Source organism: Nitratireductor luteus (assembly GCF_026162365.1).
Classification (GTDB): Bacteria; Pseudomonadota; Alphaproteobacteria; order Rhizobiales; family Rhizobiaceae; genus Chelativorans; species Chelativorans luteus.
Window position 1 is genome coordinate 55,086 of the sequence record NZ_JAOANW010000014.1, and the last position, 106,339, is coordinate 161,424.

Genomic DNA, 106,339 nt, shown 5'->3' on the forward strand with positions numbered 1-106,339 from the left:
AAGAGCGCAACAGTCGGCGAATACCGTTTGAGTCAGCAGCTGAAGCATTCCGGTTTCGCGTGCGGCTGTCATGATTTCGGGTGGAGAGATGGCACCATGAATCGGATGGGACCACCTTAGCAAGGCTTCAAAACCGACCACGGCCTCGGTATCGAGTCTTACAATGGACTGGAACCATGGGCCCAAGCTTCCTGTCTCTATCGCCGAATGAAGGTCGCGTTCGATGGACTGGCGCCGTTGGAGTTCCCTGTCGAGTTCGGCATCGAACAGGCAAAATTCGTTCCTGCCACGACGCTTAGCCGTGTAAAGGGCGACATCCGCGCGCAGTAACATTTCCGTCAGCCCCGGCCTTTCAGCCAGGTATATTCCTATGGATGCACCGATCCGAACGGACGGGACCTTAGGATAAGGGCTGGCAACTTTGTCTATGATATTGGATGCGAGGTTGCTGGGAGAAAGCGGACCCCTCAGTGAGCGATAAAACAGCACGAACTCATCGCCACCGATGCGGGCGAGCGTCGAGCCTTCCGGCGCTTCCTCCTCTATCCGGCGGGCGATCATGGCGAGCAGTTCGTCACCGGTCCTGTGACCGTAGGTATCGTTGACAGATTTGAAGCCGTCTAGATCAATCAGCATTGCGACAAAGGGACCGTTTGTGTTCTCGAACTGATCGATTGCGTGTGCGAGGCCCCGTCTGTTGAGAAGGTCCGTCAGGGGATCCTCCCTGGAATTGCGCTCCATCTCCGCTGCAAGCCGCTCCGCCTCATGTCTCAGGCGGCTCGCTTCGCGGAAGCGCGCTTGTCCAATTGACGAGCTTCGAACCAAGCCGCCCATGAAGAGCAGAACGGCAAAAGCCAGAATATAATCTTCAAAGCTGCCTTTCGCCGACAAGCAACCCACCGTGATGAGGAGCGGCGGTGTGATGAAGTTGGTCGCTGCCGCGGCATATGAACTGCCGTATGTAACCGCACCAGCTGAAATACCCGCCAAAATAATCAGATGCAGCGGCGCTTGGGGTGTTGTGTAGCCAACAGTAAGGACGGCAAGAAAGGACCAGGCAAACCCTGCCAGAAGAGCAAGGATGCCAAACCAGCGAAGCCGCTGCGAAATCCCTGTTAAATCGTCCTGGCGCCCCGTCTCCTTTAGCTGATAACGGGCGAGTCCGAGGCGGGCGGCATTTATCGCATTGACAGCCAAGAACCAGATTGCGGCGGCAAAGCCGCCGCCAGAAAGGGCCTGCACCGTCAAAATTAGGCCTGATAGGATAGTGCTTATCGGCATCGACACGAAGAGGCCGGCCCTCAGGTCAGCAAGCTGATCCTGACGAATTCTGGCCTCCAGCGTGGCTTCTTTGTTAAGGACCATAGACCAGTCAGCTCGCTTGCCATGCCTCTTCGCAACGCAAGCCTATGCAAGGCCCCTGAAGGACGGGTTAACTGTTCAACGGGGTATGAGCCTACTGGGTCTCTGAGCCACATTGCCGAGGCCCTGGCGGCCAATCGCCAGGGGATGCCGAATTCGAGACCGGTAACTTCTCTGGGATCAGACGGCTCGCAGGAAGCGATCAATAAACTGACGTTCCACACTGCAAGCAACTTATGCATCTTTCGAAGCACAAAGCATGAACACGAGAATTGAAAAAGCTCTGACTTTCAGATCGCCAGCGGACACCAGATTGCCTGGACCCGCTCGGAAAAGGTGCCAAAGGCGGCTCGTTTCGGGGAGCGAAAAAAGGTGGGGGTCAAGCTGCTCCAGAGCGCCCCTGCAGCACATCCAGATAGACGCTGGTGCCCGGAAACAGCGGCCCACCTATTGCGGGTTCGTCAGCAGCCCATGGGAGATCTTCGTCGGCCCTGCACTCGAGAGTTCCGGAGTGTTCTTTCTGAGGCTTCAGTGACCGGTAGCGACCGGAGGGTTCCGGAGAGATCAAACCCCAAGATCAATATCCGCCGGGATGCTACCCTTGCGGCCGACCAGCCGGGCCCTAAAGTCATCTTCGAGAGCCAGTCGAGAAAGCGCCAATTCCAACAGCTCTGTGTCAGAGGCGACATGGGCACGCTTTTTGGCCGCCTCGATCAGTTCCGAGTGCACCCGCCCTGACAAGCGCGTATTTTTGGCCGTGCCAAGGAGACCAACGGCCTTCGCTTGCTCAAGCACGAGCTTGTTACGAGTCAACGCAACCTTTGCTTCAATTCCTGCAGCAGAATTGGGTTGGGGGCCCATGTCGACCTCCTATGTGTGTTAAACAGAATATAGATTGCGTTGGACGGCAAGGCACGTCCGGGAACAGCGGTAGATTGCCGTGAATGCGGTCCAGCCCGACGCTGAGCGCCCGTTGCATGGCTTTTTACGCCACGATGGTGGGCGTTGCCCTGGTCGCGCCAGCCATGATTTCCGCTGATTGGCAGGAGGCGACGGTCAGCCAGCAGCGGTGACGACGTGGTCGCCAAACCGGTCCTTGTTCATTATTATCCAACTTACCGCGCCCGGGCGTACATTCGGGTCAGCCGCGAACCTTTTGGATGAAAAGGGGGTCCCCCTTTCCACGATCATTGACAATGCAGGTCGCGCAGAGGGCGCACAGCGCAACGAGGGCGTAAAATTCTAACTTTCCCGTGCCTGAAGAACGCAAAAGTCAGAATCCTCTTGGCAAGCATCCTCCGAAATACTAACTTTCCCGTTCATCAGGCACGGGAAAGTTAGAAATGCCTCTCCATCTTGTCGGCGAAACGATCGATAAAACCCGCAGTCATTACCAGGCGGAAACGGGCAAGCTCGTGCAGCTGATGCGCGGCGTTTATTTCGATGCCGACGACGACATCGAGGCTGTCGTTCTCAGGCACGCCGTCCGCATCGCGCGCTATCTCTATCCCCGTGCCTATCTCTCAGCCGCCAGCGCTGTGCTGTTGGGGCCGACACGCGATGGCCGGCTGTTTCTCAGCGGGCGACGGAAGCAGCGCACGCGGCTACGATCTCTGGAGATCATCCAGAACGAAGCGCCCAACAGCCCTTCGATCGCCCAGGCGGTCATCGATGATGGCATGGGTGAGTTCCGCGTGGACGTTTCATCTATGCGCCAGCGCTTCCTTGAAGCCTTCAGACTGCGCAGCGAGCACGCGGCATCCATCGACGATTCTATGCGCGAGACGATCGCCCAAAGGCTCATGGAAGAGTACGGCGATGCCAAAGGCGCGGCGGACGCCGTGTGGGCGCTTGCGCGAGAGAACCAATGGTACCGCGAAGGCGAACTGGCCGAACGCTATTTCCTGCGCCGTCCTGCCGCCGCGCCGGCGCGCAACGAAGCGGCCATCGATCTCATTGTCGCATGGCATGGCCGGCCCATCGGCAGCCTCATACATGACGGCTTCGAATGGCGCTGGCGACCGACGGATGAGAATGGGCCGCCATTGATCCGGCAGACAACACCCGGAAAGCTGCCGCCCTTTATCCTTTCGCTGCTGCCTGAAGGGTGGTTGGAATCAGTCCTTCAGGAACGGGACGAACGGGCAGTGCTGCGTTCCGGCAAGCGCTACATGTCCAATATAACGATCGTCGAAAATCAAAGCGAACTGGCAATGCTGCCCGCCGACATTCTGCTGACGCCTCTTGCCGGCTTTTCCAAAGGTGGCGTGTTCACGGGCCGCTACGAGGGGCCAGGGCGGAGCGACATCGAGCAGAATTTCGAGCGCAATCTCGCTCAGATATATGCGCGCGCAGAGACGCCCCGGCTTTCCGGCGTGCAGATCAAGGCACCGATGTACCTGGCCGGCGACGGAACACTCACACCGAGCGTTACCAAGCCTTTCACCCATATCCTCAAACCGGCAGGGACAAGCGGCTTTGAGGCCTTGCCTGTTATCGAATGGCAGTCGCTAACGCTGGGCGCCGTCGCCGGGTTCGTAGCGCCTTCAATGGCGTTGGTTGCCATGCCGGACGGCATGCCGCCGGCTTTGCTTGTCGAGCGCTTTGACATTCGCACCAGCCAAGAAGATCGACGTCTCCTGGCGATGGAGGATTTCGCCTCGGTTTTGGGCGTGCCCACAGAAGCCAAGTATGACGGGACGATCGAGCGCGTGGCACGCGCACTGCGGCCCCTTTCTACAATGCCGGACGAGGATGTGCTGCTGGTGTTAAAACGGACCGTGTTCGCCTGGCTGATTGCCGACGGCGATATGCACCTCAAGAACTTGGCGCTTCTCAAGATCGCGGAACCCGGCAGCCGTCAATTCACCTCTGTACGTATGGCACCGCTTTACGATGCCGTGACAACACGGATATTTCCCGGTCTGGAAAGCGACCGTATGGCTCTCAAACTGAACGGCAAGGACGACCGGCTGCGACGGGCGGACTTTCGCGCTGTCGCCGCCACCACGGGTATCAAGGCCGCGGATGCCGACGCGGCGATCGATGATGTTGTCTCACGCCTGGACGCTGGGTTGGAGGCTTTGGCGCTTCCCGATATCGCACCGGCAGGATCGCCCATCGCTGAGTCAGCGGAACGGATGCGCAATCTGGTGAGAGAACGCCTCGACGCATTTTCCTGAAAACCCCGGAATGTCCGCAACACCTGCGGACCTGCGATCATGAATTATCAGTCAACAGTGAATAATCCGGGCCTCTTAAGCGGCGAACTGCTTCGGCCTGAACTGGAGCACCGCGATCAAGAGCGGCAAAAACACCTTCAGCCGTAAGCCGGCGTCACCGCTTTAGGGCCGGCACGCGCCGGTGGTGACCCACACGGGAAACCACCGGCTCGTTTCAGGCTCCTGAACCGATGCTCAGGCGACTCCCAGATGTCTTTCCGCATCGCGCGCAGCGATCTTGGCGAGCGGTGCAAATATCGAGCTTTCGCCCTTCAACGCAATGTCACCCAACGAGAGAATGCCGATCATCCGCTTCTGGCGGTTGAGCACCGGCAGGTGGTGGACCTGCCGCTCCTGCATCTGGTCGAGCGCTTCGCTCAGCGTCTGGTCGTCGAAGCAGAAGAAAATTCCCGACGACATCACGGAACGGCAGGTCAGCGTGTCAATGGGCTCGCCGGTCGCCACCGCGCGGCAGGTGATATCTCGATCCGTAATCATGCCCACAAGCCGATCGTTTTCGCCGATTGGCACGCAACCGATGCCCTCGTCGCGCATGATACGCGCCACCTCTTGAATGGGTGTGTCGGGGGAGTACCACCGCACATCTTCCGTCATCGCCTCGTTTACCAGCATGGTCGCCTCCATTCAGGCCAGGCCCCATCGGGATGGTGGACGGATGATGTAGCAAAGACGGGACCGGGCAGTTGTGCCGCTACCGTGGTACCGCCCACCATATCCCAATGTCATTATGCATCCATCTGAATACGGGAACCAGATGTTCTCCGGCCCTGGCTGCAAAAGTGATCGCGGAGTTAGGTCAACAGCATGAACAGGAGGCAGCGATCTGTGCAGTTCGTCGATCAGCAGCAAGCCCAGTCCGACCAGTCCGATCGCGAGTTCGGTCAGCCACTGCGTAACGTGCCATGCACTTACTCCTCATGGATGATCTTGCCACCGGGCCGAGATGGTGCTTCAATTCGGCATCGAAGCTTGGGGGAAGGGTCCAATGGAACTCTTTCAGTCCGCACAGAACGTTTGCACGGCCAGTGGCGGGATTTCCTTCACGACATTTGCAACGCTGTTCGTCATCTTCGGTGCCGCCGGTGCCGTCCAGTTCATGCGCATCCGCGCCAAAGGCTATTCTCTTTCCCAGCCGAGATCGGGGCCGCTTCCGGCCTGATCCGATCGGCGCGGGTCTTGATTGCCATCCGTTCGCTTTCAAGCCGGCCCGTAAGCGCGGATCGAACCTCTTCGATCTTCGACGGTCGCCAGTCTGGTTGGACTAGGCGCACCCACCCTCCAAAGCGGGTAGCCTTGAGAGTTCGCCACGTTAAGGCCGCAGCCATGCCGACCATCCCGTTACAGCTTCGTTCGTGAGGCCAAGGCGAATTGAATCCTTATCCCAAATTCGGATTTCGGTAGGCTCGCCAGGTAGGACTGTAACAACAACACGCCCGCTTGTTCGCAAGGCATACCAAGTTTTCTGACCCGGTCGTCGTCCGGCTTGGGGATTGCGATCCGCTTGACCGGCTGCGGCTGATAGGTTCCCTTGAGCAATTGAGACCGGATGCTTGATGCCCTGCCTTGCATTGCGACAGTGCAGCACCCCTTCGTGCAAGAAAGCGCGGCCTGGACTTCTTTAACGGAAGAGTCCCAGGCCGCCAGTCGCGCTCGGCGGCGGCGCTTGGATGCCAGTTATCGCAGCTCGCGCCCAGCGCCGCCTTTGGCGACGAAGCGAACCGCAGCACCGAGAGCCGCGGCCGCACGGGTGGAACTGCGCTCCTCTGCTGGTCTCTCAGCATAACTGGGCTGGTTCCGCTGGGGCGGCAGCTGGAATACAGGGCTGTGGAATTTGGCATCGAACGCTACGGCCAAGTCGAGGACAATAGCGGCGCCAGCAACACAGTCCGTGATGTCATCGTCCGACACGTGCAATCCGGGAAACTGCCTGCGCACTTCCTGGATCGCCTCAAAAGTCGAAACCGCTTGGGTTCCGGACTTTTTTTGCAAAAGGATCTTGATCGCCTCCAGCACTTCAGCTGGCAGGCGGCTGTGCACCGTGCCGTTCATGATGATGTCCTCCCAACAAAAATTATGCGCCGCGTGCGGTCGGCTGTCCAGACCATTTTAGACTTTGGTCGAACAATCAAGGGCAGGCCTCCGTGCGAGATCAGGCCTTTGCTTGGAAAGCCTGGAACTGGAAGGCCGCCGCCGCCAACTTTGAAGAAGCCGCCTGAGCCAAGCCTCAGCGGACGCCCGTCGGCGTCGCCACCGTCTCTGCATCACTTGTACGCGATGAAGTGCGCACGCGCCTGACCTCTGCTGCCGGCCGCGGGCATGGTCCCGCGGCCGGAACCCCGCCAAAGAAGTGCTGCAATGGCGACCGTAAATGAATTCTTCGATATGGGTGCCGCGCCGATGCGAATTGGCATAGCGTGATCTCGATGTGCTGGCATCCTTCTACAAGTCGGTCCTCGGCCTCACTCGGCTTGAGGCCACGAGTGGCCGCATTACGCTCGGTAAGACGCAGAATAGTGGCCCGCCTATCACCGCCATGAATCGCTAGCGCCCTACCGATTCATAGGAGTCGTTGGACACTGCTTCTGCGAGAAACGTCCCATGTCCAGTGAAGATATCCGCCCCGCCACCTTCCCGCATCGATCCCGTACACAACATGCGGCGGTTCTTCACCCTGACGATCCGGCCGACATTGTTCGGCGGCGCCTCGTTAATTCGCGGGGGACGCATCGCACCAATGGTCAGTCCCGCTCCTTACGGCCCTCGGTCTCGCCGCGCTGCTCTTCGCGTGCCCACAAATAGAGATAGCCAATGACGGCAGCGGTGCGGATCGAGTCATAATTCAAAGTCGGACGGTCTCATTTTCTCGTGCATAGGCCTCGACGGCATTCTCGAATCAGCCAGGCGCGGAACTCCGCCTCAGTAAGCGGTTTTGCAATAAAAAATCCCTGGCCAAAATCACATGAGAGATCGCGCAGCAAATCATAGACCGCCTTTGTCTCGATGCCCTCGGCGGTGACGCTGAACCCGAGCTTGTGACAGGCCTCGAGTGTCGTCTCGATGAGCAGGCGGCTACGCGGGTTCGCCATCGCATCATCGCGAAGGAACGTGCGATCGAGCTTCAGCGAATCTGCGGGTAAATCCCGCAGGTAGGCTATGGAACTCTGCCCCGTTCCGAAGTCATCGAGGGCGACCGAGATGCCGAGATCTTGCAGGAGGGCAAGATTGGTGGAGACTTCATCCAGCGATCTTATCAAACCACTTTCGGTGACTTCGACTTCGAGCCGTCGCGCCTCGACCCCGTGCCGCTCGAGAAGTTCAAGGATCATTGCCGGCAGGTTCGCTTCTTCAAGGTTCCGGATAGCCAGGTTCACGGAGAGCGAAAGCGGCAATCCTTGGGTGTGCCAATCGGCCATTTGCCTGATCGCCAGGCTCAGCACTCTTTCCGACAATGGTCTAATCAGCTCCGTCTGCTCGGCAATGGGTATGAAATCAGAGGGCGCGATCAGCCCAAATTCAGGGTGGTGCCAGCGCACCAACGCCTCGGCTCCAACACACACGCCTGTCTCCAGCGCCACTTTCGGCTGGTAGTGCAGCGTAATCTCTTCAGAATTGCGTAAGGCTCGCTGTAGGTCCGGCAGCAATCTCAGCCGCGCCCGGCGGGCGTCGTCCCTCCGGTGGTCAAACACCAGCACGGCCTGCTTCGCTGCCGTGGCATCCTGAAGCGCTGACAGCGATGCTCGAAGCAGAGCGAGCGAAGTGCTTGCGTGCTCGCCAAATTGCGCCAGCCCAACATGCGCCTCCGATCGAATCGGTATGCCATCGATGATGACCGGTTCGTTCAGCGCCTCGACCAGCGCCGATCCCACGGCTGCCGCCTCTTCCTGAGGAGCCGTCACGACCAGCGCAAACACGCCGCTGCTGATGTGGAACAGTTTGGCATCATCGGGCAGGACCCTTTTCAGCCGCTCTGCGACGGCCTTCTGCAGGGAGGCGCCCTGTTCATGGCCAAGACTCGATGAGATTGTTTCCAGTTGCCCAATCTGCAAGCTCAGGAGCAGAAGCGGCGAGTGCTGCGGGATGCCGGAACGGATCAATTGATCAAGACGCTCAAGGCATCGCGTCCGGTTCGCAAGACCCGTCAGCGGATTGTAGTAGCTCTGCCGTCGGATCATATGCAGTTGCCGGTCGCGGATAGAGAAAGCCAGGCCGGCGAGACCCCCGATGAGGACGAAAAATGCACCTCTGACCAGCCAGTTTGTCGTGGCCTGGGCGATGCCTGCAGCAACGTCCAGGGGCATGAGCGGACCCAGGAACAGGGAAGTCACAACGGCGGTCACCACGCCACCGGGCAGTCCAAATGCCGCAGCCCCCGCGATGATTGCGACATAGGCGACATGGCTATAGGCGAAACTGGTGCCACCTGTGACGTAAACAACGGCGGCTGCACCGATTGAGAGCACGCCTACCAGCGCCGCAGCGGCGATCCGCCACGTCCAGCTTGCCGCTTTCGGAATCCCCAAAATGGAGGCACCGAAGTGCGCGATCGTCTTCTTATGCTGTGTCGGCATGCGCAAGAGTGATCCTGGTGGCTGGCTGGCTCAACCAAATCATACTGTGCGTAATATAAGGTAAATCTGGGTGACAATGGCCCCGTGCCAGCCAATCATGCCTTGGTCTTGCTCGTGGTCGGCGAGGGCTTCAATCTAAACTCATTCTGCGCTAGGCGGCGCGTTGCAACGGCCGGATCGCCTCGCCCTTTCCGTCGAAGAAGTGCAAATTCTCCGGATCGATTGCCAGGCCAATGGCATCGTCGATCCTGGGCGTGTTCTGGCCGTTGTGGATTACCAGTACGGTCTCGCCGCTTTCGAGCTCGATATGGAGCAGGGTTGCCGCGCCCGTATATTCGCTGATCATCACCGTGCCGCGCAGAATTCCCGCGCCGGCATCGACGACAGAAAGATGTTCGGGCCGCATGCCGATCCCGTGTGCGGAGCCGATCTTCAGCCCGCGCGTTGCGAGTTGCCGTTCCACTGAAGCGGCGAGCAGGACGTTCATGCGCGGGCTGCCGATGAATTGGGCGACGAACAGATTGTCCGGGCGCTCGTAGAGCTCGCGCGGGGTGCCAACCTGCTCGATCACGCCGTCGCGCAAGACGACGATCTTGTCCGCCAGCGTCATCGCCTCTATCTGGTCGTGCGTGACGTAGACCATGGTGTTGCCGAGCTTCTTGTGGAGCGCGGCGATCTCGGCGCGCATATGCACGCGCAGCTCGGCATCCAGATTTGAAAGCGGCTCGTCGAAGAGGAAGACCTGCGGGTGGCCCACAATGGCGCGGCCGATCGCGACGCGCTGGCGCTGTCCGCCCGAAAGCTCCCTTGGATAGCGGTGGAGCAGCGCTTCCAGCTTGAGCGAAGCGGCGGCTTCCATCACCCGCCGTTCTGCCTCCTCAGCCGGCACTTTGCGCACCTTCAGTCCAAAACCCATGTTCTGCTTGACGGTCAGATGCGGGTAAAGCGCGTAGGACTGGAAGACCATGGCTACGCCCCGCTGGGCCGCCTGCACGTCGTTGATCAGCCGGTCCCCGATATAAAGCTCGCCCTCTGTGATGTCTTCCAGGCCTGAGATCATGCGAAGGAGGGTGGATTTGCCGCAGCCCGATGGGCCGACGAAGACGACGAATTCACCATCCTCGATTGCAAGGTCGACGCCTCGGATCACCTCCGTAGAGCCGAAGCGCTTTTTGAGATTCTGAAGTCGCAGACTGGTCATGAGTTGTGTCCTTAGCCGTCCCGGCTATCCCTTGACGCCCGAAAGGGCGAAGCTTTCGATGATCTGGCGCTGCGCGATCAGATAGACGATCAGAATCGGCACCACCGCGAGGCTGGTAGCCGCCAGTTGCAGGTGCCAGAGCGGCAGGCCGTAGGAATCGGTGAAGTTGCTGAGTGCGAGCGGGAGGGTGAAGCGTTCGAGCGAACTGATGAACACCAGCGGCTCGAGGAAGAGATTCCAGGAGAAGAGGAAGGTGATGATGGAGACGGCGGCGAGCGCCGGCCGCGACATGGGCAGCGCCACGCGCCACCAGATGCCGAAGCGCGAAAGCCCGTCCATCTTGCCCGCTTCCTCCAGTTCCTTCGGGATGGCGAGAAAATATTGCCGCATCAGGAAAGTGGCCATCACACCATGCGAGCCGAAGACCGGTAGGAGGATGAGCGGCGCGTGCGTGTCCATGAGCCCCATCCAGCGGATGAGGAAGAAATTCGGGATGATGGTCACCTCTTCCGGCACCATGAGCGCTGAGAGGAGGAACAGCATCAGTAGTCCCGCCCCGGCAAAGCGCATTCTGGCAAGCGCATAGCCGGCAAGCGACGAGATCACCAGGGTGAGCACGGTGACGGTGACCGCGATGTAGAGCGAATTGAAATATTGCCGCGCGAAGGGCTGGTACTCGAACACTTCGATGTAGTTCTGCCAGCGCCACACGCGCGGGATGAGGCTTGGCTGGCCAAAGATCTCGGTCGCGCTCTTGAAGCCGGACGAGACCATCCACAGGAAGGGAAAGACGAAAGGCACGGCGACCACGAGCAGTGCCAATGTCAGGCAGGTGCGCGAGATGAGACGTGTCTGGCGGGTGGTCAAGGTCACTGCATGTCCCTCCGCCGCAGGATCATCTGCACGACCGTGAGTGCCAAGACTATGACGAACATGATCATGGCGAGCGCCGAGGCATAACCGACATTGAAGAACTTGAAGCCCTGCTCGTAGATGTAGAAGGCAAGCACGAGGGTGCCGTTTTCCGGGCCGCCGCCGGTCATCAGGTAGATGTGGTCGAACACCTTGAAAGAGCCGATCATGGTGATGACGAATATGACGAGCGTGGTGGGCGCCAGGAGCGGCCAGATCACCATGCGGAAAATCTGCCAGTTGGAAGCGCCTTCAAGCCGCGCCGCCGCCTCGTAGTCGCGGGGGATTGCCTGGAGCGCTGCGATATAAAGGATCATGTTCAGCCCCACCATCTTGATGACGCGGGTGACTATGACGGCGACCATTGCCCAGTCGGGCTCGCGCAGCCAGTTGGGACCGTCTATGCCCACCACCGCCAGGAGTTGGTTTACCGCCCCTGCCTCGCCCTGCAGCAGGAACTTCCAAACGATGGCCCAGGCCACCGCGGAGGTCACCACAGGGGCGAAGAAGATGGTGCGGAAGAACACGACCCCACGGAACGGCCTTGACAGGGCAAGCGCCAGCATCAGGGCCAGCGACATGTTGAGCGGCACGAGCCCGAGGGCGAAGACAAACGAGTTGCGCAGCACATGCCAGAAATCGGGATTGCGCGAGAGCGCGTCGACATAGTTATCGATCCCGACGAAGGTGGATTGCTGGGTCAGGAGGTTCCATTCCGTCAGGCTGAAATAGACAACCGCGACCAGCGGGCCGAGGAAGAAGAGCAAGAAACCCACGACGGTGGGGCTGACGAACAGCCAAGCTTCGATGGCCTCGCGCTGCCGCAATGAAAATCTCGGCGCGCGCAGGCCGCGCGCCGAAACATGATTGGTGAGGGTGTCGGCCATCGGCTCGCCGCTAGAGGAGAGGCTCGACCGCCGCGCAAACGCCTTCCAGCGCCTGCTTCACGTCGGCATCGGCGCGCCATAGGGCGTCGACCTTCGGCGCCATGGCGGCGAGGATCTGCGGGCTGCGCTCATGGCTCGGCAGAACCTTGCCATTGGCGATGGCGTCGCTCACATGCGCCATCTGCTCGGCCGGAATGATCGAGTTGGCCTGTGTGAAGGCGTCGCTTTCGAGGACGGATTTGCGCGCGGGCGGGAAGAACTGCGCCATCTTGGCGACGTTCTCCTTGTTCGTCATATGGGCAACGAACTCGGCCGCAAGGTCTTTCTTGCCACCGCGCTCGAACACCACGATGGCGGCCTGGCCGATCACCGGCGCCTCGCCGGCGGGGCCGGAAGGCAGCGGCGCGATGCCCCAGTCGAAGCCCGCCTCCGACATTTTGGAGGCGCGCGAGATCTGGTTGATGGTCATGGCCGAGGAGCCGGAGAAATAATCGCCCTGCTCGCCCGGCGGCACAATGGACTTGTCCTCAAAGACCATTTCGTGGAGTTGCTCCACAGCCGCCACCGCCTCGGGATCATCGAAGCCGCATTCGCCGTTTGCCCAGGCATCGCCGCCATAGGCGCGAATGGGCGGCATCAACGCGTGCATGATGCGGGAATCATATCCCTGCCCGTCCTTGAACTCGAAGCCCCACTTGCCCGTCTTCTCCTTAACGGTGCCGGCCACCTCCTGGAACTTTTCCATGTTCCACTCGCCTTTTTGGGCAAGCTCCAGGGGCGTCTCGACTTCCGCCTCGTCGAACAGGGTCTTGTTGTAGAAGATCATGAAAGGCGAGGTGGAGAAGGGAACGCCGTGGACCGTCTCGCCGGACACCCAGAGGCCCATCGCGGCTTCGGAGTAATCGGCATAGTCGTAGCCTTCCGCCGCTTGCAGTGTCGGGCCGAGATCCATCAGCACGTTGGCCGCCGCGAAGGTGGGTGCCGCATCTTCCATCATCCAGCCGAGATCGGGCGGATTGCCGCCGGCAAGCTGGAAGGTGAGCTTCTGCGTGTAGTCGGCGGCGGGGATCGTCTCGAACTGCACATTCACGTCAGGATGCGACTGTTTGAAGCTCTCGGCGATCTCGTCCAGCATCTTCAGATGCGCCTCGCTGCCGGTCCACACGGTGAAGCGAAGATCTTCCGCTAGGACCGGTCCGCCGGCCATGAGACCGAACAGGACTGTCGAAGTGGCCAGTATTCCAAGTCGCGTTTTCATGGATTTCCTCCCAGTTTCAGGTTATGTGGATGTGCTTCGCCCAGGCGCCCTGGCGAGGGTCTGCGGCAACCCGCGCACGCCAGGATCCAACGCCAGCACGGCGCCCGCCAGCGGCTGCTGCGCAAGCTCCTTCTCGTCGAGGCCATTGCGCATGGTCGTGACATAGAGGGTGGCCAGATCCGGACCGCCGAATGCGGGTTTTGTCGGGCGGGTGACCGGAAGCGGGATGGACCTCATCAGAACGCCATCGGGATCGAGACGCACGATTTCGCCCGCGTCTATTGCTGCGAACCAGTAGCAGCCCTCACTGTCGATTGCCGCCCCGTCGGGCCGGCCGTGCTCGCACTGGTGGAAGATGCGCCGATTGGACAGCGCACCGCTTTCGACATCGAAATCGAAAGCCCAGATCACGCGCCGCGAGACATGGCTGTCCGCCAAGTAGAACGTGCCGCCGTCCGGAGATACCGCCATGCCGTTCTGGATGAGAAGGCCGTCCAGGATTTGGGTGGCGCGATCCCCGTCGAACACGAAGAGCTGGCCGCCTGCGCCGCTGCCCCTGGGTTCGTCGATGGAGCCCGTCCAGAACCGGCCGGCGGGATCGACGACACCGTCATTCATGCGCCAGCCGCCAGTGGTAACCGGCGCCTGCGCGATTGGCGATTGCACGCCCAACGCGGGATTGAGCTGTGACCAGCCAGTGCCCGCCGCGACAATCAGCGAGCCATCGTCACAAAGTGCGAGTGCGGCTGGCGGCTCGGCGGAATCGAAACTCGTAAAGGCACCGGTGGACGGCTGTAGCCTGCGGATAGCCCTTCCGAGAATATCCACCCACCAGAGGCAACCGCCCGTCGCGTCCCAAAGTGGGCCTTCGCCGACAAGGTCTTGGGCGTGGTAAAGCACGGCGATATTCTGACGCCTGCTCATGCCGTCAACGCCACATTGCCAGGAGCATCACCGATGGACCAGCCGCCATCGACGGGAATATTCGCGCCGGTGATGTAGGCGCCTGCATCGCTGCACAAAAGCAGCACCGGGCCGACGCAATCGTCCGGGCGACCCGCCCGGCCAAGTGGTATTTTTGCTTCCACGGCCTGCCTGAATGTGGGGTCGGCGTAGCGCTCACTGTTGCGCTCCGTCTCGATCGCTCCCGGGGAAACAACGTTCATGGTGACGCCCCTGGCGCCGACGTCGCGCGCCAGAGCGCGGATGGCGGTGAGCTGGGCAGATTTCAGCGATGCGTAGACCACCGTCTCGGCTCGGGGCCTTGCCGCGAGCACGCTGCCGATCGCCACGACTCGACCCCAGCCGCGCTCGATCATCGGCGGCAGCAGCGTGCGGGTAAGAAACAGGAGCGATGTGAAGTTCGCCGCGACATGCGCCTCGATGTCGGATTCGCTCAGCGCGTTCCATTGCGAGCGGCGCTCGATGGCGGCATTGGCGATAAGGATATCGATATTGCCATGCTTCTCCAGCACAGCACCGGCGAGCCGGGCGGCCGCGCCGCTCAGTGTGAAATCGGCCTCCACCGCCCGGGCTGAACGGCCGAACTCTTCGATCCGCCGACAGGTGTCCAATGCGCCCTCATCATCGCCAAGATGGTGCACCACCAGGTCGGCGCCGCTTTCGGCGAGACCCAGCGCGATTGCCCGCCCGATGCCGCTGTTTGCGCCGGTGACGAGCGCCCTGCGGCCGGCAAGGGAAAAACGCCCGCCGCCCGTCACTGCCCGCCCCTTTCCGCCGGCCCGCTGGCAACCTCAAGCGAGGCGATATCGGCCGCCTCGTAGTGCCTGGCGATCATGGCCTCCGCACGATCCTGGTCTCCGGCTTCGATGGCGGAATAGATGGCACGATGCCGCTCCACCGTCGCCGCCCAATCGGCGCTGGTGCGGTTGCTGCGGCTGGAAAAGAGCTCCGAAACCTCGCGCTGGACGGAGCGGAGACCCTCCATCTGCACACGGATCATCATGTTGCCGGTTGCCAGCGCCAGGCCATGGTGGAAGGCGATGTCTGCTGCCGTGAAGGCGTCCGGGTCGCCCAAGGAGCGCTGCATATCCGCCACCGCGTCATCCATCGCCTTCAGCCCTTCCGGGTGCTGACGCTGCGCCGCAAGCCGGGCTATGCCCGCTTCAACAACAAGGCGCATCTCGTTGGCCTCGCGCAGGCGGCGCAGGCTGGAGCGTACGGCAAACCCGTAGAATCTTTCCAACGGCTCGCCATTGAGCGCCTTCACGCGCGCCACCTTCCCCTGCTGGGTGTGAACGAGACCGGCGCCGGACAATTGACGCAGTGCCTCCCGCGCGATCGGTTTGCTGACGCCGAACTCGCGGGCAATCTCCCCTTCCGAGGGCAGTGGATCGCCCGGCACCAGCCGCCCGTCGAAGACCGCTGCGGCGATCGCCTCCGTCACGGCGTCGGCAAGCCGCGAAGGCACCGCGATGCGGGCGGAAAAGAAGGACATCTCGGACGGGTCTGCGCTCATGGCCACCTCATTTCCCGGGTCCTTTAGCATGACTGGACCAACCTAGCAACTAAGTTTGTTAGTTGCGAAGAAGCCATGTGTAGTCTATGAGAATGAGCGCCGGGAGACTACCCGGTATGGGGAACGTGCCGCGGGGCGGCTCAGCATTTGCGCAGGACGGAACGATGCACGATGTGAGTTCGAAGCAGGAAGAGACATATGCGGACGCCGACGGCATCCGCATTACCGACGTCATCGCTCATCCGCTGACGCAGACGCTGCCGAAGCCCACCGTCACCTCCTGGGGCAAGTACACCGAAGTGTCGATTGTCCTGGTCGAAGTGCGAACGGATGCCGGCATCACCGGGGTGGGCGAGGCGCTGGCGCGCTTTTCCCCAAAGGCCTATGCGGAACTGATCGAGACCTCGCTGAAGCCGCGCCTCATCGGCAAGGATCCGCGCGACATCGGCGCCCACTGGCAGACGATGCGTCGGGCGCTCTCCGGGCGAGCCGGGGGCATGCTGGTGGAGGCGATCGCTGGAGTGGACATCGCGCTGTGGGACATCCTCGGCAAGGCGGCGAACCTGCCCATATACCGCCTGCTGGGCGGCGTTGGCCGCACGGAGGTGGCGTGTTACGCCGCATCGGTGAACTGGGGCACGGACGAATTTATGGACGAGGAGCTCGACCGCTATCTGGAGAAGGGCTTTCCGCGCGTCAAGATCAAAATCGCCAAGCCCGTGAAGGATGCCTGCCGGCGTATCGAGAGGCTGCGCAAACGCGCAGGCAACGACATCGAACTGTGCGTCGACGCCAACTGGGCCTATACGCTGGAGGAGGCGGTGGAGGTGGGCCGGGCACTTACCGCCAACGGCTATTTCTGGTTCGAGGAGCCGCTGCGCCCCGAGGACGAGCAAGGTTACGAGGAGCTTCACCGGCGCTGCGCGACGCCGCTCGCCGCCGGGGAGAGCAACTACACGCTCGACCAGGCAATGCGGCTGGTCTCCAACCGCACGCTGTCCTTCCTGCAGCCCGACGTCGCGCGCTCGGGCGGCATCACGGAGACGCGTCGGATGGCGGAGTTCGCCGCCGCCCACGACGTGCTCTATGCGCCGCATATCGGCATGTCGGGCATCGTCTGCGAGATGGCAAGCGTGCATCTGGCCGCCGCCATGCCCAATCTGCGCGCCATGGAGTGCGAGACCGACACAAGCCCCTTCAAGACTGCGATCACCGGCGCCGCGCCGGGGGCCGACCGGCAGAAGAACGGGCTCCTGCCGGTGCCCACGGGCCCAGGCCTCGGCATCGAGGTGGACTGGGACGCGGTGGCGCGCCTGAGAAGCAAGTGATGGCGGAGAGACGGCATTGACCGAAAACACTTCAGGAAGCGAGCTGGCCGAGGCGCTGCGCACCGCCCTGCTGCGGGCGGACCCGAAGCTCAGCCGTTTCGAGCCGCTGCCGCGGATCATCAGCCTGGACGATTTCTCGCGCGGCCATTGTGGCTGGTCGCAGCTTGTCGGCAATTATGAAGAGTCGCTCGATACCATGCTGCCCGGCTATGCCCAGCATACAAGCGCCATGCTATCGACGCTCTCCCATTGGGACGCGGGTTCGCATGGCGGGATGGACAGTTCCTATGCCCTCAAGATCGCCACCCGGCCGCGCCCGGGCGCGCAGAACGTCGCAATCAAGCGGCTGACGTTCCGCCACCGCGGCCCTATCCGGTTCGAGACCTACTTCACCTTCAAGCCGGAGGCGACGGAGCTGCAACTGGGCGAGACCGACGTCCGCTCCATGGGTTTCCTTCTAGACCTCCAGGGTGGCGACAAGGATGCCGGCGCCGAGCGCGTGATGCCGCATATGCGATTCCTCAATGCCGAGGGCGGCAGGCATCTTCAAAAGTGGCAGTTCAAGACGGAGACCACTGCCTTCCGGCCGATCGGCGATGGCGAGAAGACGCTCAGCCACTACCACCTGGCGCCAGAAGGCTGGCAAGACCTGCCGGGCGGTGAGCAGAGGCTGTGCTATAATGAGATCGCCACCAAGGTGAACTGGAGCTATCTGCGCTTCGATTTCGACCTGGCGGAAATGCGCGCCCTCTCCTTCCAGTGCAACGACCGCGTGTTCGACATGTCGGGCTTCGATTCCATCCGCATGCCGGCCATGAAGAATTTGTGGTGCATGCTCAATTTCTGCCTTTTCGCCGAAACAGACGTGGCGAAGCGGGCGTTTCTCTATGTCGATTCCGTCTGCATTTCCGGTGACTTTTGATGCTGCCCGAAAACATAACCGCCATTGTCGCCCGCAACGAAACCTGGAGCGGCCAGGCCGCCACCGAGCCTTACGAGGTGGGCTGGGCACGCGAGGCGGTGATATTCGTGCGCGCGCTGAAGGAGCCCGTCGGCCCCGCTCCCGTAGCCCAGGTCGAAATCTCGCCGGACGGGATGCATTGGGTGCCGGAGGGCGCGCAGTTCAAGATGCCCTCGGCCAGCGGCGAGATCGCCGTGGCGCGCCTTACCAATTACGGCAACTGGCTGCGGATCGCCACCCGCTTCGAGGACGGCGCCTCCTGCTCAGTGCTGGTGACCCTTCACCTGAAGGCCTGAGACCGCGGCCGCGTGGTGCTGTCGACCGTGATATGGCATCGACGTTCCCGTCTCGCATCTGCGCGCAAACGCCCGTCACAGCCCCCACAACTCCGCCTTTGATCTCGCCAAACGCCGACTTCAATCCAGCAGGCTTGGCAGAGCGGTGGAAAGCTGCGGGATGAAGGTGACCAGGGCAAGCACGACGAGCGGCGGCACGAGCCAGGGTAGAATCGCCACAGCCAGCCGGTGATAGGGTATGTCGCCAACCTTCGCGACGACGAACAGCGCCACGCCCATGGGCGGGGTGAGCGTGCTTATCATCAGGTTGAAGACCACAATGATGCCGAAATGGATAGGGTCGATGCCGTAGCCTGTGGCGACCTGCACCAACATGGGCACGAGGATGAGCAAGATCGCTAGTGACTCTATGAAGGCACCGAGCACAAAGATCAGCAGATTGACGGTAAGAAGGAACGCGACCGGGCTTTCCACCAGATCGAGGAAGAGAGCGGCGACCTGTTGCGGCGCCTGCTCCCGCGCCAGGATGACGCCGATCATCGAGACGCCGGCGATGATGATGGCGATGCTGGCCGAGGTGGAAGCGGTCTCATAAAGCGAGTCCCAGAGCCTGCGCCATGTCAGCTGTCGGTAGAAGACCAGGTCGATGAGGATTGCGTAGGCTACGGTCATTGCCGCCGCTTCGGTCGGCGAAAACATGCCTGAAAAGATCCCGCCAATGATCACCACGGGTGTCAGCAGAGCTGGAAAGGACCGGACGAAGCCGCCGAACAGTTCCTTCAGTGTTGCCCTGGGCTCGACGGGATAGTTGCGCCGGCGGGCCAACACATAGACCATCACCATGAGAGTAGCAGCGCATAAAAATCCCGGGACGACACCACCCAGGAACAGCCTGCCTATGCTTGTGTTCGAAGCCACACCGTAAAGAACCATGGTGATGCTGGGCGGCACCAGCGGCCCGATCATGGACGAAGCAGCCGTCACCGAGCCGGAGAAATCGTCATCATAGCCCGCATCACGCATCGCCTTGATCTCCATCTTGCCGAGACCCGCCGCGTCGGCGATGGCAGAACCCGACATGCCGGAGAAGAAGAGGCTAGCAAGCACATTGACGTGGCCAAGGCCGCCGCGGAGGTGGCCGACGAGCGATCTTGCAAAGCCGAAGAGCTGGTTCGTCACGCCGCCGCTATTGAGGATGGCCGCAGCAAGGATGAAAAGCGGCACCGCCAGCAGGGGAAAGCTGTTGAGCCCGTCCACCATGCGCTGCACCGCAAAGGATAGACCGATGCCGGAATAGTAGAAATACCCCATCGAGACGAAGATCATCGCCACGCCAATGGGAACGCCAACGAAGACGAGCAGCAACCAGACGAGCGTGATTAGGGAAAGGATCATCAGCCCTGCCCTCGCGAGCGCCCGATCCGCCGGATTACCCTGTTGGCCACGCGATAGACGATGAAGATACCGGCGATGGGGAAGGACGCATAAAGCAGCGCATCGCTGACAGGGAGCGATACGGCCGCATTGTTCCAACTGCGCAGCACGCCGCGATAGCCTATCCAGATGAGGTGGCAGGTGATGCCCAGATAGAGGAGGTCGATGATGGTGAAGGTGGCAATCCGCGCTGTCCGCGCCATCATCTCGGGTATGATATCCATCCGCAAATGCGTGTCGGTGCGCTCGACTTCGGCGATGCCGATGAAGGCCATCCAGACCCAGAGCCAGCGCGAGAGTTCTTCCGTCCAGATCGGCGGGTTGAAATAGCCCGTCCGCCCGACGACCTGCAGCAGCATCACACCGAGGAGCACGATGAAGATGATAGCCGCTGCGCTCCCTTCGAAGGAGTAGCGGGTCTTGGCACTGTCGAACAAGAATAGGCCTCCCGCAGGTGCATAGCCGAGGCAGGCCCATACCTGCCCCGGCGCAGAAGCTTTACTGGTTCATGAGCTCGGTGATGGAGCCTTCGCCGAACTGTTCCTCCAGCTTGTCGTAGAACGGCTGCATCGCCTCCCGGAAGGGTGCCAGATCAGGCTTGGTCACCGTCAGCCCCTCCTCCTCGAAGAAGGTGACGAGATTGGCCTCGTCCTTCATCATGAGATCGTTGGTGACGGCGCGGCCAGCCTGTGCCGCTTCAATGACCCAGCCGCGCTGCTCCTCCGACAATTTCTCCCATGTCTTGTTGGAGACGATCACCGCCTTGGACGCGACGAAATGGCCGGTAAGGGCGATGCTCTCCTGCACTTCGTAGAACTTCATCGCCTTGATCGTCGGCAGCGGGTTCTCCTGGCCGTCGACCTGACTCGTCTGCAGCGCGAGGTAAACCTCGGCGAAGGCCACGGGCGCCGGCGTTGCGCCCACCGCTTGGGCGTAGTCCATCAGGAAAGGCACGTTGGGCGTACGCAGGCGCAGCCCCTTCATGTCCGCCATGGAGTCGATAACCTTATTGGCGGTGGTGTGCCGCGTACCGAAATACCACACGTCGAGCACCTGTACGCCCTGCTCGTTGAATTTCTCGTCCATTGCCTGCCCGTAGGGACCTTCGATCACGCGCAGCAGGTGGTCGTAGTCGGAGATGACATAGGGCTCGCCGATCAGGGACAGCTCCGGGATGATGTAGCTCATATCCGGATAGCCGTTGATGGTGAAGTCGAGCTCGCCTTCCTGCACCTGCGCGGTCATGGCCTTGAAATCGCCGAGCTGGGAGCCGGGAAACAGCTTCAGGCTCATCGTGCTGCCGGAAAGCTCCTGCAACTTCTCGTGCATCGCGACCACGCCCTTGTAGACGTTGTCGCCTTCCACATCCTGCATACCGAAAGTAAGCTCCTGCGCGCTGGCCGTCCCGCCCGTAAGCAGAGCCAGGGAAAGGGTGCCCGACAGGAGCAGGCTGTTCACAACCTTCATTGACGTTTCCTCCACTTTGGCCGACCGATCGCCGGCATTGGCAGCCCGTCATGCGAGGCGGACCATTTTCGTTGCTCAATCCGGCATCTGGCCGAGATCGAGTTTCTTCGGCTGCGGCACGCGCGCACGGTAGGAGCGGGCCAGATGCGCATCCATGATGGCGACCGCCTGTTCCGCGTCGCCATTGACGATCGCTTCGTAGATCTGGCGGTGCTCCTCATAGACCATCATGTCGTGCCGGCGCTGGTCCTCCATGGGGGCGCGCTGCTGCAGCATGGTGCGCACGAACATGTCGTGCAGCGTCAAGATGATGGGGTTTTCGACCACCGAGACGATTGAGCGGTGGAAGGCCTGGTCGGCCTCCTTGAAGCGTTCAAGTTCGCCGATGGCCTCGTAGCACGCATTAAGCGCGCCGTGGATTTGCGCAAGCTTGATGGCGGATGCCGATTGCGCCACCGATCGCACCGCACCCACCTCGATGAACTGCCGGATCTGCTCAAGATAGGCACCGCTTTCGGCGTCTCCCACGAGGTCGCGGATATGGCCGGCGGCATTGAGGAAAATCTTCTCGATCGAGGGTTTTTCGGCCCGCGGCCGCCGCGTCGTGCTTAGATTGGCATAACCGCGCTGCTGCATCAGCACGAGCGCTTCGCGCACCGTAGGGCGGGAGGAATCGAAGCGTTCGCAAAGATCACGTTCAGACGGCAACACCTCGCCCACAGCAATCCGGCCGGCCTTGATCTCGGATACGAGCGCATTGGCAACGGCGTGAGCGGCACGGCTTTTCCCCTGCACGTTCGCCGAGTTCAGGCTCCCAAATGTGGTCATGTCTTCAAGCATCCGCACTTTTCTCTATCGCGCCCAGCATCTGGTCCAACAAGCAAAGCATATGGTAATACCAAAAGCAAGAACTTTGCACCACCCAAGTGGAAAGCGTAGCCGAACAGGCGTCTTTGCCGATAGACAGTCGAAATTTGACAGCCCATTTAAGGAAGGCTATGGCCTGGATCAACCAAACCTGTAGTATGGCAATACAAAATAGGAAGAGTGTCGATGGCCAGTCTTGAAGGTGTGCATGTCGCGTTGCTGACCGGCTTTGCCGATGACGGCGCGTTCAGCGCCGAGCGCCAGGCCCGTATCGTCGATTACGCCGTGCGCCAGAAGGTCGACGGGCTCTATGTCGGCGGAAGCAGCGGTGAGGCCGCAATCATGCAGGCCGGCGAACTGTCCGAGCAGCAGGAGGTGGTAATGGAGCGCGCCCGCGGCAAGGTGAGGACATTGATTGCCCATGTGGGCCAACCGGCGCTCAAGGATTCGATACGACTGGCCGAGCGCGCAGCGGAACTGGGCTATGACGCGATCTCCGCACTGCCACCCCATGCCTTTGCCTATCGGCTGGAGGATGTGAAGAGCTACTACGCCGAGATCGCCAAAGCGTCGGGCTTGCCACTCATCATCTACGAGGTCCCGCACAGGACCGGGCGGGCGACACCGCTTGCTCACATGGACGAAGTTCTGCAGATCGAAGGCGTAGCAGGGCTCAAATATACGAGCCCCGACCTTTATCTCCTCTCCCGCCTGCAGAAGCGCTTCCCGCAGAAGCTCTTCTTCTTCGGCGTCGACGAGATGTTCGCCGCCGCCGCAGCGCTCGGCGTCAATGGCGGCATCGGCACCACCTACAACGTGGTCGGAAGCCTTTACACGGCAATCGCCGAGGCTGTTGTGCGCGGCGATCTGGAGCGCATGCGCACGCTGCAGCGCATCTCCCAGGACCTGGTGGAAAGAATAATCGCAGTTGGCGTCATCCCCGGCACCAAGCGGCTACTGCAACTGGCGGGAGTCGATTGCGGGCCGGCGCGCGCACCACTCAGCCTCGGACCGGCCGATCAGGTGGATGCGCTGGAAAGTTGGTTTGCAACCGAGGCGATCGATGAGTGGCTCGCCTGATCTTCCGCGGGGGATATGGGCGGCGGTCCTGCTGCCTGTCTCGGCACAAGGCGAGATAGACTGGGGCGCGCTCGCCGAGGAAATCTCCATCCTCTGTGAGGGCCCGGTTGACGGGCTCTACACCAACGGCACGGCAGGCGAGTTCCATAGTCAGACCGAGGCCGAATATGAGCGGCTGACGGCGCTGATGGCTGAGATCGCGGGAAAGGCCGGCAAACCCTTCCAGATCGGCGTCAACCACACCAATGCCCGGATCGCGCGCGCGCGCCTCTCGGGGCTCGGACCCTTGCGTCCCACCGGTGCCCAGATCATCCTGCCGGACTGGTGGCCGCCGGGTGACGCCGAGGTCGCCCGCTTCATCGATGGAATGCATGCGGCGGCCGGTGACGTGCCGCTCATCCTCTACAATCCTCCGCATGCCAAAAAGCGCCTGACACTGGCGCAGATCGCCGGACTGCGCGCGCTCGCGCCGGGCCTGATCGGCGCCAAGCTACCCGGCGGCGATGCCCAATGGCATGCCGAACGACGCCGCCTCCTGCCCGAGTTTTCGGTCTTCGTACCCGGCCATACGGTGGCAACCGCCCGGCCGCTGGGTGCGGACGGCTCCTATTCCAACATGGCGTGCCTTAGCCCCTTCGGCGCCGCCATGCACTGGCGCATGATCGAGAGCGACCCTGCCGCGGCCGGTGACCTGGAACGCCGCGCCAATCTTTTCCTGCGTGATCACGTGCTGCCCTTTCGGGCAAGCCACGGCCTCTCCGATGCAGCGCTCGACAAGCTCATGGCAGCCGCCGGCGGCTGGGGACCCGTTTCGAGCAGGCTTTTGTGGCCCTATACTTATGCCTCGCAGGAGGATGTACAGCGGCTCGCAACAGCATCGCGGAAACTGATGCCCGAATATTTCGGTATTGGCCGGTAAATCGTGCCTGTCGTTGTCGCTGAACTTGGACCATTGCGTGCGAAGCCAAAGCTTGCGGCCATCGCGGTATTCATCACGACCTAGTCATCGTTCGGGTGGCCGGTAAGCTGGTCGAGCAGGCCGTGGGCGACCTTCATGTCATGCGACCGGGTGTGGAAGTAGGTCAGCTTCCCCGCGCGACCCGCGCCTTTTTCACCGCTTCCTCGATACGGCCTGCATAGCGCACCAGCGACGACTTCACGAGTGATTTGCCATTCTCTGTCAAGCCGTCGCCACTTGAGATGTGGTCGGAACAAATACACAGCGGCAGAATTCAGATGTAAAGCGATTGAACTCGAAGATGATCGCGTCTTTCTATGGAGGACGGAATGCATCGCGCGGTTCTTGCAGTTGCCACCGTTGCTGCCTTCATCGCGGATCCAACGATCGCCCTGGCGCAGGCCCTGCTGTCAGACCAACGAGATGGCATCGCGCATATGGCCAATGCGGCCATTGCCGAAGAACAGTGCCAGATGCAGGTGAACCAGGAAGTTATGACTACTACGATGGGGCATGTGGGCTTGGAGCTGATGGATTTAGAGGATCATCCATACAGAGCCGCATTCGAGGAAGCAGTACGGGAAGCGCAGCTCAGCATCGAAGTATATGGCAGCCACGTCGTCTGTGACCGCCTTGAGGCCATGTATGGGCCAACTGGGCTGAGAATCCCTGGTCTTGTCGCGAGATAGCCAACCAGTTTCAGACTACGCCGCCTCCACGCGATGTTCTGCTCGAGACACCGGGCGGATTGACCCGGCTCCAGATCTCCCACCGTGGCGGGAAGCTGGCATCCGTTGCTTGTGATCCCCTCCCCGGTTTCGTCGCGATTGAGGAAAAGCTTGAGGAGGTAGAGGGACCGCCGGAACGCCATCGGACCATGTTGCCGTTGGCGAATGCACCGGTGTCCGAACGCACATCTCCGGCCGGCCGCGCCTTTTGGCATACCCGCATCATCGTCAATTTCGACGACCCGCTCATCGACAGACACGGGCTTGAGGAGATACTCATCCCCGAAAGTTGCCGCACTTCCTCATCGAGCATCCATAAGTAGTCGGCGTAGATCATCGTACATAAAGGCCATAAGCGGTTTTAGGGTTTCGGGTGACACTGGCTCCGTTTGTCTTATCGAAGAACGGAGTCCTCGCCATGACCCCCACCAAGCTCCTGATTGGCCAAATCAGCGTCGTCTTCGCGATTGTCATGCTGGGCGTCTGGGTGGCGACGCAGTGGTGCGCGGACATGCTGGGTTATCAGGCACAACTCGGGCCACCCTGGTTCGTCTTCTTCGGCTGGCCGGTTTACGAGCCGTGGAAGCTGTTCGTCTGGTGGTATTTCTACGAGGCCTACGCGCCCGAGGTCTTCGATAAGGCCGGGATTCTGGCAGGCGCTTCCGGCTTCATGGGTTGCGCGGCGGCGGTAATCGGTTCGCTGTGGCGAGCGCGGCAGAGCCGATTGGCGACGACCTACGGCTCGGCGCGTTGGGCCTCAAGCCGGGAGATGAAGAAGGTCGGGCTGTTTCGGTCCGCAGGCGTGTTTCTTGGTCAGTTTCAGGGAAAATACCTGCGCCATGACGGGCCGGAGCATGTCATGGCGTTCGCGCCGACGCGCTCTGGCAAGGGCGTCGGACTGGTGGTGCCAACATTGCTGTCCTGGAACGGCTCGGCCGTCATCCACGACATCAAGGGCGAGAACTGGCAGCTGACCGCCGGTTGGCGCACGAGGTTTTCGCATTGCCTCCTGTTCAATCCCACGGATCCGCGTTCGGCCCGCTACAACCCGTTACTGGAGGTGCGCAAGGGGCCGGACGAGGTTCGCGACGTCCAGAACATCGCCGATATCCTGGTTGATCCGGAGGGTGCGCTGGAGCGGCGGAACCATTGGGAAAAGACCAGCCATGCGCTTCTGGTCGGCACCATCCTCCATGTGCTTTATGCCGAAGAGGAAAAGACGCTGGCGCGCGTCGCCACCTTCCTGTCCGATCCCAAACGCTCTTTTGCCGCGACGCTGCGGCGCATGATGGCGACCAATCATCTGGGCACGCCGGAGAAGCCGAAGGTCCATCCCGTCATCGCGTCGGCGGCGCGTGAGGTCCTGAACAAGTCGGAGAACGAACGCTCCAGCGTCTTGTCCACGGCCATGTCCTTCCTCGGCCTTTATCGTGACCCCACCGTCGCGGCGACGACCGCGACCTGCGACTGGCGCATTGCTGATCTGATGGATGCCAAACATCCCGTGTCGCTTTATCTCGTCGTGCCGCCTTCGGATATTTCACGTACCAAGCCGCTGGTGCGTATGATTCTCAATCAGATCGGCCGCCGACTGACGGAGCGGCTGGAGGGTGACCCGAAAAAGAGCCGCAGGCATCAGCTTTTGATGATGCTCGACGAATTTCCCGCGCTGGGGCGGCTCGACTTCTTCGAGACGGCGCTCGCCTTCATGGCCGGTTACGGCATCAGGGCCTATCTGATCGCACAGAGCCTCAACCAGATATCCAAGGCGTATGGCGAGAACAATTCCATTCTCGACAATTGTCATGTGCGCATTGCGTTTTCGTCGAACGATGAACGCACCGCAAAGCGCATTTCAGACGCGCTCGGCACCGCCACCGAACTCAGGGTAATGCGCAATTATGCCGGCCACCGGCTGGCACCCTGGCTCAGCCATGTCATGGTCAGCCGCCAGGAGACCGCCCGGCCGCTCCTCACCCCCGGCGAGGTGATGCAACTTCCAGGTGACGATGAACTGGTTCTGATTTCCGGCCTCGCGCCGATCCGGGCGAAGAAGCTTCGCTACTACGAGGACGAGAACTTCACCGGGCGGGTGCTGCCCGCGCCGGAAATGGCGATAGGCGATTATGCGGACAAGCCTGATGCGCGGCCTGATGATTGGGGCATGGATGTGCGCAAGCCCGATATGCGCCTTGCCGTCGAGGATGATGAAAAATCGACCTTCATTGACGAAGGCGGCATGCAGCAGCAACGCGGTCCGGGACTGGGGGAGGAAACGATCAAACCAGCACAGCCCGAACAGCCCGATTTGCCGAACCTTCTCGATGACGAGCCCGGCACCGCCACTGATCAGAAAATAATGGAACGCGCCTCTGCGCCTTCTCGCGTCTATGGCGTCAATGAAGCCATGGGGCCGGACAGGGATCTGCTGGATGGGTTCTGAGTAGATTTTCCGCAAGTGATCGTGCTTCGTCGTACATAAAGGGTATAAGAGATTCCAGCGACTTAGCCGATTTTGTCCTGACTGATTTTGCGTTTGTCAGGGCAAGGACACATGAAGCCGCGCCATAATATTTACATCGACGAGGAGACCAGCGCCGAACTGGAGGTGCTGGTAGCTAAACCCGGCGCGTCCAAATCCGCCATCGTCTCCGACGCCATCCGTCACTACATCCGCCATCGCGGCGCGCATGAGATCGACGAGGCGCTGAAAATCCGCCTCGACCGGGTGACGCGCGATCTTGGCCTCGTCCGGCGTGATCTCGACATACTGACCGAGAGCCTCGCCTTTTTCGTCAAGCTCTATCTCACCTTCAACGCGCATACCCCCCTGCCCGACCAGGCGGCGCAGGCGGCCGCGCGCGACCGCTTCCAGAATTTCATCGAGCAGGTCGGCCGCCAGATCGCGGGCGGCAAGCGCTCGCTTGGCCAAAATCAGCAGGAGAAACAATGACCGACACATCCGAAGATCGCCGCCGCGCCATGCTGAAAACGGCCATAGGGCCGGTGATTAGTGAGGCCCTGTCCGATCCGGCCGTCATCGAGGTGATGGTCAATCCCGACGGTAGGTTGTGGATCGAAAAACTGGGCGAAGGGCGAAATGACGCCGGTGTCCATGTTCACCCATCCGAAGCCGAACGCATCATTCGCCTGGTTGCTTCCCATGTTCGCGCCGAGATTCACGCAGACAATCCCATCGTCAGTGCCGAATTGCCGTCTGGCGAGCGGTTCGAGGGATTGTTGCCGCCGGTGGCGCTTGGACCGTGCTTCGCCATTCGCAAACCGGCAACGAAGATCTTCACCCTCGCCAATTATGTTCGTAGCCAGATCATGGTCCCGATCCAGGCCGATGCCTTGTGCAAGGCTGTCCGGGAGCGGAAGAACATTTTGGTCGCAGGCGGTACGTCTTCGGGCAAGACCACTCTTGCCAACGCGCTGCTCGCCGAAATTGCCGACTGCGACGAGCGGGTCGTCCTGATCGAAGATACCCGCGAACTTCAATGCGCGGCCAAGGATTGTGTAGCACTCAGAACACGCGCGGGCGCGGTCACCATGGCAGACCTGGTGCGCTCGACACTCAGGCTTCGTCCCGACCGCATCATTGTCGGCGAAGTACGCGGCGGCGAAGCGCTCGACATGCTCAAAGCCTGGAACACTGGCCATCCCGGCGGCATCGCCACGGTGCATGCCAATTCCGCGCGCTCGGCCCTCTATCGCATCGAGCAACTGGTGCAGGAGAGCGTCAGCGTCATCCCGCGCCGTCTGATCGCAGAAGCGATCGATCTCGTCGTCTTCATCGCCGGACGCGGATCGGCCCGCCGTATCGAGACCATCGCCGAGGTGACCGGCCTTGATCGGGACGGCGACTACACCGCCAAAACCCTTTCTTTCCCTCAGCTTCAGCAACTTTGAAAGGACCTGTCCATGCGCAAAAAGATTCGCTTTTTTCTCACATCCGCCCTCGCGTTTGCGTTTTGGGCCCCCGCCTATGCGGCCGGTTCCGGCATGCCATGGGAAGAACCGCTCCAGCGCATCCTGGAATCGGTTCAGGGGCCGGTGGCCAAGATCGTCGCGGTGATCATCATCATCGTCACCGGCTTGACGCTGGCCTTCGGCGACACCGCTGGTGGTTTTCGGCGCCTGATCCAGATCGTCTTCGGCCTGTCCATCGCTTTCGCCGCCAGCTCGTTCTTCCTCTCCTTCTTCTCCTTCGGCGGCGGAGCGCTTCTGTGATGGCGGCGTCTTCGCATATCGAGGGATTTGAAATCCCCGTCCATCGCGCGCTGACCGAGCCGATCCTGTTGGGCGGTGCGCCGCGCACCGTTGCGATCATCAATGGAACGCTGGCTGCAAGCATCGGCCTCGGCCTTCAGCAATGGATCGCCGGGGTCGTGATCTTCGTTGCCGGGCACACGCTCGCCGTGTTCGCCGCCAGGCGTGACCCGGATTTCATGATCGTGCTTGCCCGCCACCTGCGTCAACGGGGGTGGTGGCGATGCTGAACACTGCTGAATACCGCAATAAGGCCGACCGGCTTGCCGACCTTGTGCCCTGGGCAGCGCTGATTGCGCCCGGCGTCGTGCTTAACAAGGACGGCAGTTTCCAGCGCAGTTTCCGCTTTCGTGGCCCGGATCTGGAAAGCGCCACGGAGGCTGAACTGATCGGCCTGTGCGCCCGTGCCAATAATGCGCTGAAGCGCCTCGGCTCCGGCTGGGCGCTATTTTTTGACGCCGAGCGCCTTGAGGCGCAACATTATCCCTCATCGAAATTTCCGGACGCCGCTTCTTGGCTGGTGGACGAGGAACGCCGCGCCGCGTTTGAAGGTGGGCCGGATCAGGAAGCGCTCCAGTGGAGCGATTTCCCGGTGACCAAACAAGGCCAGCACTTCGAAAGCTGCTACCACCTCACCTTATTATATATGCCGCCGCCGGACGCAGAGGCGCGCGCCGAGAATTTCCTTTTGGATCGTGGCCGGGAGGAGAGTGAGGACCGGTGGCCGAAGGCCAGCAGTCGATCCGGTGAATCGATTTCTGCGACGAACGCCCGGAGCGCAAACGAAGGGCCGGCAAGGAGGAACTGGCGTCAGGAACTGGCCCGGTTTGGGCACGAGACCGAGCGGGTGCTGGATCTTTTGTCCGGTTTCCTGCCCGAGATCCGCGCGCTCGACGATACTGAGACCCTGACCTTCCTGCACGGGACGGTTTCCACAAAGCGCCATACCGTCACGGTCCCGGAAACGCCGATGTATCTCGACGGCGTTCTGGTGGACACGCCGCTGACCGGCGGTCTGGAGCCGATGCTGGGTGACCGGCATATCCGTACACTGACCATTCTTGGCTTCCCCAACACGACCCGGCCCGGAGTCCTTGATGCGCTCAATCATCAGGATTTTTCCTATCGCTGGGTGACGCGGTTTATCCCGCTCGACAAGACGGCAGCCACCAAGGTTTTGACGCGGTTGCGCAGGCAATGGTTCGCCAAGCGCAAGTCGATCACCGCCATTTTGCGCGAGGTGCTGACCAGTGAGGCGGCACCCTTGATCGATAGCGACGCCGACAACAAAGCGTTTGATGCCGATGCTGCCTTGCAGGCGCTTGGCGGGGATCATGTCGGCTTCGGCTATCTCACAACGACGATCACCGTGTTCGACGAAGACGGCCAAGCCGCCGAAGACAAGGCCCGGGCGATCGAACGCATAATCAATGGCCTCGGCTTTACCTGCATCCGCGAAACCGTCAATGCGGTCGAGGCCTGGCTCGGCAGCCTGCCGGGCCATGTCTATGCCAACGTCCGCCAGCCGCTGGTTCACACACTGAACCTTGCTCATCTCATGCCGCTTTCGGCGGTCTGGGCCGGGCCGGTGCGCAATACCCATTTGGGTGGCCTGCCGCTTCTTCATGCGGAAACCTCCGGCTCAACGCCGTTCCGGCTTTCCACCCATGTCGGCGATGTCGGTCATATGCTGATGGTCGGCCCGACCGGGGCCGGCAAATCGGTGCTGCTGTCACTGATCGCCATGCAGTTCCGCCGATACGCCGGATCGCAAGTTTATATCTTCGACAAGGGCAATTCCGCGCGGGCGGTCACCCTTGCCATGAATGGCGAGCATCATGCGCTGGGCAGCGACGGCTCCATTGCCTTTCAGCCGCTGCGCAATATCGACGATCCGGCCACACGAAGCTGGGCGGCGGAATGGATCGGCTCCTTGCTGGCGCATGAGAAGGTCGTTGTTACCCCGGAGGTGAAGGAAGCCGTCTGGTCTGCGCTCAACAATCTCGCCACCGCGCCGGCGGTGGAGCGCACGCTCACCGGGCTCACGGTGCTATTGCAATCAAATCCGATCAAGGCGGCGCTGCAACCCTATACGCTCGACGGCCCGTTCGGTCGGTTGCTCGATGCCGCAGATGACCGCCTGGCGATTTCGGACGTGCAGTGCTTCGAGACCGAAGAGCTGATGCACCAGGCAGGCGTGGTCCTGCCGGTGCTGACCTATCTCTTCCGCCGGCTGGAAGAGCGGTTCGACGGGCGGCCAACGCTGCTGATCCTCGATGAAGCCTGGGTCTTTCTCGACAATCCGCTCTTTGCCGCGCGCATCCGCGAATGGCTGAAGGTGCTGCGCAAGAAGAATGTCTCCGTCATCTTCGCCACCCAGTCGCTTACGGACGTGGCCGACAGCTCCATTGCCCCGGCCATCATCGAGAGCTGCCCGCAGCGCATCTTCCTGCCCAACGACCGGGCGGTCGAGCCGCAAGCGCGCGCCGCCTATGAACGCTTCGGTCTCAACGACCGGCAGATCGAACTGATCGCGCAGGCAACACCCAAGCGCCATTACTACCTGCAATCGCGGCGCGGCAACCGGCTGTTCGAGCTGGGCCTCGGGCCCGTCGCGCTGGCGCTTTGTGGTGCGTCCGATGCCGCCGCGCAAACCCTCATCGACGCGATCCTTACCGAACATGGGCCGGGCGATTTCGCCGCCCGGTTCCTCAAGGCGCGCGGCCTCGACTGGGCTGCCGATCTGGTCACGCATTTCCCCCAGCATGGAGAATCATCATGAAACGCACATCTCTTGCGGCGCTGATCGCCGCTTCACTTACCGTTCCCCTGGCCATCACCATGCCGCAGGCAGGTTACGCCGCCTGGCCGGTCTTCGATGCCACGAACTATGGCCAGAATGTTCTTCAGGCTGCGCGCGCCCTGGAACAGATCAACAACCAGATTCAGCAGCTCCAGAACCAGGCGACCATGTTGCAGAACATGGCGAAGAACCTTCGGCGGCTGGATTTCTCATCGCTTGGGACATTGCAGGGGGCGCTGAACCGCATCGACGGGCTGATGATGCAGGCCGAGGGCCTCAGCTTCGACCTGACGCAGCTCGAAGGCCAGTGGCGGCAGCAATATCCCGATAGCTTTGAGGCTTCTATCGGTGTGAACGACATGGCGACCGCCGCTCGCGAGCGCTGGCAGAGCGCCATGAATGCCTTCCGCCAGACCATGCGCGTGCAATCCCAGATCGTCGAGAATGTCCGCGCCGATGAAGGGCTGCTCACCGATCTCGTCAATCAGAGCCAGGGCGCCGTCGGCGCGTTGCAGGCCCAGCAGGCCGCCAACCAGCTCATCGCGCTCAGCGCCAAGCAGCAAATGCAGATCCAGACGCTGACGGCTGCGCATTACCGCGCCGAGGCCATCGAGGCCGCACGCAAGGCGCAGGCTGAAGAAGCGGCCCGCGAAACGACGCGGCGGTTTCTGGGTTCCGGCAGCGCTTATTCCGGCAACTGATCGTCAGGGGCGACGCGCATGAACGATCTCGGCATTATCGACCGGTTCATGGAGACCTTCAGCCAGTATATCGATTCTGGCTTTGGGCTGCTGTCAGGCGACGTCGCCTTCCTGACCACCATCCTGATCGGCATCGATATCACGCTCGCCGGGTTGTTCTGGGCACTCGGCGGCGAAGACAATATCGTCGGACGATTGCTCAAGAAGGTGCTCTATGTCGGCGCCTTCGCCTTCATTCTCAACAACTTCCAAAACCTTGCCGACATTATCTATCGCTCGTTCTCCGGCATTGGCATACAGGCCGCGCCCGGCGGCATGACCGCTGACGATCTTTTGAAACCCGGCAAGATCGCCGCCACCGGCTACGAGGCGGCCTATCCGCTGCTCGAACAGGTAAGCAACCTCGTCGGTTTCCCGGAAATCTTCGGCAACGCGCTCACCGTCTTCGTGCTTTTGGTCGCCTGGTTCCTCGTCATCCTTGCCTTCTTCATTCTCAGCATCCAGCTGTTCATCACCGTGCTGGAATTCAAGCTGACGACGCTGGCGGGTTTCGTGCTCGTGCCCTTTGCGCTGTGGAACAAGACCGCGTTTCTCGCCGAGCGCGTACTGGGCAATGTCATCTCTTCGGGCATCAAGGTGATGGTGCTGGCGGTTATCGCAGGCATCGGTTCGACGCTGTTTGCCACCTTCACGACCGGCCTTCAGGGGCAGGAACCCGACCTTGCCGCCGCCATGTCACAGGTGTTGGGTGCACTGGCACTGCTGGGCCTCGGCATTTTCGGCCCCGGCATTGCCTCGGGGCTTGTGTCCGGCGCACCGCAACACGGAGCGGGCGCAGCCCTTGGCACAGCGGGTGCTGCCGCAGGCGCCATGATGCTGACGGGCGGTGCAGCCATAGCGGGCGGGCGCATGGCCGCTGGCGGCGGTCTTTCCGCCATTCGGGCAGGAACCGCCATGGGATCGGCGGCTTCCACCTCTTTCCAAATGGGCCGGGCCACCTCCGGCGCTTCCGGCATGGCAGGTGTTGCGGCCGGCATGGGCGGCGTTGCCCACGCCGCAGGCGGCGCTGCCATGCAAGGCGCGCGTTCCGCCTCAGGCCGCGCCGCCACTTTCCTCAAGCAGAGCGCCACCAAAGGAACACGCGCCGCCTGGACCGCGAGCGGCGGTACGGCGACCGCCGCGATGCAAGAGGGTGAGGAGCGAACGGCAAACGCCGCATCAGCCAACACCGCAGCCAGTTCCGTGCCAGGCAATTCTGCACCCGATTGGGCCAAACGCATCCGTTCCGACCAGACCACCCGCGCCAGCCGCTATGCGGTGACACAGGCCATCAAGGACGGCGACCGGCCTGGCCAGGGCGCCAATCCCACCATCGATCAAAAGGACGATTGATTCATGCTCTTCCGACGACCGATCCAGCGTTATGGGCAGACGCCTGAACCCGTCACGCCCTATCAAAAGGCCGAGCAGCTTTGGGACGAGCGTATAGGTGCATCCCGCGTGCAGGCGCGCAATTGGCGGCTCATGGCGTTCGGGTGTTTCTCCCTGTCGGCGGCGCTGTCCGGTGCGCTCGTCTGGCAGTCGATGCAGAGCCGCGTCACGCCCTATGTCGTCGAAGTGGACAAGTTCGGCGAGGCCCGCGCCGTTGCTCCGGTTACGGAGAGCTATCGGCCGACCGACGCGCAGATCGCCTGGCACCTGGCCCGTTTCATCACCCATGTCCGCGGCGTTTCCACCGACCCGGTATTGGTGCGCCAGAACTGGCTGTCGGCTTATGACTTTGTCACGGACCGCGCCGCGCTGTTTTTGAACGAGTACGCCAAGACGAACGATCCGTTCGGCGAGATCGGCACGCGCAGCGTCTCGGTGCAGGTGACGAGCGTGGTGCGGGCCTCCGACACATCCTTCCAGGTAAAATGGACCGAGCAGATCTATGAGCGCGGAAGCCTCGCCCGCACGGAACGCTGGACGGCCATTTTGACGGTGGTGACGCAAGTCCCGCGCAGCGCCGACACCCTAGCCAAGAACCCTCTCGGCCTGTTCGTCAACGCCATCGACTGGTCGCGCGAACTCGACGCGGCCGCGCCGAGCCGCGCGCCGCAACCGGCGCCCGTGCCAACGCCCGTTCCCGAATTGCCTCAGGAGCCCTCCCAATGAGAAATCTGCTCATCCTGTCCGTCTTCGCGCTCGCCTTGTCGGCCTGCGCCACCCGGCAATTGCCGCCGGCGATTTCTTACGACACCGACGATTTCAAACCGGCCGTCATTGAGAAGGAACCGGCCAAGCCCGTCCAGATCGTCGAGGTGCCAAAGGTGCTGCCGCTGCCCGGCCAGCTTCAGCCGAAGCCCGGAAAAGTGACTGAAGACAAACGACCTCCTACCGAGCGGGTTGAGGACGCCAACAAGGCGGCGACCCAAGAGCCGACAAAGCATGGTTACGTCAATGCGGTGCAGGTCTATCCGTACGCCGAAGGCGCGCTTTACCAGCTTTATGCGGCGCCGGAACGGGTGAGTGACATTGCTCTGCAGCCCGGCGAAAAGCTCACCGCCGTTTCCGCCGGCGACACGGTGCGCTGGGTGATCGGCGACACGGTGAGCGGTACGGGCGACAGTGAGCGCATTCATGTGCTGGTCAAACCCTTCGCGCCCGGGCTCAAGACCAATCTCGTCATCACCACCGACCGCCGCGCCTATCACCTGCAACTGGAAAGCACCGAGAAGACCGCCATGGCGGCGATCTCCTGGACCTACCCATCCGATCAGCTTCTCGCCCTGCGCCGGCAGAGCGCTGCGGCCGATGCGGCATTGCCGGTGGCTTCCAACCTCGCGCTGGAAAACATCCGCTTCCGCTATGCCATCACCGGCGACAATCCGCCCTGGAAGCCCGTGCGCGCCTTCGATGACGGGCACAAGGTCTATGTCGAGTTCCCACGCCGCATCGATCAGGGCGAGGCCCCACCGCTCTTCGTGGTCGGCGCCGACGGGGGCAGTGAACTCGTCAATTACCGCATGCGCGGCAATTACTACATCGTCGACCGCCTTTTCGCCGCCGCTGAACTTCGGCTTGGCACCAAACCTCAACAGGTCGTGCGCATCACGCGAACGGACGGCATGCCCCGGCGAACCAGTCTTTTTGGTGGCACGGAGAGGCGGAAATGACAGCGAAACAGGATGAAAAGCTTAACCTTCGTGCCGGGCCGAAGCGCAAGCTGGTGCGGTTCAGGAAGGGCGTGGTGATCGGCGGGACCGCCATCGCGTCGGCTGGACTGCTCGGCGTCACCATGCTTGCGCTGCAAGGTCCGTCGCTGCGCGTGGGCCAGCCTGCCGAGGAACTCTACAATACCGGGAAAAAGCCGACGCCTGACGGTCTTGCCGCGCTTCCGGGGGACTATTCGCAGATCCAGCCCTCAACACCTGAACTGGGGCCGCCTCTTCCCGGCGATCTTGGGCGGCCGATCCTTGAACGCCAGCGCCAACTTGGCATCGCGCCGGAAGGGACGGAATTGTCCGCCGCCGAACAGCGTCTGGCAAGCCAAGCCATTCAGGCCAAGGAATCCGGCGTGTTCTTCCGCATCAAAAACCGGATGCAGCAGAACGCGCCGGCAGCCACGCCGCAACCGATGCAGATGGCGGCGGCAACCGCTTCTCCTGACGCCGACCGCCTGGCGCTCGACCCCGAGCGTGACCAGAACAATCAGCAGCGCAAGCTCGATTTTCTGGACCAGCGCGACACGGGCGGCATCTACAACTCCCCTGCCCTGCAAACCCCGGCCTCGCCATATCAGGTGATGGCAGGCAGCGTCATTGCCGCCAGCCTCATCACCGGTATCAATTCCGACCTGCCGGGCCTTGTCACGGCGCAGGTTACGGAAAACGTCTACGACACCGTGACCGGCTCGGCACTGCTGATTCCGCAGGGCTCGCGGCTGATCGGCAAATATGACAGCGTCGTCGCATTCGGCCAGTCCCGTGCGCTTCTGGTCTGGCAGCGCATCATCCTGCCTGACGGCTCGTCCATCGAAATTGACAATCTGCCCGCCACCGACACCGCCGGCTATGCGGGACTGGAAGATGAGGTCGATTACCACACCTGGCGGCTCTTGAAGGGCATTGCCATGGCAACGCTGCTCGGCGTGGGCACCGAATTGAGCTTTGGCAGCAATGAGAGCGATCTCGTCCGCGCCATCCGTGAATCGACACAGCAGAACGTCGATCAGGCAGGCCAGCGCATCACCGAGAAGAACCTCAACATCCAGCCCACCATCACCATCCGCCCTGGCTGGCCGCTGCGCATTGTCGTCCAAAAGGACATCGTACTGCGGCCATATCGAGGCTGAGGAGGAAGCACTATGGTCAACCTGAAACTCGCCAAACTCCCCGACCGCACGCCGACCAGGATCACCATCGCCGTAAACGCCGAACTTAACCAGGCGCTCTGCGACTATCAGCGGCTTTATGCCGCCACCTATGGCGCGTCAGAAAAAGTCGCCGATCTGATCCCCTTCATGCTGGAAGCCTTTCTCGACAGCGACCGCGGCTTCGCCAAGGCCCGGAAGAGCGAGGGCCGGCTGATCGCAGGGCAGGGAAAAAATGCCGGTGACATGCTTTGAGGGCCGAACGCCCTGGGCGAAAGCGTAGAGCCAATGCCGGAGTGCGAGCCGGAACGGCCCGCGCGCCGGAGCCGCATATCCAGAATAGGCGGGCCGGAGACGGAGGCAAGCGACGCGGATGGATCTTTCCGCACCGTACTTTGCCTCCCCCGCATCATCAGACCAGGAGGACTGGGCCATGCAGATCGGGTATTTCACTCTCGCCAAGGATGGCGGCTGGACCGGCGCCATCCGAACCCTGACCATCGACGCCAAGGTCCGCCTCGTCCCCAACGACAACCGCAACAGCGACAACGCCCCGGCTTTCCATGTGCTTGTCGGCAACGCCCGCATTGGCGACGCTTGGGATGCACGGACATCTGGAGACAATCCGAGGTACTATTTGCGTCTCCGCCTCGACGACCCGAGCCTGTCCGGCCCACTTACTGCTGCACTGTTCCTTTCTGACGAAGCCGATAAGGCCCAGCTGGTGTGGAACAGAAGGCGGGAACGGTAGCATGCGCGCCACACTCGTAGTCGAGCTGTCCGGCTCCAGTTGCAGGGCACCGCCGGCCTTTAATGTTGCTGCCGAGCAAACATGGCAGGAAAGGACCCAGGGAACGCTGAATGAAAGCGCGCTCACCATTGCCAGGGAGCGCGGTATCGCGCGTGCGCGATTTCGATGCGGCGGGCGTCCCGTGTGCCCATCTGCTGCGTCTGCAGCACCAGGGGCGCCTGGTGCTGCAGACGCGATTTCTATCAGCTTGCCGATGCGGAATTGTCCGAGTCCCATAGCCATATGGAAGCTGGCCTATGAAACAGAAACAGATCGGCGCGGTTCTCGGCTGATACTCACGGCCCGTAGTTTCTTCCCTTCATGTGATAAATTTAGTAACGCGTCGTTACGCAACGTGAATTGGGATCAGCGGGCGAATCCGTCACCAAGGTCGTGCGGCGGACCGTCAAGGGCAACCGCAGGGGCCGGCATCTCAGGCAATGCCTCCGATGATTCCCGGGGGCGCCGGCCCCGATTGCTGTATAGATTGACGCCTTTCGCCGGTGAGGCGGGTTGAAATGGTGCCCATCGAAACAGATCATCGGCTCCTTGGATCGTCCACGGTGGCAGATGCCGGTCACCACTTTCCGTCTCCGTGGCGGCCAGCCAGGCATAGAGCTCAGACTTCCGTACGCACAGTATTGCGCCCGACCGTAACGGCCGATTCGTCAAACGTGGCCTTTCTTTCGGGATTTCAGGGAGACCTTTCTGGCGCCTCAGGGTCAAAAGGGCTACGTTCCCCTGCCGTGATGGGTTTCGATACGGGAGGCACTTTTGGACGAGTTCTGTTTGCCAGATGACTACCTCGCGCGCGGTGAGGCGCATTATTTCGATGACTCTCCATATTTCGATAGCGACATTATCCATCAGCCTAAGGTGTATGATGCTGCAGATTACTTCTGCCGCTTTGCGCGCAGGTCCACAATTATCGATATCGGGTGCGGAAACGGGCGGAAGCTGCAGGGCGTCAGGGCTGATAGAAAAGTCGGCATCGATTTTGGTATCAACATAGCGTCTTGCCGAGACAGATATCCCGCAGGAGTGAAATGGATCGAGGCCGATCTCTCAAAGCCCGAATGCATCAGCCTGGCAAGCCATGCGGACAATCAATCGGTTGTGGTATGCGCCGACGTCGTGGAGCACCTCATCGATCCCAGGCCGCTCGTAGCCTTGCTCGCGGAATGCTACCGAAACGGAGCCATCGTCCTCACTAGCACACCGGACCGCATTCGTGTCCGCGGTCACGATCATCGCGGCCCCCCACCAAATCAATCACATATCCGTGAATGGGCAAAAGATGAGTATGAGCAGTTTCTTCTGCATCATGGCCTGCCGGCTACGTTCGCCGGATACACAATCAACAACAATCAGGCTCGGGAACTAAAAACAATTTCCACTCTGCACGATCGAGCGGTCTCCGGCCAAGCGAACGCAGACACGCGAGCCGTCGCTATCCTTTCAGCCATGGAGGAAGGCGATGCTGTTGGATTTGATCAAGTGAAAGCACCCAGAGCGACACTGCTTAGCTGGATGTCTTCCTTGTTTCGCGGATAGATCACATAAAGGCAAGAGGCTGCGCAAGGCCATGGGGGCCCCTGATCTGACGCAATGCGGTGCGGAGCGCCTGAATGCAAAAAATCCCCTCCAGCTTGGGCCGATGGGGACGGGAGTGCACCGTCTGATGCTTGGAGCACCCCATGCACAAGATACTCTCACACATCGCAAGGGCGACCGATGAACACATCGATCGCCCTTGGATAAATGCTTGCGACTAGCCCAGGAGGCCGTCGAGCAACCCGCCACCGGGACCGGTCACGCCGTCGACCGTGCCGAGTGCGGTACCGACCAGGCCCTCAACACCCAGCCCATGGCCATCGGCGAGATTGTAAACCACACCGCCGACGCCGAGGACGTCGCTATAGACATCCGCAACGGCTCCGGTCAGGTCGCCTTCGCCGAGATTGTCGATCAAATCATCGACGATGCCGCTATCACCGGCAACGTTACCGGTCAGCGAAAGGGCGCTACCGAAATTGGAAGAAAGGCCGTTGCCGGTTTCGACTACAGCTTCACGGACGTCGTCCACGGTGCCCGTGACAGTCCCGAGCCCACCACCAAGGCCACCAAGGCCACCTAAAAGTCCACCCAACATTTTTTGCTCCTAAAGTTATTTGCCTCAGCGCTCCCAATCCCAGGTTGCGCTGCAAGAGAGTATACTTCGGCAACTTTTAAGTGCAACGCTCAATCTTCCGTCCTGCCGGGGAGGGTTAAAGTTCCATCAAGAAGGCCCAACATGGAATGAGGCGGAACCACTGCGCATTGGAGTAGATTGCCGGCAAAATTCCGTCGTTTAAAATTTGATTATACTTTCAGATCATTGCGAAATGTAAGTTGTGGATGTCGCTATCGGGCACCCGCCTTGAATGCTTCGAGTGAACACGCCAGTATCATGAGCCTCACAACCGAGGGGCGGCGCCAACGATATGTCGACGCCTGATCGGGACTGCCTTCCGGAGCGGATTGCCCGGCGACTCACACCGTCTTTTGCAACAGGTCAGTGATTATATGGATCCCGTGATTCTCCCAGAAATCTTCATTGAAGGGGATCAACTCGGTCTTTGGCCAGGTGAAGTCGGACTCTTCGGAAAAGCCATCATAATGGTTATGCCACCCAAGCGTATTCTTCTCGTACGGAGACCACCGGGAGCGTCGATCCACAAATACCTTCCTCGCTCCATGGTCCTTGGAACGGATCGGATAGTGCCGAAGCAGGAACCGGTAGGGAAAATCGCGGGCGCCCGTGAACTTGACCATGTGCCCCCCACTGGCTGCGAGGCTGACCTTCTCGTCACCTTGGAACCATGCCTTGCCCTGTGCAAAATGCCCTGGTCGTGTTCCGAATTCGAAGTGCGTGAAGCTGGTGCTGAGCGAGCCCGGCGAAAATGGCCTATCGTCTACCGGCCGAAAGTTGATCAGGTTGAAGTTCACACGACTGGCGCCGGTTATCGATGCGATCTCTAGCCCTTGGGCAAGGGTCGTGCCCGGAAAAGGCGATCGGCGGAGCTCGTCGGCATCGGTGTGGATAATCCAGCGACCGGGACATGTGGCAGCGATCTCCTCCTTCCGGTAGAGGATCTTTTGCCATTCATAGTTCTCGGCAGATCCACTGGATGGAAAGCGTTCGCTCTCGACCCGGTCGGGGAGGCTTCGCCGGACGTGCTCGATGATCTCCCATGTCCCATCGGTGGACCAGTTGTCGATGACGGCCAGATCGCAACCTTGCTCGACCAGATCCTGCATGACCTCGGCGATGACATCGCTTTCATTGTACGTCGAAAGGACTGCCAGCGGGCGGCGCCCTCCTTCGGTCAGTTGCGCCTTGGCTTGCTGGACCAAAGGGTCGTGGAGCGAAATTATCCTCGAGAGCGATTGATCGGCGCCTCGATTCGGCGCGCGACCTACATAGATCGGAGGCAGGTTCACGGCGTCGAGAACATCTCTATACTTTTGGAGCGACCAGCCTGTATCGGGGAAACTGGGACCTGTCTGGCTGGGGAGCGAAAACGTGGTGCCATCGGGGGCGCTCGTCAGTATCAATGCGCCGCGTGTCCAGCATATGGACAAGAGCGTAAACAGGTCCGCCAGATCGGTCCGTTGGGTAATTGTACAGACGACGACGGAATCGCTGTCGGGAAGGACAACGCACTGTTGCCGAGCGGCCCCCAACTCATACCATTCGGCTTTCCCTTTGTGCTCTTGCCTGCATTTTTCGATGTTCTCAGCGTGGTCGATCCCGATGCGTCTTGCGGCGTCCACCTGCAACAGCTGGTTGCCGGTTCCGCATCCGATATCGACAATCGTCGACCGTCCAGTAGCACGCAGAAAATAGCCCGCAACGTCGTAGACGCAATTCGGCTGCGGTTCCCAAATAGACACCGTGGATGCCCCCACTGCCCAAGAATGGTGTTGACAGTCGGGCGACTAAACCCGACTCGGAGTGACACTAGTAGGTTGAAATGATATTGGAAAGACAATCTTAAATGATCGCGCAATTGCTCCTCGTGGTTGCAAGCCGGTCACAATCACGCAGGACGATGAAGAACCTTTTCTCTCTGCTTCGGGGTAAAGTCAGACCGACCAGACCTTTATCTCCCATGAAACATGCTGGACAGAAACACGTCGGAACTCTCAGTACTGGCGCGGTCAACGATATGCCGAGGTCAGACGCCCGGGAAGAAGGTTTTCGGTTTGGGCCGGTTGGCCTTGCCAGCTACCAACGGTCGTTCGGGCTCCGTTTCGTTGAGGAGGCGCCCTCTCTGGCGGAGGCTGACTACGACAGCCGTGTCAGGGTGCTCATGTCCGACCATCGCTACGGAATGCGTTGGGATCTCTCCGGAAAGAAAGTGGCAGTTGTCGGGAACGGGCCCGTTCTGAACTGCGGTAGACTTATCGACAGCTGTGACGAGGTCATTCGTATCTCAACGATGCGGAATTGGCAGAAGAGTCCGGTTCACGACGGAACCCGCGTGACGACGTGGTCAGGCCATCCCTGGTTGGTCGTTCACCGAAACAACAGGGGAGAGCTTGAAGCAAACGACAGGTTCGCGGAACTGTTGGAAAATGGAGCCAGGTTGTGGGCGTCTTCGCCATTCCACATCTCCCTCGACGCCTATTGGTGGCTGAGCCATCGAGGCCTTCTTGATCGCCTCCTCGTCGTACCTCCTCCCGCCAATATTTACGAGATCGCCTGCTCGCATATGGAGGCGGAGGATCTCAGGAAGCTGTTCTCCATATCGGCTCAGATAAACAACATCGTGGGACTCCCCCATTTCGATCTTCTGCTGACCGGAACAAGGATGATATTCCTGATTGAGCTCTGTGGGGCAAAAGATATAGCGATATTCGGCACCAACTTGTTCAACTTCTCACCGGACGGGGTGTGGTTCGGTCACGATCTTCAATTTGACTATGAGGTCCTGATGGCTGTGAAGCAGCGGATTTTGGCGAAGGGCGGGACATTCTATTGGAACGAAGAGCAACAAGTTCAGCAAAAGTGGCGAAGCATTAGATGAAATTTGGAGTCCTTACGTTTGGCTACGACAGCTTCACGAGCTTTGCCGATCAACTTGCGAATCACGGCTTCTATGAAACGAATTTGGGCGACAACGCCCAATCTATTGCGATCCGCCATATCTACCGGCATTTCGGTGTCCGCGATGATCAGATGATCGACATCAATCGCGACGCGTTGCAGCAATACGATGGAGAGCCCGCCCTTTTACTAATGAACGGGGTCTTCTACCAATCGGCGTTTCCCTTGCCCTCAGCGATAACGCCCGTTTTCGTAGGCTTTCATGCTCCCGAGCATGTGATCAAAGAGCAGCAGGACTTTCTCAGAAAGCACCAGCCCATTGGCTGTCGGGATGAAGGGACGACGGTGCGAATGAGAAATCTCGGCATCGAGGCCTTTACGACAGGCTGCCTAACCCTGGCTCTTCCTCGCCGCGAGCAGGAACCCAAAAATCCAAAACTCCTGATTGTCTACGGGAGCGGAGCGGGACGGCTGCCGCCGATCGTGTTCCGAAGCATTCCGGAAAATATTCTCAGCAAGGCTGAGCTGATCTACCACCGCTTCCATGCCAGCAGATTTCCCTTCGATCTGGAGATGCGCCGGGAAGCCGAGCTTTATGAAGAAGCATTGTTTGCCCGGTATCGCCGGGAGGCGACATTGGTTCTGACGCCACTCCATCACGTCGCAGCGCCCTGTATCGCATTCGGCATCCCAACCATCATCTGCAGGGCTGGGAATGACGTAAGGTTCAGCTTCGTGGAAAAGCTGTTGCCGATCTACACGCCCGATAAATTTGATCAGATCAACTGGAACCCGCCCGCGATCGATGTAGGCGCGGTGCGAGCCGATCTGCTTCGCGTGGTGGGAAACAAACTTATTGCAGCATTACACGGCGCGACGAGTTGAGACGGCAAGTTCAAAATCACAGGCAGCCATTTCGGTTGTAGCGACCGGTTTCCGGAGACCGCACTGGATACACCTGCACCGCCACTGTAAGCGGGAGGCGAACACTCCAGAAACTTCTACCTTTCCATGAGCTTACGGTTATTTTTGAGTTGACACATTCGTGAAGGCTGGACCGATTAGACTCAATGAATCGAAGGCACGTTGTAAGCACAGCCTGTTAATTTCTTGATGCCATCTCATCTATTGCTACCATAAGCTGCACTTTCAGATATATTTGGAGTGGCCATCGTGGCGGCAGGGGGAATTGCAGTTCTTTTGGTCAGTTCATCGGGATTCCCGCACTCGTTGCGCTGGGGTGGCCTGCGTTTCGTCCTGGTCGTCAAGCGCTCTTAACGGCTGGTTTTCAATCGAATGATTCTGTTTAGGCTAACTGATGTCCTTGGCTGATACGACCGCAGCACCCAAGCTCGCCGAAGGGCACGCAGGCAACGAGATCGATGCGGCGCTGAGGTCGCTTCGCCTGCATTTTGTCATCGTGGGCATCTTCTCGAGCATGATCAACGTGCTCTATCTGAGCTCGCCACTTTACCTCATGCAGGTCTACAACCGAGTCCTCGTAAGCGAAAGCATGCCGACTCTGGCATTGCTTACCGTGATGCTGGTCATCGCACTGGTTGTGATGGCCGTATTGGACGCGGCGCGCGCGCAGGTGCTTGTTCGGTCGGGAATTCTGCTCGATCAGAAGTTGGCGGGGCGCCTGTTCTCCGCCCTCATTCAGAAGTCTTCGAGGCAGGGTTTTTCTCTGGGTGCCCAGCCTCTGCGGGAACTTGATGATTTTCGCACCTTTGTCACAGGGCCGGGCATCTATTTCGCATTCGACCTGCCGTGGATCCCGCTTTATCTTGGGCTCCTCTACCTCATTCACCCAATCCTGGGCGTGGTCGCGACCGTGGGTGCCGTGCTCCTGCTGGGATTGGCCTTCGTGAACGAGTCCGTCACCAAGAAGCCCATGGAGGATGCACGAAACGCTGCACGGCGCTCATTCTCCTTCACCGAAAACATTATGCAGCACGCCGACGTCATTCGAGCCATGGGAATGCAGTCCGCAGTGGAGCGTCATTGGCAAGGCAGCCGTGCCGGCATGCTCCTGCAGCAGGCCTTTGCGAGCGATCGGAACGCGCTAATCTCGGCCACCATCAGATTTGCAAGATTGTTGCTTCAGGCGTTGATGCTGGGCACGGGTGCCTGGCTTGCCATCGATCATACGATCATGCCGGCAACGATCTTCGCCGCCAGCATCATCATGGGCCGGGCCCTCGTGCCCGTCGAGCAGTCCGTGGCGGCGTGGAAGCAGGCGGCCGCGGCGCGGAGCGGATACAGGCGGGTAAGAGACATCCTAAAGGAGAACCCGGTCACCGATCTCAAGACCATCGTCCCGATAAACGAGACCGCGCTGGAGGTGAAAGAACTTACATACCGTGTAGCCAGGCGATCCACGCCGGTGCTCGACGCGCTGTCCTTCAAGATCGGTGAAGGCGAAGCGCTCGGGATCGTCGGGCCGAGCGGTTCTGGCAAAAGCACACTCGCCAAACTCTTGATCGGCGCGCTCCAGCCATCCGGTGGAGAGATATGGTTCGGCGGCCTGAACTACGCCCATTGGGACCCGGCCGAATTCGGCCGGATCACGGGATACCTGCCCCAGGATGTCGGGTTGTTCGCGGGTACGGTCAGGGAAAATATCTCACGCTTCAGCGATACGCCCGTCGAGCAGGTTATCGAAGCGGCGAAGCTCACCGGAATCCATGAAATGATCCTTGGCCTGCCGAAACAGTACGACACAATGCTCGGGCCGGGCGGACTCGGCTTATCGGGAGGCCAGCGCCAGCGCATCGGCCTGGCGAGAGCAGTGCTGGCCCGACCGAGGCTTCTTGTTCTGGATGAGCCTAACGCTCACCTGGATGTGGCGGGGGAAAACGCGCTCAGTGAGGTTTTGTTCGTCATGAAAGCGCAGGGGACGGCTATCGTCGTGATCACCCACCAGCCGGCGGTTCTCAGCGTCGTTGACAGGGTTCTTGTCCTGAAGTCGGGGAAGATCGACAGGATCGGTCCGCCAGAGACACTCGGGTCGGCGACAATGGAGCTACCTGCTTACCAATGACCATGCTCCCGGGAATAAAAAGAACCGCATATAATGATCCGTTTCGGCCCGCTCTGGCAGGGCTGACTGCGATTCTTGCATTTGCCGTCCTTTTCCTAGTCTGGGGCTATGTGGCACCGCTCTCGAGTGCCGCGATTGCCGAGGGAAGCTTGCAAGTGCAGGGGCAGAGGCAGTCGGTGCAGCATCCTTACGGAGGCGTAATCTCAAAGCTTCTAGTCATGGAAGGGCAACACGTTGAGCGCGGCCAGCCCCTGGTGGAACTTGACGTGGCGGAGGTGCGCGCGAAGCTGGATATTGCCAATGCCGAAGTCGTGTCTCTCCTGGCGCAGCAGGCTCGACTGATCTGCGAGCGCGACAATGCCGGGACGACGTGCCTAGATGATTTTGCGGCGAAGAACCTTTCGCGCCCTGGCCTGGCGGAGGCTGTTGCGAATGAACGTGCGGTCATGCTTGCGCGAGCAGAACAATTCGAAGCCGAGAAGGGGATGCTCACCTCGAAGGTGGCACAGCTCCAGGAGCGAATTGCGGGACTAACCGCCCAAATCGAGGGGCTCACAAAGCAGAGCATCTCGTTGCAAGGGGAGATCGAGGGCGCCCAGAAACTGCTTGCCTCGGGCTACACACCGAAAACGCGCGTACTGCAGCTGGAAAGAACCTCTGCGGGACTGCTTGCCGACAAAGGCTCGCGGTTGGCGGACATGGCCGAGGCGAAGCAGGAGATCAGTGAAGCCGAGCTGGCAGTCGCCAGGCTGGGCCGTGAGCGGATAAGCGACATCACAGACCAGATCCGAAAGACACAATCCTCGCTGGCGGAGGCTCTGCCGAAACTCGATGCCGCCCGGGATGTCATGAACCGGACCGTGATCAGAGCCCCCGTTAGCGGATCGATCGTAGGCCTGTCCGTTTTTACCGAGGGCGGGGTCATCCAGGCCGGTGCGCAATTGATGGATGTCGTGCCGGAGGACAGCCCGATCGTCGTCGACGCCAGACTGCCCTTGTCCGATATCAACTACGTAAGGCCGGGTATCGAGGCAGACGTGCGGTTGACGGGTGTCACAAGGAACGACCGTCCGCAGTTGCGGGGCGAGATCATCAGCGTATCGGCGGACAAGTTCACCGATTCCCAGTCCGGAGCTGAATACTTTGCCGTGCGGGTAAAGCTCAATCCGGAGGATATGAAGAATTCGACAGTGAGATTGCAGCCGGGAATGCCGGCGGAAGTGGTGGTCACGGCGAAGTCGCGAACTCTGGCAGGTTATCTTCTGGGGCCGCTACTCGACGAGATCGGATACGCATTTCGAGAACAGTGAGGATCATCAAATGTCTCGCGCAGCAAAAAAAATGAGCAGCCACAAGGGGCGGCAATCGGACTCCAAGACAGAGGCCGGGAAATCGACCGCCGCCAAGTCGGAAGGCAATCTGTCCCTTGCGGTTACGGCGGGTGCGTTGGGGCTTGGAATAACGCTTCTCGAGCAGGAACAGGCGGCAGCGGCTGCCGCAACCAGCGCGGACACCCCCAATATCGACTACACTCATACTTCGAGCGTTTCGGGTATGACGGGTCAGGTCACTGCAAACTTCGATTATTCGGAGATCGTCGATTCTGCGGCATTTGACGGGCAAAGCGTTCCCATCGTCGTGGCTGCGGCAACCCCGGACCCGTCGCTCGATCTGCAGGGCCTTGCCCAGCAGATCGGAGCCTTGGCGACCGAGAGTGGTGCGCAGGAGACCGCGCTTTCTGCCCCTCCGGAAGGCGAGCCTGCTGAGGCAGAAGGCCCCGTGCAGTATGCCTCCTACGATTCGGGAACAGTTACCGACGCGGCCGGCTCCGGGTCCGGTACGAGCAATGTCATTTCGGGCGGTGGCAGCATACTTCCTTCGGGCTCGACGGTCACCGACCCGCTTACCCAGGTGAGCGATATCCTGGACAACCTTCAGGGAGGCAGCGGCGGATCGGGCAGCATTCCTATCGTGGGATCGATCGTCCCCGGCATGCCAGACCCGGTAGGCGAGGTCGTCGAAGGTATCCTGGGCGGCGAGGACGGCTCCGGCCTCGTTCCCGAAGTGGTTGAAACCGTGACGGACACGGTCGACGATGTGGTGGATACGGTTGGCGACCTCGTTGGCGGCCTTCTGGGCGATGGCGATGGCTCCGGTCTCGTCCCCGAAGTGGCTGAAACGGTAACGGACACGGTCGGCAATGTGGTCGAAGTCGTGGATGACGTGGTGGGCACCGTCGGTGACCTCGTCGGGGGTCTTCTGGGCGGGACGGGAACCACCGCAACGGGCACACTCGGAGCGGTAACCAATGTCGCGGGAAACCTCTTGGGCAATGGCGACGGGTCCGGTCTCGTCCCCGAAGTGGTTGAAACCGTAACGGACACGGTCGACGATGTGGTCGAAGTCGTGGATGACGTGGTGGACACTGTCGGCGACCTCGTCGGGGGTCTCCTGGGCGGGACGGGGACCACCGCAACGGGCACACTCGGAGAGGCGACCGATGTCGCGGAAGGCCTATTGGGCGATGACGGCGAATCCGAAGTGGTCCAAGATGCCGTTGAAACCGTGTCGGACACGGTCAACGATGTGGTCGAGGTCGTGGATGACGTGGTGGACACTGTCGGCGACCTCGTAGGAGATCTCCTGGGTGGTGGCGACGACTCAGGCCCCCTTCCCGACACTGGCTCGGCCGTGCCGGGCGCGCTCGACGCGATCGACGATGCGGCTTCCTCATCCACCACGGAAGACGCGTTGGCATCTGCTCAACTTCAGCCGAATATCTTCGAAGCCGCCAACGATGCATTGCAGCTTTCCGACGGGCTTGTCGATATCCTCGTTCCAGATATAGGCTTCATAGGACAATCTATACTCGATACCAGCGATCACCATGAGGCGGCAAACCCGCACGGTTCCCTTCTTCACCTATGGGGCTGAACAACGGCCGATCTGATCGAGAGGCGTGTCGGCAGCCACGCAGGTTTGTGTGTGTGTCTGCCGGTCGAAGCCGAGGCTACGCCGTGCTGGAGCATTTCGCCGTGGCGACGCTGTTTCTGGCCGGTCTGCCTCCACAATCTCGGCAAGGTTCGTGCTCCCGATTCAAGATAAATGTCCACCAGCTCGGGTAAAACTTTACCATCGTGAGATATCTGCTGGCTCCCCACGGAATCGGATCAATCGGCGCACATCACCACTCGTCGTCGCTGAGCCCTACTACACTTCTCGTCGTTGTTGACATCGGTCGGCGGATTCTTGGCCTGACATATACCGGTGTTGGTGTTCCCCGACCGTTTTGCCCTACCGGCGTTCTTTGTGGTGGCAAGTGCGGTTTTTCTTTTGGTTGTCATTGAGGGTGCTATGCCGTCTTTTAGCGTTAGCTGCGATCTCCGGGCTCCGGGTCGAAACTATCAGCCGCTTTATGACGCACTACAGAAGGCAGGTGCAGTTCGCGCGCTGCGATCTCTTTGGCTGCTCGACGATCCCGGGACGGCAGTCCAGATCAGAGAAGCTCTGATGCTGTTGGTTGACGAAAATGATGGCATACTTGTCATCGAAATGGTGAGAAATTCACACTGGGCGGCGTGCAAAATGCTTCCCGGAGCCGCCGAATGGCTGAGGGCTCGGACACCGTAAGAAGAGGGCCGCACCCAATCATGGGCCAACAAGTCGCAGCTTGTCAGGCAGAGTTGGCAAGCGCTGGAATGCCGCAACCGCAGAACTGAAGCCTGTTTGCATTCCTGTCTGCACGTGCTAACAGCCGGCGACTTGGAAGGTCGAGAATGTTTGCTACCATCAAGAGCGCCCTGGCGGATATCTGTGCAGGCCTGCGCATGCGGCGCGTGTGGATCGCGCTGGCGCAGGAAGACATAGGCGACCAGCACCGGCGCACTGCGCTCGGGCCCTTGTGGCTGCTCATCAATTACCTAGCCTTCGCCGGCACCTTCATTTTCGTGTTCCACAGGGGCGACGCCGGCTCGGCCAATTACGCGGCTCATGTGGCGACGGGGCTTCTGGTGTGGTTCTACATCATGGAGACGATCACGCAGAGCGTGTCTCTGTTTGTCCGCGAGGAGAGCTTCATCAAGGGCACGACGCTGCCGCTGTCGGTCTATGTCATGCGCCTTGCCATGCAGGCGGCCATCCGGGCCGGCTATGCGCTCGCCGGTTGCATAGCCATCCTGCTGATGAGCGGCGTTGGGATTTCATTTGCATGGATCTGGTCGGCGCTGGCCATCCTGCTCATCCTGGCCACCACGCCGGCGGCCATCATCCTCTTCGCCTTTCTGGGCGCCTATTTTCCCGACAGCCAGTTCGTCGTCTCGAACCTGATGCGTATCGGCATGTTCCTGACGCCCGTCTTCTGGACCTATGAGGGCACAGGCGGCGTGCAGCACATCTTCTACTACTGGAACCCCTTCACCTATTTCCTGGAGATCGTGCGCATGCCGATCCTTTCCGGCAGCCTGCCGGCAAACGCCTTCCTCTTCTGCGCGGCCGCCAGCCTCACCCTGTGGGCAGTTGCCCTCATGCTGCTCGGCCGCTTCCGCAAACAGGTGGTCTTCGTCATCTGATGGTTTCGATCCATGTCAGCAATCTGAGTTTGGTCTATCGTCTGCGCGAAAAACTGACGCTTGCCAAGCGTGACCGACGCCTTCCCACCGGTGGGCGGCTGGAAGGTAAAGGTCGTACCCAGTACGTTACTGCGCTTGATGGCGTGAGCTTTGAGCTTGCGGCCGGCGACCGGCTGGGCCTTGTGGGCGCGAATGGTGCGGGCAAAACGACGCTGCTCAAAGTCCTCTATGGCATCTATGCGCCAACCTCGGGCAGCGTCGAGGTTGAGGGTCGTGTGGACGCTCTGTTCAACATCAGCCTCGGCTTCCGTCGGGAGGCGACCGGCCGCCGCAATATCGTGCTCCGCGGCCTCATGAACGGCTGGAACATGGACGAGATCGAAGCCCGCATGGAGGATGTCATCGAGTTCAGCGAGCTCGGCGACTTCATCGATCTCCCCTTCAAGACATACAGCCAGGGTATGGCCGCCCGCCTCGCCTTCTCCGTTGCCACCAGTCTGGACCCGGAGATCCTACTGATGGACGAATGGATTGGCGCGGGCGATCCAAAGTTTCAGGACAAGGCACGCAACCGCATGTCGGAACTGGCGGAGAAGGCGGGCATCATCGTGCTTGCCAGCCACAATCATGGCCTGCTCAAGAAGACATGCAACAAGATATTGGAGCTTGAGAGCGGCAGCGTCAAAGGCCTCCACCTGGCGGAGGAATGGGCGACATCGTCGTGATGGCCATGTTGCAGCCTCCGCCATGAGACGAACGCTTCGCCAAGGCACTTTTCGGTAGTAGGGGTCAATACGTTGCAGATCACGATTTTTGGAACCGGCTATGTCGGCCTGGTGCAGGCCGCGGTCTTCGCGGAGGCCGGCTATGACGTCGTGTGCGTCGACATCGATGACGGAAAGGTCGAGCAGCTCAAGCGGGGCGAAGTTCCGATCTATGAGCCGGGCCTGGAGCATCTCGTCAGGGAGAACGGCGCATCGAGGCGTCTTCGTTTCACCACCGATGCGGCGGAAGGCGTTCGTCACGGTCTCGTGCAGTTCATCGCCGTCGGAACGCCGCCGGACGAGGACGGCTCCGCCGATCTGAAGCACGTGCTTGCCGTCGCCGACAGCATCGCTGCCCATATGGACCAGCAAAGGCTTGTTGTCGTGAAATCGACGGTGCCCGTGGGCACATCCGACCGGGTCCGAGCCGCAATGAAGGCGCGGCTCGAGCAGCGCGGACGGACGGAGGTCCCCTTCGATGTTGCATCGAACCCCGAGTTCCTCAAGGAGGGCTCAGCGGTGGCCGACTGCACCAAGCCCGACCGCATCATCATCGGCACCGAAAGCGCCGAGACCGAGCGCATGCTGCGCGAGCTGTACGCGCCCTTCAACCGCAACCACGAAAAAATCATCGCCATGGATGTGCGCAGCGCCGAGCTCACCAAATATGCGGCCAACTGCATGCTGGCCACGAAGATCAGCTTCATGAACGAGATGGCCAACCTCGCTGGCACGCTCGGCGCGGACATCGAGAAGGTCCGGCTGGGCATAGGCGCCGATCCGCGCATCGGCTATCACTTCATCTATCCAGGCGTTGGCTATGGCGGCTCCTGCTTCCCGAAGGACGTGCGGGCCATGATCCACACGGCCGAGACGCTCGATTTCGACGCTATGGTGCTGAAGGCCGTGGAGGGCCGCAACGAGGCGCAGAAGGAATTCCTGTTCGCCAGGATCGACAGCCACTTCAAGGGCGACCTCATCGGGCGCACATTCGCCCTGTGGGGCCTCGCCTTCAAGCCCAACACCAACGACATGCGCGAAGCCCCCTCCCGCGTGCTCATGGAGGCCCTGTGGCAGGCCGGCGCAAATGTGCGCGCCTACGACCCCGAAGCAATGGAAGAATGCCGGCGCATCTATGGCGCGCGAGAGGACCTGACGCTGTGCGAAACCAAGGAGGAGGCTCTGGCCGGGGCCGATGCCCTGGTGGTGGTCACCGAATGGAAAAGCTTCCAGGCCCCCGACTTTCCTTCACTCAAAGTTGCGCTCAAGGAGCCGGTTATCTTTGACGGGCGGAATATCTATGATCCGACAATTGTGGGTAGATATGGGTTGAAGGTTTATGGGGTGGGGAGGCAAGTCAGGCAATAGCCCGTGACTGCCCGTCCGCGTACATCGCGGAGCATCCGACGAAAGCTATAGCTTGATGTCTTTTTTTCGGAGGCAAAATATCGTATTCGAGGTAAACCCTGTTAAAGTCGATTCTGGAATATTAAACTCGGAAAAGTCGACGTACGGATACCTTTTCCGAAGGTCATATTCTAGCGGTATGTCGAATATTTTGCCGATAGTCAGGTGGATGTCCTCCCGGCCAAATCGGCGCACATGATCTTCTTGTCGGAATCGGCGCTTTCTCTCTTCAGGGCCAATATCCGATAAGCATTCCTCATAGCATCCAGCGTATATAGGGATGGAAAATAGATGCCATCCATCTTCCTTTAATGACCGATGCAAATGTATCAGAGTAGTCGTTACGTTACCCGGAATATGCTCCATTACATGCGAGTGAATGACTAGATCAAACGCACAATTAGGTAATTTTTCTGCGTCTTGTACTAAGTCCATTTTCTCAACATTACAGTGTTTATACATTTCAGGAATCAAATCTACAGCTTTATACGCAATCCCAGGCACGGACGTTAAGTACCGCGTAAGACCTATCTCCGGAGCAAGATGCAGAACTGACATTCCGGGAACGATTGAAATCTCCCTATCCAGAAGAAACTTTAATATCCTTGTTCTCTCAACTGATCCGCAATGCCTGCACTTGACATTGAAACGTCCATTCATGTTGTTAAATTCAGAACAACCGCAAATATTACAGTGCATAGCAAGCATTCCCCAACAATATTCTCTGCAGTGATTCTATTCAACAGTTATCTCTGGCATTCGACCATTTTCCTTATTCCGTCTGCAATCCCGACTCTTGGCTCCCAACCTGTGACTCTGCTAAATTTCGCATTATCAAGAATGACTTTCTGTACATCGAAAGTGCGCAGGGCCGCCTGCTCTCGCGCAAGCGACTTTCCAATTGCTTCTTCCAGCAATTGTGCAATGCGATTGATCGAATAGCCTTCGCCTGTACCGATATTGTATTCTCCTGAAGGAATCGACAACTGCGTTGCTGCCAGAAATGCATCTGCTACGTCTTCAATCCAGATATAGTCTCGAATAATCGTCCCATCGCCATAGATTCTCAGAGGCTCATGGTTTTGTATAGATCGCAGAAAATTTGCGATAACACCTATCGGCACGCCTTTGAGTTGGTACGGCCCAAATGGATTTGCAATACGCAAACTGACCCCTTCAAGTTTCTGATGAAAGGCGATCAGTCTCAAGTATCTTTCGACGGCGGCTTTGGATACTCCATATGCTGATATGGGATTAAGTGGCTCATCTTCCGCTGTAGGAACGCGGTCCGTATTGCCGTACACAGTACCGCCACTTGACGCAAAGATAATTTTCCGGACGCCGAGTGAGGCCGCTCTGCTGAATAGATTGACGCTGGCCACGATGTTTTCACTCGCGTCTTTGACCATTCCGTCCATCGAATCCGCAGGATGGGAAGTCCAAGCGAGGTGTATAAGGACATCGGTGCCCTTGAGACTTTGCGTCGCCCCGGCAGTGGCGAGACCGTCGGTCATTACGGTATCTACACCTTGCAATAGCCCGGCTACGCGCGCGAGCCGCCGGCCAGAATCGATGATCTGAACGCGAAAGCCCTGACGCGCAAACGCCGCGTAGATGCTGGTACCTATGAATCCTGCTCCTCCTACTATGGCGATATTCATTTGAGATCGCCACTTAAAGCGTATGCAGGTTTTATTGTCATAATGGGTCGCCAATCGGACGCTAAGAATTGACTCGACTTCTTATGAATGCTCGCTCGAAAGCCTCGTTCTCGTAGACGCTTCGCAATTAAAGGATCCGCTGCGAGTTCTCTGACTGACTGACCTCCAATCAGAGCGAGGCCATCGGGCTCCAGAGCATCAATCACTTTGCTCGTCAGTTGGAACTGCATATTTGCATACGCCACATCTAGATCGGCGATAACCGTTGTAAATTTCTGATCTCCCTTTTCGAATGCCTTGAAGTCAGCGGCGGTAGAGAGACCATAGAGCCGATCCTCCAAAAAACGCCTGAGGCCCGTGTCCCTTCCGAGGAGCGCTGCGCTTTTGCCTCGATGCGTCCTATGGTCATGGGCAATGAATGCAACAATCGCGCGTCCAAAAGGCGTCGAGCCGCAAGACCCACACAGCACTACTCTTGCCGGGTCAGCAAAGCTAATTTCATCCTTTTCGTGTACCTGTCCGCAAAGATTGCAGCGCCACTTTCCGCGGCTATTGGCAACATCCAAGACAGACGCGACGGTTTTGGCGGACAGCGGATGAGCAATTACGGTACCTTCGTCCACGACTGCGGTAAGCCGTGGTAGCGTTTTCGCCGAGATAGATTTGATTTCATCAATTTCCCCAGTTACAGCCCCTCTACTCTCCAGAAAATATGAGTATTCAACATCCATGAGATCTTGAGTAAGCTGATCACTGAACCAACCGTGCTTGACCAAAGTGTCACGACGAATGGCATACACCCCTCCTTGAACATGCGACAGTGCTCTATGCGGATTGCTATGTGCAAAATGTTGATTGCGGAACTTTGGGAACTGCGGGTGACGCACCATCTCCCTTCCTAGCGTCGCTTTTGGGAGATGCGTCTTATATCCGGCGATCGCATAGTCAGGGTTGGCACGCATTCGTTCGATGATCGCTCGCTCCCAACCGTGATCTTTGATGAACCCCTCTTTACTGCACACATAGATCGCAAACTCCGCATTCCCGTATGACAGCGCTTGGTTCGAGGCAGGTCCGCAATAAACGTTTTTTCTATTTTCTATCAACCTCACGTTATGCCAGCCGGCTATCAATTCCTTGATAGCACATATAAACTCACTTTCACTCCCATTGTCGACTATAGTTAGAGAAAACCTTGTTGTTGTCTTTTCCAATATTCTCCTAATTATCTCGATAGTATCATCTTTGCTGTCATACTTTTCAGTGTTGTAGGTCACAGTGAAAATTTCTATCTCGTGTCCCTGCCAGATATCGAGCAGACGCCGAATTGTGTTGTCGGCTCCGACCCTCGCCTTCAGGAACTGGCGAGCACCTGCTATCAGTTCGGCACGCTCCGCCTCCGACATAGCGAAGAGCCTTCGAATAGCTGCAGCTAAGCTATTCGGGTCACGCGGTTGAGCTACCAACGCCTCAATACCATCACGCAAATAGTCCGGAACAGCTGATACGGCTGTTGTTATCACAGGCTTCTCTGCCGCCATGGCTTCCAGTATCACTGTCGGGAAGCCATCGATGTCTCCATCTGACGCCTCTACAGACGGCACCACAACGAAATCTGCATCCGTATAGGCTTTGGCGAGTTCCTCGCGCCCTTCAATCGCGCCAGGAAATTCGATATTGGTCAGTCCCAATTCCAAGACCCGTCGCCTGTAGGACTCTTCGAGTGACCCATATCCATAGACCACGAACGAAACAGGAAGGTCGTGCAAGTGCGCAGCAGCCTCGATCAGGTATCCTATTCCCTTCTTCTCGATAAACCGCGCGATCACTACACCCCGCCATGACCGACGTTCGGGAGTGACGCGGGGCGGGCACGCGACACGAAAATCTTCTTCTTCGATAGCTTGAAAATTATAGGAGATTTTGTGCCGATCAACGCCCTTCGCTTCCAAGAAACGCCGATGGTGGTCACCATAGACAAAAACGCGAAGACATCTTTCGTCATTTGATATCTTTTCTAAACGACTGCGATCTCGGTTCTTGTGATGAAAGATGTCAACGGCATGAGGCATGTAGGTGTAATTTACTTCAGCCAACTCACATGCAGGCTGAACGAAAAGCGTCACTCCTGGATATGCAAAGTGACTATGACAGATGTTTCTTCCCGTTTCGATCAATGCCTGCGCTAGCGCATGTGCATCACCTACCTGAATGGCGTCTATGGAAAAGTCCAAGACTGCTTTTCTTTCCGGGTCGCGTGCATAGAACACCTTTACATCATAACCGTTTTCTTTCAGCCATCTCAACTCATTTAAGACAAAAGTCTGCGAGAGTGCCGGGAAATCAAAGACAAAATATCCTATTTTTAGGGTGTCAATTCCGTTTCTAATTCTGTCCTGGAAGTTTTTCCTCGCAATCCGCCTATAATTTTTTTCAAGGCCCTCAGTGAATGTTATATTTTTTAGGTTATCTCGATCTAAATAATAGTCTACGGCGCAGAATGGGAGGTACATCGGTTCAAAAAGCTTAGTGTACCTGAGTATCACATCCCAGTCGACCAACCTCGTTAGCCTCTCATCGAATCCACCGAGCTGATCGAACAAAGCCCGTCTATGCATAAAAACATTTAGGTCAATGAAGTTTCCTTTTAGGAGTTGCGTCCGATCGAAATTTGACGCACGAAAATTAGTCTGCCCAGTAGAGATGTTATGAGACTTTAGCGCAGCGTAGGCAGTATAGAGATGCTCACACTCTGCAAATGCAGCACTCATCACCAGAAGGTACTCAGGTCGCCAGCTATTATCACTATCAAGGTACGCTATAAGATCTCCACTGGCGATCATTAGCCCAGCATTACGGGCGGCAGAGACACCTCCATGCTTGTTGCCTATTATTTTAATAAACCCAGAGTTTATTTCTCCCCGAAAGTTCGAATTCAGGAAACCAATGGTGCCATCTGTACTCCCATCGTCCGATATAATAATCTCATGCGGCTTCGAGTATTGCCTCATCGCGGAGCGAATTGCATTGCCTACTGTATCACGACGATTATACGTTGGTATGACAACTGATACAGTCGGTTTTATCTTAGCGGAATCGATTATCTCTCCTGAAATCTCTATGAGAGCTTCTGGTATTCTCTCCAGGTCGTTGGCAATTTCTGCCTCCGAGAAAAATCGCGCGATGCGCGAAACGTCTGGCCAGCTCTTCGCAAACTCGGGGCCACGGGCGAGGCTGATATCTTGATTTGCAACAGCAGACTGCCTGAATCGAGGCACTGCTGCGAGCTGCGGAGTAGGCAGTTCTGAGCTTCGTGGAAATCGCCCCTCTTTCAACCCGAACTTCACGTAATGCAGCAATGGATCAATACCTGCAGCTGCTACGTCTTCATTCAAATCGAGATAACGTCGTGAATTGAAAATCTCTGATGGGTCGCGCCCAAGCCTAGCGCCAAGCCACAGATAGTGTTCGATCGGGTCCATGCCGAGCGCCTTCACGTCCGGATAGGTCCTCAAATACCAGTCGGCATCGAACAAGCCCGATGTGCGGATGGCCTCGATATCTTCTTTGCTAAAGCGATTCACACCGCTCCCCTTCGTGCTGCCAATTTCGTGCCGGCACCTTCTTGTGCCAGAGACCTTCCGGATGCTTTGAACTGTTTCCTCCGGACTAGCCATTAACGCTTCCCGGACGATGGCAAAAGCAGCGGCCGGCTGCGGCACTGGGCCTTGCCCTGTATCGGCTATTGGCCAACAGCGCGTCAACCAATAATGGCATGATTCGAGCGCCCCTCCGCGTCAGCTGCGCCGACGCCCTTCCATCATGCCGTGGCTGATGTAGTGGCGCAATGGTTCGGCGCGGTCCTGCGAGACGTCAGGATGCGCCTGTAGGTAAGCTTGACCGTCAAACAGGCCCCGGCGCTTCAACTGGATCTTGCGCAGGGCAAGGGCCAGAGGGCCGGGCAGCAGGCCGGCGAGCCGGCCTCTGCGGCTGTCGCCGATCAGGGTCGATGCGACCTGCCGCAACCATTCCGCCTGCTCTTCCTTCACGCGCAGGAGCTGCGTCAGCGTGGCGATCTCCGAGAAACGCTCCTGTAAGCTGCGCTCCACCCGCTGCTTTTCGGCAATCTGCTGGCGGTACTCGCCCTGCTGCTTTTCGGCAGCCTGCAGCCGGCGTTCGATCTGCTGCATTTCGGCAGGACGTTTGTCCGCTGGTTTTTCGGCAAGGGGGTTGTCCGTCGGTTTTTCGGCCTTCACCAGCACGGCTTCCGTTTGCGTTTTCAGGTCGCCCAGCAGCAGTTCGACCTGTTCCTTGTAGCTGGCCGCAAGCGCCTCCTGCCTGGCATAGGCCTCCGCCATCCGGTCGGCCTCCTGGCGAGCCTTGGCGAGTGCGCCATCGGTCTCCGAGAGTTTATCATGCGCGGCGGCAAGCGCCTCTTCCGCTTCGGCCGCCGCATGAGCCCGGCTCTCCAACTCGGCCTCGAGGCGCTCTGCCTTCTCCGCCCGCTCCGCCAATGCCTGATCCAGCTCCCGCGATTTTTTCGCGGCCTTCCGCCCAGCCACGATCAGGCGCCCGAAGGCGGGCCCCGCAGTGCCGAGTTCGGCCCGGATACGGTCGAGAACGGGAAAATCCTCCTGCCTTTCACCCTCGGCCGTCCAGGCGCTGAAAATCTGGAAGGTATCGCGCAGCCAGCCGGACAGCATGGGGTTTTCGGCGACACGTTCCGGCGCTTCCCGGTGGTGCCTGTATCGCTCCGACAGGAAACCATCGATCTCCGCCGCCGCATTGCCGGATAGCCGCGGCCAACCGATGCCCAGGGCCGCCTCCGCGCCCTTCATCACGCGGTTCCAATCCTTCATCAACTGTTCATAGCTCGCGAAAAAGCGCGGCAACCCGCGCGAGGCGACCTCGGCATCGAGCACATGCCGCAGCCACAGCAGATAACCGAAGTCCGGCTCGAAGCCGTTGCGCTTTTCCAGCGAAGCGCCGACTTCCAGCGGATTGCGGATTGGGGAAACGACCAGCGGCGCAATGCCGGCCCGCTCCAGAACGTCCAGCCAGAAGGGGGCCATGCGGCAGATTCGAGGATCTTTGAGCACCAATAGCGAGGAGGAGCCGAACTGCTCTTTCAGTGCAGCGAGCGCCTCTTCGCGAAATTCCTTCAGCTTCGGCGATCGGAGCCAGCCGGGATTGAACTCCAGCCAATCATCCCAGCTCGTGCCGGCGGATTCCAGGATTCGGTCGTTGAGTCGCTGGATGTTTGTCGATTCCCAGTGTCCGGTTTCATTGGTCTTGTGGGCGCCCATCAGCGTCTTGGGCAGATCGCAGCCCGCAAGGCTCAGGACACGCGTGAACGCGCTCGTGCCGGAGCGATGCATGCCCAGGACGAGAATCGCGTAGCGCTCAGTTGCCTTGCGAGCGCGCTGCCTTTCTGAACCTGCCTTCACAAAAATTCCCCCTCAATGTTGTCGTTATCTCTTGGCGCAGCTTTTTGCATTTTCCAAGGGACTTTCGTGCACCCACGATTTGTTGTGACCTAACGTTCGGCTTTCTGCATGGCTTTGTCAGGGCAGGCAAACGGCGTCAATGCCGATACCGTGTCATCAAGCCGGATGATCGGCTCGTCGCAACCATTCCTCCGCAACGCCGTTCTTATTTTTTCCATTTCTTCGTTCGTCGCCTGGACCAAATGGGCAGGCATGGGATCGCGTACCTCATTGCGGTCGTGACCCAGGAAAAAATCTTCTCCCCGCTTATCGGTCGTAGTCGTCGCTCGACCTCGCGCCGCCTTCTTCCGATCGAACTCAGCACGTGATTTAACGACGTAATGGTTTAGACGGAGGGGGCTCCAACATACGCTGGCGCTCAAGCCGATACCGTGCACTGGATGTTCGGACAGCGGCTTGCCATCTGCGTAAGCATGGCGGAATTTGCGCCCAACCTTAAAATGATGAGGCGTTCCACTGTGCGACAAGTAGGCTGATGGGCGGAGCACTGACTTGTAATGGTGATTTACGCCGAAGTTCTTCTCGGCCCGATGGATGAACCGCTCCACCACCAACCCCTGGGACGGCTCCGTTCGGAACGACGAGCCGTAGGTGGCCCAATTGACAACCACCGCTCCCACGTCCCTGCCGAATCCATTGAACAACAACGGGATCGACCGGTAGTCATCCGCGAGATGGAAGAACTCGTCCGCATCAATGAAAGCGATCCATTCCGCGTCACGCGCATGTCGACGCATGATTTCTACATAGGCGGGAAGCTGCGGAGCCTTTCCCGGGACGTGCGGAAAGCGAATATGGTCGATCAGGCCGATGGAGCGCAAGGTCGCCAGCAGTTCCGTCGTGCCATCGTCAGAATTGTTGTCGGCGATAAAAAACCGCTCGATGCCCAGAACACGATGATAGGCAACCCACTCCAGAATGTATGGACCTTCATTCTTGACGATCGCACCAATGGCCATTTTCGGACCCGCTGCGGTTCCTGCACTAGACTCCAAGTGAAAAGTCCTCCCGATCGAGCGTCAAGTTGACCGAATAATAGGGATCCGGGATGAGGGGCCACCGCCTCTTCATATAGGCTATTTCCGCCTGAAAGCGCCTGATCTTGTCGGGATCATCCTCTGCCCCCCGTGAGACGCTTTCGAGATGATAAAGTTCGGCGTAAGGCGTCCAAACATTGAGATAACCGGCCTCCCGAATCTTCAGACAAAGGTCCACATCATTGAAGGCGATGGTCAGGTCCTTCTCGTTGAAGCCACCGACCCCTTCAAAGACATCCTTACGCACGACAAGGCATGCCGCCGTTACAGCGGAGAGGTTCTGTATGACCTTCAGCCTGTAAAAATATCCTGGGTGACTACGGGAAAAATGCTTGTGAGAGTGGCCGGCAACTCCCCCAATACCAGTGATGACGCCGCCGTGCTGAAGCGTGTCGTTATTGTAGTAGAGCTTTGCTCCTACGCAACCAACATCCGGCTGGACCGCCCACGAAACCATTTCCGTCAGCCAATCCGGCGATATTACCTCTATGTCGTTGTTGACGAGTCCGATAACCGATCCCGCAGCTTGGCTGGCAGCAAAATTATTGATAGCGGAATAGTTAAATTTATTTTTGTAATACAATACTCGTGTATTCTTTTCTTCACTAAGTATATCAAGATAGGATAGCGTTTCCATCTCCACCGAACCGTTATCTACTACAATAATTTCGTAGTTCTGGTAAGTAGTCTTTGAACGGATCGACTCCACGCAGCCACGCAAAAGCTCAACCTTGTCGCGCGTTGGAATAATCAGGCTCACAAGAGGCTCCGGCTCCGGCAGAGAGAAACGGAGGCGATAAAACGGCGTGTCGGAGGCTTGCTCGACTATCGCAGGAAGGCCCATCCGCTCCACATGCTCCTTGAGGGCGCGCAAGCCAGCATCATAGGCATAGCTCTTTTCAGAGCCCTCGGACGCTGTCGAGCCCTTTATTGCTCGCCAATGGTAGAGCACCTTGGGAACATGACGGATTCGCTTGGGATCTATACGCTCGAAGATGCGCAAATTCAGATCGTAATCCTGACTTCCTTCAAAGCCCGGACGCCAACCTCCAACGGCGCGGATATTATCTGTCCGATGGACAGTGAGGTGATTAAGATAGTTCTGCGAACGGAAGAGCTCGCGGGAGAAGTCGGGTTTGAAATAAGGGTCAAAGCGCTTCCCCTGCGCATCAATTTTATCCTCGTCACTATAGATCAGCACAGCGTCAGGATCACGGCAGATTTCCAGGGCGACCTCAGCTAGAGCATGTGGCCGCAGGACATCGTCATGGTCAAGCATTGCCACCCATTCACCCGTCGCCAGTTCGAGGGCAGCATTGGAAGCACGCGAGATGTGGCCGTTTTCTCGGCAGTAAGCCACCTTTACACGGGAATCTTCGCTGTATTTTCCGAGAACCTGGCGCACATGAGGCTCAGTAGAAGCGTCATCACAAATACAAAGCTCCCACCTATCGTATATTTGAGATAGAACACTTTCTATTGCTTCAGCTAAGTACTTCTCCGGTGTATTATAGACCGGCATTAATACGGAAATCAGCGGACGATGATCGAGCTGCTCCAGTTGAACCTTCAGGGCGGCCATATCCGAGTTCTCTAAGGTATCATGAAGCATGACCCATTTTTCGTAGCTGACGCTTCTTCTAAGAACGGCTTCGCCTCTGGTGCGAAGCACCCTCACAAGGCCGCGCACTCCCTTCTGCCTGAAAACCTGCCAAGCACGACCGATGACTCTGGCGGCAAAATGGTGATCCCGCGAAGCGTGGGCGACGAGGCCTGCGATCAGACTGATGGACTGCTTCATTCGTGCATACTGGAGGGCGAAATTACTCAGTGAAGCCCTCTTCCCTGATGACAAGGCCAACACAGATGGGGCCTGCCGCTGATGTCCCGCACTTCCGCGTGATCGCGCGCGAACTGTCTAAACGCAGACCAACTTTCACTCGGACGGGCCCATGCTACCGATTAGCCGCTGAACGACGGCCTTCGTGCTTTGATGCCACTCCGGTGCGCAATAGCGAAAGTTGGAGACGAAGCGGGAACTATCAAGCTGTGAATTGCGCGGTCGTTTAGCTTTCGTCGGGAATTCGGCCGTACTTATGGCCCGTACCTCGGCTGTCGGTCCTCCACATACGCTGCTGACCTCGAAGACGCGACGCGCCACGTCGTACCAGCTTGCACTGCCGCTTGCGGTAAGATGATAGCAGCCAAAGGGACCGGAGCCGCTCGCCTGACGCTCGACAACAGCAAGTATCCCGTCAGCAATATCCAGCGCAGAGGTAGGATTTCCCGTCTGGTCGTCGACTACGCTGACTTCGTCTCGCGCTTCCGCCAGCCTCAGCATGGTCTTCACAAAGTTCTTTCCGAAAGGGCTGTAGACCCAGGCCGTGCGCAAAATGAAATGGCGCGGATTGGCTGCAGCCACAGCCTCCTCCCCGGCAAGCTTGGAGGCGCCGTACACGCTCTTCGGCGCCGGGGCGTCTTCTTCCCGGTAAGGGCCTTCCTTGGCGCCGTCGAAGACATAGTCGGTCGAAAGGTGGATCACGGGCACATCGAGGCTTGCGGCCGCTTCGGCCACTGCGCCTGCGCCTTTGGCATTGATGGCAAAGGCAAGCTCGGGCTCGTCCTCGGCCTGGTCGACCGCCGTATAAGCGGCCGCAGAAACAACGAGGTCGGGCCGCGCGGCTTCAAGCGCCGGAGCCACGGTCTCAGGGCGGGCAAGGTCGAGCACAGGGCGGGCAATGGTTACCACCTCAATGTCGGGGCGCTCCTTCGCCCTTTCCAGAAGGCTCTGCACGACCTGGCCCTGGCTGCCGGTGACGACAATCCTCATGCCGCCCCCTTTACCCCCTCGCCGAGCCGCTCACCGCGATAGTGTTCACGGCGGATGGGGCCCCACCACCATTCGTTTTCCAGATACCAGTCGATCGTCCGGGCGAGGCCGCTTTCAAAAGTATGCTCAGCCCTCCAGCCGAGTTCGCGCTCGATCTTGGCCGGGTCGATGGCATAACGCCGGTCATGACCCGGCCGGTCGGCGACAAAGGTGATCAGGTCGCGATAGCTTTTACCGCCCCCGCGCGGACGCCTCTCATCCAGGAGGTCGCAGATCGCCTCGACGACGCCAAGATTGGTGCGCTCGGCACGGCCGCCAATGTTATAGCTCTGCCCGACCTGTCCCTTAGTCGCGACCAGTTCCAAGGCGCGGGCGTGATCCTCGACGTAAAGCCAGTCGCGGATATTGGCCCCCTTACCGTAAACAGGCAATGGCTGCTCATCGAGCGCATTGAGGATGACCAGCGGGATCAGTTTCTCCGGGAAATGGAACGGCCCGTAATTGTTGGAGCAGTTGGACAGGACGACCGGCAGCCCGTAGGTCTCGTGCCAGGCCCGCACAAAATGATCCGACGCCGCCTTGGAAGCCGAATAAGGCGAGGAAGGCGCATAGGGCGTTTCCTCGGTGAAGACCCCGTCGTCGAAAGGCAGATCGCCGAAAACCTCGTCCGTGGAAACATGGTGGAAGCGGAATCGCTCTTGCTTCCCGGACGGCAGCTCCCGCCAATAGGAAAGCGCCGCGTTAAGCAGCCGGAAGGTCCCGACCACATTGGTCTCGATGAAGGCGCCGGGACCGTCGATGGAACGATCGACATGGCTTTCGGCGGCCAGGTGCATGACGGTGTCGATTTCCTCGCGGCGGAGGATTTCCAGCACCTTTGCATCGTCGCAAATGTCGACAGAGTAGTGTTTATAGCTCGCCGCGTTCGCGATCGGGCGCAGCGACTGAAGATTGCCCGCGTAGGTGAGCTTGTCGAGGTTGACAACCTTGACATCTCCCCTTCCCGCAAGAAGGCGACATACGGCCGAGCCGATGAAACCTGCCCCTCCGGTTACCAGTATGTTCATTGCGCGCTGTCCCCGCTTTGGTACTACGCTGGATCAAAACGTCTCGGAATCCCGAAAAAAAGGTGCTTCTGTATCTTTCTTCGAGAGCTGAACTTCAAGGTCTCTTACCGGCCAATCTATGCCAATTTGCGGATCATCGTAACGAATACCGCGATCGTGCTCGGGCGAATAATAGTCACTCACCTTGTAGGCAACGACCGTATGCTCTTCCAGTGTGACAAAACCGTGAGCGAAGCCCTTGGGCACCAGGATCTGGTTCCATTTTTCTTCGGAAAGCTCCAGCCCCACCCAACGGCCGAAAGTAGAGGAACCGCGCCGGATATCCACCGCCACATCGAATATACGGCCTTTCAGCACGCGTACGAGCTTGTCCTGCGCGCGCGGCGGCAATTGGAAATGGAGCCCGCGCAGCACGCCCTTGCGCGCCGAATAGGACTGGTTGTCCTGCACGAATTCGATACCCACGCCCTGTTCGGCAAATTCTTCCCGATTGTACGTCTCGCTGAAATAGCCCCGCTCATCCCCGAATTTCCGCGGAATGATCTCGAGCACGCCGTCAAGGCCCAGTGGGCGCACCTCGATCATATCGCCTCCTTCTCCGATACACGGCGCTTCAGGTAGGCGGCATATTCCGTTTTGCCGAGGTCTTTCGCGCGCTCCAGCACCTGCTCCGCCCCGAGCCAGCCCATTTCGAAGCCGATCTCTTCCGGACAGGCGATCTTTATTCCCTGGCGGTGCTCGATGGTCCGCACGAAGGAGGAAGCTTCGTGCAGGCTGTCATGCGTGCCGGTGTCGAGCCAAGCATACCCCCTGCCCAATTGCTGAACACTCAAGTTGCCACGCTCGAGATAGGTATTGTTGACTGTCGTAATCTCGAGTTCGCCGCGTACCGATGGCTCGATGCTAGCAGCGATATCCACAACGTCATTGTCGTAAAAATAGAGCCCCGTGACAGCCCAACTGGACTTCGGCTTCTCGGGCTTTTCCTCGATCGAGCGGGCCAGCCCGGTTTCGCGATCGAAGTCGACCACGCCGTAGCGCTGCGGGTCGTCTACGTGGTAGGCGAAAACAGTGGCCCCGCGCTCCTGTTCGATCGCCGCGGCACAAAGCGCCGGCAATCCAACACCATAATAGATGTTGTCGCCGAGGATCATCGAAACAGGGTCGGAGCCGATGAAATCGCGGCCGATGATAAAGGCTTCGGCAAGGCCGTTTGGCTGAGGCTGTTCCGCATAAGAGAACGCAACGCCGAACTGCTCGCCAGTTCCCAGAAGTTCCTTGAAGGCCGCCAGGTCACGCGGCGTTGAGATGATCAGGATTTCGCGAATCCCGGCGAGCATAAGCGTGCTCAAAGGGTAATATATCATTGGCTTGTCGTACACAGGCAGTATCTGCTTCGAAACAGCCAAGGTCAGCGGATAGAGCCGCGTGCCGCTTCCCCCTGCAAGAATAATACCCTTCAAACTACCCTCCAACGATCGATGTATGTTGACTACAATCTGCCAAAAGCTGCGGCAAGATAAAGCGCCACGTCCGAGACCGGCGTTTGGCGGTGAATTCGGTGTGTCCACAGAGAACGCAAGCTCTGCAGCGAACCACCCTTGCGAGCGGCTTTAAAACCGTCCAGCGTCTGGCTCCCACTTTCATCGAGCAGATCTCTGCACCTATCGAGTGCGGCAACGTTGACGGCATTCCAGTCAGCAAACCTGCCATATGCCAGCGCTTGCAAGCGCTTCATGCGAGAAACCCAGCCCTGGTTCTCGCCGATAAGATTGCCGCCATGCTGGCGGTAGCTGACCCTTGGCATGGGATCGTAGATGATTGTGCCGCCTGCTCCCGAAATAATTTGATAGCACCACCAATCGTGACTGACGAAACTGGTCCGCAGGCAACTCTCATGTACGAGATCGAAAGCTGCTCTGTTGAGTACGATGGTATTTCCTCCAGCTATGCTTTGGACGATTGCGTTGCCGAAGTCGGGTTGTCGGGAAAAAAGGGGGGACAGGCCCCTTGCAGCGCCATCCTTCCCAATGAGCCTCGTTCGGCCGCAGTACATAGCCAAAGCTCGCGGCTGCACCTCATCAAGTTTCTTTACGGCATAGGACAATTTGTTTGGGTCCCAGACATCGTCCTGATCGCTGAAAGCAATATACGCGCCGTCAACGGACTTCATGGCCATCATCCGACGAAAATTCTCGACGTAGCCTTGCCGGGGTCCGGCAGTGACATGAAAATCGCCCTTGCACCATCGGGCGCGCCAGGCGTCCAAGATCTCAAGAGTGCCGTCTGTCGACCCATCATCGCTCGCCCACACGTCGATGAAAGGCAAGTCCTGGCGAGCGATGGAATCCAGTTGCTCCTCCAGAAACGACGCGCCATTATAGGTCGCCAACAAAACCGCTACAGTTGGTGCGCGCGTCACAGGCCGCCGTCCTTCTACATACTCTTGGCCGGACTGCTTATGGAGGATCAGACGCAATCAGGCAATGGAGCGCCCCCACCACCCCGCTACGCCGGTGCTATTGGCCCAGTTTGTCGATGTAACGGGGTCTGACTGGAGGAGGACTTGCTGTATACCGTTGTAAGTCGATGTCGACTTCAAGAAGGTGTTCGCCCACCACGATGCCACTGATCATTTGTCCGCGTCATATGCCCTTGCCGAAATGCTGCCAGGCCGGTCCGTACCGCACAGTCCGAAGGGACGTGCGGGAACCGCGAGCGGGCTTGAACGGCCGGCTTCCTCCGGCAAAACTCAAGGAACGCGCCCGGGAAAGCCATGCCAGACACTACGACGCTTTCCCGTCATCGGCCGCAAGGCCACGCAGCCTGATGAAGGTGGCGAACCAGAAGCGAAAGTCGGCTTCGCGTCCTGCATAGCGGGCAGTGAAGGCGGCCTCGGCTGCCGCGGTTGCGGCGGTGGAGGGGCCGAAGAGATCGAGCGCCGCCCTGGCTGCGGCATCCGGATCGGCCAGCCCCCACATCGAGAAACCTCCGTCACCTGCACCTGCGCCAGATGCCGAGCCGGGGGCCGAACCCTCTTGGGGCGCGGCCGGCAGCAACCGGCTGTCTTCGGCATTTTGACCCGGTGGTTTGCTGCGGCGCGGCGGCCGTGCCATCTCCCGCAGCTCCTTCTCGCCTGATGATTTGTTCGCGGACATGGCCGTCAGCTCCTGCTCCCACTCGGGCCCTTGCCGACCTGGAAGCAGCAGCCGTCCCGGTGCCGTCGCAGGTAGGGACCGTCGCGATCACTGCCGGGGATGAAGGTGCCCGGCTGCATCGCCTGCCCGAGGCGCACCAGATCGACGAGGGCCGAGCGGATTTGCGGCCATGGAAAGTCCGAGCAGTCCTCCCAGCTCTCACCCTCCCTGAGAACCGCATCCAGCTTGCCGGCGATGCCGGCCAGCGATGTGGCAGGCGTATGGGTGAGGGCATCGAACAAATCCTGCTCGTGATCGGCCGCGTCCTGCTCGGCCTGTTTGGCAGCGGAATAGCCGAGTTCCTCGTCGGCGGCATCCCAGCGGGCCTGATAGGCGGCCAAATCGGCCTCGGCCTTGGCACGCGTGCCGACCCAGAACGGATCGTCCCCGAAGAGTTCTTCGATCTGTTCAGGATCGTGGACGGTGACGGTCACGTCTTCGTCCGGCAGGAAAACCTCTGCGCAAGGAAAGCCGACCCTGTTGATCAGCCTGCTTTCCAGGCACTGCTGCTTGCGGCATGCTGCCAAGGCTCTGCGATACGCCGCCTTCCACTCGTTCCACAGTGCGAGCGCCGGGTCGAAGGCGGGTTTCCCCCCCAGTGCACCCGCGGCGGCTCCTGCGGTGGAAAGCGGCAAAGTTGCCGTGGTCGCTATCGTCCCCGTCAACAATGTCCTACGCGTGACGGAAGGCAAAGTCGTGGTATCGTCCGAATCATCCATGATCCGAGCTCCATACAGCTTGGGTTATGGTCAGGCTGAGCGGCGTGTTGGCGCACGTCGCTCAGCTGCAAATCATAAGGCCTACAACCTACGTACGTACCGTACATTACGGAAGTTGCCATTGTCAAACTCACCAAATCACTCTGAGATGAAAACTGAACGTTTTGAGCTGCGCCTTTCAGGCCAACTGCTAGCGCGCATCGACGAATGGCGCCGCAATCAAGTCGATCTTCCTACCAGATCGGAGGCGGTTCGGCGCCTCGTGGAACTTGGATTGAGTTCGGGCGAACCGTCCAACATTTCAGGTAAACGCTGAAGAAGCGAGGCGCATTGGTGCGTTGGAGCGCGGAAGAGTGCCTTGCTGGCGATCTGGCCGGATAGGAGACGCCGACCGAGACCTTTTCCGAGAGAGCGACATCTAGCCCGGCCTTTAGGATAAGGGCGTCCTCCGCGATCGGGGTGCAGGAGACAGATACTGCCCACCAGTCCCCTCAACGAACGGGTGAACCGAGGCGGAAGGCTCTGAGCTTTGGCAAGACCTCCTGCAGGACCAGGGGGCGGCCTTCGCCGAACCCGAAATAGAGGGCTTTGAAGAGGCCGTAGAGTTCTTGATATGCCGCGGAGGTTTCCGCCCTCGGGTAGTAGACCTTGGAAGGCGGGCTCAGGGCTGCCTGTGCTTCGGCTATGCCGCCGAAAACACCGGCGGCAAGTGATGCGAATATGCATGCGCCGACGCCGACCGGGGAGCGCGAGGGCACGTGAACCTCGCAGCCGAGGACATCGGCGTAGATCTGGTTGAGGATCTCGTTTTTCTGGGGAATGCCGCCGGCATTGACGACACGCTGGAAGGAAAGCCCGCCCTCGCCCATGCGGTCGATGATGATCCTCGTATGCATGGCCATGCCTTCGATCGCGGCGTGCATTTCATCGGCGGCCGTGTGCGACAGGTCCCATCCGAGCGTGACGCCGCCCAGATCCGAACGCACCAGCACGGTGCGGTCGCCATTGTCCCAGGTCAGCCGCATCAGGCCGGTCGATCCGGGGCCGTAGCCGTCAAGCCTGCCACATAGGCTGGCGACGTCGCTGCCAGCCCGCCGCGCTATGGCCTCGAAGATATCGCCGGTGGCCGACTGGCCGGCTTCGATGCCGACCAGGCCCGGGATGACGCTTCCGGGCACGGTGCCGCAAATGCCGGCGACGGGCTTTGTCTCGTCGTCGCCGAGCGCGATGATGCAGGTCGACGTGCCGATCACATTGACGACGTCGCCTTCACGGCAGCCGCTGCCGACAGCGTCCCAATGGGCGTCGAAGGCGCCGATAGGGATGGGGATACCTGCCGCAAGGCCCAACCTTTCGGCCCATTCGGGGCAAAGGTGTCCCGCAAGCACCAGCGAAGTGCCATAACGGCCATCGAGCCTGGCGTTGACGCCATCGAACAGGGGGTCGACGCGCGTGAGGAAGTCCTGGGGTGGCGGTCCGCCCCACCGGGCGCCCCACATCCATTTGTGCCCCATGGCGCAGATGCTGCGCGGCAGGTCCGCGACGGATTTAATGCCGCACAGGGTGGCCGCCAGCATGTCGCAATGCTCGAGTGCGGCGGCGACCCGATCACGCTTGTCGGGGTTATGCCGCAGGAAGTGCAGGAGCTTGGCGTAACCCCATTCATGGGAATAGACGCCGCCGCTCCAGTCCAGCGCCTCCAGCCCTTCCCTGCGGGCATGCTCGGTGATTTCGGCAGCTTCCGCATGAGCACGGTGATCGCACCACAGATAGTAGTCGTCGAGCGGCTCCAGGTTCCGGTCGACGGCGATCACGCTCGATCCCGTGGTGTCGGCGGCAAAGGCGGCGATCTGCGTTCCGTCTATACCAGCCTCGGCGACAGCCGCCCGCATGGCGCGGGTGAGCGCGCCCATGTGGTCGGCATGGGCCTGACGGGCAAGGAGAGGATTTTTCTCCGAACGCTCGAGCGGATATTCGGCCGAAGCCGAAGAAAGCGTCGTGCCGGTCCGGGTGTCCATGATGGTGACCCGAACGCTCAGAGTGCCGAAATCGGCGCCGGCAATGATCGTCATATCTCCCCCGTTCCAGCTTCTATAGTATTTTGCAGTCAGGTGGAATCACCTGACGTCCGCATAAATGCGGAAGAACAACAAGATAGAGCGCCGGTGCGTCCGAACGGGCCCACTGGCGCCCTACTGTCCGTAAGTTGCGCCGGCGCCGTGCTTTCTTCGATAGTGGTAGTCGAGCAGGCTGTCGGGAATGGGCTTCAGGCCCGGGTTCAGGGTGTGCGAATGCCACGCCATCTTGGCGACCTCTTCCAGGATCAGCGCATTCAGCACCGCTTCGTCCGTCGTCCGGCCCCAAACGAATGGCCCGTGGCCGGCGACCAGCACGGCCGGCACCTCCAGCGGATTGCGGCCCTTGAAGGTCTCGACGATGACCTCCCCCGTCGCCGCGACATAGCCGCCCTCGATCTCCTCGGACGTCAGATGCCGCGTCACCGGAATCTCGCCGCGAAAATAGTCGGCATGTGTGGTACCGAGCGGCACTATCGGCATCAGGCTTTGCGCCATGATCGTGGCATAGGTGGAATGGGTGTGGATGACGGCACCGATCTCCGTGAAAGCCCTGTAAAGGGTCGTGTGGGTATCGAGGTCCGAGGACGGTTTGTACTTGTTGTCCAGCGACCGGCCGTCGATATCGGTCACCACCATATGGTCCGCCGTCATCGCCTCGTAGGCGACACCGCTCGGCTTGATGACCACCCTGCCGCTTTCACGGTCGATCCCGCTGGCATTGCCGAAAGTGGCCAGCACCAGGCCGTGGCGCACCGTGGCGAGATTGGCTTCCAGAACCGACTGCCTGAGCTGCGAAAGCGACATTCCCTGCTATTCCCGAATAAAATGAACGGTGCCGGATGCGCCCGCAGAGCCGGGCGCATCCCGTTTGGCGTCAAATCAGCGCTTGGCCGTCCAGCCCTTGTAGCTGTCCACATTCTCCGCCGTGATGAGCTCCGGCTCCAGAAGAACCGTGTCTTCCTCGGGCGTGTTGCCCATGAAGACGTCGTAGCCCATCTTGAGCGCCATGCCGGCCATGACATAGGGGTCCTGGGATGCGGACGCCTTGATCATCGAGTTGCCGGAGGACAAAGCCTCCTCGATGTCGGGCGCCCCGTCGACCGCCGTGATGAAGAAGTCGTCGCGGCCAAGCTGTTTTGCCGCGAGCGAGGCGCCGATTCCGGTCGGGTCGTTGATGGCGAAGACCGCATCGATGTCGTCATAGCGGGTCAACAGGCCCTCCATGACCGAGAGCCCGCCGTCACGCGAGGCCTGGCCATTCTGATCGTCGGACAGGATGGTGATGCCCTCGTGCTTGGACAGGACGTCCTTGCAGCCCTTAACCCGGTCGATGATCGACGAGGATTGAGGGCCGTTTATGATGATGACGTTGCCTTCGCCGCCTTCCAGATTGTCGACGATGTACTGGCAGGCCTTGGCGCCGGCCGCCACGTTATCCGTCATGACCGTGACATTGGCGCCGGGCGCCGAAACGTCGAAGGCGGCGACAACGATGCCTGCGTCCTTGGCGCGCTTGACCGCCGGGGCGATCGCGCTGGCATCGACAGCGTTGAGCATGATGATATCAACGCCCGCGGCGATGAAATTGTCGATCTGGGAGACCTGCTTGTTGAGGTCGTAGTCGGCCGAGACCGACGTCACCTGAACGTCGGGATTGATCTCCTTTGCCCGGTCTTCGATGCCCTTGATGGTGGCCACGAAGAACGGGTTGCCGAGCAGGCCCACCGAGATGCCTATGCTTTCGAGATCCTTGGCAACGGAAGCGCCGGTGAGGGCGGCAACCGCCGCGGCGGTGCATAAAAGTGTCTTCAGACTACGCATGTTACTCCTCCATGGTTTTGCGTTGGGTGGTCGATTATCGCCGGTGCGATCAGGTGCGGGCCGCGCCCTGGAGCCGGTATCGATCGAGCGCCACGGCGACGATGATCACGAGCCCTTTGATGATGAACTGCCAGATGTCGGAGACCCCGGCGAGGATGAGGCCGTTGGACAGGACGGCGATGATGAGCGCGCCGACGAGCGTGCCCCATATGGAGCCGACGCCGCCGACGAAACTGGTGCCGCCCAGAATGACGGCGGCAATGGCGTCCAGCTCATAGGCCATGCCGAGCTGCAGGCCGTTGGCGGCATAGAGCCGGGCAGCCGACATCGCGCCGCCGAGCCCTGAAAGAAGACCCGACATGCCGTAGACGAAAAGGAGAACCAGCGAGACCTTGATGCCGGTCAACCGCGCCGCCTCCTGATTGCCGCCGACGGCATAGATCCACGTGCCGAGCACCGTGCGGCGCAGGATGAACCACGATACCAGGATCACGCCGATAGCGATCAGCGCCAGCCAGGGGATGCCGAACAGCGTACCGTTGCCGATGAAGTCGAAAGGAAGATTGGCGTTGAAGACGGTCGTATCGCCGCCCATCAGCCGGGCAACGCCGCGCACGGCGGTGAGCGATCCCAGCGTGACGATAAAGGGCGGCAATCTCAGGAAGGCGATAAGGCCGCCATTGGCGAGCCCGAAGGCAAGGCCGAGCGCCATCGCCGCCGGTATTCCCAGCATGCCGTATTCGGGGATCAGCGAGACGATCACGGCCAGCATCGCTGAGGCGGCGAGTATGGAGCCGACCGACAGATCGATGCCGCCGGTCAGGATGACGAATGTCATGCCCGCCGCCAGCACGATGTTGATGGAGGCCTGCTGCATGACGATGGACAGATTGTTGACCGACATGAACTTGCCGCTCAGAAGCTCGAAGCCGATGGCCAGCAGAAGCAGGACCGGCAGCATGCCGAGCGCCCTGATGATCCCCTTCATTTCAAGGCGCCTGCGCGCCTCGTCGCCATGTACGATATCCGTCATTGGTGCTGAACCTGCTGTGCCGCCGCGCTATCGGGCGTGGCGTTGGTTGCGTTGTCGTTGGCTGGGCCGGTGGACAGCGTCATGATGCGCTCCTGGTCGATCGGCTGGCTTGCAGTCGCCTTCACTTCACCGGCGATCCTGCCCTCGCGCATGACCAGCACGCGATCAGTGACGCCGATGATTTCCGGCAATTCGCTGGAGATCATGATGATCGCCAGGCCGCGCGAGGCGAGTTCGTCGATAAGGCGGTAGATTTCCGACTTCGCGCCGACGTCGACACCGCGCGTCGGCTCGTCGAGGATGACCACCTTGGGCTCGGTTTCGAGCAGCCGGGCCAGCAGCACCTTTTGCTGATTGCCGCCAGACAGCGCACCGACATTGATGCGGCTGTGAGGGGTCTTGATACCCAGCGAAGCTATCGCGCCCTTTGCCCGGCGCGCGGCGGTGCGGAAATTGCGGATGCCGAAACGGCGGGCGTCGCGCTCCAGCACGCCCATGCTCACATTCTCCGAGACCGACATGTCCAGGAACAGGCCGAGCGCCTTGCGGTCCTCGGTCAGGTAGGCGATGCCGTGGGACAGGGCCTCGCGCGGACTGCGGCTGTGCACCGACTCGCCGTCAATGCGGATCGTGCCTGAGACTGCCGGATCGGCGCCGAAGATGAGCCTGGCCAGCTCCGTGCGGCCGGAACCTACGAGGCCGGCGATCCCCAGGACCTCCCCTCGATGGACCGCTAGCGAGCAATCCTCGACCAGCTTGCCGTCGCCAAGCCCCTCTACCGACAGAACGATGTCGCTGTCATCGTCGCGCTGCTTGTGCTCCTTCTTGTAGAAGGTGCTGAGGTCGCGCCCGACCATCATGGCGACGAGTTTGGGCGCGGAAAGCTCGTCGCGGTCGAGCGTTCCCACAAAGGCACCATCGCGGAGCACCGAGCATCGATCGGAAAGGCGGTAAACCTCCTCCATCCGGTGGCTGATATAGATGATCGCCACGCCCTCCGCCTTGAGCGCGGAAATCACCTTGAAAAGTTGTTCGGCCTCGCGCGTCGACAGCGAGGTCGTCGGCTCGTCCATGACGATGACGCGGGCCTTGGTCGACATGGCGCGGGCGATCTCGACCAGTTGCCGTTCTCCAAGGGACAGGTCACCGACAAGGGTGCCGGGCCCGAAACGCACCGCAAGGCGCTCTAGGATGGGGGCCGTCGCCCGGTTCATGGCGCGCCGATCGACGATACCGGCGCTGGAAGGCTCGCGGCCGAGGAAAATGTTCTGCGCGACCGTCAAATTCGGCGCCAGCGACAGCTCCTGATAGATGACGGCAATGCCCATTGCCCTCGAATGTTTCGGATCACCCGATTGGATCGGCTTGCCATCGATGAGGACGGAACCGCCGGGGTCGGCCTGGTAGGCACCGGAAAGGACCTTCATCAGGGTGGATTTTCCGGCGCCGTTTTCACCCATCAGCGCATGCAGCTCGCCGGCCCGCACCGTCAGGGACACATCGGCAAGCGCCTTGACCGGGCCGAATGTCTTGCTGATCGAGCGCATTTCCAGGAGTGGAGGAGGAGGCGTGCTCATCCCCTGCCCTCCTCGGCCCTGCTCTCCCTAGGTGGGGCGATCATGAAGTCTACGCCCATGTCCTCCAACATCTTGGCGTCGTTGTCGGAAAGACCATCATCGGTCACCAGCTTCGATATGCGGGACAAGGGCAAGGTGACGGTCGGCGGCCGCATCGAGAATTTCCTGCTGTCGACCAGAACGACGATCTCGTTGGCCAGCCCGCACATATCATTGATGAAGCGAACGAGGAGCGGGTGCTGCTCAAGCAGGCCTTCGCGGCTGACGCCGAGCGCGCCCACGAAGAATTGTGAGGCATAGAAGGTGTAGCCGCCGCGGGCGGCGTCATAAAGGATGCCCGGCTCGCGATGGAGATCGCCGCCGCCGACGGTGAGCTGGCAGGTGCCGTGCTCGCTCATATAGGCGGCCACCGGCATGGAATTGGTGAATACGCGCACGTTGCGCTGCGCCATCTCGCAGCCGAAGTGAAAGCATGTGGAGCCGCCGTGGATGATGATCAGGCTGCCGTCACGCACCAGCGTGCTCGCAGTCCGAGCGATGGCCTTCTTTGCCTCGACGGCAATGTCGCGGTTCTCCACGAAAGGCAGCGCCGTCGAGCGGCGCGCGGGCCCGAAACCATCGGGAGCTGCGATCCCCCCGTGTACTTTCCGGGCCCTACCGGCATCGTGAAGTTTTTCGATATCCCGCCGAACGGTGGCGGCCGATACGCCGACGATCTCCTGCAGCTCCTTCACGGTGACAAAGGGCCGCTCGTGCAGCAGATCCAGGATCACCTGGTGGCGATGTAAATCGCTCAACTTCTCCTCCCAGCCGTCAGCGTGATCTTTTTATGTCACTCTAAGGACAGGGATGCAACTATATAATCATATCTGTGTGCTATTTTGCTCAATATCACCCACAAACGTGACTGTTTTCCACCACTTCGAGCTTGAGTGTGCAACTTTTGCGTCAGTCTCTCAGCCGCTCACTCGCCAGATAGGCCGCCTTGGCCGGCAGGGAGAGCAGGTTTCGCGCCCGCTCGACGCGTTCGGGCCTGTAGTGACGCTCCTCGTGCAGCATGTTGACGGTGCCGACCAGCGTGTCGGCCAGGACAACCGGCAGGTTGATGACCGAGCCGCAGCCAAGGCGGCCGATCAGTTCGGCGTCGGGGAAGACCTTGTCGATGTCGGCAAGCGTGTTGGCCACGAAACACTGGCGGCGCTTGTGGACCTGATCGAACCAGTCGCCGTAGCGGATCGGCTTGGTGCCGGAGACGGGATATTCGGTTGGATGGCTGGTGTAGGAGCGGCTGGCAAGCCCGGCCTGCATATCCACCGTCATGAAGGTAAAAAGCTTTGCGCCCACCGTCGCCCGGGTGAGCGCCAGGAGCGCGGTGAAGGGCGCATCGACGTCGCGGGCAAGTGAAAGCGCATGATCGAAATCGGCAAGCGCGCCGTCAAATTTAGCCATTTCGGTTCCTTGAGACGGTATCAGGCAGCAGGTTCGCCGCCGCTAGCGATGAAAAGTTCACGGGAATAGGAGTGTTCCAGCGTGCCGGATTTCAAGTCCGAGACATCCGCCACCTCCACGATGCGCCCGTGACGCATCACGGCCAGGCGGTCGCACAGGAACGAGACGACGGGGAGATTGTGGGTGACCATCATATAGGTCAGCCCCTGTTCGCGCCGCAGCTTCTTCAGGAGGTTCAGGATCTCGGCCTGCACGGAAACATCGAGCGCCGAGGTGGGCTCATCGAGCAGCATCACTTTCGGCGTCAGCATGAGGGCGCGGGCGATCGCCACGCGCTGCCTTTGCCCGCCGGAGAGCTGATGCGGATAGCGGAATCGGAAGCGCTGATCGAGGCCGACGGCGTCGAGCGCGTCCTTGACCCGCCGGTCGCGCTCCTTCAGCCCGTGCACGAGAAGGGGTTCCGACAGGCAGTCGTCCACCGTCTTGCGGGGGTGCAGCGAACCGTAGGGATCCTGGAACACCATCTGGCAGTCGCGTGCGAAGGCGCGGTCGGGGCGGTGGCCGCGGCGGCGGCCCAAAACGCTGATTGTGCCGGTCCAGTCGGGGGCGAGGCCGGCGATGGCCTTCAGGATGGTGGTCTTGCCCGAACCGCTCTCGCCGACGAGGGCGAAGCTTTCACCCTCGTCAATCGCCAGATCGACGCCGTGGACGATGCGGGTCGGGCCATAGGATATGTTTAGCTCTTCAAGCAGGATTGCCGGTTGCTTCACGTGCCTGCTCCTGTTGCCCAACTCGAACGGTCGAGCACCGGCAGTTCCTCACGATCCTCGTTCATCCGCGGCATCGCCGCCAACAGGCCGCGCGTATAGGGATGTGTTGCATTCGCCAGTTCGCTGGCCACGCATTCCTCGACGACTTCGCCGGAATTCATCACCAGGATGCGGTCACAATAGCGGGCCACAAGGTTGAGATCGTGGCTGATGAGGATCAGGCCCATGCCCTTGCCGGAAACCAGTTCCTCGATGATGTCGAGGACCTGCGCCTGCACCGAGACGTCCAGCGCGGAGGTCGGCTCGTCGGCAATCAGCAGATCCGGCTCGGGGATGAGCATCATGGCGATCATGACCCGCTGGCCCATGCCGCCGGATATCTGGTGCGGGTAGAGACCGGCAACGCGCTCCGGACCGTCGATCCGCACCGCTTCCAGCATGGCAAGCACGCGGGCCTGCAATTCGCTGCGCGCCATCGGGCGGTGGGTCTGCAGCGCCTCGCCGATCTGCGCGCCTACCGTCATAACCGGATTGAGCGAGAATTTCGGGTCCTGCATGATCATGGAAATGCGCGCGCCGCGCAGGTGCCGCATCTGGCGGTCGCTTTGCGCGGCCAGGTCGATGCCGTCGAAAACCATCCGATCGGCGGTCACGCGGCCGGGCGGGCGGATCAGCTTGAGGATCGAACGGCCCGTCATGGATTTTCCGGAACCGCTTTCGCCCACGATGCCAAGCCGCTCGCGGCCCAGCGTGAAGGAGACGTTCCGCACGACCTCGATCGGCCCTTGCGCGGTGGGGAAGGTGACGGTCAGGTTTTCGATTTCCAGCAAGGGGCGGGTCACTGCTTGTTTTCCTGCTTGGGATCGAGCACGTCGCGCAACCCGTCGCCCAGGAAGCAGAAGCCGAGGCTTACCAGGATGATGGCGAAGCCCGGCATGGTGGCGACCCACCACTGGTCAAGGATGAAGTTACGCCCGCGCGAGATCATCGCCCCCCATTCGGGAAGCGGCGGCTGGGCGCCGAGCCCCAGGAAGCCAAGGCCGGCAGCGGTGAGGATGATGCCGGCCATGTCGAGCGTCACGCGGACGATGGTGGAGGACGCGCAAAGCGGCAGCACGTGCCGCAGGATAATCCGCGTCGAGGAAGCGCCCTGCAATTGCACCGCGGCAATGAATTCGGCATCGCGAAACGTCATCGTCTCGGCGCGGGCGATCCGCGCATAGACGGGCCAGGCCGTGATGGCGATGGCGATGATGGCGTTCTCGATGCCGGGGCCGAGCGCTGCGACGAAGGCCAGCGCCAGGATGAGCTTGGGCATGGACAGGAAGATGTCGGTAAGGCCCATCATAATGCGGTCGGTCGAGCCCCCGAAATAGCCGGACACCGCGCCGACCACGAGGCCGATAGGCGCCGAGATCAGCGCCACCATGGTGACGATCATCAAGGTGATGCGCGAGCCATGAATGATGCGGGAGAATATGTCCCGGCCGAGTTCGTCCGTTCCCATCCAGTGTTGCGCGGAAGGCGGCATCAGGCGATTGGTCAGGTCCTGCCCGGTAGCCGAATAGGGCGCAATCCACGGTGCGAAGGCCGCCATGAGAATGAGGGTCAGGATGATGAGGGCGCCGGCCACGGCCAGCGGATTGCGCGCCAGCGCCATCGATACGCGATAGGAGCGACCGAGGCCGGCCTGCAGGCGCGAGGAAGGTGAATCGTCCAGAAGCCAGTCGCGATATGTCACGGCCATTAGCGGGCCCTCGGGTCGAGGATGCGGTAAAGCACATCCGACATCTTGTTGATGAAAATGAACACCGCTCCGATGACGAGCGTCGCGCCGAGCACGGCGTTCATGTCGGCATTGAGCAGCGCGGTTGTGAGATAATTGCCGATGCCGGGCCAGGAGAACACAGTCTCGATCATCACCGAGCCTTCCAGAAGGCTGGCATAGGACAGGCCGATCACCGTGATGAGCTGGATGCGGATCGGATAGAAGGCGTGGCGCCAGACGACTTTCCATTCCGGCACGCCTTTGACGCGCGCCGTCGTCACATATTCCTGGCTGAGCTGGTCGAGCATGAAGGAGCGCGTCATACGTGCGATATAGGCAAGGCTGAAGAAGCCCAGGATGAAGGACGGCAGCAGCAGATGGCTGACTGCGTTCCAGAAAATCTCCGTTTCGCCGGCGATCAGACTGTCCACGAGATAAAGGCCCGTCACAGGATCCACCATGCCGTCATAGAAGAAGTCTATGCGGCCAGGACCGGCCACCCAGCCGAGCCCGGCATAAAAGACGGCGAGGCCAACAAGCCCTAGCCAGAAGGCCGGCACCGAATAACCAAGCAGGCCGAGAACCCGGATGATCTGGTCGCTGAAGCTTCCCTGCCGGGTCGCTGCCGTCACGCCCATCGGAACGCCCAGGAGCACGCCGATCAGAATACCGATCGTCGCCATCTCCAGCGTCGCCGGGAAGACACGGATCAAATCCTGCACAACGGGACGGCCGGTCGAAATCGACTGGCCCAAATCACCCGTCAGCACATCCCATACATAGGCGAAGAACTGCACGACAAGCGGGCGGTCGAGCCCCATGGCCTTCCGGGCCGCCTCGTAGACCTCGTTCGTGGCGCGGTCACCCACCACCGACAGAACCGGATCGATGGGCACGACACGGCCGATGAAGAAGGTGATCGCAAGCAGGCCCAGAAAGGTGAAGGCAACGACCGCGGCAAACCGCGCCGCGCCACCGAGCCGGCCCAGGATGCGGCCCGTAGCGGCGCTGATGCGCATATGCGCCGCAGTTTCCGCCGGCGATGGTTCAAATGCCAAATCGTCCCCCGAAGAGATGCGAGGGCGGACCGATCTGCACCGACGCAGCCTGCCGCCTTCCCTAAAAAAGTTCTTGGAGCATACAAAAAATTCTGCTTTCATCAAAAAAATTTTTATGGGGGAGAATTTTTTTGAGTAAACCGGCTGCACGGGCGATCGGCGAGAGCCACCCGAAAGTGGGCGCGCTCATTCGCGCGAGAAGGCGCAGGCTGGGGCTGACGCTGCAGGCGCTGGGCGATGCCGCCAGCCTGTCGGTCGGCTACCTCAGCCAGGTGGAGCGCGACCATGCGACGCCGACGCTGGCCACCCTTGCGCAGATTGCCAGGGCGCTCGGCGTAGCGCTCGACTATTTCATCTCTGCACCGCGCGCCGAAGACGCCCACACCCGCTCGGTGGAGCGCAAGCGTTTTTCCATAGACGGCTCCTCCATCATCTATGAGCGGCTGGGAACGGAGTTTCCCGGTAGCCAGCTCTCCTCCTTCATTCTCACCGTGCCGCCCGGCTACGCTTCGGAAACGGTGAGCCATGAAGGTGAGGAGATTATCTACATCCTCGAAGGGTCCATCACCCAGTATCTGGACGGCCAGCCCATGGCTATGGCGGCCGGCGACAGCCTGCATTATCGCGGCAACACCCCGCATGCGTGGGAGAACCCCCACGAGGCGCCGGCCCGCATCCTGTGGACCGGCACGCTGACGATCTTCAACGCGCCAAACCGGATAGAGCTCGTCTCGTCCGACTTGAAGGCCGGCGCTGCCGGCAGGAAACCAAAACACTGAACGTAATGGAGGCGGAACAATGAAACTGCTCAAGACAGTCCTACTGGCGGCGGCCATCGCCCTGCCTGCCGCGCCGGCGTCATTCGCCGCGACACCCGACAACCTTCTCGTCGTCGCCCAGAACATCGACGATATCGTCGCCATCGATCCGGCTCAGGCCTATGAGTTCTCGTCCGGCGAACTGGTGACCAATGTCTATGACCGGCTCGTGCAGTACGATGCCGAAGATCCCACTGTTCTGGCGCCGGGTCTGGCCACCGAATGGCAGGCCGACGCGGAAGCCAAGACGATCACCTTCACCATGCGTGACGATGCCACCTTCCACTCCGGCAATCCGGTGCGGGCAGAAGACGTCGTGTTCTCGTTCGCCCGCGTCATCAAGCTGAACCTGACACCCGCCTTCATCCTGGCGCAGCTCGGCTGGACGGCGGAGAATGTCGACGACATGGTCACCGCCGAAGGCAACAAAGTCACCGTGAAATATGAGGGCGAGTTCTCCCCGGCCTTCGTACTCAATGTGCTGGCCGCCCGCCCGGCCTCCATCGTCGATGAGAAGACCGTCATGGCAAACGAGGCCGACGGCGACATGGGCAACAAGTGGCTGAACGCCAATTCCGCCGGCTCTGGCCCGTTCGAGCTGACGGGCTACCGCGCCGGCGAGATGGTGCGTTTTGCCGCAAACCCGAACTATTTCAAGGGTGCGCCGAAGGTCGAGGGCGTGGTCATCCGGCATGTGGCGGAAGCGGCGACCCAGCAGCTTCTCCTGCAGTCCGGCGACGTCGACATGGCCCGCAATCTGACGCCCGACCAGATTTCAGGAATCTCGGCGGAAAACATCAAGGTCGAGACCTACCCGCAAGCCGCTGTCCACTTCCTTTCCTTCAACCAGAAGGTCGAAGCTCTGCAGCCCGCGGCCGTCTGGGAGGCGGCGCGCTATCTGGTGAACTACGAGGGGATGGTGAACAGCTTCCTCAAAGGTCAGATGGAAATCCACCAGGCGTTCTGGCCCAAGGGCTTTCCGGGCTCCTATGACGAGACGCCCTATAGCTACGACCCTGAAAAGGCGAAGCAGATTCTGGCCGATGCCGGCGTCGAGACACCGATCAGCGTGACGCTCGACGTGATCAACTCGACGCCGTTCACCGATATGGCGCAGTCGCTGCAGGCAAGCTTTGCCGAGGCCGGCATCAATTTCGATATCATTCCCGGCACGGGCTCGCAGGTGATCACCAAATATCGCGAGCGCAGCCACGAAGCGATGCTGCTCTACTGGGGGCCCGATTTCATGGACCCGCATTCCAACGCCAAGGCCTTTGCCTATAACAGCGACAATTCCGACGACAACTACCAGGCCACCACGACCTGGCGGAATGCCTGGGCCGTGCCGGCGGAGCTGAACGAAAAGACCATGCAGGCGCTTTCGGAATCCGATCCGCAGAAGCGCAACGAGATCTATGTCGACCTCCAGGAGCAGGTGCAGGAGAAATCGCCCATCGTCATCATGTTCCAGGCCGCCTACCAGGTGGCGATGGACAAGGACGTGAACGGCTATGTGAACGGCGCGACGTCCGATTTCGTCTACTACAGGCTCGTTTCCAAGGACTGAGCCGTTATGCCCCACCGGACCTTCCGGCGGGGCCGGAATTTTATCCCGATCAGGAGCATTCCATGCCGAACACCTTCGAAACGCGATTGAACGCGCTGCGCGAGCGCATGCGCGCCACCGGCACCGATCTCGTTGCCGTGGGCCCATCGAGCCATATGATGTGGCTGGCCGGGCTCGATCCGCACGGGGACGAACGGCCTGTCATGCTTCTGGTCAGCGCCAGCTATGCCGGCTTCCTGATGCCGGCGCTCAATGCAGACAGCGCCCGCCAGCATACCGGCCTGCCGCTGCATCGCTGGTCGGACGACGAGGGCCCGGCCGAGGCGCTGGGCGCCTTGATCCAGGCGCTCGACCTGCCTCGGGGCGAGATCGACCTGTCCCTCGACGAGACCATGCGCGCCGACTTTGCGCTGATGCTGCTCGACCGCCTGCCCGTCGGGCGTCGCCGCTTCACCGAAGAGACCGTGGGACATCTGCGGGCGTGCAAGGATGATGCTGAGTACCACCTGCTCAAGGCCAGCGCCCTGCTCAACGACAAGGCGATGCAAGCCGGGTTCGATGCGCTGAGGGAAGGTGTAGCCGAAAGGGAGATCGCCGCGATCATCCGCGACGTTTACAAGGCGAACGGGGCCGTGCCCGAGTTTACCAGCGTGTGCTTCGCCGGCAACGGCGCCTTTCCCCATCACCATACGGGCGAGACGCGGTTGAAGGCCGGCGATGCGGTCCTGATCGACACCGGCGGAAGGTTGTCGGGATATCCTTCCGACATGACGCGGATGGGCTTCTTCGGGCAGCCGTCGGATGCGTTCATCGAAATCCATGCCATCGTGGATGCGGCCGTAACCGCCGCGCTGGCTGCGGCCAAGCCCGGGGTCCGGGCAAGCGATGTCGACAAGGCTGCGCGCTATACCATTGCGAAGGCTGGATATAGCGAGAACTTCATCCATCGTACCGGCCACGGGCTCGGCGTCGACATCCACGAGCCGCCCTATATCACCGCCACCTCGGAAGCGGTGCTGGGCGAAGGCATGGTCTTTTCCATAGAACCTGGCATCTACCTGCCGGGGAAATTCGGCGTCAGGCTGGAGGAGATTGTCATCCTGCGGGCAGACGGGCCGGAAATCCTGTCTTCCATGCCGCGCTCGATAGTGGCGCGGGCGGCATAATGCTATAGTCGCGTTTCACCGCTGCGCCCTGCGCACCCCCTGCCCTGTCGGTTGAAAGCGATGGCGGCGAGGGTGATTTGAGTGTCCGCCCTGACGAGGCCGACATAGCAGATGCGGGTGAGCCGCCCATATGGCATTCGATGATCTCGGGTGCCTTCGCAACAGCCTCTGCATAGCGGTCGAGGACGTGCGGCGCGGGGCGATCGAACCTTACCGACGAGCGTCCACGTCCGATCTTTAAGGGATCCAGCACAGCCAGAACGGCGCGAACACCATGGTCACAGGTTCCAACGGATTGGCGGTATAGACGGTCCCGCAAGCGGTTGGGGTTAGGGTAATTCAGCCTGGCAGTTAGCCTCTTTATTAGCCCCGCTAATGGCAGCGACACGGGCGGCAATATCAACGGCCAATTCGACTGCAAGGGTGTCAGGCGATTCCAGCCAGCTTGCGCAGAAAGAAAGGTGGGGCATCCCCACATCGGTTTGGATGCGCACCAGCTTGCCGCTCTGCAACTCATTTTCAACCAACTCATCCGGAATGATGGCAATGCCCATTCCTTCTATAGCCATATGAACGGCGGTTGCCATCGAAGCACTGGCATGAAGTTTGATCGGTGGGAGGTCGGGCTGATTGAACAGCGACTTGACCAGTTCGTAGGGCTGCGTCTTGCGCGCGAAGGTGATGAGCGGAAAGCTCGCCAGATCGTGAACCGTCGCGGGATTTGGCACTCCCAAGGACGGGGTTGCGATGAAGCGTACGGGATATTCACAAAGCAGCCTGTTGCGCAGCAGCGGGGCTGAGAGCGGCCCGAGCAAGAACGCAATATCGATCTCCTGTGCCAGCAGCCGCGAACGCAGAGATGGTGAGATATCCACCTCGATCTCCACCGAAAGGTCCGGGTAGGTGTGGTTCATTTCCTTGATGAATACAGGCAGCCATGTGTGCACGATCGTCTCGGCCACGCCCAGCCGGATTACCCCGCGCACGGCCGACGCATCACGCAGGACGGACAACATCTCCGCACGCATGGCCAACAGCTTTTCGGCATAAACAAGCAATTGCCGGCCGCGCTGGGTCGGCGACACGTTGCGCGTTTCGCGGATGAGCAGCCTTGTGCCGAATTCTTCCTCAAGCTGGGCGATTCTGTGAGAGATGGCCGGCTGGGTAGTATTTAGTTTCTGCGCTGCGCCACGGAAACTGCCGAGTGCGACCACCCAGACGAGCGTTTCCAACCCCTTGAAATCAACCATTTACGCCTCAGCAGGATTATCGCTCAGGAAAGCAGCACGGCTATCGTCCACCTGTCAACGCGCCGGCGCGGGCCGTCGTTGTTTCCGCCTCGCCAGCACGGTGAAGAGAGCGGTCGCGAGACATGATAGAAGAAGTGCAGCCAGGAAGGCTGCGTCAGGCGGCATCATGTGCAAGGCCAAGGAAAGGGCAAGCGTGAAAACTGCCAGACTTGGCACGCCGCCGATCCCAGCTTGCATCGTCTGCGCGGCCGCCACCGCGCCATGATCCAGATGCAGTGAAAGTGCAACGACCGAAAAGCCGACCGGAAAGGCCATCAGCAGCCCGGCGAAGGATGAGCCAAGGGTACCGGCAAGGAGCGTTACAACGCCGACCAACAGGCCTGCCGCCACGCCGCGGGCAAAGAGAAGATTCCAGTTGATGCCCGCCATTTTGGTCGCGGCAGGTGACAGAAGGCGGCGGCCAAGAAAATGCATCGCGTAGGTCATAAGCAGGAAAAGCAGCCCGCCCAGGAGCGGATCGTGCGAAAGGAGGCTCAACGGGATTGCAACGACAGCCCAGGCCAGAACCGAGCAAAGGATCGCCACGAGCGCTCCCTTGCGAGACGTCGCCACATAGGCGGCGAGGAAGACCTGGGTGGCCGAAAGCGAAAAGAGTGCGCCCGCAGCCGCCTGCGATACGAATTCTGCATTGTAGTCGCGCAGAAGGAAATAGAAGCCGGGGGCGAGCACGATCGGCAATCCGACCAGTATGCCGCCCATGGCAGGTCCTACGCGCACCGCCATCCAGGCGATGAAGATCACGACGAAGGCCGTGGCAGATGCCCGGATCGTAAATTCAGCCCAGATTCCGCCGTCGTTCATGATCGCAAGATCGGCTCAGCCCTTTCGGCAAGCTGCAGAACCTGCCAGTCGGTTCCAGCGCCGGCAAACAGCATCAGCCCCGATGCAAGTTGTTGATCGCCCTGCATCGGTATGGTGGCGGCACAGCCATCGAGGAAATTGATGGCGGAGGGGTTTCGCAGCATCAGCCCATTCAGGCGATCGAAATCGGTTTCGACATCGGCAATGAGGGGCGCAACCGTGGGGACCGTCGGCGCGGCAAAGGCGCCAAACTCAGCGGCCAGTGCGGCAAACTCCGATATGGCCCGTGCGCGCCTCGCGCGCGCATTGGCCTCCTCGTCCGTGGCGAAGCTCTCGGCTGCCCGGATGCGGCGCAGTACGCGCGGATCGCCGACCTGCTCAAGACCATCCAGCCGGCTCTCGTGGATGACATGGGCCTCCGAAGCGACGATGATCCTGTTTACCTCGCCGAAGCCTTCCAAGCCGGGGAAGTCCACCTCGGCAATCTCGAAGCCGTGTTCCGACAGCCGGGAAAGCGCCTTTTCGAAGTCGCGGCCGACCTGGTCATCCAACCCTTCAAGAAGCGGTCCGCGCAAGACGCCAATGCGCGGTGTCCGGCCGGGAGCGGCCTGCGGCGCGCTGGCTGACACCACCGCATGCACGGCGGCACAAATGGAGATCGAGTGGGCCAGCGGGCCGATGCTGTCGTAGGTTTGCGACAGGGGAAACGCGCCGTCGAGCGGCACCGCGTGCTGCGTGGGCTTGAACCCCGTCAGCCCGTTCAGCGCCGCGGGGATGCGAACCGAACCACCGGTGTCGGTGCCAAGCGCGATATCGGCTATACCAAGGGCGACCGACAGCGCACCGCCGGAGGTCGATCCGCCCGATATCCGTGAGCGGTCGCAGCTGTTTCCGGGGTTGCCGAAATGCGGGTTCAGGCCCACGCCGGAATAGGCGAATTCGGACATGGTGGTTCGCCCGCAGGCAATCGCACCCGCCGCCTTGAGGCGCTTTACCGCTTCGGCATCCTGCCGGGCTGGCGTTCCCTCGGCAAGAATGACCGAGCCTGCCGTGGTGACGATGTCCGCCTCGTCGAACAGGTCCTTAATCGAGATCAGGAGGCCGGCAAGGGGGCCGGCCTTTTCGCCTGTTTCGTCGAGCGACCGGGCATCCTTCTCGATCCGTGCCGCATCGAAATTGGTAAACACCGTTCCCAATATGGCTGGATCGATTTCCAGCGCCCTATCGATTGCCTTGCGCGCGCGATCCTGTGCGCGAAAGGAGATGCGCCCGGAGGCAAGACGAAGCGGGGAAATGTCCATGGGATGCCTCAAGCGATTAGGGGTAGGACCTTCATCTCATAGCCATGCTCGATAGTGCGGCCCAACTGCTTATCGACCATCTCCATGCGAAAGAACCGCGCCGGACGCACACCGCCCGAAAGGACGGCGAACGTACCGCACATCATAGCCGTTCCATCTTGCAGGCGTTTCGCACCGGAAGCTGCCGGAGAGCCTGCGATGAGTTCGGCAAGCGGCCTGATGGAACCCAGGGTACCCTCCTGATAGGCAGTCCACGCTTCCTCTTCGCTTTCACGCACGAAAGAGCGGATCATAATCTCGTCCAGATGTCCTTCGACTTCATCGAACACCCAGAGGGTGGGCGCAACGGGCTTGGCGCAAAGCTGCTTGGAGAGCGCGACGGAGTGGGTCTCCAGCTTCCGGTCCGTATGGTCTGAGCCTAGACCGAGATAGAGCCGCTCGCCGTCGTCTATCAGGAGTGGTTCGGCCTCGCCCGATGAGGTGTTGCCAACGGTCTCGATTGTCGTGCCGGCGGAAAAGAGAGCGGCTGAGACATGATAGTAGAGGGGCACTGAGCTGGGAGGTGGGACACCTATCTCTTCCAACTCGGCAATGTGGTGAGCAACGGCCTCTGCATTGCGAGCTGTCCAGCCGGCGACGACGCCATGCCGAAGCTCGATTGAAACCGGTCCGCGACCTGCGACTTCAAAGGTTATTGAGTGTGTCATGTGCACCTGATCGAGAAACAAAGGCTATCCAGCCGGCGAAAAGAGGAGCGCGAGGGACGGAAAAAGAACCAGCAGCGCGATAACAAGAACCATCACGAAGACGTAAGGGAGAGCCCCCACCATGACCTCGCCCAGGCGGCCTTCCGTGCGGGCACCCTGGACCACGTAGAGATTGAGCCCCACGGGCGGCGTGATGAGCGCCATCTCGATCAGAACGATCAGCAAAATGCCGAACCAGACTTTGTCGAAACCCATGTCCGCAATAATGGGGACAACGATGGGAATCGTCGCAATCATCAGCGCCAGGGTTTCGATGAAAAAGCCCAGAACAATGTACATCAGGATGATGACGAGAAGTGTCCCGTAGGGTCCGAGCCCGAGGCCATCAAGGAAGTTCGTCAAGGTTCTCCCGAGGCCCGTCGCACCCAGCGTATAGTTCAGGAAGTAGGCACCGACGATCACGAACATCACCATCGATGTGGTGCGGATTGTGCCGAGCAAGGCATCCCGCAAGTTCTTGATGGTGAGCGCTCCGTAATAGGCCGCAATGGCCATCGCCATGGCAACACCGATTGCGGCCGCCTCCGTAGGCGTGGCCCAGCCACGATAGATCGAAGCAATGATGATCGCGAAGACCATGAGAACCGGGATGAGATGGGGCAGGCCCCGCAGGCGCTGGTCCCAGGTGAAGGAACGGCGCGTTCCCCCCAATCGCGGCCAGATGGCGCAGAGGATGGCGGTAATGATCATGAAGCCGAGCGCCATCAGCAGGCCGGGGACAATGCCGGCCAGGAAAAGCTGCGGAACCGAGGTTTGCGTGAGAAAGCCGTAGACGATGAGGTTGATCGACGGCGGGAGCAGGATGCCGAGCGCGCCGCCGGCCGCGATCGCGCCGGCAAAGAGGCGCTGGTCGTAGCCTTGCGACTTGGCCTGTGGCATGGCGACGGTCGCGACAGTCGCGGCCGTTGCGACAGACGAGCCGGAGGTTGCGGAGAACATGGTCGAGGTGCCGATATTGGCATGCACCAGCCCGCCCGGTAGCCAGGAGAGCCAGGCTTCCAGCGTGGCATAGGTGCGCTCCGCGATGCCCGCTCTTACGAGTATCTCGCCTAGGAGCACGAAGAGCGGGATCGCGATCAGCAGGAAACTGTCGGAGGAGGAATAGACCATCTGGCCGAGGCCGCGGATCAACGGCAATGGCGAGAAGAAGGCATCCATCCCCATGCCGAGGATGAAAAGCGCAGCCCCAACCGGCAGCGACAGCGCGAGAAGAACGGCCAGACCGACCGCGACATAGGTGATCACACCGTTTCTCCTATGCCCGCCTGAATTCCCGACACATCGTCGATATCGCGCCAGCGGCGGGAAAGCATCAGCATGACGGTCGATGCAAGCATCAGAGCCGAAGTGAGCGCCAGCCACGCCCAGCCAGCCAGCCAGATCACCTGCGGGATCCAAAGCTGGATGGCCAAGGGCGTGTTCGACCGCGAGCCGCGCGCCACGGATTTGGCGAAGACGTCGTAGGCGTAGTAGGTCACCACGAGGGCGACGAAGAGCACGCTTGCCATTGCCAGGGCGTCCAGCAGAGCCCGCCCGGGCGCGGGCAGTTTGGCGTGCAGGAGGTCGATGCGTACATGGGCGCGCTCGACCAGAGCATAGGAGAAGCCCCAGGTCGCTATGGCAGCCATGACATAGCCCGAAAGTTCGTCGGCACCGCCGATGCGAAAGAAGGGAACCCGCCGCCCGAGGACTTCGCAAAGGATCAGAATGACGGCCAAGATGAGCACCACTCCGCACAGCAGAGCGATCCACCGGTTGGCATTCCTGACTGCGCCGGCGATCTTCATCGCCGGCCCAGCCAATACGGCATGTCCAGTCATCAGCGGAGTTCCTCTTGCGGATTACTGGGCGATCGAAACGCCGAGTTCGGCACCGACGGAGTCGTTCCAGCGCTGGGCCCAATCACTGCCCGCGCGCTCGGCCCAATCCGGAAGAATGGTGTCTTCCAGCACCGAGATGGCGCGAGCGCGATCCTCATCGGAAAGTTCGACGAGCGTCATGGAGGCCGGCTTACCGGCAGCGCACTCGCCCGATCCCGTGAGACAAGCGATGTCGCGCGCCAGCGCACCATCGGCATCCGCCCAGGCCTTAGCCTCAAAGTCGGTCTGGATCTTCTGTGTCAGGAACTCTTGAACCGCCGGATCGAGATTGTTCCAGGTATCGAGGTTGACGGCGGTCACGACCGGATCCCATCCGCCGAGGGGCAGATTGACGAGATGGGTGGAGGACTCATACCAGCCCGATGCGTAACCGGAGCCGGCACCTGTCACGGCGCAATCGATCACGCCACGCTCGAGAGCGCCCGGCACTTCCGAAAAGGCCATGGTCACGCCCTCGGCTCCGAGCGCCTCGAGGAAGAGAGAGGTCATGCGGCCGGAACCGCGGATCTTCTTGCCTTCAAGGTCTGCGAGACTGTTTACTTCCGCGTTGCAGAAGACGATCTGCGGCGGATAGGGTGCGATCGCCAGCATATGGGCGTTGAATCGATCACGCATGATTTCGGCGACCATGGGTTTGGCAGCTTCGGTCATCCTGCGCGCCGCATCGGCATCCGTGGCGATCAAAGGCACATCCAGTCCCTCAAGCTCCGGCGCGTCTCCCACCGTGTAGTCGGCGACCGTCATGCCGACATCGAAAACGCCGTCGCCCAACATGCGATAGACATCGCCGCCAGCGACACCCATCTGGTCGAATGTCGTCAAATTGACAGTGATCTGGCCGTTTGAATCGGACGGCACAGTCTCCTCCCAGAACGAGCGCTCGAACTGCTGATAAAGCGGCAGGCTGCTCCAACTCCCGACGACGTTCAGCGTCGTCTCCGGCAGATCCTGGGCGGAAGCGGCAAAGGCAAAGGGCGCCAGCGCGGCGCCGGAAATCAGAATCCGAAGGATGTTTTTCATTTTCATTCCCCTTTTTTGGTCATGATCTTACGTTCAATACCAGCCAGCAAGGCCGGAGGGTGATCACGCGAAATCCGTCCTCAGATCGGTCACCAGCATATGACCGGGCTCGTGCGTGATCGCGATTGCCGGCTTCGCCAGCCGGATAGCAGATTGGGGTGTCACACCGCAGGCCCAGAACACCGGAACATCTCCTGGATGAATAACCGGGGCATCACCGAAATCCGGCTTCATCAGATCGGCGATGCCGATCCCGCCCGGATTTCCCAGATGCACGGGTGCTCCGTGAGCTTGGGGCATTTGGGCAGAGAGGATCACGGCGCGGATCGCATCCTGCGGCTGAAACGGGCGCATGGATACGACCATCGGACCGCCGAATGGCCCGGCTGAAGCGGTTTCGATATTCGTCAGATACATTGCCACATTGCGCCCGGCATCGATATGGCGGACGGGAATACCGGCACGCAACAGGGCGGTTTCGAAGGAGAAGGAACAGCCTAGAACAAAGCTCACGAAGTCATCGCGCCAGAGCGCGTCGAGATCGCTGACGGTCTCGGCAGTTTCGCCATTGCGGAACACACGATAGCGCGGCAGATCGTGCCTTATGTCGATCTCCTCGCCCAGACCGGGCAAGGAAGGATCGCCGGGTTCGGATACACCGAGAACAGGCGCCGGCTTGGGATTGCGAACGCAGAAGCGCAGGAAATCGTCCGCATAGGCAGCCGGCAGGATGACGAGATTTCCCTGCTGATAGCCTTGCGCCAATCCGCTGGTCGGCTCGCTCCATGCCCCCGTGCGGCAGGCATGGCGTACTGCGACCGCCGTCGAAAACCGATCGCTTGCTCTGGTTCTTTGCGCCAGCATAGCCCCTCATTGCATCTATCACGGGTGCCAAAGACACATCCGCATATAAGGCTATGACAAGTGCATGAGTCGAATTTTTAGTTTTGATCAGTTTCGATGAAAATTACTAATCAGCAACTTCGTCTCCGTTTTCATCCGATCTGGCCTGTCGAGGATTGTGCGATGACCGTCCCCGCTCTGGATCGTCCCTGAAGCGAAGGACGACTGGCCTGGCGGTTGATGCAGAAGCACAATGTCAGATGGTGCTCGGCATCGACGGCGATCTGGACATTCTAGCCGACAATGCCGGTGTCCTTGCCGGTGGTCGCCATCGAGCGGGCATCGGGATCGGTCAGGGAGACCTGTTTATCGGGCGCGACCTCGACCTGCTTGCCCTTGAACTTGCTCCCGTCGATCGCAACGACCGCCCAAGTGAACAGGTTGAACTGGCGGCACAGCACAACGAACGCTGCCCAAGCCGCGCGGATCGCTGGCCCTTGTCGCGGGGAAGACGGCGATCGTCTTGAAGTCCGGCATCAAGCCGCCGGTCAGCCACAACAGTTCGATGTTGCGCTGGGGTCCGGTTCAAGCCGCCGGCTTGACTGGGTGCGGTTGCGATATCCGCACTGGATCTGTCGCACTCCGCGCCCCCTTCTTGACATCCCCACCCTGAGGCCGGTCCGATAAGACAGACTAACATGTTAGTGCGTTGACATTGAAACTGCAGCTAAGTAGCGTAGCTGCAACAACAGCGTGAACGGTGCCAACAGGGACGGGCGGACAAGTAGGAATGACAGAGGAAGCGATCCGGCAGGTGTACAAAAACCTGTCGGCGGCGCTCGGTGTGAAAGCGGTGCTTGCAGGCGCTGACATTCCCGTGCGCAACCGAAACGACTGGAGCTCGCTCGCGCCCAACGCACCGGCGATCCTCGTGCGATCGGAGACCACCGAAGCCGTGGCGATCGTCATGAAGACCTGCCAAGCGCTCGGTGTACCGGTCGTTCCGCAAGGCGGGCTGACTGGATTGAGCGGCGGGGCGCGCCCGCTCGACGGCTGCGTGGCGCTTTCGCTGGAGCGCATGAACGGCGTAATCGAGATCGATCCGGCCGCTTCCACGATGACTGTTCTGGCGGGGACGCCGCTGCAGGTCGTCCAGACCGCGGCCGATGAAGCCGATCTCTATTTCGCTCTCGACCTCGGCGCGCGCGGCTCCTGCGCCATCGGCGGCAACGTCTCGACCAATGCCGGCGGCAACCGCGTCATCCGCTACGGCATGGCGCGCGACATGGTTTTAGGCATGGAGGTGGTGCTGCCGGACGGCACGATCATCTCGAATCTCAACAAGATGCTGAAGAACAATTCGGGCTACGACCTGCGGCAGCTCTTCGTCGGCTCCGAAGGTACGCTCGGCGTCATCACCAAGTTAGTGCTGCGGCTCTTCCCAAAACCCGCCCACACCATGGCCGCCCTGTGCGGGCTTGCCGACTATGATTCTGTTCTGGCCCTGCTCACGAGCGCCCGCCGCCGCCTCGGCCCGACGCTTTCGGCCTTCGAGGTGATGTGGCCCGACTATTGGGAAGTCGCGACCGGGAAAGTGCAGAACGTGCGCGATCCGCTGGCGAAGGAACATGCCTTTTACGTGCTCGTGGAGGCGCAGGGCACGGACGAGAGCGTGGACGGTCCGCGCTTCCAGTCGTGGACGGAGGGCGCTTTCGAGGCCGGCACGATAGAGGACGCGGCCGTGTCGCAATCCCTGTCGGACGTGCAGGCCTTCTGGGCGACGCGCGACGCAGCGGCCGATTTCAAGCTGGTGCTCGGGCCGCACATGGCCTTCGATATCGGCTTGGCCGTCGGCGACATGGAAGCCTATGCCCAGCGCTGCCGCGACAAGCTCGCGGCCGACATTCCCGGCTGCCGGAGCCTGTTCTACGGGCATATCGCCGACGGTAACCTGCACATCATCGCCCATGTGCCCGGCGCGGAGCCGCAGCCGGCTTCCCAAATCAACGCGGTTGTCTACGGTCTCGTGGGCGAATTCGCAGGGACCATCTCCGCAGAACACGGCATCGGCACCACCAAGAAACCGTATCTGCCCTTCTCGCGCTCGCCGGGGGAGCTCGATCTTATGCGCAAGATCAAGCGCGCCATCGACCCTGCCAACATCCTGAATCCGACGAAGATCCTGGACGTGGAGTGAGCGCCAAGATTTGCGGCCAGCGGGAGGAGCCATGCGCGGTATGCTGACATTTCTTGAGAAGAACACCGAGCGCTACATCGTGGCGGCGATCCTTGCCGCGCTCGTGGCACTGCTGGCGAGCCAGGTGGTCATGCGCTACATCGTCCGCTCACCCTTTGTGTGGTCGGAGGAGCTGGCGCGCTATCTCCTCATCTGGTGCACCTTCATCGGCGTCAGCCTCGCCGTGCGCGAGGCGCGCAACATATCGGTCGATCTTTTCCCAGTCATGTTCGGCCCACGCTCGTTGCGGTTCTTCACCGTCATCTCCCACGTAAGCGCACTGGTCTTCTTCGTGCTCATCACCGTCTACAGCATCCCGCTGGTGCTTCGCATCCGGGCGATCGGCCAGACCTCGCCGGGTCTCGGCATCCAGATGTGGTTGATCTACGCCGCGGTGCCCGTCGGGCTCTCCATGGCCGCCCTCCGCACGGTCCAGGCGCTCTGGCCGTCGCGCACCGGCGGAAAGGGAGAGTAGAGGCCGATGTATGCGCTTTTCGCTCTCCTGTTCTTCCTGTCGCTGATGCTCGTCACGGTGCCGGTTGCCTTCGCGCTCGGCTATGCGGCACTCCTGCCCGGGTGGCTCGGCGCGCCGACCAATCCGGGCCAGGTCGTGCGCAGCATCGTCACGGCGCTCGATTCCTTCCCGCTCCTTGCCGTGCCGCTTTTCATCCTTGCCGGCGATATCATGACCCAGGGCGGCATTGCCCGCCGCCTGTTCAATTTCGCCGACGCCCTTCTCGGGCGGCTCCGGGGCGGGCTGGCCATGTCGAGCGTCGCCGCCTGCATGATGTTCGGCGCCATCTCCGGCTCGTCCCCCGCCACGGTGGCCGCGATCGGCTCGATGGCGATTCCCCTGCTCGTCGGGCGCGGCTACGATCTCAGGTTCTCAACAGCGCTAATCACCGCTGCCGGCACGCTCGGCGTCATCGTGCCGCCCAGCATCCCGATGATCATCTACGGCATGTCAGCGAGCGCTTCGGTGAGCGCGCTCTTCATCGGCGGCATCTTTCCGGCGATCGTCGTCGGCGTGCTCCTGATGGGCTATGCCTTCTGGTATGGGCACCGGAACCGCGACCGCATCACCACCGACGCGGGCAAGGTGCCGTTCCTCACGGCATTCCGCGAGAGCTTCTGGGCGCTCGTAGCGCCGGTCTTCGTGCTGGGCGGGATCTATTCCGGCGCCTTCACGCCGACCGAGGCGGCGGCAGTCTCTGTCGTCTACGGCGCCTTTGTTTCCGTCGTCGTCTTCCGCGAGCTGACGCTGGGCCAGCTTTTCCGCACGCTGCCAAGCACCGCGCTCACCATCGCCCCAATCCTCATCATCGCGGGAACGGGCGCTGCCTTCGGCCGTGTCCTCACGCTCCTGCAGGTGCCGGCGACGCTCGGCGCCTTTATCGGCGGCATCGTCGACGAAAAGCTCATCCTGCTGCTCCTAATCAACGTCATCCTGCTCGGCGTGGGGATGGTGATGGAGACGCTCGCCGCCATCATCGTCCTGACCCCCATCCTGCTGCCGATCGTCGCACCCTATGGAGTGGACCCGATCCATTTCGGGCTCATCATGGTCGTCAACCTCGCCATCGGCTTCGTCACGCCGCCGGTAGGGGTCAATATCTACATTGCCAGCGGCATCACGAAGCTGAGCGTCATCGAAATTTGCAAGGGCCTGCTCGCCCCGCTCGCGCTTCTTCTCATCGGCCTCACAGCGGTCACCTATGTTCCGCAGTTGACCCTGTGGTTGCCGTCTCTGGCGCGCTGAGCGCGCGTCCTAACCAAACCGGAGGAAACCACATGAAACGCCTGACCGTCCTTCTTTCCAGCGCCTGCCTAGCCGGCATCCTCGCCGCCCCCGCCGCGGCCGCGGACTACACGATGATCCTCGCCCATACGCTCTCCGACACCGAGCATCCGCTGTTCAAGACATTCGACAAGATCGCCGCCGAGATCGAGGAGAAGAGTAGCGGCCGCATCGACGTCCAGCATCAGTCGGGCGGGGCGCTGGGCGGTGACCGCGAGCTGATGGAATCCCTGCTTCTGGGCGATGTCCAGTTCGTGCCGGTCTCCACCTCGGGCGCGGTCCAGTTCGTTCCTGAATTCGCCGTGTTCGACATTCCTTACATCTTTCCCTCCGACACAGCGAAGCTGCGGCGTATCCTCAATGACAGCGAGTTCACCACGAGGCTGTCCGCCGTTCTGGAGGAGAAGAACCTGAAGTTTGGCGGCTTCTACAATGCCGGCTTCCGCAACCTGACGACCTCGTCGGTACCGGTGCGCACACCAGACGACATTGCCAAGAACAGCCTGCGCGTCCGCGTCATGGAGAACCCCTACCATGTTGAGATCTGGAAGAGCCTCGGCGGCGCGCCGACCCCGATCTCATTCCCTGAACTCTACGGCGCACTGCAGCAGGGCGTGGTGGACGGCCAGGAGAACCCCTATGGCCATATCCTGTCGCAGCGCTTCTACGAAGTGCAGAAATACCTCACCAACACCAACCACATCCTGCTGGCCAATGTGAACCTCATCAATAAGGAGTGGTTCGACGGCCTGCCCGAAGATCTCCAGCAGGTCGTGGACGGCGTATTGGAGGATGCCGAGACGTTCCAGTGGTCGCTCCAGGACGAGATGACGAGCGCGCAGCGCGAGCAGATCGAGGGTGTGCTGGAGGTGATCGATCTCACCGACGAGGAAATGGCCGCGTTCCGCGAATCCACCGGTTCGGTATCAGACATGGTGCGCCAGAACATCGGCGACGAGCTCGTGGACTCCCTCATGCAAGCGGTGGAAACCAACTGACTCACAAACCCTGATACATCTCACCGGGGGCTTTGCCGCCGGTGAGTGAGATCACTAGCAAACGCCCCCGAGATGCTCCGAATGTCGCGTCTGTCAACGGCGGCGCAAATCCGGGCCAGTTGATGCGCACGTTGCCGAGTGCCGGGAGGGCGTTGCCCGAGCGGTGTTCAGCAACGCGTGCGTCGCAGTTTTCTCCGGAGTTGCGGCTGGTGTCACTTTGCATTTTAAATGGTTCCTCCTCACTTTGTGTGGAGCGGCGGCAGCATTCGTGCCCTCAGCAGTTCAGGACCTGCCCGACCGTACATCGAACGCTTGAGGGTCTTGAGGCGGTTGATCTGGCCCTCGGCCTGTCCGTTGCTCCAAGGCAGCTCGATGGCGTTGTCGACGGCATCGATGTCCCTGCGCAGGACGCGGGCGAACCGCATGATCGGAATGAGTTCGGAGTCGATTGCATCGTCGATCCATGCGTCCAGTGGTGCCGAACACTGCCGCGAAGGGTGCCGTTGAAGCCCATCGCAAGGCCACGCATCTCAGCGAACGCATCGGATCCCTGCTTCAGGGCGTCGACTTCCTTTCCTGCCGGTCCGTCAGCAGGCCGGGCGGCTTGCTGCAGAAGTCGCGCGTTAGCCAATGGGACGTAACGCGCGAGCCATACATCATGCTGACGGTCGACGAGGCTGCCAGCACTTCGTCTGAACTTTCCTGCTAAAGCATCGGCCCGAAAATCGGAATCGATTTTCGGAAAGCACGATGCGTAGATTCAAAATGTTAGAGCGTCCTTCGTGCGTCCAAATGGACGCACGAAGGACGCTCTAAAAAACACCCTCCACAGCCCCAGCCCGTAATCTTGACCTAAGTCCTCCGCTTATATATCCGAAAACCTGTTGGCGAGGGCAAACGGCCGTTGATCGGAAGCGGGAATGTCATTGAGATTTGCAAAGGATATAGCGCGTTTCGGTGAAGCGCCGTCACTGATCATCGATGGATCACCTGTCGCTACCTATGCGGAGCTCGCTCGTCGCGCGACGGCTTTCGGAGACAGGCTCGGTGAGCGGAAAGGACTGGTGGCGATCGAAGGCGCAGCTTCCGAACATGCGATCATAGCATATCTGGGCGCGCGCTCCGGCGGGCACGCGGTGGCCCTGCTGCCCCCCGACGACCCTGCGGCATTTGCTTCCTTCGAGGACCGTTTCGCGCCCGACGCCATATATCGCCGGATCGATGGCCGCTGGCGGCTTGAGGTGGCGGACACGGAACCACAGGAGATTCACCCCGATCTTGCTCTCTTGCTCATGACATCGGGCAGCACCGGGCAGGGCAAGGGTGTTCGGCTGTCGTCAAAGGCGATCGAAGCCAATGCCGAAGCGATTGCAAGCTATCTCGGCCTCGGCGCGGATGACCGTGCCGCGCTCGTCTTGCCGCTTCACTATTCATACGGCCTATCTGTGCTCAACTCTCATCTGGCCGTCGGCGCCGCCATCTATCTTTCCGGTCGCTCCGTGCTCGAAGACAGCTTTCTTGAGGCGATTAAAGAACACCGCTGCACCAATCTTGCGGGTGTTCCGTTCACCTACGAGTTGCTCGAGCGGATCGACTTCCGCGCCAACATCCCTTCTAGCCTTCGCTTCATGACGGTGGCAGGCGGACGACTGGCCCCCGATCTGGTCCGCGCTTACCATGCCAGCCTTGCCGCAGAGGACAAGCAGTTTTTCGTCATGTACGGGCAGACCGAGGCCACCGCCCGTATCGCCTATCTGCCGCCTCACCTTGCCGGATCCGCGTCGGACCGCATTGGCCAAGCCATTCCGGGCGGCGAACTGGTCCTGCACGACCAAGAAGGCCGGACGATTACTGGTCCCGACACGCCAGGTGAACTGGTGTATCGCGGCCCAAATGTGATGATGGGCTACGCTTCCGGGCGGGGCGATCTTATCCGCGGACCGGAGGTGGACGAGCTTTACACCGGCGACATTGCCTGCCGCGATGCGGATGGTTTGTTCCGCATCGTCGGCCGCAAGCGGCGGATGTCCAAGATCGCCGGCATCCGCATCGGTCACGACGCGCTGGAAGAGGCGCTGGCATCGCACGGCATCGCTGCCGCCGTCGTGGGCAATGATGAGAAGGTGCTTGCAGCCTACACATCGCAGCAGGCCCCCGAGGAGGTTCGAGCCTGTCTTGCCGAGGCGGGCCGACTGATGCTCAACTGCGTGGAAGTGGTCCATCTGCAGAGTTTGCCGCGCCTTGCCACGGGCAAGCTTGATTATGAAGCGCTCTACCTTTTCCTTGAAGGCAACCACTCTGACGAGGAGGGCGTTGCAGAGGCGTTTCGCAATGCCTTCTTTCCTCAAAAGGTCTCGGACAACGACAGCTTTGTCTCGCTCTGCGGCGACTCGTTGCGGCATGTGGAAATCACAATGGTCCTTGAGCGCCGGCTTGGGCAAGCTCCCATCGGATGGGAGAGAATGTCTGCCGCCGAACTCGCCCGGCTCGAACCGGCGGAAAGGGGCAAACCATCGATCGGCACGGATCTTCTCATTCGTGCACTGGCGATCCTTCTCGTCGTCGTCGTGCACGAGACGCAGTGGCCGGTGCCTGGCGGTGCAGCCGCGATGATGGTGCTGATCGGATTCAACATCGCACGCTTTCGCAAAGAGACCTTGTACAAGGGAGATTTCCCCCGTTTCTTCCGCTCCCTCGGCCTCGTTCTCGTTCCCTACTACCTCATTCTGTGCGGCTACGCGCTGGCATGGGGAAATCTGCCCTGGGCGTCGGTTTTCCTGGTCGGCAATTTCGGATTGGCGGACCCCGGGCGGCACTCTATGCTTCCCTTCCTTTACTGGTTTGTCGAAGCCTATGCTCAAACGCTGGTCGTCCTGGCGGGCCTGTTTCTGGCTCCGGCGGTGCGGGATTTTGCAAGAACCGATGCCTTCCGCTTCGGTCTTCTGCTTCTGCTCGGCGCTGTTGCCTTCCGCTTTGCGGGTCCAATGCTTTGGCCGATCGGCGGGCGGCAGATTTTCACCTTGCCATGGGTATTTTATCTCTTTTCCTTCGGCTGGTGCGCGGCCCTGGCGGAAAGCCGCAGGCAACGACTGCTTGTCCTTGCCCTCGCGGGCATCGTTATGCCGTTGGTAGCCTATGACGGAGGCAACTGGATCGGCTCCTGGGTGAAGTACGGCCTCCAGTTTGTCATTGTGGCAGTGCTCCTCTTAATGCCGCGGATTGTGTTGCCGGGCTGGCTCTCTGCCGCTGTGCTGCCGGTGGCCGCCGCCGGCTACCACATCTATCTCGTGCACCGGTTCGTACCTGAGATCTTGCTGGCGGGTTTTGAAACTTCAATGCCTGGGTGGGTGTTCACCGCGGCTGCAGTGATCGGCGGAGTGGCGCTCGGGCTCACCACCTTTGCGATCCAGCGAAAGGTGCTACTCGCCTGGAAATGGGCCAATGCCAGCGGCTTCCTGCCGGGCGACCTTTTTGGCCGCACGCGCTCATCTACGGCATCGGTGTAGTGACCGAAGGCCGGAAATTATGCGACTGCCCGACGCTGCATGTCGAGCGCAACGGGCACGCCCACAGAATGCGAGGAAGCGCGCCTGTCGGTGGTGGAATTTCATCAGCGCCATCCCAGTTCGTCAGGCTTTGTCGGAGGAAACGAGGAGCCATGGTCGAACCCGGACTGAGCCCTTAGCGGTAGTTCCTTGCTGCCTGGACCGAAGCCGGTCGGGCGACCGCAAGGTGATGAACGCGATCCTCTACATGGCCTCGACGGGCTGCCAGTGGCGCATGCTGCCGAAGGACTTCCCGCCCTTCACCACGGTGCAGAACTATTTCTACGCCTGGCGCGATATGGGCGTGCTGCACGCCATCAACAACACCCTCGTCATGGAGGCCCGAGAGCAGGAAGGCCGGGAGGCAAGCCCGTCCGCCGGCGTCATCGACAGCCCGTCAAGACCACCGAAAGCGGCGGCATCCGGGGCTTCGACGCTGGCAAGAAGGTCAACGGCCGCAAGCGCCATATCGTGACTGACACCGGCGGACTGCTGGTCGGCCTCGTCGTCCACAGCGCTGCGGTTCAGGATCGCGACGGCGCGGCGCTGGTGCTGAAATCCATCGTGAAGCGCTGGCCATGGCTGCGCCATGTCTTCGCCGACGGTGGCTATGCGGGCCCGCAGCTGAAGGGCGCGCTGAAGAGGATCGGCTGGGTCGCCTTCACCACCGACAAGTGATCGCGGACCGTCGGCGTTCGCCTGGAACGCCTTCAGGCGTGCTCACTGCATCCGTCACCCCGGCTTTGCCGGGGTGACGTTTCTGCCATTGCGGTGCTTCGCGAAGCACAATCCGGACGTTGTGCCGGATTATGCTTCCTCTTCCTTCTTTCCGAACCGCTCGATGACATCCGGGAGCGAAACATGCCCCAGGCAAGCGCCCGTTCCCGGGCGCATGTCGCCGCCCTCCAGCGCCGTCGCATAGATCACCGCCGGATCGGCCTCCAGCCGCTCGCGCAGCGCGGCCAGCTTCGGCCATCCGTTCCTGTCCGCGACTTCGTGAAAGTCGAGCCAGCGCGCCACGCCGATAAGCAGGGCGTCCGCCAGTGTCGGCCGCCCGCCCAGCAGGAAGGTGCTTTCGCCGATCATTTCTTCGAGCCTGTCGTGGCGTTCGATAACGCCCTCGCGGCCGAACGCCCGCAGGGCGGACTGCATGGCGGGATCCGGCTCTTCCATTTCCATCGCCGCCCAAAGCGGGCCGGACGCGCCGGTGAAACCGGTGTTCACGAAGGCCATCAGCTGGTGCATCCGGTCGGCTTCCGGCGAGAGCGGATCGAAGCTTATGCGCCGCTCGGTATCCCTGGCTTCCAGCCACGCGGCGATCGCCATGGTTTCCGTCAGCGGCCGGCCCTTATCGGTGATGAAGGCCGGTGTTTCATGGCGCGGGTTGATCCGCCCGTAGGCGGGGTCGCGCATCTCGCCGAACATGTCGACCCGGCACAGCCGGTAGGGCATGCCCAGCCATTCGAGGGCAGCAACAAGCCCCATGGAGCTTCCCGAGGGGAAGCCGTATAGTAGGATCGGTTCCATGAATCGTTCTCCGTGATTTCCGATGATCACGCTGCGCAGCGGAACCGGACCCTACCCGCGCCAACAGGCAAGTAAATTACGCACCTTTTCGTAACCACGAGCCACGCCATGAAAAATCTTGTCTCGCGTTGCCCCATCGAAGAAGTGATGCAGGTCTTGAGCGGACGCTGGCCCACGCTCCTGATCTACTATCTGAAGGACGGGACCAAACGCTTCAGCGACCTGCGCCGGGACAACCTCACCATCTCGCACAAGATGCTGACGGCCGAGCTGCGCAAGCTGGAAGGCGCGGGGATTGTCCAGCGGACGGAATTCGACGGCTATCCGCTGCGCGTCGAGTACGACCTGACCCCGGAAGGGCACAAGCTCGTGCCGCTGATCGACGCGCTGGGCGACTGGTGGGAAGAAACCGACGAGGTGAGAGCGGTTCAGCAGGTCTAGGGCTGTTGTGATGGGCTTATACCAACGGTCATTTTAACGGACCGATGTGAGCCCAATCGCGCGTTCCTCCGTCGCCCGATGCCCTTGCCGTTGGCCCATACATCACTTTTCCGCAGCGGCGCTTGTACGCCGCTAGTTTGCGGGCGCGGCTGCCGCCAGCCCGTCATTTTCTATGGGCAGGCGGGTTCCACAAATCTCTTCTGGACCGGGAAACGGTGCTTCATCCGATCGAAGTGTTTTTCAATGAAAAGCCAGGATAGCGTCGCCACGACGATAGTGAGAGCGGACATGGTGAAGAAGGTCGTCCAGTTTTTCTCGTAAAGAGTGGGAAAATAGCCCGCGACAATCCACCATACAAAGAAATGATAGACATATACGCCGTAGCTGATCCGGCTGAAGAGGCGGACAACGCCATTGTCGAGCAGCAGCCGGGCGATGCCGCCGAACCCCACATAGGCGCCCGAGACAATTGAAACCAAGGCATAGATGATGAGCAGGCGATAGCTCTCCGTCTCGCCGAAGTCGCTCCCGAAAGCAAGTGGCGAGAATATGATTAAAAGTGAGAGGGCAATGTTGGCCGGGTGCCGCAGCACAGCTTGGATCTCGCGATGGTCCTTCAGAAGAGCGAGAATCGCCCCGGCGGCGATTGGGTCGTAGGCAAACAAGATGCTGACCCACCCGTCGAAACCCAGATCATAGGCATGGACCCGCAACAGGATGGATCCCACCATCACTGCTATGAAGAACACTGTTACAGCCGATCTGCCGAGGAAAAAGATCGCAATCGGGCAAAGCAGATAAAATTGCTCGACGGTGTTCAAGCTCCACAAGTGAGCCGCCACCCAAGGCTCCCAGGTTTTGTGGAGCGCAAAATACACGTTCGACAGCTGTGTCATGTGCCAAAGGATGCTGTCTCGAATGTCCTGCATGTTGATTATGGCAGCCAGGGAAAGAGCAAGAAGAAGCGCAGGAAACAGCCTCAGCGATCTGCGGATATAGAAATTTAGGACGTTGATACTGGATCCACTCGCGTGGGCGCGCGTCAGAATGTGTGTGATGAGGAAGCCGCTAACGACGAAGAAGAGCGATACTCGCACATGCTCGAGAGCGGGGTTGGGATTGCAGAAATGAACATAGAGAACGCCGATCATCGCGATCGTGCGCAGCCCATCGATCTGCACGCGCCGGTCGACCGCTGCGGAATTGACCTTTGCGGCCGAGTTGGGCACGGCTGAAGAAGACCCACCTTGCCCGGCACGGGAGTCGTTAAGAATGTCCACCCAAATCCCAGCCAATTCTCTTTCCTTGCTGTACGCCGTTACAGTATCCATCCGCAATATTTAATATTACATAAGTAAAACCTGCCTTTTCACAAAGACAAAAATAGGGAATTTTACTAAATATCGATCCTCTTCTATTATGTCGTTACCTCAAAATCCGCAAACTTGTCCTACAGTACATTTTGCTGCAGATTTTTTTTCGGACGTGAGCCCGGAGTGCCGAAAGACGAGCAGCGATGCTCCAAGCGCGGCGGTTGCCTGGATCAAGATGGGTATAAAGCACCCCAATAACTGCTATCGCTCGGACACCGTCGAGAGCTGGCATATAGCCGCTCCCCTTTTTGTCATCATGTGCTTCCATCATTCCCGGAAAATCGGGGCGGATTTCCAGATCTGCGGATAGAATTGCCCAGCGTACCCCCCTCTTTGCCAGACAGTTATCCGGCCATGCTCAAAGCATTAAAATACCTGATGGAAAACCAGCTTATGGCCAGCGTTCAGCTTCCAGCCGCTGCACATGTTTCTGGACGAGGTCGCCCTGCCGTAGCTTCCTCGATGCATCGTCGGAGCGAGATGGATTATTCCTGAAAATATACCATTTCCCGCCCAGGGAAGGCTTCTGGTAAATGACGCCTCCCTTTTCTCGATGCACAAAACAGGTTGTTTTCGGCGCCATATGCATTTTCGTAATCCACAGCGCGCGCATGCAGACCTTCCCACTATCCGTGGTGTACCAATGGCCTTTGGCATAGCTCCAATAAGCGCCCTTCTGGGACCAGGCGGCAAAGCGCCTTCCATCCTGGGAGAAATAGCCGGCGCCATTGTCCCAAATCCATGAACGCCCTGCGTAAAGCTCCCGAAGGCTTTGGGAGGTCATGGGCGCCGCGGCCTTGGCCTGGCGTTCAACCTCGCGAAAATAGTCACTTTTTGCATCGGCCCATGCTGAAGTTACAAACAATGCCGAGATCGCAAAACCCGCAGCAATTAGCCCCAACCTAACCATATCTTCTTCCACTTCGACGTTTCATCCGGTGTTCGACACCGCACCAATCGGCAATCCCAGCCAGCCCGGCGAAATAGACATTTCATGCGGTTGAAACGCACAACGACAATCGCGCCGAAGAACACCCCCGCCCGCTTGAAATCTATAAGTTAGAATAACAAGACAAGTGAGGCGTGTCGTTGCCTGGCAATCCGACAACTTATCACTGCGTACATTTCGCATAGCGAGAACTATGCGCGACTGGACTGTACTCGATATCCTGCTTCCCCACCGTTCTGGCGCTACGCCGTCATCTGCGGCACGGGCGAAGACACGTCCACAATGGTGCCGGCGGGGTCGCGCAGGAGCATTCGGCGCTGGCCGTAGAAAAGATCGGTCGGCGGCTCGAGGATTTCGGCATCCATGGCCCTGGCCTGCTCGAAGGCGACCAGCACTTCGTCGACCACAAAGGTGAGGTACCCTCCCCCGTGCGGCCGCGCGGCGGGGTCGGGCGTCACCTCGCTGTTGCGGGCGATGATGCCGAGCTCGAAACGCGGGCCCTCGACCGGCACGAGACGATATACCAGTCGCTCTCAGAACCTGAATCAGAAAACACGGCTGGATTTCATGGTCTTGCGAGCCGCCGGGTGAGCAGGCGGATGCTGGCGACGTAGATCCATGCCTCGGCGGAGGCGATCGTTCTGTCGAATTCTCTGGCCAGTCGGCGGCAGCGTCCGAGCCACGCGAAGGTCCGTTCGACCACCCATCGGCGCGGCAGCACCTCGAAGCCCTTTGCCTTGTCCGTTCGCTTGACGATCTCCAGCGCGAAGCGGCCGATCCTCTTCAGCGCACCCTTCAGCTTCGGGCCCGCATAGCCGCCATCGGCGAAGACATGGCGCAGCCACGGCCAGCGCTTCACGATGGATTTCAGCACCAGCGCCGCGCCGTCGCGATCCTGAACCGCAGCGCTGTGGACGACGAGGCCGACCAGCAGTCCGCCGGTGTCGGTCACGATATGGCGCTTGCGGCCGTTGACCTTCTTGCCAGCGTCGAAGCCCCGGATGCCGCCGCTTTCGGTGGTCTTGACGGATTGGCTGTCAATGACGCCGGCGGACGGGCTTGCCTCCCGGCCTTCCTGCTCTCGGGCCTCCATGACGAGGGTGTTGTTGATGGCGCGCAGCACGCCCATATCGCGCCAGGCGTAGAAATAGTTCTGCACCGTGGTGAAGGGCGGGAAGTCCTTCGGCAGCATGCGCCACTGGCAGCCCGTCGAGGCCATGTAGAGGATCGCGTTCATCACCTCGCGCAGGTTCGCCACGCGCGGTCGCCCGACCGGCTTCGGTCCAGGCAGCAAGGGCACGATCAGCGCCCATTCCCCGTCGCTCAGATCACTTGCATAGCGCGCGGCCTCGCGGGCATAGCCGCGCCGGGTGATATCAGTCCAGGGCATCGTGCTCTTCATCGAATCTTCGCAAATCCGATGGATTCACAACCTGCTGATATCACTCAACTTCTCTATTCGGCGTGTTCAGGTCAAGCGCTTCGAGCCTTTCCATATGCCCGGCATCGACGTCTTTCGCAGGCCCTTGCTTCTCTACGGGATCGGCGCATTGCCCTCCCAGCATAGGATCAGGAGAATGAGGCAGTCCCATCTTTTGAGCGTCC

The 106,339-nt window shown here is 60.3% G+C and carries 94 protein-coding genes and 4 pseudogenes (1 of these 98 running past the window's edge); 40 read left to right on the plus strand and 58 right to left on the minus strand.

Annotated elements, in window-relative coordinates:
• The 3 genes and pseudogenes from N1058_RS18700 to N1058_RS18710 all read right to left on the minus strand — a co-directional run.
• A protein-coding gene (locus tag N1058_RS18700; RefSeq protein ID WP_265519115.1) for a putative bifunctional diguanylate cyclase/phosphodiesterase crosses the window boundary here: on the minus strand, positions 1–1,365 show its 5' portion. It extends 543 nt beyond the left edge of the window; only the first 1,365 of its 1,908 coding nucleotides appear in the window; the start codon lies at positions 1,363–1,365; its stop codon lies off the left edge, out of view.
• 388 nt (positions 1,366–1,753) lie between these two features.
• Positions 1,754–1,937 (minus strand): annotated as a pseudogene (locus N1058_RS18705) (hypothetical protein); the annotation flags it as partial.
• Positions 1,927–2,223: a hypothetical protein gene (locus tag N1058_RS18710; protein WP_265519116.1), complete on the minus strand. Its 297-nt coding sequence runs from the start codon at positions 2,221–2,223 to the stop codon at positions 1,927–1,929. The gene N1058_RS18710 and the pseudogene N1058_RS18705, both read right to left, overlap by 11 nt.
• Before the next feature lie 482 nt (positions 2,224–2,705).
• Between N1058_RS18710 and N1058_RS18715 the strand changes: the two genes are divergently transcribed.
• Positions 2,706–4,544 (plus strand): type II toxin-antitoxin system HipA family toxin, encoded by a 1,839-nt coding sequence (locus N1058_RS18715; RefSeq protein ID WP_265519117.1) that lies wholly within the window; start codon positions 2,706–2,708, stop codon positions 4,542–4,544.
• A gap of 234 nt (positions 4,545–4,778) precedes the next feature.
• On the opposite strand, the gene N1058_RS18720 is transcribed toward N1058_RS18715, so the two are convergent.
• Positions 4,779–5,216 carry a CBS domain-containing protein gene (locus tag N1058_RS18720; protein WP_265519118.1) on the minus strand — a complete coding sequence of 146 codons (438 nt, stop codon included), beginning with the start codon at positions 5,214–5,216 and terminating at the stop codon, positions 4,779–4,781.
• 373 nt (positions 5,217–5,589) lie between these two features.
• Between N1058_RS18720 and N1058_RS18725 the strand changes: the two genes are divergently transcribed.
• Positions 5,590–5,763, plus strand: a complete 174-nt coding sequence (locus N1058_RS18725; RefSeq protein ID WP_265519119.1) for a hypothetical protein — start codon at positions 5,590–5,592, stop codon at positions 5,761–5,763.
• A 515-nt stretch (positions 5,764–6,278) separates the two neighbouring features.
• Here the strand turns inward: N1058_RS18725 and N1058_RS18730 are convergent.
• From N1058_RS18730 to N1058_RS18775, 9 genes are all read right to left on the minus strand, one after another.
• Complete coding sequence (locus N1058_RS18730) at positions 6,279–6,653, minus strand: hypothetical protein (protein WP_265519120.1); 375 nt, start codon at positions 6,651–6,653, stop codon at positions 6,279–6,281.
• 806 nt (positions 6,654–7,459) lie between these two features.
• Entirely contained in the window at positions 7,460–9,172 is a 1,713-nt protein-coding gene (locus N1058_RS18740; protein WP_265519121.1) for a putative bifunctional diguanylate cyclase/phosphodiesterase, read from the minus strand.
• Positions 9,173–9,323: 151 nt separating this feature from the next.
• Positions 9,324–10,373 (minus strand): ABC transporter ATP-binding protein, encoded by a 1,050-nt coding sequence (locus N1058_RS18745; protein ID WP_265519122.1) that lies wholly within the window; start codon positions 10,371–10,373, stop codon positions 9,324–9,326.
• Between the two features lie 24 nt (positions 10,374–10,397).
• Complete coding sequence (locus tag N1058_RS18750; protein WP_265519206.1) at positions 10,398–11,240, minus strand: carbohydrate ABC transporter permease; 843 nt, start codon at positions 11,238–11,240, stop codon at positions 10,398–10,400.
• A 2-nt stretch (positions 11,241–11,242) separates the two neighbouring features.
• On the minus strand, positions 11,243–12,172 hold the full coding sequence (locus N1058_RS18755) for a carbohydrate ABC transporter permease (protein WP_265519123.1): 930 nt from the start codon (positions 12,170–12,172) through the stop codon (positions 11,243–11,245).
• A gap of 10 nt (positions 12,173–12,182) precedes the next feature.
• Positions 12,183–13,430 (minus strand): ABC transporter substrate-binding protein, encoded by a 1,248-nt coding sequence (locus N1058_RS18760; protein WP_265519124.1) that lies wholly within the window; start codon positions 13,428–13,430, stop codon positions 12,183–12,185.
• 21 nt (positions 13,431–13,451) lie between these two features.
• A complete protein-coding gene (locus N1058_RS18765; RefSeq protein ID WP_265519125.1) occupies positions 13,452–14,354 on the minus strand; it encodes an SMP-30/gluconolactonase/LRE family protein in 903 nt (300 codons plus the stop codon).
• Entirely contained in the window at positions 14,351–15,151 is an 801-nt protein-coding gene (locus tag N1058_RS18770; protein ID WP_265519126.1) for an SDR family NAD(P)-dependent oxidoreductase, read from the minus strand. The genes N1058_RS18765 and N1058_RS18770 overlap by 4 nt, the downstream gene beginning before the upstream one ends.
• Positions 15,148–15,909: a FadR/GntR family transcriptional regulator gene (locus N1058_RS18775; RefSeq protein ID WP_265519127.1), complete on the minus strand. Its 762-nt coding sequence runs from the start codon at positions 15,907–15,909 to the stop codon at positions 15,148–15,150. The genes N1058_RS18770 and N1058_RS18775 overlap by 4 nt, the downstream gene beginning before the upstream one ends.
• A gap of 164 nt (positions 15,910–16,073) precedes the next feature.
• On the opposite strand from N1058_RS18775, the gene N1058_RS18780 reads away from it, so the two are divergent.
• Genes N1058_RS18780 through N1058_RS18790 form a run of 3 tightly spaced genes read left to right on the plus strand, consistent with a single transcriptional unit; the run spans position 16,074 to position 18,494 of the window.
• A complete protein-coding gene (locus N1058_RS18780; RefSeq protein WP_265519128.1) occupies positions 16,074–17,237 on the plus strand; it encodes a mandelate racemase/muconate lactonizing enzyme family protein in 1,164 nt (387 codons plus the stop codon).
• A gap of 55 nt (positions 17,238–17,292) precedes the next feature.
• Positions 17,293–18,159 carry a DUF6772 family protein gene (locus N1058_RS18785; protein ID WP_265519207.1) on the plus strand — a complete coding sequence of 289 codons (867 nt, stop codon included), beginning with the start codon at positions 17,293–17,295 and terminating at the stop codon, positions 18,157–18,159.
• Positions 18,159–18,494 (plus strand): hypothetical protein, encoded by a 336-nt coding sequence (locus N1058_RS18790; protein WP_265519129.1) that lies wholly within the window; start codon positions 18,159–18,161, stop codon positions 18,492–18,494. The genes N1058_RS18785 and N1058_RS18790 overlap by 1 nt, the downstream gene beginning before the upstream one ends.
• A 120-nt stretch (positions 18,495–18,614) precedes the next feature.
• Here N1058_RS18790 and N1058_RS18795 read toward each other — a convergent pair whose 3' ends face one another.
• The 4 genes from N1058_RS18795 to N1058_RS18810 all read right to left on the minus strand — a co-directional run bounded on the left by N1058_RS18795 (position 18,615) and on the right by N1058_RS18810 (position 22,223).
• Positions 18,615–19,889 carry a TRAP transporter large permease gene (locus tag N1058_RS18795; protein ID WP_265519130.1) on the minus strand — a complete coding sequence of 425 codons (1,275 nt, stop codon included), beginning with the start codon at positions 19,887–19,889 and terminating at the stop codon, positions 18,615–18,617.
• Positions 19,889–20,365, minus strand: a complete 477-nt coding sequence (locus N1058_RS18800; protein ID WP_265519131.1) for a TRAP transporter small permease — start codon at positions 20,363–20,365, stop codon at positions 19,889–19,891. The genes N1058_RS18795 and N1058_RS18800 overlap by 1 nt, the downstream gene beginning before the upstream one ends.
• A gap of 61 nt (positions 20,366–20,426) precedes the next feature.
• Positions 20,427–21,395 (minus strand): sialic acid TRAP transporter substrate-binding protein SiaP, encoded by a 969-nt coding sequence (locus tag N1058_RS18805; protein ID WP_265519132.1) that lies wholly within the window; start codon positions 21,393–21,395, stop codon positions 20,427–20,429.
• Between the two features lie 75 nt (positions 21,396–21,470).
• Positions 21,471–22,223 carry an FCD domain-containing protein gene (locus N1058_RS18810; RefSeq protein WP_265519133.1) on the minus strand — a complete coding sequence of 251 codons (753 nt, stop codon included), beginning with the start codon at positions 22,221–22,223 and terminating at the stop codon, positions 21,471–21,473.
• A gap of 225 nt (positions 22,224–22,448) precedes the next feature.
• Between N1058_RS18810 and N1058_RS18815 the strand changes: the two genes are divergently transcribed.
• The 17 genes from N1058_RS18815 to N1058_RS18895 all read left to right on the plus strand — a co-directional run bounded on the left by N1058_RS18815 (position 22,449) and on the right by N1058_RS18895 (position 39,502).
• Positions 22,449–23,342: a dihydrodipicolinate synthase family protein gene (locus tag N1058_RS18815; RefSeq protein ID WP_265519134.1), complete on the plus strand. Its 894-nt coding sequence runs from the start codon at positions 22,449–22,451 to the stop codon at positions 23,340–23,342.
• Entirely contained in the window at positions 23,326–24,261 is a 936-nt protein-coding gene (locus N1058_RS18820) for a dihydrodipicolinate synthase family protein (RefSeq protein WP_265519135.1), read from the plus strand. The genes N1058_RS18815 and N1058_RS18820 overlap by 17 nt, the downstream gene beginning before the upstream one ends.
• A gap of 368 nt (positions 24,262–24,629) precedes the next feature.
• Positions 24,630–24,989 (plus strand): hypothetical protein, encoded by a 360-nt coding sequence (locus tag N1058_RS18825; RefSeq protein WP_265519136.1) that lies wholly within the window; start codon positions 24,630–24,632, stop codon positions 24,987–24,989.
• Positions 24,990–25,446: 457 nt separating this feature from the next.
• Entirely contained in the window at positions 25,447–27,471 is a 2,025-nt protein-coding gene (locus N1058_RS18830) for a conjugal transfer protein TraG (protein WP_265519137.1), read from the plus strand.
• Between the two features lie 111 nt (positions 27,472–27,582).
• The gene (locus N1058_RS18835; protein ID WP_265519138.1) at positions 27,583–27,981 is read left to right on the plus strand and encodes a ribbon-helix-helix domain-containing protein; all 399 of its coding nucleotides are present in this window, start codon (positions 27,583–27,585) and stop codon (positions 27,979–27,981) included.
• Positions 27,978–28,940: a P-type conjugative transfer ATPase TrbB gene (trbB, locus tag N1058_RS18840; protein WP_265519139.1), complete on the plus strand. Its 963-nt coding sequence runs from the start codon at positions 27,978–27,980 to the stop codon at positions 28,938–28,940. The genes N1058_RS18835 and trbB overlap by 4 nt, the downstream gene beginning before the upstream one ends.
• 12 nt (positions 28,941–28,952) lie before the next feature.
• Positions 28,953–29,261 (plus strand): TrbC/VirB2 family type IV secretion system protein, encoded by a 309-nt coding sequence (locus N1058_RS18845; protein ID WP_265519140.1) that lies wholly within the window; start codon positions 28,953–28,955, stop codon positions 29,259–29,261.
• Entirely contained in the window at positions 29,261–29,530 is a 270-nt protein-coding gene (locus tag N1058_RS18850; RefSeq protein WP_265519141.1) for a VirB3 family type IV secretion system protein, read from the plus strand. The genes N1058_RS18845 and N1058_RS18850 overlap by 1 nt, the downstream gene beginning before the upstream one ends.
• Positions 29,524–32,082: a conjugal transfer protein TrbE gene (gene trbE / locus N1058_RS18855; protein WP_265519142.1), complete on the plus strand. Its 2,559-nt coding sequence runs from the start codon at positions 29,524–29,526 to the stop codon at positions 32,080–32,082. Before N1058_RS18850 ends, trbE begins: the two co-directional genes overlap by 7 nt.
• Positions 32,079–32,804, plus strand: coding sequence for a P-type conjugative transfer protein TrbJ (trbJ, locus tag N1058_RS18860; protein WP_265519143.1), 726 nt, complete (start codon positions 32,079–32,081; stop codon positions 32,802–32,804). The genes trbE and trbJ overlap by 4 nt, the downstream gene beginning before the upstream one ends.
• A gap of 18 nt (positions 32,805–32,822) precedes the next feature.
• On the plus strand, positions 32,823–34,196 hold the full coding sequence (gene trbL, locus N1058_RS18865) for a P-type conjugative transfer protein TrbL (RefSeq protein ID WP_265519144.1): 1,374 nt from the start codon (positions 32,823–32,825) through the stop codon (positions 34,194–34,196).
• A gap of 3 nt (positions 34,197–34,199) precedes the next feature.
• On the plus strand, positions 34,200–34,961 hold the full coding sequence (gene trbF, locus N1058_RS18870) for a conjugal transfer protein TrbF (protein ID WP_265519145.1): 762 nt from the start codon (positions 34,200–34,202) through the stop codon (positions 34,959–34,961).
• Entirely contained in the window at positions 34,958–35,962 is a 1,005-nt protein-coding gene (gene trbG / locus N1058_RS18875; RefSeq protein WP_265519146.1) for a P-type conjugative transfer protein TrbG, read from the plus strand. The genes trbF and trbG overlap by 4 nt, the downstream gene beginning before the upstream one ends.
• A complete protein-coding gene (locus tag N1058_RS18880; protein ID WP_265519147.1) occupies positions 35,959–37,140 on the plus strand; it encodes a TraB/TrbI/VirB10 family type IV secretion system protein in 1,182 nt (393 codons plus the stop codon). The genes trbG and N1058_RS18880 overlap by 4 nt, the downstream gene beginning before the upstream one ends.
• Before the next feature lie 12 nt (positions 37,141–37,152).
• Positions 37,153–37,413: a DUF2274 domain-containing protein gene (locus N1058_RS18885; protein WP_265519148.1), complete on the plus strand. Its 261-nt coding sequence runs from the start codon at positions 37,153–37,155 to the stop codon at positions 37,411–37,413.
• Positions 37,414–37,591: 178 nt separating this feature from the next.
• A complete protein-coding gene (locus N1058_RS18890; RefSeq protein ID WP_265519149.1) occupies positions 37,592–37,909 on the plus strand; it encodes a DUF736 domain-containing protein in 318 nt (105 codons plus the stop codon).
• A gap of 813 nt (positions 37,910–38,722) precedes the next feature.
• Positions 38,723–39,502: a class I SAM-dependent methyltransferase gene (locus N1058_RS18895; RefSeq protein ID WP_265519150.1), complete on the plus strand. Its 780-nt coding sequence runs from the start codon at positions 38,723–38,725 to the stop codon at positions 39,500–39,502.
• 217 nt (positions 39,503–39,719) lie between these two features.
• Here the strand turns inward: N1058_RS18895 and N1058_RS18900 are convergent, their stop codons facing one another.
• Both N1058_RS18900 and N1058_RS24160 read right to left on the minus strand, forming a co-directional pair.
• Positions 39,720–40,100 carry a hypothetical protein gene (locus tag N1058_RS18900; protein ID WP_265519151.1) on the minus strand — a complete coding sequence of 127 codons (381 nt, stop codon included), beginning with the start codon at positions 40,098–40,100 and terminating at the stop codon, positions 39,720–39,722.
• A gap of 380 nt (positions 40,101–40,480) precedes the next feature.
• Positions 40,481–41,884, minus strand: coding sequence for a glycosyltransferase (locus tag N1058_RS24160; protein ID WP_265519152.1), 1,404 nt, complete (start codon positions 41,882–41,884; stop codon positions 40,481–40,483).
• 158 nt (positions 41,885–42,042) lie between these two features.
• Between N1058_RS24160 and N1058_RS18910 the strand changes: the two genes are divergently transcribed.
• The 8 genes from N1058_RS18910 to N1058_RS18945 all read left to right on the plus strand — a co-directional run bounded on the left by N1058_RS18910 (position 42,043) and on the right by N1058_RS18945 (position 52,783).
• Positions 42,043–43,020 (plus strand): hypothetical protein, encoded by a 978-nt coding sequence (locus N1058_RS18910; protein ID WP_265519153.1) that lies wholly within the window; start codon positions 42,043–42,045, stop codon positions 43,018–43,020.
• Positions 43,017–43,925 carry a polysaccharide pyruvyl transferase family protein gene (locus N1058_RS18915; RefSeq protein ID WP_265519154.1) on the plus strand — a complete coding sequence of 303 codons (909 nt, stop codon included), beginning with the start codon at positions 43,017–43,019 and terminating at the stop codon, positions 43,923–43,925. The genes N1058_RS18910 and N1058_RS18915 overlap by 4 nt, the downstream gene beginning before the upstream one ends.
• Before the next feature lie 433 nt (positions 43,926–44,358).
• Positions 44,359–46,083: a type I secretion system permease/ATPase gene (locus tag N1058_RS18920; protein WP_265519155.1), complete on the plus strand. Its 1,725-nt coding sequence runs from the start codon at positions 44,359–44,361 to the stop codon at positions 46,081–46,083.
• Between the two features lie 2 nt (positions 46,084–46,085).
• A complete protein-coding gene (locus N1058_RS18925) occupies positions 46,086–47,393 on the plus strand; it encodes an HlyD family type I secretion periplasmic adaptor subunit (RefSeq protein WP_265519208.1) in 1,308 nt (435 codons plus the stop codon).
• 31 nt (positions 47,394–47,424) lie between these two features.
• A complete protein-coding gene (locus tag N1058_RS18930; protein WP_265519156.1) occupies positions 47,425–49,017 on the plus strand; it encodes a hypothetical protein in 1,593 nt (530 codons plus the stop codon).
• A gap of 842 nt (positions 49,018–49,859) precedes the next feature.
• Positions 49,860–50,651, plus strand: a complete 792-nt coding sequence (locus N1058_RS18935; protein WP_265519157.1) for an ABC transporter permease — start codon at positions 49,860–49,862, stop codon at positions 50,649–50,651.
• A complete protein-coding gene (locus N1058_RS18940; RefSeq protein WP_265519158.1) occupies positions 50,651–51,376 on the plus strand; it encodes an ABC transporter ATP-binding protein in 726 nt (241 codons plus the stop codon). Before N1058_RS18935 ends, N1058_RS18940 begins: the two co-directional genes overlap by 1 nt.
• 72 nt (positions 51,377–51,448) lie before the next feature.
• A complete protein-coding gene (locus N1058_RS18945; protein WP_265519159.1) occupies positions 51,449–52,783 on the plus strand; it encodes a UDP-glucose dehydrogenase family protein in 1,335 nt (444 codons plus the stop codon).
• A 45-nt stretch (positions 52,784–52,828) separates the two neighbouring features.
• Here N1058_RS18945 and N1058_RS24280 read toward each other — a convergent pair whose 3' ends face one another.
• The 24 genes from N1058_RS24280 to N1058_RS19060 form a co-directional block, all read right to left on the minus strand.
• Positions 52,829–53,530 carry a class I SAM-dependent methyltransferase gene (locus N1058_RS24280; RefSeq protein WP_420848016.1) on the minus strand — a complete coding sequence of 234 codons (702 nt, stop codon included), beginning with the start codon at positions 53,528–53,530 and terminating at the stop codon, positions 52,829–52,831.
• A 38-nt stretch (positions 53,531–53,568) separates the two neighbouring features.
• Entirely contained in the window at positions 53,569–54,483 is a 915-nt protein-coding gene (locus N1058_RS18950) for an NAD-dependent epimerase/dehydratase family protein (RefSeq protein ID WP_265519160.1), read from the minus strand.
• Positions 54,480–58,205, minus strand: a complete 3,726-nt coding sequence (locus N1058_RS18955; RefSeq protein ID WP_265519161.1) for a glycosyltransferase — start codon at positions 58,203–58,205, stop codon at positions 54,480–54,482. The genes N1058_RS18950 and N1058_RS18955 overlap by 4 nt, the downstream gene beginning before the upstream one ends.
• A gap of 75 nt (positions 58,206–58,280) precedes the next feature.
• A complete protein-coding gene (locus N1058_RS18960) occupies positions 58,281–59,930 on the minus strand; it encodes a sulfotransferase family protein (RefSeq protein ID WP_265519162.1) in 1,650 nt (549 codons plus the stop codon).
• Between the two features lie 89 nt (positions 59,931–60,019).
• Positions 60,020–60,949 (minus strand): glycosyltransferase family 2 protein, encoded by a 930-nt coding sequence (locus N1058_RS18965; RefSeq protein WP_265519163.1) that lies wholly within the window; start codon positions 60,947–60,949, stop codon positions 60,020–60,022.
• 25 nt (positions 60,950–60,974) lie between these two features.
• On the minus strand, positions 60,975–62,828 hold the full coding sequence (locus N1058_RS18970) for a glycosyltransferase family 2 protein (RefSeq protein ID WP_265519164.1): 1,854 nt from the start codon (positions 62,826–62,828) through the stop codon (positions 60,975–60,977).
• Positions 62,829–62,963: 135 nt separating this feature from the next.
• Positions 62,964–63,857 (minus strand): dTDP-4-dehydrorhamnose reductase, encoded by an 894-nt coding sequence (gene rfbD / locus N1058_RS18975; protein WP_265519165.1) that lies wholly within the window; start codon positions 63,855–63,857, stop codon positions 62,964–62,966.
• Complete coding sequence (gene rfbB / locus N1058_RS18980; RefSeq protein WP_265519166.1) at positions 63,854–64,924, minus strand: dTDP-glucose 4,6-dehydratase; 1,071 nt, start codon at positions 64,922–64,924, stop codon at positions 63,854–63,856. The genes rfbD and rfbB overlap by 4 nt, the downstream gene beginning before the upstream one ends.
• Before the next feature lie 33 nt (positions 64,925–64,957).
• Positions 64,958–65,509, minus strand: a complete 552-nt coding sequence (gene rfbC, locus N1058_RS18985; protein ID WP_265519167.1) for a dTDP-4-dehydrorhamnose 3,5-epimerase — start codon at positions 65,507–65,509, stop codon at positions 64,958–64,960.
• Positions 65,506–66,387: a glucose-1-phosphate thymidylyltransferase RfbA gene (rfbA, locus tag N1058_RS18990; RefSeq protein ID WP_265519209.1), complete on the minus strand. Its 882-nt coding sequence runs from the start codon at positions 66,385–66,387 to the stop codon at positions 65,506–65,508. Before rfbA ends, rfbC begins: the two co-directional genes overlap by 4 nt.
• Before the next feature lie 29 nt (positions 66,388–66,416).
• Positions 66,417–67,346: a glycosyltransferase family 2 protein gene (locus tag N1058_RS18995; RefSeq protein ID WP_265519168.1), complete on the minus strand. Its 930-nt coding sequence runs from the start codon at positions 67,344–67,346 to the stop codon at positions 66,417–66,419.
• 364 nt (positions 67,347–67,710) lie between these two features.
• The gene (locus N1058_RS19000; protein ID WP_265519169.1) at positions 67,711–68,082 is read right to left on the minus strand and encodes a hypothetical protein; all 372 of its coding nucleotides are present in this window, start codon (positions 68,080–68,082) and stop codon (positions 67,711–67,713) included.
• A 5-nt stretch (positions 68,083–68,087) separates the two neighbouring features.
• A complete protein-coding gene (locus N1058_RS19005; protein WP_265519170.1) occupies positions 68,088–68,840 on the minus strand; it encodes a hypothetical protein in 753 nt (250 codons plus the stop codon).
• 491 nt (positions 68,841–69,331) lie between these two features.
• Positions 69,332–70,912, minus strand: coding sequence for a ribulokinase (locus N1058_RS19010; RefSeq protein ID WP_265519171.1), 1,581 nt, complete (start codon positions 70,910–70,912; stop codon positions 69,332–69,334).
• A gap of 120 nt (positions 70,913–71,032) precedes the next feature.
• Positions 71,033–71,722, minus strand: coding sequence for an L-ribulose-5-phosphate 4-epimerase AraD (gene araD, locus N1058_RS19015; protein ID WP_265519172.1), 690 nt, complete (start codon positions 71,720–71,722; stop codon positions 71,033–71,035).
• 75 nt (positions 71,723–71,797) lie between these two features.
• Positions 71,798–72,739, minus strand: a complete 942-nt coding sequence (locus N1058_RS19020; RefSeq protein WP_265519173.1) for an ABC transporter substrate-binding protein — start codon at positions 72,737–72,739, stop codon at positions 71,798–71,800.
• 49 nt (positions 72,740–72,788) lie between these two features.
• Positions 72,789–73,772, minus strand: coding sequence for an ABC transporter permease subunit (locus N1058_RS19025; protein ID WP_420848017.1), 984 nt, complete (start codon positions 73,770–73,772; stop codon positions 72,789–72,791).
• Complete coding sequence (locus N1058_RS19030) at positions 73,769–75,349, minus strand: sugar ABC transporter ATP-binding protein (protein WP_265519174.1); 1,581 nt, start codon at positions 75,347–75,349, stop codon at positions 73,769–73,771. The genes N1058_RS19025 and N1058_RS19030 overlap by 4 nt, the downstream gene beginning before the upstream one ends.
• On the minus strand, positions 75,346–76,146 hold the full coding sequence (locus N1058_RS19035; protein WP_265519175.1) for a DeoR/GlpR family DNA-binding transcription regulator: 801 nt from the start codon (positions 76,144–76,146) through the stop codon (positions 75,346–75,348). The genes N1058_RS19030 and N1058_RS19035 overlap by 4 nt, the downstream gene beginning before the upstream one ends.
• Positions 76,147–76,297: 151 nt before the next feature.
• A complete protein-coding gene (locus N1058_RS19040; RefSeq protein ID WP_265519176.1) occupies positions 76,298–76,798 on the minus strand; it encodes a GAF domain-containing protein in 501 nt (166 codons plus the stop codon).
• A gap of 20 nt (positions 76,799–76,818) precedes the next feature.
• The gene (locus N1058_RS19045; RefSeq protein WP_265519177.1) at positions 76,819–77,568 is read right to left on the minus strand and encodes an ABC transporter ATP-binding protein; all 750 of its coding nucleotides are present in this window, start codon (positions 77,566–77,568) and stop codon (positions 76,819–76,821) included.
• The gene (locus tag N1058_RS19050; RefSeq protein WP_265519178.1) at positions 77,565–78,410 is read right to left on the minus strand and encodes an ABC transporter ATP-binding protein; all 846 of its coding nucleotides are present in this window, start codon (positions 78,408–78,410) and stop codon (positions 77,565–77,567) included. Before N1058_RS19050 ends, N1058_RS19045 begins: the two co-directional genes overlap by 4 nt.
• Positions 78,407–79,315: an ABC transporter permease gene (locus N1058_RS19055; RefSeq protein ID WP_265519179.1), complete on the minus strand. Its 909-nt coding sequence runs from the start codon at positions 79,313–79,315 to the stop codon at positions 78,407–78,409. The genes N1058_RS19050 and N1058_RS19055 overlap by 4 nt, the downstream gene beginning before the upstream one ends.
• Entirely contained in the window at positions 79,315–80,394 is a 1,080-nt protein-coding gene (locus tag N1058_RS19060) for an ABC transporter permease (RefSeq protein ID WP_420848018.1), read from the minus strand. The genes N1058_RS19055 and N1058_RS19060 overlap by 1 nt, the downstream gene beginning before the upstream one ends.
• Before the next feature lie 131 nt (positions 80,395–80,525).
• On the opposite strand from N1058_RS19060, the gene N1058_RS19065 reads away from it, so the two are divergent.
• The 3 genes from N1058_RS19065 to N1058_RS19075 all read left to right on the plus strand — a co-directional run bounded on the left by N1058_RS19065 (position 80,526) and on the right by N1058_RS19075 (position 83,945).
• Complete coding sequence (locus tag N1058_RS19065; RefSeq protein WP_265519180.1) at positions 80,526–81,173, plus strand: helix-turn-helix domain-containing protein; 648 nt, start codon at positions 80,526–80,528, stop codon at positions 81,171–81,173.
• A gap of 19 nt (positions 81,174–81,192) precedes the next feature.
• On the plus strand, positions 81,193–82,779 hold the full coding sequence (locus N1058_RS19070) for an ABC transporter substrate-binding protein (RefSeq protein ID WP_265519181.1): 1,587 nt from the start codon (positions 81,193–81,195) through the stop codon (positions 82,777–82,779).
• 62 nt (positions 82,780–82,841) lie between these two features.
• Entirely contained in the window at positions 82,842–83,945 is a 1,104-nt protein-coding gene (locus N1058_RS19075) for a M24 family metallopeptidase (protein WP_265519182.1), read from the plus strand.
• A gap of 329 nt (positions 83,946–84,274) precedes the next feature.
• On the opposite strand, the gene N1058_RS19080 is transcribed toward N1058_RS19075, so the two are convergent.
• The 9 genes and pseudogenes from N1058_RS19080 to N1058_RS19120 all read right to left on the minus strand — a co-directional run.
• Positions 84,275–85,195, minus strand: coding sequence for a LysR family transcriptional regulator (locus N1058_RS19080; RefSeq protein ID WP_265519183.1), 921 nt, complete (start codon positions 85,193–85,195; stop codon positions 84,275–84,277).
• Positions 85,196–85,249: 54 nt separating this feature from the next.
• The gene (locus N1058_RS19085; protein ID WP_265519184.1) at positions 85,250–86,056 is read right to left on the minus strand and encodes a hypothetical protein; all 807 of its coding nucleotides are present in this window, start codon (positions 86,054–86,056) and stop codon (positions 85,250–85,252) included.
• On the minus strand, positions 86,053–87,357 hold the full coding sequence (locus N1058_RS19090) for an amidase family protein (protein ID WP_265519185.1): 1,305 nt from the start codon (positions 87,355–87,357) through the stop codon (positions 86,053–86,055). Before N1058_RS19090 ends, N1058_RS19085 begins: the two co-directional genes overlap by 4 nt.
• A gap of 8 nt (positions 87,358–87,365) precedes the next feature.
• A complete protein-coding gene (locus N1058_RS19095) occupies positions 87,366–88,064 on the minus strand; it encodes a DUF2848 domain-containing protein (protein ID WP_265519186.1) in 699 nt (232 codons plus the stop codon).
• A 24-nt stretch (positions 88,065–88,088) separates the two neighbouring features.
• Entirely contained in the window at positions 88,089–89,369 is a 1,281-nt protein-coding gene (locus N1058_RS19100) for a TRAP transporter large permease (RefSeq protein ID WP_265519187.1), read from the minus strand.
• A complete protein-coding gene (locus N1058_RS19105) occupies positions 89,366–89,944 on the minus strand; it encodes a TRAP transporter small permease subunit (RefSeq protein ID WP_265519188.1) in 579 nt (192 codons plus the stop codon). The genes N1058_RS19100 and N1058_RS19105 overlap by 4 nt, the downstream gene beginning before the upstream one ends.
• 21 nt (positions 89,945–89,965) lie before the next feature.
• Entirely contained in the window at positions 89,966–91,024 is a 1,059-nt protein-coding gene (locus N1058_RS19110; RefSeq protein WP_265519189.1) for a TRAP transporter substrate-binding protein, read from the minus strand.
• Positions 91,025–91,087: 63 nt separating this feature from the next.
• A complete protein-coding gene (locus N1058_RS19115; protein WP_265519190.1) occupies positions 91,088–91,888 on the minus strand; it encodes a putative hydro-lyase in 801 nt (266 codons plus the stop codon).
• A 275-nt stretch (positions 91,889–92,163) separates the two neighbouring features.
• A pseudogene (locus tag N1058_RS19120) lies at positions 92,164–92,490 on the minus strand (IS5/IS1182 family transposase); the annotation flags it as partial.
• A gap of 167 nt (positions 92,491–92,657) precedes the next feature.
• Between N1058_RS19120 and N1058_RS19125 the strand changes: the two are divergent.
• From N1058_RS19125 to N1058_RS19140, 4 genes are read left to right on the plus strand one after another with little or no spacing between them, the layout of a single operon-like run.
• Positions 92,658–94,064, plus strand: coding sequence for an FAD-binding oxidoreductase (locus N1058_RS19125; protein ID WP_265519191.1), 1,407 nt, complete (start codon positions 92,658–92,660; stop codon positions 94,062–94,064).
• Positions 94,065–94,104: 40 nt separating this feature from the next.
• Positions 94,105–94,578 carry a TRAP transporter small permease gene (locus tag N1058_RS19130; RefSeq protein WP_265519192.1) on the plus strand — a complete coding sequence of 158 codons (474 nt, stop codon included), beginning with the start codon at positions 94,105–94,107 and terminating at the stop codon, positions 94,576–94,578.
• A gap of 6 nt (positions 94,579–94,584) precedes the next feature.
• Positions 94,585–95,862, plus strand: coding sequence for a TRAP transporter large permease (locus N1058_RS19135; RefSeq protein WP_265519193.1), 1,278 nt, complete (start codon positions 94,585–94,587; stop codon positions 95,860–95,862).
• Between the two features lie 32 nt (positions 95,863–95,894).
• Complete coding sequence (locus N1058_RS19140) at positions 95,895–96,899, plus strand: TRAP transporter substrate-binding protein (protein ID WP_265519194.1); 1,005 nt, start codon at positions 95,895–95,897, stop codon at positions 96,897–96,899.
• A 239-nt stretch (positions 96,900–97,138) separates the two neighbouring features.
• Here N1058_RS19140 and N1058_RS19145 read toward each other — a convergent pair.
• A pseudogene (locus tag N1058_RS19145) lies at positions 97,139–97,511 on the minus strand (ISL3 family transposase); the annotation flags it as partial.
• A 308-nt stretch (positions 97,512–97,819) separates the two neighbouring features.
• On the opposite strand from N1058_RS19145, the gene N1058_RS19150 reads away from it, so the two are divergent.
• Complete coding sequence (locus tag N1058_RS19150) at positions 97,820–100,405, plus strand: AMP-binding protein (RefSeq protein ID WP_265519195.1); 2,586 nt, start codon at positions 97,820–97,822, stop codon at positions 100,403–100,405.
• A gap of 193 nt (positions 100,406–100,598) precedes the next feature.
• Positions 100,599–101,095 (plus strand): annotated as a pseudogene (locus tag N1058_RS19155) (IS5 family transposase); the annotation flags it as partial.
• A 156-nt stretch (positions 101,096–101,251) separates the two neighbouring features.
• On the opposite strand, the gene N1058_RS19160 reads toward N1058_RS19155, so the two are convergent.
• Entirely contained in the window at positions 101,252–101,971 is a 720-nt protein-coding gene (locus tag N1058_RS19160; RefSeq protein WP_265519196.1) for a glutathione S-transferase family protein, read from the minus strand.
• Between the two features lie 108 nt (positions 101,972–102,079).
• On the opposite strand from N1058_RS19160, the gene N1058_RS19165 reads away from it, so the two are divergent.
• Positions 102,080–102,412 carry a winged helix-turn-helix transcriptional regulator gene (locus N1058_RS19165; RefSeq protein WP_265519197.1) on the plus strand — a complete coding sequence of 111 codons (333 nt, stop codon included), beginning with the start codon at positions 102,080–102,082 and terminating at the stop codon, positions 102,410–102,412.
• 170 nt (positions 102,413–102,582) lie between these two features.
• Here N1058_RS19165 and N1058_RS19170 read toward each other — a convergent pair whose 3' ends face one another.
• The 4 genes from N1058_RS19170 to N1058_RS19185 all read right to left on the minus strand — a co-directional run bounded on the left by N1058_RS19170 (position 102,583) and on the right by N1058_RS19185 (position 106,124).
• A complete protein-coding gene (locus N1058_RS19170; protein ID WP_265519198.1) occupies positions 102,583–103,707 on the minus strand; it encodes an acyltransferase family protein in 1,125 nt (374 codons plus the stop codon).
• A 469-nt stretch (positions 103,708–104,176) separates the two neighbouring features.
• Positions 104,177–104,707 carry a DUF995 domain-containing protein gene (locus N1058_RS19175; protein ID WP_265519199.1) on the minus strand — a complete coding sequence of 177 codons (531 nt, stop codon included), beginning with the start codon at positions 104,705–104,707 and terminating at the stop codon, positions 104,177–104,179.
• Between the two features lie 269 nt (positions 104,708–104,976).
• A complete protein-coding gene (locus N1058_RS19180; protein WP_265519200.1) occupies positions 104,977–105,246 on the minus strand; it encodes a VOC family protein in 270 nt (89 codons plus the stop codon).
• 53 nt (positions 105,247–105,299) lie between these two features.
• On the minus strand, positions 105,300–106,124 hold the full coding sequence (locus N1058_RS19185; protein ID WP_265519201.1) for an IS5 family transposase: 825 nt from the start codon (positions 106,122–106,124) through the stop codon (positions 105,300–105,302).
• Between the last annotated feature and the right edge of the window lie 215 nt (positions 106,125–106,339).

Bases quoted from the DNA above. Each gene is read 5' to 3' on its own strand.
- N1058_RS18710 (WP_265519116.1), bottom strand. From the start codon at position 2,223: ATGGGCCCCCAACCCAATTCTGCTGCAGGAATTGAAGCAAAGGTTGCG.
- N1058_RS18715 (WP_265519117.1), top strand. From the start codon at position 2,706: ATGCCTCTCCATCTTGTCGGCGAAACGATCGATAAAACCCGCAGTCAT.
- N1058_RS18720 (WP_265519118.1), bottom strand. From the start codon at position 5,216: ATGCTGGTAAACGAGGCGATGACGGAAGATGTGCGGTGGTACTCCCCC.
- N1058_RS18725 (WP_265519119.1), top strand. From the start codon at position 5,590: ATGGAACTCTTTCAGTCCGCACAGAACGTTTGCACGGCCAGTGGCGGG.
- N1058_RS18730 (WP_265519120.1), bottom strand. From the start codon at position 6,653: ATGAACGGCACGGTGCACAGCCGCCTGCCAGCTGAAGTGCTGGAGGCG.
- N1058_RS18740 (WP_265519121.1), bottom strand. From the start codon at position 9,172: ATGCCGACACAGCATAAGAAGACGATCGCGCACTTCGGTGCCTCCATT.
- N1058_RS18745 (WP_265519122.1), bottom strand. From the start codon at position 10,373: ATGACCAGTCTGCGACTTCAGAATCTCAAAAAGCGCTTCGGCTCTACG.
- N1058_RS18755 (WP_265519123.1), bottom strand. From the start codon at position 12,172: ATGGCCGACACCCTCACCAATCATGTTTCGGCGCGCGGCCTGCGCGCG.
- N1058_RS18760 (WP_265519124.1), bottom strand. From the start codon at position 13,430: ATGAAAACGCGACTTGGAATACTGGCCACTTCGACAGTCCTGTTCGGT.
- N1058_RS18765 (WP_265519125.1), bottom strand. From the start codon at position 14,354: ATGAGCAGGCGTCAGAATATCGCCGTGCTTTACCACGCCCAAGACCTT.
- N1058_RS18775 (WP_265519127.1), bottom strand. From the start codon at position 15,909: ATGAGCGCAGACCCGTCCGAGATGTCCTTCTTTTCCGCCCGCATCGCG.
- N1058_RS18780 (WP_265519128.1), top strand. From the start codon at position 16,074: ATGCACGATGTGAGTTCGAAGCAGGAAGAGACATATGCGGACGCCGAC.
- N1058_RS18790 (WP_265519129.1), top strand. From the start codon at position 18,159: ATGCTGCCCGAAAACATAACCGCCATTGTCGCCCGCAACGAAACCTGG.
- N1058_RS18795 (WP_265519130.1), bottom strand. From the start codon at position 19,889: ATGATCCTTTCCCTAATCACGCTCGTCTGGTTGCTGCTCGTCTTCGTT.
- N1058_RS18805 (WP_265519132.1), bottom strand. From the start codon at position 21,395: ATGAAGGTTGTGAACAGCCTGCTCCTGTCGGGCACCCTTTCCCTGGCT.
- N1058_RS18810 (WP_265519133.1), bottom strand. From the start codon at position 22,223: ATGACCACATTTGGGAGCCTGAACTCGGCGAACGTGCAGGGGAAAAGC.
- N1058_RS18815 (WP_265519134.1), top strand. From the start codon at position 22,449: ATGGCCAGTCTTGAAGGTGTGCATGTCGCGTTGCTGACCGGCTTTGCC.
- N1058_RS18820 (WP_265519135.1), top strand. From the start codon at position 23,326: ATGAGTGGCTCGCCTGATCTTCCGCGGGGGATATGGGCGGCGGTCCTG.
- N1058_RS18825 (WP_265519136.1), top strand. From the start codon at position 24,630: ATGCATCGCGCGGTTCTTGCAGTTGCCACCGTTGCTGCCTTCATCGCG.
- N1058_RS18830 (WP_265519137.1), top strand. From the start codon at position 25,447: ATGACCCCCACCAAGCTCCTGATTGGCCAAATCAGCGTCGTCTTCGCG.
- N1058_RS18835 (WP_265519138.1), top strand. From the start codon at position 27,583: ATGAAGCCGCGCCATAATATTTACATCGACGAGGAGACCAGCGCCGAA.
- trbB (WP_265519139.1), top strand. From the start codon at position 27,978: ATGACCGACACATCCGAAGATCGCCGCCGCGCCATGCTGAAAACGGCC.
- N1058_RS18845 (WP_265519140.1), top strand. From the start codon at position 28,953: ATGCGCAAAAAGATTCGCTTTTTTCTCACATCCGCCCTCGCGTTTGCG.
- N1058_RS18850 (WP_265519141.1), top strand. From the start codon at position 29,261: ATGGCGGCGTCTTCGCATATCGAGGGATTTGAAATCCCCGTCCATCGC.
- trbE (WP_265519142.1), top strand. From the start codon at position 29,524: ATGCTGAACACTGCTGAATACCGCAATAAGGCCGACCGGCTTGCCGAC.
- trbJ (WP_265519143.1), top strand. From the start codon at position 32,079: ATGAAACGCACATCTCTTGCGGCGCTGATCGCCGCTTCACTTACCGTT.
- trbL (WP_265519144.1), top strand. From the start codon at position 32,823: ATGAACGATCTCGGCATTATCGACCGGTTCATGGAGACCTTCAGCCAG.
- trbF (WP_265519145.1), top strand. From the start codon at position 34,200: ATGCTCTTCCGACGACCGATCCAGCGTTATGGGCAGACGCCTGAACCC.
- trbG (WP_265519146.1), top strand. From the start codon at position 34,958: ATGAGAAATCTGCTCATCCTGTCCGTCTTCGCGCTCGCCTTGTCGGCC.
- N1058_RS18880 (WP_265519147.1), top strand. From the start codon at position 35,959: ATGACAGCGAAACAGGATGAAAAGCTTAACCTTCGTGCCGGGCCGAAG.
- N1058_RS18885 (WP_265519148.1), top strand. From the start codon at position 37,153: ATGGTCAACCTGAAACTCGCCAAACTCCCCGACCGCACGCCGACCAGG.
- N1058_RS18890 (WP_265519149.1), top strand. From the start codon at position 37,592: ATGCAGATCGGGTATTTCACTCTCGCCAAGGATGGCGGCTGGACCGGC.
- N1058_RS18900 (WP_265519151.1), bottom strand. From the start codon at position 40,100: ATGTTGGGTGGACTTTTAGGTGGCCTTGGTGGCCTTGGTGGTGGGCTC.
- N1058_RS18910 (WP_265519153.1), top strand. From the start codon at position 42,043: ATGAAGAACCTTTTCTCTCTGCTTCGGGGTAAAGTCAGACCGACCAGA.
- N1058_RS18915 (WP_265519154.1), top strand. From the start codon at position 43,017: ATGAAATTTGGAGTCCTTACGTTTGGCTACGACAGCTTCACGAGCTTT.
- N1058_RS18920 (WP_265519155.1), top strand. From the start codon at position 44,359: ATGTCCTTGGCTGATACGACCGCAGCACCCAAGCTCGCCGAAGGGCAC.
- N1058_RS18925 (WP_265519208.1), top strand. From the start codon at position 46,086: ATGCTCCCGGGAATAAAAAGAACCGCATATAATGATCCGTTTCGGCCC.
- N1058_RS18930 (WP_265519156.1), top strand. From the start codon at position 47,425: ATGAGCAGCCACAAGGGGCGGCAATCGGACTCCAAGACAGAGGCCGGG.
- N1058_RS18935 (WP_265519157.1), top strand. From the start codon at position 49,860: ATGTTTGCTACCATCAAGAGCGCCCTGGCGGATATCTGTGCAGGCCTG.
- N1058_RS18940 (WP_265519158.1), top strand. From the start codon at position 50,651: ATGGTTTCGATCCATGTCAGCAATCTGAGTTTGGTCTATCGTCTGCGC.
- N1058_RS24280 (WP_420848016.1), bottom strand. From the start codon at position 53,530: ATGCTTGCTATGCACTGTAATATTTGCGGTTGTTCTGAATTTAACAAC.
- N1058_RS18950 (WP_265519160.1), bottom strand. From the start codon at position 54,483: ATGAATATCGCCATAGTAGGAGGAGCAGGATTCATAGGTACCAGCATC.
- N1058_RS18965 (WP_265519163.1), bottom strand. From the start codon at position 60,949: ATGGCCATTGGTGCGATCGTCAAGAATGAAGGTCCATACATTCTGGAG.
- N1058_RS18970 (WP_265519164.1), bottom strand. From the start codon at position 62,828: ATGAAGCAGTCCATCAGTCTGATCGCAGGCCTCGTCGCCCACGCTTCG.
- rfbD (WP_265519165.1), bottom strand. From the start codon at position 63,857: ATGAGGATTGTCGTCACCGGCAGCCAGGGCCAGGTCGTGCAGAGCCTT.
- rfbB (WP_265519166.1), bottom strand. From the start codon at position 64,924: ATGAACATACTGGTAACCGGAGGGGCAGGTTTCATCGGCTCGGCCGTA.
- rfbC (WP_265519167.1), bottom strand. From the start codon at position 65,509: ATGATCGAGGTGCGCCCACTGGGCCTTGACGGCGTGCTCGAGATCATT.
- N1058_RS19000 (WP_265519169.1), bottom strand. From the start codon at position 68,082: ATGTCCGCGAACAAATCATCAGGCGAGAAGGAGCTGCGGGAGATGGCA.
- N1058_RS19005 (WP_265519170.1), bottom strand. From the start codon at position 68,840: ATGGATGATTCGGACGATACCACGACTTTGCCTTCCGTCACGCGTAGG.
- N1058_RS19010 (WP_265519171.1), bottom strand. From the start codon at position 70,912: ATGACGATCATTGCCGGCGCCGATTTCGGCACTCTGAGCGTTCGGGTC.
- araD (WP_265519172.1), bottom strand. From the start codon at position 71,722: ATGTCGCTTTCGCAGCTCAGGCAGTCGGTTCTGGAAGCCAATCTCGCC.
- N1058_RS19020 (WP_265519173.1), bottom strand. From the start codon at position 72,739: ATGCGTAGTCTGAAGACACTTTTATGCACCGCCGCGGCGGTTGCCGCC.
- N1058_RS19025 (WP_420848017.1), bottom strand. From the start codon at position 73,772: ATGACGGATATCGTACATGGCGACGAGGCGCGCAGGCGCCTTGAAATG.
- N1058_RS19030 (WP_265519174.1), bottom strand. From the start codon at position 75,349: ATGAGCACGCCTCCTCCTCCACTCCTGGAAATGCGCTCGATCAGCAAG.
- N1058_RS19040 (WP_265519176.1), bottom strand. From the start codon at position 76,798: ATGGCTAAATTTGACGGCGCGCTTGCCGATTTCGATCATGCGCTTTCA.
- N1058_RS19055 (WP_265519179.1), bottom strand. From the start codon at position 79,315: ATGGCCGTGACATATCGCGACTGGCTTCTGGACGATTCACCTTCCTCG.
- N1058_RS19070 (WP_265519181.1), top strand. From the start codon at position 81,193: ATGAAACTGCTCAAGACAGTCCTACTGGCGGCGGCCATCGCCCTGCCT.
- N1058_RS19075 (WP_265519182.1), top strand. From the start codon at position 82,842: ATGCCGAACACCTTCGAAACGCGATTGAACGCGCTGCGCGAGCGCATG.
- N1058_RS19080 (WP_265519183.1), bottom strand. From the start codon at position 85,195: ATGGTTGATTTCAAGGGGTTGGAAACGCTCGTCTGGGTGGTCGCACTC.
- N1058_RS19085 (WP_265519184.1), bottom strand. From the start codon at position 86,056: ATGAACGACGGCGGAATCTGGGCTGAATTTACGATCCGGGCATCTGCC.
- N1058_RS19090 (WP_265519185.1), bottom strand. From the start codon at position 87,357: ATGGACATTTCCCCGCTTCGTCTTGCCTCCGGGCGCATCTCCTTTCGC.
- N1058_RS19095 (WP_265519186.1), bottom strand. From the start codon at position 88,064: ATGACACACTCAATAACCTTTGAAGTCGCAGGTCGCGGACCGGTTTCA.
- N1058_RS19105 (WP_265519188.1), bottom strand. From the start codon at position 89,944: ATGACTGGACATGCCGTATTGGCTGGGCCGGCGATGAAGATCGCCGGC.
- N1058_RS19110 (WP_265519189.1), bottom strand. From the start codon at position 91,024: ATGAAAAACATCCTTCGGATTCTGATTTCCGGCGCCGCGCTGGCGCCC.
- N1058_RS19115 (WP_265519190.1), bottom strand. From the start codon at position 91,888: ATGCTGGCGCAAAGAACCAGAGCAAGCGATCGGTTTTCGACGGCGGTC.
- N1058_RS19125 (WP_265519191.1), top strand. From the start codon at position 92,658: ATGACAGAGGAAGCGATCCGGCAGGTGTACAAAAACCTGTCGGCGGCG.
- N1058_RS19130 (WP_265519192.1), top strand. From the start codon at position 94,105: ATGCTGACATTTCTTGAGAAGAACACCGAGCGCTACATCGTGGCGGCG.
- N1058_RS19135 (WP_265519193.1), top strand. From the start codon at position 94,585: ATGTATGCGCTTTTCGCTCTCCTGTTCTTCCTGTCGCTGATGCTCGTC.
- N1058_RS19140 (WP_265519194.1), top strand. From the start codon at position 95,895: ATGAAACGCCTGACCGTCCTTCTTTCCAGCGCCTGCCTAGCCGGCATC.
- N1058_RS19150 (WP_265519195.1), top strand. From the start codon at position 97,820: ATGTCATTGAGATTTGCAAAGGATATAGCGCGTTTCGGTGAAGCGCCG.
- N1058_RS19160 (WP_265519196.1), bottom strand. From the start codon at position 101,971: ATGGAACCGATCCTACTATACGGCTTCCCCTCGGGAAGCTCCATGGGG.
- N1058_RS19165 (WP_265519197.1), top strand. From the start codon at position 102,080: ATGAAAAATCTTGTCTCGCGTTGCCCCATCGAAGAAGTGATGCAGGTC.
- N1058_RS19185 (WP_265519201.1), bottom strand. From the start codon at position 106,124: ATGCCCTGGACTGATATCACCCGGCGCGGCTATGCCCGCGAGGCCGCG.